Genomic DNA, 115,343 nt, shown 5'->3' on the forward strand with positions numbered 1-115,343 from the left:
AAAGTTGTTTCTAATTTGAAAGCAAATTTTTGTTCAATTTCGTCTTTTTCAATTTTAAGAGCAGCATATCTTTTTCTGTATTTTATAAAAGAGAAAAGACCTTGATTTTTATTCTCTATAAAAGGAGTTGTTGTGTTTTTTTTATCAAAATATTTTAAATAAAAATATAAGATAACAGAGAATATTAGGGCAGAAATTGATTTGCCTATAAGATGGCTTATTAATGATTTAGCAAAAGTTGGTGATCCATAGAATAAAACTAGGTTATATATTAGGGCATCAAAAATTAGAATAGAAAAGAGAGAAATAAAGAGAGTTAAAAAAAAAGGGAGTTTATTTACTTTTTCTACTAGGTACTGAAAAATAATGGCCAGTAAAACAAAATCTAATATTAATATTAGTGTGCCACTTAAAAAGTATTTGGTATTTACTTTAACTAGGTTAACACTGTAATCTGGTATGTTGTTTATTTGTATGTCAATTATTTGCTGTATGTATGTTATCTCGAATATTAAAGTCATTATTATATTAGAAATAATAATACCAAACAGTAGAGTTCTCGAGCTAGCAGCTCCTTCTCTTATGTAAATTAATAAGGTAGCAAATAAAACAGCGCTGAATAAAATAATAGAATTGGGATAAATGGTGTAATCATTAAAAACAGGTAGGTTAAACGACCTTTCTAAGTTGGCTTGTAGATATTGTATGGCGCCTAAAAGAATGTATAATGGAGCTAAGCCTATTTTATTTCTAAATTTAAATAAAAGAAGAATACATGAAGCTATAAGTAAAAACTCAGCAATTATGGTTATATATATATTCATGTATAAAGTATACTGTTAATAATTTATAGGTATTTAAAAAAATAAACTTGTAAAAACTAAATTTAGCATTTATAAAGCAAAACATGAAACTTTTTTTATTTAAAAACTTTTTATTCTATGAATAAATTAAAGGTGTAAAAGGCTTTAATTGGATGAAATAAATATAGGCAACTTGGTTATGTATACTATATTTTGTAATTACTAAAACACGTTACAAATATTAAATTTTTAGAGTTATAAAATTTAATGTTTGGAAGAGAAGAGAGTAAGTGTAAATAGGTTTTATATTAAAATTATTGAGTCGATTAAAAGTTTAAAGGTCTCGTTTTTTTTATTGCCTATTAAAAAAGCAATTTCTTCGATGTTGGTTTTGTTGTAGTTAGGAATATTTACTTTGCGACCTCGAAATTTTGGATGCATTTCTGATAAATTAAAACAGATGGTTTGCCATTTATTTGATGTATTAAAATAAGCGATATAAGAGTGTCGATCTGATGATTTATGCTTTATTCTAAATTGATAGGTTTTTCCATCTCCTTTAACTTTTAAAATGATTTTACTGTGTTGCTCAGTGTTTAATGTATTGAAGCTGTATTTTAAAGAAGAGAAGCCTCCGTTGTTTTGTAATGAAATATGACCTTTGTAAACACCATGTCCTTCTTCGTTTAAGTAGAAGATTCCAGTCGATACGCCTCCCATAACACCATCGTTAATGGTTTTCCAGTTCTTGATGTTGCTTGTTTTATTAAATTTAAAAAGAGTAACTGTTTGCATCGATATTGTTGTGTTTGGATTGTTAAATAAAAAAATATAGACTGTTTATGGGTTAACCATTGTAATAATCTAAGTTTAAAAATTCGTTTTTTAGGTCTGTCATCTTGCTAATAAAGTTTTTATTGTCGTGATAATTTTTGTTTTTTATAAATTTTATAAAATGTCCGTTAGAGTGAATGCTTAAAGTTTTAGTGTTATAAATTACTAAGCGGTAGTAGGGTATCACCCAAGAATAGCAGTTTAATTTATTAGTAAAATGAATAATAATGCCTTTTGGTCGCAATTCTATATTAGAATAATTAATATCAGAGTTTATTGTGTTTTTCGGTTTTAATTTAGGGCTTAATTCTGCAATAATAAATCTACCAGAACCAACACCTTTAATCTTAATTTTTTCGAATAAAGAAAATGGTTTTCCAAGTATGTTTGTACTTTGTTTAAAGTATGCTTTGTTTATATGGCTTGTGTTAAATATCATATTTGTTGATTTAAGGAAAATAAATAAGCTTCTCCGTTTTCTAAATGTTTTTTTTGCTTAGTTGTAGGCATTTTGTCATACATTCTTACCAGCATTCCTAGTCTAGGGTTAGACAAAAAGAAATCGCGGTGGGTGTGCATAAAGCGCCAAAAAAGCCCATCCCAGGTGTCTTGCCATGGCCCTTTTTTGTAATTGCTCATTTTTATTAGGTAATTACTACTGCTTATATAGGGTTTTGTTGCGATTAATCCACCATCTGCAAATTGACTCATACCGTAAATATTGGTTACCATTACCCAATCATATGCATCAATAAAAAGTTCCATAAACCATTTGTATACTTCGTCTGGATCAAACTCGCATAGCAACATAAAATTACCTAAAACCATTAACCGTTCTATATGGTGGCAATAACCTGTTTGTAATACTTTTTTTATAGTTTGATCTATAGGTGGTATTCCTGTAGTTGCATTGTAAAAGGATGCTGGTATTTTCTTTTTAAAGTTCCAAAAATTAGTGGTGCGTTCTTCGCTTCCTTTGCACAAATAAACACCTCTTATAAACTCTCTCCAACCTATAATTTGACGCATAAAACCCTCGGTAGAATTAATAGGTATGTTATTTTTTTTTGCATAGTTTAAGCACGTATCAATTATTTGTTTTGGTGTAATTAGCCCGACGTTAAGCATTGGTGTTAAAACGCTATGATTTAGTATGGAGTTTTCTGCAACTATAGCATCTTCATATACGCCAAATTCCATAAAGCGTTGATTAAAAAAGTCATTTAACCAGTGCTTTGTTGTTTCAAAATTTGTTGGATACAAAGGGTATTCACTAAGGTTGCCAAGGTGGTTGGAGAAATGTTTAGAAACATAGGTTTTTGCCTCAATGTAGTAATCATCTATATCTGGAAATTGTATTGGTGGTGGTGTTTTTTTAGCAGGATATTTTTTTCTGTTCTCTGTGTCAAAAGTCCATTTTCCACCATTAGGTTTTCCATTGTCATCTATAAGTATATTTAACTTTTTACGCTGCTCTTTGTAAAAAGTGGTTTGGTAGTATTTCTTTTTATCAGCTTTAAAAAATGAACTTAGTTCTTCTTTAGTGTTTAAGAATAGAGGAGAATTATATTTAGTTGATGTTATTTGGTTTTTTAATAAGTTCTTGTTAAGTCTTTTTTCTAGCCAATTATCTGTAGGATCTATATAATTGATATGTGAAATACCTTTTTGTTTTAATTCTGGAATAAGTATCCTAATGTCACAAATTTTCTGGGTGGCTTCAATATAGATTACTTTAAGTTTTTTATCTTTTTTAAGAAAATCGGCATAGCGTTTCATAGTTGCTCTATGGAATGCTATTTTTTGTTTATGAAACAAATATTGTTTGAAGAATAAATACGATTCTATAATATAAAAAGTGTTTTTATTCTCAAAAAGTGGCGACTCTTGAAATAGTTGATGTGGAAATATAATGTTTATACCTTTCATTTTTCGTTTCTACAGCGTTTGCTACAATATTTAACGTCTTCCCAGTTTTCCTTCCATTTTTTTCGCCAAGTAAAAGGACGTTTACAAATAGTGCATATTTTTTGGGGCAAATGTTGTTTTTTCATAATTAAAAATTGGGCACTTCATTCACTCTAACGTAGGGGTGTTTTTCTATTTTATTTAAAGCGTAGTAGCTGTTTAATCCCGATATACCTACGCTGTTTGTGGCTTCTAAATCAATATCGTTATTCACCATTGCAGTGTCTGGAATTACTAGGTGTTCTATTTCACCTATTACCAAAACGGTTCCGTTAATTTTAATATCAATAGCTTCTTTAAACAGCATACCCATTTTAAAAGTGCTTTCTTTTACAAATGGAGCTTGAAAATTGTTGTAATAGTCTTCGGTTAAACCGCAGCGTTTAAATTCAGAAATTTCAGCATTGAACTTTGCAGATGTGTAATGAGCATTTTTTATAAATTCTGGATGAATATGGTTAATCGTGTATTTTCCAGTTTCTTTAATGTTGTTAAACGTGTGTCCAACCTCTTTAGTTCTTGGTCTAGAAATAAAACCTATTAATGCAGGGTTACTTCCTAAGTGTACTACAGAACTAAATATGGCTAAATTAGTTTTACCTTGGTTGTTAATTGTACCTATTAAATTTGCAGGTTTAACGCCTGTAACAGAATTAATTATTTTTAATCGTGTAATTCGGTCTAGTTTTTTTATGTCTGCTTTAGTGTAAATCATTTTGTGTTCTGTTAATGTGAGTGTTAAGTATGTGCTTCTTTTCTTTTTGTACCGATGGATGTTTTTTATGCCCCCAAATTTTATCTCTAGCTAGTTTTGAACTTGCTTGCAAGTTTACAATGGGTAAAGGGTAATTGGTATCTGTGTTAATATTGTAAAATATTTTTTCCATTGCAGTCATTTTCCACGGTTCGTGAATGTAAGCTGTTGGGATATTAGCAAGTTCTGGAACCCATTTTTTTATAAACACACCATTTGGGTCGTGCTCCTTAGAGTTTTTAACAGGGTTGTATAAGCGTACCGTATTAATGCCTGTTGTACCTGCTTGCATTTGAAACTGGGGGTAGTGAATTCCTGGTTCGTAGTCTAAAAAATGTTTAGCCAAATAGTAGGCGCCATCTCTCCAATCTTGGTCGAGGTTAAGGGTAAAAAAAGAAACCACCATGGCACGCATTCTAAAGTTAATCCAGCCAGTTTGTTTAACAGCGCGCATACAAGCATCAATTAAAGGATAGCCGGTTTTGCCTGTTTCCCAAGCTGTAATAAAAGCACTGTTTTTTCTATGTGATAGTAGTTCGTACCCCTTATTAATGCAATGTGTTTCGTAACTACATTCTACTTCAAATTTCTGAATAAAATGGCAATGCCAGTGCAATCTTGTAAGCATGGCAGAAAAGGCATTACTGTTTTTTGTGCCATTTGGATGTGTACCAATAAATTGAAAAGCTTGTTTTACGCTTATATTTCCCCATGCTAAATAAGGAGATAATCTGCTACAAGATATTCTACTCTCTGTAGGTTTCGAAATGTGCTTTTGATAGTTAAAACCTCTATTGTTAGCAAATGATTTTAAATAATGCCAAGCATTTTTTTCGCCAGCTGGCTGATATTGTTTTGGATATAATTGAAGCTTTTCTTCTAATTTTTTTGGAATTAAAAAATCATGTTTAAGCTCTGCTTGTTTGGAAACCGAATACTTGTTTTTAATAACAGGTGTGTGCATTGTTGTATGCCATTTTTTATTCCAGGCTTCTCTGTTTTTAATGCCTCGTAAAATACCGTCGCGTTGCAACTCTAGCCAAGTTATAGTTTGTTTTTTGCAAAATAATTTTACTTGTTTATCGCGTTGCCATGTTGTTTTTGTTCCGCTTTCTTGGTAGCTAAAAAGAGTTTTTATTTCAAAATTTTCTTGAAGATATTTAAACACTTCAATAGCTTCTGCGTAAAATACATCAACTTTTCTATTAAAAGGAGCTAAAGTGTTGTTTAAGGCAGTAATAGAATGATATATAAATTGTAAATGTCTGGTACTAGTATCTGGGTATTTAATAAGACTAGGTTCAAATAAATATATAATAAGGTAAGGTATAGCGTCTTTTTCTGCCTTAAAAAAAGGCTCGTGGTCTTGCGAGCGTATATCGCGCTTTATCCAAACAATATTTAAAGGTGTTTTTTTCAAAAGTCAAGTTCTTTTTTACATTTTTTCCAGAACGAGAAGAAGGATGGGTAGTAGCCTTTTACATTAAACATCCAATCTCTAGGAGTTTCTGTGCCTTTGTAATGGTTGTTTAAAGTTTTTTTTAACAATGTTTTATAGTTGTAATGCATAGTTAATGGCTTTTTATGTACTTATTTGTGTCAATAATCTCTCCAAGTCAATTCTTGAATAAATTTTTCAATTTCAGCTTGAGCATGACCACGATTTAAAATTTCAGAAAGAATAAATTTTGTAGAAATAATACCTCTAGAAATATAAGGAGATAAGTAGGTTACAGAACCATTAATATAATTTCGAGTAGCTCCATATTTTATTGGGTTTATTTTATTAAGACGTTCAATAATTTCTACATAAGTAAGTGGAAATGTTGTGTTATGATTTTTAAACAAATTCATTTATCGTTTACTTATTTTATTGCCAGATATTGCTTTTTGTCTAGAGCATTTAAAGCGTGTAATATCTGGTTTTCTTTTCTTTAAATGTTTAGTGCTTACACCACTATTAACACGTTTTCGCCAACGTTTAAAACTTGAAGTTTTTAGGTTGTATCGCATAAGTTTAATTACCTCTTTTTCTGGCAAATTAAACTGAAATTTAATGGCTTCAAAAGGTGTTCTATCTTCCCATGCCATTTCTATAATGCGGTCTAAATCTCTTTCTGTAAACTGTTTAGTTTCTACCGTCATAGCTTTATATTTTTTTCCAAGTTTGGTCTGCATTTAAATAAAAACTACCTAATGCATTAAAACGACATTGTTCTGGGGCAATAATAGAAAGAAAGTTTTCACCATTATCTCTTTTGTAAAGATGATATACTTCGCCAATAATGGGGGTGAAGGAAAATTTTGCATCAAAAATAAGTTTGTTGTCTTCAAACTCTTGCATCATTTTTTCATATTCATTTTTAAGCTCTAAATATTTTGCTTTAACCTTGTGGTTTATGTTGTTTATACTTCTGTTTTTCCAGGGAGTCGTATCTGTAGTTGTTATAGCTGGAGCTCCCACATTTGTTCCGTAGGGTTTAATAGAGGCATCGTATTTTTGAGTTTCTGGGTTAAAAACTATTGAGTCTGGTTTTCTTTTATTTCTCATAGTTCAAAAAAATTAGTTCATTTTTTCTATCTTCTTCATTACCTCTTCAGCTTCAAAAGTTTTTTGGTCGCTCATTCTTCTATTTGAGGTAGATAATGTGTGTGCTTCCTTCAAAAGTTTTTCGTATTTAACTTGTAGCTTCTCTTTCTCTGATTTCTTTTTGAATAATCCAAACATAATGTACAGCGTTTTTAATCTAATTAAAGTATAAAGATACAAAATGTTTATCTTTTTAGTGTTTTTGTTAAACAAAAAAAATATTGTAATCAAGTATCTAGCTTTTAGTTGAGAAAGTTAAAAAGCGTATTTCTTGTTGACATTTACTAAAAGTTGTTTAGTAAATGTCTTTTCGATTAAATAGAGAAGAGTATAAAGCCAATACAGGATATGTTATAAAAAGCGAATAGCGTGTAAAAAACAAAACCCTGTAAACATAGTGTTTACAGGGTTTCTGCGGAGAAAGAGGGATTCGAACCCCCGGAGGTGTGACCCTCAACAGTTTTCAAGACTGCCGCATTCGACCACTCTGCCATTTCTCCTGAGTGCCTCATAAGGTATTTCCTTAATGCGGGTGCAAATATAGAACCCTTTTTTAATTCTTTCAAATAAAAAACATGTTTTTTTAAAACATTTTTTTAAGTGCATGAAAATTAAATAGATATATTGTGTTTTTTATAAGAATAGGTATAGTTTATTATTTAAAAACACAATATAAATTAAAAGTGTAGTAAATTATTACCAATCATTTTAATGTTTATTTGTAATAAAATAGTAAAAAACGCAATTCAAACCTTATTTTTGTATTCACATAGAAAAAAATATGAGCACTATAAAACAGTTGCAATGGCGGTACGCAACAAAAAAATTCGACGCAACCAAAACACTTTCTAAAGAAAAAATAGATGTATTAAAGCAAGCTTTTAATTTAACAGCAACATCTTTTGGTTTGCAAACATTAAAGTTGTTAATATTAGAAAATAAAGAGCAACGAGTACCTTTATTACAACACTCATATAATCAAAAACAAGTTGTAGATGCATCGCACTTACTTGTTATTTGCATACAAGATAACATAGAAGTAAACGATATAAACGAATATTATAAAAACATAAAAGCTATACGTAATACGCCAGATTCTATATTAAATCCATACAAAAACGATTTAATAGAAATGATGGATAGAAAAACAATTGAAGAACGCCAACAATGGTCTAAAAACCAAGCTTACATTGCCTTAGGTAATTTAATGACGGTGTGTGCTATTGAAGGTATAGATGCATGTCCAATGGAAGGTTTTAATCCGGAGGCATATAATAATCATCTTAATTTAAGTGAGTTAGGGTTGGAATCTGTATTGCTTTTACCTGTAGGTTATAGGGCAGACAACGATATGTTTGCCACATTAAAAAAAGTAAGAAAACCACTAACAGAAACTGTAATAGAACTTTAAATAAGCTCTGTATAGTGTATAGTCACTATATGATATCTCAAGCCTTAGGGTAAAAAGACAATAACAAACAAATAAACAACACAACATGCCAGGATTCGAATTATTTGGAGAATTAGAAAAAAACGAGGTAAACGATGTATTAGATAACGGAGTGTTAATGCGCTACGGATTTGATGGTATGAGAAAAGGCCACTGGAAAGCCAAAGAACTAGAAGCCGAATTACAAAAAACATTTAAAGCCAACCACGTACAACTTGTTTCTAGTGGTACAGCAGCAGTATCTGTAGCATTAGCAAGTGCTGGTATAGGCGCAGGAGACGAAGTTATTATGCCAACCTTTACCTTTGTAGCCAGTTTTGAAGCTATTATGTTATTAGGCGCCATTCCTGTTTTAGTAGATATAGATGATACTTTAGGCTTAAATCCTGAGGCTATAAAGGCTGCGATAACTCCAAAAGCAAAAGCTGTAATGGTAGTGCAAATGTGCGGTAGTATGGCAAATATGGATGCCATACAAAATATTTGTAACGCGCATAATTTATTATTAGTAGAAGATGCTTGCCAAGCCATTGGAGGTACTTTTAAAGGCAAGCCTTTAGGTAGTATTGGCGATTTAGGTTGTTTTTCTTTCGACTTTGTAAAAACCATAACCTGTGGCGAAGGTGGGGCTGTAGTAACAAATAACGAAACGTATTATACAAATTCCGATCATTATAGCGACCATGGTCACGACCATGTTGGTCACGACCGTGGAGCCGAAACTCACCCCTTTTTAGGTTATAACTTTAGAATATCAGAGCTTCATGCAGCAGTAGGCTTGGCCCAAGTAAAACGCCTACCAGAGTTTTTAAATATTCAAAGAAGAAACTTAAACATACTTAAAGAAGCCTTAGCAGAAATTCCGGAAGTTACTTTTAGAACCGTTCCAGAAGGCGGAGAAGAAAGTGGTGCCTTTTTAAACTTCTTTATGCCAGATTTAGATACTGCACGAAAAGTAATAGATGGTTTTAAAACCGGAGGCGTAGATGCATGTTGGAATTATTACGATAATAGCTGGCATTATATTCGTAAATGGGATCATTTAAAAAACTTAAAATCACTATTTCCTATCTCTAAAGAGGTAAAAGAAGGCTTAGAATATTTGCAAACAAAAACCTTCGAAAAATCTGATCATTTTATAGGTCGTAATATTTCATGTTTAATAAAATTATCTTGGACAGAGCAAGAGGTTAAAGATAGAGCATCAAAAATGGCAGAAATTATAAAATCTGTTTTGTAGTAAATAAAGCTCTATATTACATTTAGGAGAGAGCTAAATATTTGTATTTATTTAGTAGGATTTTTTTATCTTAATGTAGATGATTTTTTACATTAGTTTAAGATTTAAAAGTTTGATTTTTATATAATTGCATATATTTATGTAAATAAAGTTTGATTATATGAAATGCTCTTGTTTTATAATTTTATACTTATTTAGTTTTTATTTTTTTGCTCAAAATTCTAGAGAATTAGATTCTTTAAAACTTGAAATAATTAGAACTAATAATGATTCTCTTAAAAAAGCTCTTTTAAAAGATGTTTTTAATAAGTATTTATTTATCGATTTAGATTCGGCGAAAGTATATCATGATCGAATTGTTAGCACTCCAGAAACTGATAAGATATCAATAATAGAAAAATTAGCGTTATCTTCAAAATTCCATTATTATAGTTCTAATTTAGATAGTGCATTACATTACACAGAAAAGGCTTTAGCTATAAGTCTAGAAATTAGAGATTCAAAACTAACTGCCGATTTATACCGAAAAATGGCAATATTGAGTAGTCGAAGTTTTGATTATGAAAGCGCCGAAAAGTATGGGGTACTAGCTTTGGAAAAGGCAAATGAAACTAAGGATTGGGAACTTATAGCATCTTCAAATTTAATGATAGGAAATCAATTTTATAAAAAAAATGATTTTGATATCGCCTTGCAGTATTACATAACTGTTGATTCTCTTTATGGTTCCAATTATAAAACAGACAGGTATTTAGCATTATGTTATGATAATATTGCTAGTATTTATACCGATATAAAAGACGAGAAAGCGCTTGAATATATTGATAAAGGAAAAGATATTTATAAAGCATTGGGAGACCAAGAAGGCTTGCATTATAATTATAACTTAAGAGGTATATATTTTCAAAGAATAGAGGAGATTGATACTGCAATTAAAAATTACGAAAAGGCTTTACGTTTTTTTAGTGATTATGGAAATAATTTTAGAGAGATTGATGTGTCTTATAGACTTGTAACTTGTTATTCTATTAGTGGACATTTTAATAAGGGGGAAGAACTTTTTAAACGAATGGAGTCCAAAACAGATGGTTCTTTAAATGACGAAAGTTTATACAATTTTTATTCTAGTGGAGGAGATTTATATTTAAATCAAAATAAGTACGAAACAGCTATTAAATATTTTAATAAGGCTAATGAGTTTTTTAATTATGACAAAATAGAATACTCTGTTAGGCAAAGACAATATGCTTTTCAAGGTTTGGCAAATGCTTATTTTGGAGCAAAGAATTATAAGAAGGCTTTTGAAGCTTTAAATACATTTAAAAACATAACAGATAGTATTTATTTAAAAAATAGTCTTGAAATAACTAAAGGTTTAGAAACCAAATACCAAACCGAAAAAAAAGAACAAGAAATAGCGCTTTTAAAATCAGAAAAAGAATTAAGCAATCAAAAGCAAAAGAGCGAACGTAGTATGTTATTTGGAGGTTTAGCTTTTACCTCTGTAGCTGGAGTGTTTTTGTTTCTCTTGTTTAGAGATCGACAAAAAGTCAATAAAAAGTTGACAGAACTAGACAAAGCAAAATCGAATTTCTTTGCAAATATTTCTCATGAGTTTCGTACACCTTTAACCTTAATATGCAATCCTATTGATGAGGCTTTAAAAGACGATTTGCTTTCTAGTATAAAACGAGAGCAATTTGTTATGGCTAAACGTAATTCCGATAGGTTATTATCATTAGTAAATCAACTTTTAGATCTTTCTAAAATAGATGCAGGGCAATTAAAGCTACGTATTCAAAAAGGAAATATTCAAAATATAATTTCTGGTTTAGCAGAATCATTTAATTATCTAGCAAAACAAAAAAAACTTTCATATCATTTAAAAATAGATAAAAGCAATAAAGAATCTTGGTTTGATAAAGATGCGTTAGAAAAAATAACAATTAACCTATTATCTAACGCTTTTAAATATACACCTAAAAATGGCTCTATAACATGTACATCGCTTATAGAAAATAATGCTTTACAACTTAGTGTTAAGAACACAGGTATAGGCTTTAATAAAAACGAATTAGAAAACATATTTACACGTTTTTACCAAACCGATGAGCAAAACGAGGGTACAGGTATTGGGTTGGCTTTGGTAAAAGAGTTGGTAGAGCTCCATAAAGGTGTTATTAAAGTAGATAGTAAAGCGAAAGAGTGGATTTGTTTTACGGTTATACTACCTATAGATAAAAAAAGTTTTAAAGAAGAGGCATTTGTTAGTTCAACCGAAATAAAATCGAACTATAAAACTCAAAATTTAGAAGGTGTTGTTGCTGAAGATGAGGTTTTTGAAGTTAACGAAAAACCAATTCTTCTAATTGTAGAAGATAATATTGATGTGCGAGCATTGCTTAAACAAAATTTTGAAGCAGATTATAACATTTTAACTGCCGAAAACGGACAAATAGGTAGCGATTTAGCTATAGAACATGTTCCAGATATTATAATTTCTGATATTATGATGCCTGTAAAAAATGGTGTGTCGCTTACTAATGAGCTAAAGAATAACGAGCTAACCAGTCATATTCCTATTATATTATTAACTGCTAAAGCAGGTGATGAAAACGAAATAAAAGGATTAGAAATTGGTGCAGACGATTATATAACCAAACCTTTTAGTTCTAAGGTTTTAAAAACGAAAGTATTAAACCTTATAAATATTAGACGTAAGCTACAAAGTAGATATAGCCAAGAAGTTGTGTTAAGCCCTAAAGATATTGCAGTTACTAATTTAGACCAGAAATTCTTAGAAAAAATACAGGAAGTATTAGAAAACAAACTGGTAGAATCGTCTTTTAGTGTAGGAGATTTTAGCGATGCAGTAGGCATGAGTCGTATGCAATTACATAGAAAAATTAAGGCACTTACAGGTTTATCTACATCAGAGTTTATTAGGTCGCAACGCTTAAAATTAGCAGCAGACTTATTAAAAACATCCAATATTAATATATCGCAAGTTGGCTATTCAGTTGGTTTTAACGATCATTCTTACTTTGCAAAATGTTTTAAAAATGTATTTAATTGTACACCAACAGAGTATGCTAAAAAGTATCAAACAGAATAAAAATTTCTAAAATTCTGCTTTAAACAAATCGATTTCTTAATTGTTTACTTCAATGTTATTATAAAATTGGCTATACCTTATAGTGTAAAGACTATAAGTTAAATAAAAATAGACAGCTCTTACCTATTGCTATTACTACAATGTTACATAATTTATAGTAATTGTTACATGTGTTATAACTAATTATATACAACAGATTTACATTTGGAGTAATTAGTAGCATTAATTATTTACCGGTTAGCAAGTGACAAGAAAAAGAAAGACTTATACAGGTAAATTAGAACATCTCCCAAAGCATAAAATATATCTAAATGTTAACCATCTAGAGCATGGTGAATACATTTTAAAAATTATGCATAAGAATAAAGTTATAAAAATAATCAGCTTTAATAAATAGAGAGAATGAAACAATGTTACACTTTATGGGTTTTTACCTTTTTTTTAGGAATTCTTAATTACAATGCGCAAACCGAATTTAGAAAAGATTCCATTCACTTATTTCAGTGGGATAATTATAATAACGATTGGAGGCACAATACACGAGAATATCTTACTTACAATAATGGAGGAATTAAAGAAACTAATCTGCGCAGGCAGTTTTTAACAGGTACTAATTGGGTTAATTATTATCAGTTTAATAAAACCTACACGCCAGATAACCAGTTAGAAAGTAATATACAACAAAACTGGAACAACCCAAATAGTGGTTGGAATGATAAATACAAGCACATTTATACGTATGATGACAGTGGTAATGAAATTTCACATAAATACGATTTATACTATAACGAGGCTTGGCAAAATTACCAAAGAGAAACTAAAGGTTATGTAGATAATTATCTTAACATGACAACTACTCAAGATTATGACAATTCCTCTATGGTATTTGTGCCAAAGAAACGTACGGTAAACTATTATGCAGATAATTTATTAGACTATCAAATAGAAGAAATATATTATCGAGATGTTGCTGTTTGGGAAAATGATGAAAAAATAGACTACACCTATAATACGTTTAGGCAACTTACAGATATCGAGACCTATGGTTTTGATTCTTCTACTGGTGAGTTTGCCGAAGCACCATATATAAAAACGTTTAACACCTATACAGCCGAAGGTCTTATAGAAGAAAGTATAACGCAACAATGGTTTACCTCTGAATATCGAAACGTAGAGCGTTGGGCATATAGCTATGTAAACGGAAACCAAACCGAATTTTTAATGCAAGAATGGAGCAGCTCTACTAATACATGGGAAAATAAATATAGGCACGTAAAAACCTACGATGCAAACGATAATGAAATAGAATTTATTTACCAAAGTTGGAATACCGACGCTACACCAAATGCATGGAAAGGCTTTTTACGTATCGTTACCTATTGGTCGCAATTAGAAGTCTTAAGTAGCAATGAATTTCACAACAAATCAACGCTTCTTATATATCCAAATCCAACTTCAGAATACCTTAACATCGTTTCTAATACAGCCATAAAGCAAATTCAATTATATAATTTATTAGAAAAGCAAGTATTAAAAACTAATAAAAGTCAAGTTGATATAAGAGCCTTGCCACCAGGTCTGTATTTTGCTAAAATAGAATATGGCAGTAATACAATTACAAAAAAGGTAATTATTAATTAAAAAATAGAAAATTATGTTTAGAATTAAGCTAAAAATCAAAACCATTGTAAAAGGATTAATCATGCTATGTTTTGTAGCAATTACTCAATTAGTAAGTGCACAACAAGGCATGAATTACAAAGCCATTTTAAAAGATGCCGATGGCAATGTGTTAAGCAATACTTACATGACGGTACAATTTAGCATTCATCAAAACACAGTGTCGGGTGCTGTGGTATATCAAGAAGACCATAATTACACCACCGATGCTAACGGACTCGTAATACTAAACATAGGTACAGACACCACTCCAAGTATAGGAGACTTTAGCACTATTGAATGGGGTAAATCCCCTCATTTTTTACAAACAAGCATTACTTATAGCGGTGGCACTATTAATTTTGATGCCACCGAGTTTATGGCAGTGCCTTATGCTAAACATGCCCAAATTGCAGAAAAAATTATTACACTTCCTGAACCTTATATTTTAGGAAGAAGTTCAAGAATCTCTAATGCAAGATTTCGATATAATGGAAAACATGGATGGCAGGCTGCACAAAAAATGTGTGAAGCAACCTATCCTGGAGATCCTAATGTACGTGCTTTTACTTTAGAGCAAATAACCCAAGCCATAGTTTTAGGAAACTATGATGAAGCTAATTTAAGTAGTATTGATCAAGTACGATTTTGGGCAATTACACCAATTACCTACAATGTAAATAACACCTATTTTCCAAGTGCTCATGAAAATAATGCTCAAGGGCTCAATATTAACGCTGGAGATAGTGGTGGTAATGGAACAATAGGAGAAATACGTATAGAAGATTCAACTCATATAGAAAACGGGAGTAATCCTTTTAAAACGTATTTAAAAGTGTTTAATGGAATTGTTCCAAATTCTTATTATCCGTGTATGTGTGGTACATATAAATAATAGTGCGAAAATCTTAATTTAAATTAGTTATAAATTTAATGGTATACAAAGTCATTTTACTACTCACCATATTTGTTCTGTCTTGCAAAAATGAAACAAAAACGCCAGTGGTTGTTAAAAAAGAAACGCCATGTGAAGATATTAAAGAGCAGGAATGTACTTTTCTCTGTAACATTAAGGGAGAAGCTTGGAATTATACCAAAGTTTCTGGTATTGTAAGCCAGAATAAAAAAACACAAAAGCGTACAGCTATTATTACGTTTACAAAACAATTAGAAAAAGGAAAGGAAAGTGTACAGCTTTTTTATGATGGCAATACCAATATATTAGAAGATGTTCAATTAGCAGATGAAACTATGAGAACATTGTCCTTTACGCCAATTAGTTTTAGTGGTGTAAGTTACTCAGATGCAGAAAAACTATTTCAAACTAAATAATTTAAAACGATTTAATTATGAAAACAAAAATTATAATATTAAGTCTATTAATTTCCTATTTGGGAAATTCTCAAGCCATAGACAAATTTAGTATAGATTCTGGAGGAGGATTAGCCACTGCCGATGGTATCCAAATGTTTTACACAATTGGTGAAGTTAATGTGCAAGAATTGCGTGTTAATAGTATGCTTCTTTCCGAAGGTTTTATTAATGGTGATATGGAGCAAATCACTTTATCTTCAAATAATTTAGAGTTTGAATTGGGTTTTAAAATATATCCCAATCCTCTAACTAATTTTATAAATATCGAGTCTAACCCAGACGTAGACTACTTTGAAATGTACGATTTACAAGGAAAAAAAGTTTTAAGTTCAAGTAAATATGAAAAGGTAAAAGTAGAGTTTTTATCTAAGGGGGTTTATTTACTTAAAGCGTATTCTAGAAACAACTTTATTACAAAAAAGGTAGTTGTTGATTAATGGTAAATAGGTAATGATTTATAGATGCTTATTTTAATAATTCATATATTCTACAATCTCTAATCCATAACCAATAAGGCCAACACGTTTGGTGTGTCCCTTGGCGTTAGATATTAAACTAAGTTTATGTATGTTTAAATCGTGTAGTATTTGTGCACCAATACCAAAATCGCGACTATCCATATTAATTCTTGGTGCTTTAGGTATATCTTTAGCGCCTTGGTTTTCTTTTAAGAAGTTTAATCTATTTAAAATATCCATAGATTGTGTTTCTTGATTAATAAAAATAATAGCGCCTTTTCCAGCCTTACTAATTACATTAAACATGGCATTTAACTGGTCGTCTATGTTATTAGTGAGCGTGCCAAGAATGTCGTTATTTACTAAAGTCGAGTTTATTCTTGTAAGTACAGGTTCGTTATTTTTCCAATTACCTTTTGTTAAAGCAATGTGTACTTGTTTATTTGTGGTTTGCTTATAAGCTCTTAATCTGTAGTTACCAAAACGTGTTTCAATTTCAAAATCTTCTTTTTTCTCAATTAAAGAATCGTGTTGCATTCTATAAGCCACTAAATCTTCAATAGAGACAATTTTAATATCGTGTTTTTTTGCAATTTTAAAAAGTTGAGGTAGCCTTGCCATGGTACCGTCTTCGTTCATAATTTCTACAATTACTCCAGCAGGTTGTAAACCAGCCAATCTTGCAAAGTCTATAGCAGCTTCGGTATGTCCTGTACGTCTTAATACACCTCCTTCTTTAGCTACTAAAGGAAATATATGTCCTGGTCTAGCCAATTCAAAAGGTTTTGTGTTTGGGTCTACAAGTGCCTTAACTGTTTTTGCTCTGTCGCTTGCAGAAATTCCGGTAGTAACACCTTTACCGCGTAAATCTACAGATACTGTAAAAGCAGTTTCCATAGGGTCGGTATTGTTTCTAACCATCATGCTAAGGTCTAGTTCTTTACATCTGTTTTCTGTAAGTGGCGCACAAATAAGTCCGCGACCATGCGTAGCCATAAAGTTTATCATTTCTGGTGTTACTTTATCTGCAGCAGCTAAAAAATCACCTTCATTTTCTCTGTTTTCGTCATCAACTACAATAATTACTTTACCATTTCTAATGTCTTGTATAGCATCGTGAATGGTGTTTAGTTTAAACTCTGTAGTGTTCTCTTTTTTAGTATCTGGTATCATAAGTGCAAAGGTATTGCTTATTTTAAACTATCTAAACAATTTTGTTTTAAGTCTTCTTTTAGTTTCGATTTGATAAATAAGTAGCCAATCATGTAAAGTGGTAAGCCTACTATTAGCATAATAACATTAGGCTTTTTGTTTGCTTTATTAATGTTAGCGTAGAAATTTTTCACATTAATTAAAGATTTTATATAGTATATAATATAAATGGCAAACGAAATAATACTTAGTTGTATAGATGCTATGGCTAAAGATGGTAATTTATTGTTTTTAAAAACAAAGAATAATATTAAAAGCACTGCACCTATACTGTATAAGGTTATAGCAAATTTTGTGTGGTCGCTATAATCTTTATTTATTTTTTGCGATTTCTCGAAACCTGCTTGTATTGCAAGTCCGTCTTCGCGCAATGTTTTAGTAGATACGTCTCTACTGTTTAAAATCTTAATAGCTTCGTATCTGCTTTCTTCTTTATGCTCTAGGGCTTCGTAATTATTAATAACATCTATTAACTCTTCGTTAGTGTAAGATTGTAAAAACTTATAATCTATACTGTTTTGAGGTTTAATGTTAAACATTTTTCTTAATGGATCTGTAATGCTATCCATATCAAAAAGACCTTTGTCTTCTGTAGCTCTTTTTGTTAGAAAAATACTAAGCGGAAGCATAATAAGTGTAGAAAACCAACTTGCTAAAATAGGGTTGAATCCACCGTTTTTGGCACTATTCATAGCAAAAATACCAATAAAGTGATAGGTTAAAAATAGAAGAATAGCAATTACCATAGGCAAACCAATACCTCCTTTTCTAATTAAAGCACCTAAGGGAGCGCCTACAAAAAATAAGATAACACAAGCAAAACCTAATGCGAATTTTTCGTGAAACGAAATGATATGCCTATTGTACAGAGATTTTGTTGGTTTAAGATTTGCTCTTTTTGTTGTTACTAGTTGCTTTGCACTATTTATACCGCTTAACGATACATTTACAATTTGAGATTTTGTTTTTGTATTAAAAAGATCTAGTATTTCGCCAGAATATATAGAATCTTTTTCTACCGTTTCTTCGTTTTCAAAGGTTTGATTTATTATGGCTTTTTTTTCAATATCTATAGGGTTTATATCATCTCCACCTTCTATAGTAGGTTCTTTTGTCATGCCAGGTTTATAGATGTTGGCACGCTGATATAATGTTTTTGATAAAATTTTATGGTCTTCGCTTCTTTTGTTTGTAAGCGAGTCTATAGTATAATCTAGGCTCGAAATGTCAAGCATATTATATTTATCGGTATAGTTTTTATCGTCTACATCTACATTGTTAAAATCAGATAAATCAATATTAATAATGTAGGTTTTAAATAAGCTTTTTGCAAACGGATATTTCTTTTTATCGGCTGTTTTTCTTGGTATTCTGTCTTCGTAATAATTACCGTCGTGTAAAACTAATTTTATAACAGACGACGAATCGCTACTAATAAGTTCTCCTGTTTCTGCTACAATGGTAGTTGTGTTTTTACGTCCGCCAGTACCTTTTTTATGAATAATTACATTTTTTAAATACTGGTCGTTATCACCACTTTTTTCTTCAACTTTAATGTTTGTGCCACTTTCTCCTATTGGGTTAAACTGGCCTTCTGCAATACCCATAGCAGGTTTAATTTTGGCTATATTTTTTCTTAGGTTATAGGAGTTGTATTCGGCCCAAGGTATAACGTTGTTAGAAAACAAAAAGGTTAAAACTCCAAGTATAGCAATAAATATTCCTAAGCCTGTCATGGCACGTTGCAGAGAGATACCTGTAGATTTCATGGCTGCAAACTCATAGTTTTCTGCAAAACTACCAAACACCATTATAGATGCCAATAATATGGTTAGTGGTAATACAAGTGGCATTAATTTGGGTAAAAAGTAAAGTAAAAACTTTGCAATAACTACAATGTCTAGATCTTTACCGGCAAGTTCTTTTATGTATAACCAAATAGTTTGTAGTACAAAAATAAGCACCAATATTATAAATACGCTAAAAAAGGTTTTAAAGTATGAGGTTAGTATGTAGCGGTCTAATATTTTCACACATTTAAATTTTATGAATCATTTGATTTCAAACTAATTATAAAATTAAGAACGTGTGTAGCCACTGCGTTCTTACTCTGTTTTTAATTTAATTAATTAACCTAATCTAGGTTGTTAACGTAATAATCTTTATACTTATTAGCGTCAAAGGTAAATAAGGTTTTTGATAAAGGAGCATTTGTTTTAAAAGAATTAACGGTTAAAATTGTTTTTGTGCCATTTTTACCTATTGTAATTAAATTGTAAATGTGTTTGGTTTGCGTATCTATACCTAAAAGAATATAGTTTATTTCTGAATCTGAATCGATTGGAGTTAATTTTACAAGCTGAATTTTTCTGCCTTTTATATTTTGAACAATATCCATAGCATAAGTGTAGCCTTCTTCATAAAAAGATAACATTTTACTAGGTGTTATGCTGTTTTCATCTTCATCATTATTTGAAGATATAGAAATTTCTTCATCTTCTGGGCTAATACTATACAATGTTTTTCCATCAAATAAGCGTGTAACACCAAGTATGTTTAATTTGTATTTTTCACCTTGTAATACAACATCTCCACGGGTTTCTTGTCTAATGTTTTCGCTTGTATTTTCTAAAATGTATTTAAAGTTGATGGAAATGTTTTTGTATGATTTTACTTTTGTAGATACTTCGTTTAATAAATTTTTAGCTTTATTTTGAGAGAAAGAAGTAAAGCTTGTAAGCGTAATAAGTAATATGGTAATAATATTCTTCATGTTCATTTCTAAATTATATTTCATTTTCTAAATGTTGATCTAGAGCTATTAAATCTGGAACCAAAACTTGTCTAGCTTTACTACCTTCAAACGGACCAACAATACCGGCAGCTTCTAATTGGTCTATTATTCTACCAGCACGATTATAGCCAAGTTTTAACTTTCGTTGTAGTAAAGATGCCGAGCCTTGTTGGGCTGTAACAATAACTATGGCTGCGTCTTTAAATAACTTATCCCTATCAGATATATCTATATCAAGACTTGTGCCACTTTCTTCGCCAACATATTCTGGCAGTAAATAAGCGTCTGGATATGCTTTTTGTGCGCCAATAAAATCGACAATTCTTTCTACTTCTGGGGTGTCTACAAAGGCACACTGAATTCTAATCATGTCGTTACCTTGCGTGTAAAGCATGTCGCCTCGACCAATAAGCTGATCGGCACCACCTGCATCTAAAATAGTTCTAGAATCTATTTTGCTAGAAACTCTAAAAGCAATACGAGCAGGGAAATTGGCTTTAATAATACCTGTAATTACATTTACAGACGGGCGTTGCGTTGCAATAATTAAATGTATACCAATGGCACGTGCCAATTGCGCAAGCCTAGCTACAGGTGTTTCTACTTCTTTTCCCGCAGTCATTATTAAATCTGCAAACTCATCAACCACCAAAACAATGTAAGGTAAAAACTGATGCCCATCGTTAGGGTTTAATTTTCGCGCTTTAAACTTGGTGTTATATTCTGCAATATTTCTACAAAGTGCATTTTTAAGCATTTCGTAGCGGTTATCCATTTCAATACAAAGCGAATTTAAGGTGTTAATTACTTTTGTATTGTCTGTAATAATAGCTTCGGCTTCGTCTGGAAGTTTAGCTAAATAATGGCGTTCTATTTTATTAAATAAAGTTAATTCTACTTTTTTAGGGTCTACAAGAACAAACTTAACTTCGGCAGGATGTTTTTTATAAAGTAAAGAGGTTAAAACAGCATTTAACCCAACCGATTTACCTTGTCCTGTAGCACCAGCCATAAGTAAGTGAGGCATTTTAGCTAAATCTACAACCAATGTTTCGTTACTAATTGTTTTTCCTAAAGCAATAGGAAGTTGCATGTCTGACTTTTGAAACTTTTGCGAAGCAATTGCAGATCGCATAGAAACAATAGTCGAGTTTTTATTTGGTACTTCAATTCCAATTGTACCTTTTCCTGGAATGGGTGCAATTATACGAATACCTAAGGCAGCAAGAGATAATGCAATATCGTCTTCTAAATTTTTAATTTTAGAGATACGTATACCGGCTTCTGGTACTATTTCGTATAAAGTTACAGTAGGTCCTATTGTGGCTTTAATACTAGCAATTCCAATTTTGTAGTTGTTTAAAGTTTCAACAATTTTATTTTTGTTTTCTTCAAGCTCTTCTTGGTTTATTGTAATACCACCAGTATCGTATTGTTTTAAAAGATCTAAAGGTGGGAATTGATATTTTCCTAGCTCTAAGGTTGGGTCAAACTGTCCAAAATCTTCAACCAATTTATTAGCTAAATTATCGGTTTCAGATACCTCTTCAGGAACATCTACAACTTTTATTTCTAAATCCTCGTCTATAGTTTCTTCTTCAGCAATATTAACTTCAAGTGTTGTTTTTTCTATAATTGGATTAATAATTTCTTTTTTGGTAACCTCTATGTTTTCTTTTGGTTTAGGAGGCTCTGGAGTACTCTCTTCCTGTGTTTTTAATACAGCTTTAAAAGCTTCGGCTTCTTCCGTTAGGTTATTGTCAATAGGTACAATAGCGTCTTTAGCTTCTGCAAATTCATCTTTAATATTGTTTTTTGCAGAGCTGAATAATTTAGTAATACTCTCGAAAGTTACTTTAAACCTGATAGCCAAATAGCTAATTAATCCAAAAAGTAATAAAAGAGCAATACCAATTTTACCAATATAGTCTTGCAAATAGCTGTTAATTTCGAAACCTATTGTGCCTCCAAGAATACTGTTTTTATTTCCAAAAAAGCCTAAAAGTATAGAAAACCAAATCATTATTAATATACCCCAAAACCAATGTTTAGAAAGTTTAGATTTTTCAATATTCATTAAAACATAAGCCCCCGATAAAAATACTAGACCCGAAATAATAAATGACGAAATACCAAAACCACGTTGTATAAAGAAATCGCCTAACCAAGCACCAAATTGGCTTGCCCAATTTTTGGTTTCAGATGTTCTTTCTGGAAAAGCGTCTAGAAGACTTTGGTCGCTATCTCCAGTGAAAAAAAAGGAAACAAAAGCTACGCACAGTAGTAAGCCAAACATACTTAAAAAACTACCTAAAACTAGTTTTTGCTGACTTGATAGCTTGTAACTAGGTAGCTTTAACTTTTTTCTAGGCGCTTTTGTTTTAGTCGATTTGGTTTTTTTCTTAGCCATTAAAGGTTTGTAATTTCAAAAATTAAGATTTAGGATTGCATTATTAATACAAAGCAACAAAAATACAAATTACAAACGTTAACGAAACTATATTTTATAAAATTGCAAGACTTATATAATTAAGGCTTTTTATTAATGCGATTTATATAAAATATTTAAGAGAATTTAGGTATATAAATTATAAAGCCAATAATAGAAGCAAAAAAGGCAGCTATAAAAACTGCGCCTGCAGCAATGTCTTTAATAATACCTATTTTTTTATGGTGTTCTGGGTGAATAAAATCGGCTACAGCCTCGATAGCTGTATTTACGCCTTCGGCACACATAACCATGCCAATGGCAAGAAGTTGTATAGTCCATTCTGTCGCCGAGATGTTAAAAAAGAATCCTGCCAAGGTAATAACGATTGCAATAAAAAATTGAATTTTTATGCTGGCTTCGGTTTTTAAAAGTAAAATAGCTCCTTTGTAAGCATAACCTACACTTTTTAACCGGTTAACTAAGAAGGATTCTTTTTTAGTCATCTTATGGTTTTATTTTAAAGCATTTAATGCAGCTTCGTAGTTAGGCTCATCAACAGTTTCTGCAACTTGCTCTGTGTATATAACTGTTCCGTTTTCGTCAACAACTACAATAGATCTAGATAACAAAGCATCTAATGGACCGTCAATAAAATCGACACCATAAGCTTTTCCAAAGCTAGCATCTTTAAAATCAGATAAGCTTACTACGTTTTCTAATCCTTCAGCGCCACAAAAACGTGCTTGAGCAAAAGGTAAATCGCGAGAAATACATAATACTTTAGTGTTTTCTAAGTTGCTAACATCTTTATTAAATTGACGAACCGATTGCGCACAGGTTCCCGTGTCTACACTTGGAAAAATGTTTAAAACCAATTTGTTGCCTTTAAAATCGTTTAAAGTTTTTGTAGATAAATCTACTGCTGTAAGTTTAAAATCTGGTGTTTTAGAGCCTATTGCAGGTAATTCTCCAGAAGTGTTAATTGCATTTCCTTTTAATGTAACTGTTGCCATTGTTTTGTGTTTAGATTTAAAAATTTAAAATTAGGAATATTTACACGTTAAACGAAACTATTAATTGATTTGTTTATAAATAGATTATTGATAGTTAAATTTTAATTAAATTAAGTCTATAGTTATAATTAATCGTTTTAAAATAATTAATAGTTTTTACTTATGCTGATATAGTATATTAGAATATTGTTAACACAGTAATAATAAAACAATTTGTAATTTTATGATTATCAAATAAACATATAAAAATAGAGATAATGGAGAGCAATAATCATGATTTAAATAGCGGAGACATAAGTAAATGCCCTTTCTTTTCGGGAGCAAAGAAGGAAGTAGCGGGAGAGGGAACAAATAATAGAGATTGGTGGCCAAACGAATTAAAATTAAATGTTTTAAGACAACATGGCGCAAAATCTAACCCAATGGGAGAAGATTTTGATTATGCAGAAGCGTTTAATAGCATAGATTTTTCAACATTAAAACAAGAGGTAATTGATTTGTTAACCGATTCGCAAGATTGGTGGCCTGCAGATTATGGGCATTATGGTCCGTTTATGATTAGAATGGCATGGCACAGCGCAGGAACATACCGTGTTGGAGATGGTAGAGGTGGTGCAAATACAGGAAACCAGCGTTTTGCTCCTTTAAATAGTTGGCCAGATAATGGCAATTTAGACAAAGCACGATTATTATTATGGCCTATTAAAAAGAAATACGGAAAGAAATTATCTTGGGCCGATTTAATGATTCTTGCTGGAACTTGCGCTATAGAGTCTATGGGACTTAAAACTATTGGTTTTGCTGGCGGACGAGTAGATGTTTGGGAACCAGAGCAAGATGTGTATTGGGGTGCTGAAACTGAATGGATGGGGAATAAAGAGCGTTTTGAAGATGGGAAACTTGAAGGTGATTTAGGTGCATCGCATATGGGATTAATTTACGTAAATCCTGAAGGTCCTAACGGAAAATCTGACCCGTTAGGAACTGCTAAACTTATGAAAGAAACTTTTGGACGTATGGCTATGAATGATGAAGAAACTGTAGCGCTTACTGCAGGAGGACATACTTTTGGTAAAACTCATGGTGCTGCTAGTCCTGATGAATATGTTGCTGCAGAACCACATGGAGCTAAAATGGAAGAGATGAGCACAGGTTGGAAAAACAGCTTTAAATCGGGAGTTTTAGATGATACAATTACTAGCGGGTTAGAAGGTGCTTGGACACCAAACCCAACGCAGTGGGATCACGATTTTTTTGATGTTTTATTAAATTACGATTGGGAATTAACTCCAAGTCCTGCAGGTGTTTTACAATGGACGCCAACAAAAGCATCTCATGCTAAAATGGCTCCAGCAGCAGGAGATGCAACAAAGAAGCAAGGTTTAATGATGACCGATGCAGATATGGCTTTAAAAGTAGATCCAGATTATTTAAAGATTTCTAAACACTTTCAAGCTAACCCAAAAGCCTTTGAAGATGCTTTTACTCGCGCTTGGTTTAAATTAACACATAGAGATTTAGGGCCAGTAAACCGCTATTTGGGACCGGAAGTTCCACAAGAAGAGTTCGATTGGCAAGATCCAATTCCTGCAGTAAATTATGTTTTAACAGATGCCGATGTAGATGCTTTAAAGCAAACTATTTTAAATTCGGGCTTAACAGTTTCTCAGTTAGTTTCTACAGCGTGGGCTTCAGCTTCAACATACAGAGGGTCAGACATGCGAGGAGGAGCAAACGGAGGTCGTATTCGTTTGGTGCCTCAAAAAGATTGGGAGGTTAATAACCCTCAAGAGTTAGCAAAAGTATTAGATGTATATAATAATATTCAAAAAGATTTTGGAGCTATTTCTATAGCAGATTTAATTGTTTTGGGAGGTTCTGTAGGGGTAGAACAGGCTGCAAAAAAAGCAGGTTATGTAGTAACTGTACCTTTTGTTGGTGGTCGAGGAGATGCGTCTCAAGAGCAAACAGATGTAGAATCTTTTAGTTATTTAGAGCCTATTGCAGATGGGTTTAGAAACTATATAAAATCTAATATTAACATAGCTGCAGAAAGGATGTTGGTAGACAAAGCAAATTTGTTAACGCTTTCTATTCCAGAAACAACTGTTTTGCTTGGAGGTTTACGTATGTTGGGTACAAATTTTAATGGTTCTAATTATGGTGTGTTTACAAAGAATCCAGGAAGTCTTACAAACGATTTTTTTGTTAATATTTTAGACTTTACGTATTCTTGGAGCTCTATAAACGAAAATGATACTTTATTTGAAGGTAAAAACAGAAAAACTGGACAAGTTGAGTTTATTGGTACACGAGCAGATTTAATTTTTGGATCTAATACAGAATTAAGAGCTGTAGCCGAAGTTTATGCTGCAGATGATGCTAAAGAGAAATTTGTTAACGATTTTGTTAAAGCTTGGACTAAGGTGATGCATTTAGATCGTTTCGATTTAAAAAAATAAAAAAATATAGATAAGGCTGTTTAAAAAGTGCTTTTAAACAGTCTTATTTTAATAAACGGATAAAGTAAAAGAATGAACGATATAAATTATTTTCAAAGTGCGATACAATCTGGAGACAAAGAGCGGGTAGAAACGCTTATAAAATTTCATCCAAATCTAGTAAACACTAAAGATGGGAGAGGGTTTACACCTTTAATTTTTGCATCTTATTTTGGTAAAAACGATATTGTAAATCTATTGTTAGATAACAATGCAGAAATTGATACTGTTGATGCTTCTGGAAATACAGCTTTAATTGGTGTTTCTTTTAAAGGTAATTTAGATTTAGTTAGGCTTTTAATACAACAAGGTGCTAATGTTAATGCTCAAAACAATTTAGGTATTACTCCAACAATATATGCAGCCATGTATAATCAGTCAAAAGTGATTAAACTTTTATTAAAGCATAATGCAGATATTTCTATTAAGGATGCAGAAGGTAAAACAGCTATAGATTATGCTATAGAGCACGACTTTAAAGATGTTTTAGAGCTTTTACAATAAATTTTATTATTATATAAGATTTACTGGCCTTGTTTCTGCATCAATTACGTGCCCATTAACCAATTCTAAAGAGAATTTAAAAGTTATGTTTTGGGCCGATTGGAATTTGTCTATAAATTCAATGTAGTAATCGGTAGATACTTTTAAGCCTTTTTCTTGGTTTTTAGTATTTAATAAATCAATCCATTCGTTAAGTTTATAGCGGTCGTTTTTACTGTCGGTAGTATCATCATAAGTGTTAGATACAAGTAAATTACATGCGTAAATTCTAAAATTGTTTAGGTCTATAGGATTTCCTATTTCGGTGTTTAAAATTTTGAAATTTGAAGTGATCTTTAATTCCTTTATATTGGTGTGTATACCTTTAGAAGATAAAATGCAAGGTGTATTTGTATTATTTTTAATAACCGTAGTGTTTAATTTTAAATGTATTCTAAATTTATAGCTATCTACTGTATTAATAGTGTCTAAATTAGTTAAATATTTAGAGTTTGTTAGTTTAAAATTAGAAATTTCTTGTTTACATACGGCGTCCTTTTGTTTGCATCCAAAAAGAAATACTTGTAAAAGGACTATGATTAAAATTAATGATTTGTTTGTCATTATTATAATTATTATAAAGGGTTTATGTTAGCATTGCATATTATAGAAGGAGTTTGAGAATGCTAATAAGTAATAAAAACTAGAATTAAAATCCTTCAAAAACACCTAATCCAAAAAGCGCAAAATCGTATTTTACAGGATCGTTAGCATCTAGTTTACGCAAGGCTGTGTCTAACTCTAACAAAGCTTTACTATCATTTTGCTTTCTAGTAAGTAAACCTAATTTTCTTGCTACGTTACCAGAGTGAACATCTAAAGGACAAGATAGTTGTGCAGGTGTCAGTTTTGTCCAAATTCCAAAATCTACACCGGTATTATCTTGTCTAACCATCCAACGTAAAAACATATTTAACTACGTATAAAAGATGGTTGTTTTTTTTAAATTTTGTTTACTACCTTTATCTCATGAAACTAAATAAAAAGGAGCTTAAAGAGTTTTTAGATAACAAAGTTAATGAATATAATACTCTAGAGTTTATAGATTCAGACCCAATTTCAATTCCACATAAGTATACTTTAAAAGAAGATATAGAAATATCTGGTTTTTTGGCAGCTACTATTGCCTGGGGAAATAGAAAGAGTATTATTAAAAATGCTAATAAAATTATGGAGTTGATGGGAAACTCTCCCTATGATTTTGTTATGAGCCATTGTAATGAAGACCTGGCACAATTTGAAGGATTCGTACATAGAACTTTCAATAGTGAGGACTTAGGCTTCTTTATAAAAAGTTTAAAGAATATATATTCCAATCATAAAGGTTTAGAAGACATTTTCTCAAAAAATATTTCAAATAACTCAACACAACAATCAATTTCAGAATTTAAAAAAATATTTTTTGAAATAGACCATCCAAGAAGAACAACTAAGCATGTTAGCGACCCATTGAAGGGCTCTGCTGCGAAAAGAATTAATATGTGGCTTAGATGGAATTGTAGAGATGATAGTGCTGGTGTAGATTTTGGTATTTGGAAAACAATTGATGCTTCAGCCTTGTCTTGTCCTTTAGATGTACATTCTGGGAATGTTGCAAGAAAATTAGGTCTTTTAAAACGAAAACAAAATGATGCCAAAGCTCTAGCTGAATTAGATACTAGTTTAAGGTTATTAGACAAAAGAGACCCTGTAAAATATGACTTTGCACTTTTTGGCCTAGGTGTTTTTGAAGGATTTTAATATTTTTAAGAACTTATTAATCTCTTTACCTTTTGAGCAGTACCTAATGAACATTCTCCAAGTTTAGCTGCTCTTCTAAGTGACTCACCATTTTCAAGTTCTTGTTTAACTTTCTTGTATTTAATTAAAAACTCATCATCACTCATAGCAACACCATAAAGCCGACCTTTATATTTTCCTTTAGCTTTAGCAATCTCAATTCCCTGACGTTGACGTTCTAACATATTAGTTCGTTCCATTTCTGCCACGTTTCCAAGAACACTAATAATCATTTTAAATATTGGATTTGGTTTACTATCCACCATCGAATACATTCCAATATTTTCGACATATAAATTAACTCCGTTTTGATTAAAGAACTCTGAAACAGTTAATATGTCAAGAATATTTCTTCCCATACGGTCTATTGAAGAAATGTGAACTTCATCAACTTTATTATTAATAATATCGTTCGTTAGTTTTTTTCCTTGTGGTCTCTTATAAAACGGAATAGCTCCACTGATTTTATCAACATAAACGGATTGGAACTTATCTGAATTAGTTTTTTGTCTTGCTATATTTTGGTCTAATGTGGAAACTCTAATATACTTTACTTTCATAATTTAAAAACCTTATTAAGTAAAGATAGTGTATATTTTTAGGGTGTCAAAAATATACACTTAAAAACTTACCTACAGTTCAAATTAAGTGTGCCATTTTGAAGCATACTCTAAAAATATACACTTCATATAACCAATTCATTTTTGAAATATTCCAATATCATTACCATAGCGAGCGTGTCCAACTCACAATATTTCAATAGTGCACTTGTAAGTTGTTCTCTTTCCTGGTTAGACATATTAGTATATTGTAATTTACCGTAAGCAGTAAGAGCAGCTCCTCCATCTGCTATATCCTCAATTTCAGATAATGACAGTTCTATTTGCTCTTCTGTCCAATCTTCAAATACCTTTGGTAATGACTTATAAGGATTCACAACCTCTTTATCTTCAATTTTCAACCATATATAATTGGAGTCGAAATTTTTACTTGAAACTTTTATATCCCTTATAGCCTTTGAATATTTATCTTTTAGAAAAGCACTACTTTTCAATATTGCTGGTAATACCATTTTAATGGAATTAGAACCTTTGGCATATGGATTATAATAATATTTCTTAATGACTTCACACAAGTCAACCATGTCGCGATTTCCTCTCCAGGTCGTAACACTATTCCTTTTACTATGCGAAATAGTTTGTATAAAATCTATAAGTTCATTTTTATCATTTTCATCCGAATCTAATAATTGTTCATAAATAGCATTTACAATTGTATTTTCATGAGCAGCAAATTTGAATATAGTACCATCATCTGCTGCAAGCACTTTTTTTAATTGTCTGACAAACTCAAAATTGGGAAATACTCCAGGTTTATTATTAATATATTCTGAAGCATGATGAATTGTACCATCTTCGTGATAAGTATGATGCGAAAATTGAAATGCTATTTGCTCATAAGGTCTTCTATCTTTATTAAATGGCAATGCTACTGTACTGGTTTCAAAATCTATAAAATGTAAGGGATAAATCCAGGATGTCATTTCTTGTTTGAGTCCATCGACATCGACATAACAAGTATTATCCTCATTTATATTTTTTTCTATCTGAATCCACTGTCTCTCGGTTCTAGATAACTTCCCAGCTTCTTCTTTGTAACCTATAGCTTCTGGAGTAATGTCTTTTTTAAAAATAACTCCTTCAGAAAACAATTTTTCTCCTCGTCTAAAGTCCCAAATATCAAAAGTGTTTGGAGTATCAAAATCTGTATCTGTCCATTGGTGCTGCTTCCTAAAACATGTTTTAAATCCCGATAATTTACCTTCATTTTCTTCGGCATCTGTAGTTTTAAATTCACAACTTTTACATGCTCTATAACTTGTTGGCCAATTATAATACCTATCTTCTAAATAGGCTTCTTTTAATAGAGTAATCGATTCTACAAAGCCCATGTTATCATGAAACTTGTATTTATCTGTCATTATACCTTCTACAGCTTGACTGATATCAACTTTCCCTAAAACTGAAGTCCCTAATTTCGAAATATCTGATTCCAATTTTACAATACCTGTTCTATTATCGGCTTGTTTACTTATTCGAAACATTTGATTGAGACCATCAATGGAAGCTTTAGCCTCTTTATTAGCCATCATTAGATAAGGATTAATTGACCAACCTGGATAGACTAGCTGTATAACATATTTTTGAAATGCGATATCAAACAAATATGACTTCCAACTTGAAACAAGACTACCTTTTTTTCCAATAAAAGTATAATCATTGGAAGGTTTATATGATTTAGCCTTAACTTCTATAAGTTTAATATTGTTGCCATGCTTAATTAAAATGTCTGTACGTATAAATAGATTGTCTATTAAAAAAGCAGCTTCAAAAATGATTATATTTTCTTGTAAGAGTAATATTTTAGTTTGTTCTGCTAGTCTCTCATAATCCCAATCATTCCCTTCAATTAAAACTCCTTTTGGATAATGCATACGTGCCAGTTCTTCTACCTGGAATCCACCTTGAGCCAAAGCTTGTAAAAACGCATCATTTACTTTTTGATTAGCATATTGCTCCTTCTTGGTGTAAAATAACTTATTAGGGCATTCTAAACCTAACTTAAATCGGGATTTAGTGAGGACACGCATATTATATATGTTTTATAATTAATACTCGATTAGATTAAAATAAATCTATACCCAAAACAAGAAATAAATCTTATTTCAAATAAATCAAAATAGAAAAAACTGAAACTAACACTAACATAACAATAAAATACACTAATTGCTTCTTTTGACCTTTCATCACTAATTCATGAACACTTTCAAAATTCTTTTCTTGTTTTAAAGACAACTCATCAAGTCGATTAGTGATATTATCCTCCCCTAACAAAATAGCTTCTTTATTTTCGTTTACTGATTGCTTTATTTTCTCTGATAGATTCTTAACAATCTCTAATTGTTTAATAATTTGCTCAGTTTGATTATGAAAATTAAGAGTGCTTAATTGGTTTTCAATTTTCACTATTTCTTTAGATAGAGCTTGATGCTTATCAATAATAGTATTTAAGACTTTCTCTTTATCACTAATTAATTGTTCCGAGCTAGATTTATGCTTTAAAGAAACATCATCTAGATTTGAAGAAAACCGACTAGAGCTAGTATTAATTTTATCAACCAAAGCACTTACCGAAACATCAATATTATCTGTGATAACAGTAACTCTTTCTTTAAAAGCATTATTATGTTTACTTAATTGCTCAATAATAGTATTATTCTCTTCTGATAAATTATCATTCAGTTTTTGAAAATTAGAAACCAAATAAAGAACCTTTTCTGATAATTCATGACTGCCTTTAGTTACAGACAAAACTTGATTTCTTGCTGATTCTAATTGTTTTAAATTTCCTTCAATTTCAATAAGTGTATCTTGTATCTTAATGCTGTTCATTCGGCTCTAAGTATTTTAAAGTGATTGTTTTTAGTTGTTTGCTATGTATTAATAATTGTACTTCAGACAGTAAAGAATTGTATGTATCAATATTCATGTAAACTTTAATTAAGCTATTATACTTTCTGAACATCTCCCAAAACTCTTCAATTGATTCTATTCTATTAGACATTTCCTCCATACCATCGGTATAACGTAATACTAATTGTTTTTCTAAATTTTCATTATTATTTGTACCTAAATAAATTAATGTAAAAGCTTCTAGTAATGCTAAAGCTGGATTAGTATCTGTTAATGACCTTGAAATTAATCTCACTGCTCCTTGCAAGTGTTTAACATTATCTATTGGTGTACCAATTCCTACTAATTCATCTTCTATAACTCTCAGATATTTAAATAAAATATTAACGCTAGATATTTTACCTCCATCTGTATCAGTAACAAGAGAATAAAGGGCACCATTTTCAGCAACGTAATCAGTTTTAGCATATTTAGAATTGAAGTAATAATAAATAAAATCCTTTAGTTCTTCATTTCTTTCAACCCAAGGTTTTTCTTCAGAAACACCTTCTAAGCAAAAATTACGCATATCATCAATAGCTCTTTTTCGTTTCTCAGAAATCTTGTCGTACACAAACTCGGTTAAATATGCTAAGCATTGATATATTTCTTGAGAAATTTCATTTTCCATTCCTCCTTTTAAAGCTACTGATTCAGCTTTCTTAAGTTCTAACAGCGCTCTATCCTTGGTGAAATATCTTTCCAAAAAATGAAGAAGACCATTAAAATAAGCACCTTTCTTTCTCCTTATTGCAACAATTCTAAACTGATTATTGGCATAATCTTGCGTGAAGTCTTCTATCAATTCAATACAACATAACCTATAAATAGCCTTATTAATATCTGTTACGGTTTCATTAGTATAATTAACATAAATTATGACCTTATCATCAACCCCAGTTGTTAAAAGCGAACTTAAAAAACCTTTTCTGTTTTCATATTGCTTAGATATCTTATTATAGACACTAACATTACTAACACTCAATAGCTGATGCATATATGTCTTCTCGACAATATCCCCTTTGAAACTTTCATTAAAGAAGTACATTACCGATTGAAAATCTGCACTTAAATATTGATAATGCTTTCTCCCAAGATTTAAACCTTGTTCCTTTAGTTTTACATTAAGTTCTTCTTCGGTATGCCAACCAGTACTATCTCTTTCAACTTTTTTTAAGGTACAATTATTAAATAAATTACACTCGTTATTACATTGATTGAAAGCAAACATTCTATTGTCTTTCTTGCAATGCAACTTCACTAAATCTTTTGAAGGGCTTACTTTTTCAAGAAATTCTTCTGAGACTTCTAAATCATAAAATTTCAATATGTGATTTAAATCTTTCGTTTTAAACCATTTATTTCTTAATGTACTTAGCGGGAATTTTACACCAGTAAAACTTGGTTTAATTCTCACAATATCATAATCCGAAAACAAAATTACAGAAAGCGCCATTTTCCTATCTCTTCCAGCACGTCCAGCTTCTTGAACAAAGCTTTCCAACGAACTAGAATAATTCATATTTACTGTATACCTTACGTTTGGCTTATCAATCCCCATTCCAAAGGCTTTAGTTGCAATCATAAGAGGCTGTTTATCATCACGAAATAATTCTAAATTAGCCATTGAACTTTCATCATCATCTCCTCCCGTAAATGAACCTACATTTGGTATTATACTCTGTATCTCTTCTTTATTTTGTTCTACCGATATCCCAGTGTTTCTCACATGTGGACAAAACACAATACCAGCTTCTTTATAAAGCTTTTTTTCTTCAAAGTAAGCAGAAGGCATTTCTATTGACAAATCGTTATCAATATTGTCATCATTGTTTTGTCTCTCTTTAAATCTTTTTTTAATTACACTAACATTATCATTTAACTGCAATTCATTTATATAGTCTGGGATTTGTTTTACGTACTGTTTTAAAAACTTCTTTTTAGAATCAAAAACAGACCAGTTATTCGTAATATTAATTGCTCTTGGAAGACTAGCATCTACAACATTATGAGTGTCATAAAAGGAATCCTCTTCGAATTCTGCTTCAACTCTTTCAATTTTGTATTGTAATTCTAAACGATTGGTGTTTTCATAACGCACCACAGCATCAGAATCCAAATTAAATGCTCCATTACCAGAAAGCTCTCGTTCTACATCTGATAATACATCAAAAGAAGCTGTTGCTGTTAAACCAAATAATGAAATTTCCTTTTCTTTTGCTTTTACATAATTATACAAATTACGACCTAAATGTAAATATGAAAACCTAAAGTCGTGACCCCATTCCGAGACACAATGAACCTCGTCAATAACTCCGTACGAGAAATACACATTATAGTCATGCATACTCTTTAGACGTTCCCTAAATTTTAATATGGATAAACGTTCTGGAGACACAAAAGCAAAGAGTAATTGAGAGGACTCTAGGCGGTGTTCTCTAATGATTCTTTCATTCCTATTAATGGAAGAGTTCAAATAAGTACAAACATCTATACCACAATTAATAAGACCATCATATTGGTCTTTCATTAATGACTTTAGTGGGTCTATTATCAAAGTTACTCCAGGCTGTAATAATGCAGCTATTTGATATGTTAATGACTTTCCGCCACCCGTAGGTAAAAGTCCTATGACGGGTAGATTCTGTAAAGCCCTATCTAGTATTGGTAATTGACCTGGTCTAAATGCCTCTTTTCTAAAAAGGAGCTGTAAGAAATAAGTTAAACTCTCTTTTTCTGTAATGTTTTCGCTAAAAACCCCTAAATCGGACTTAGTTACGAGATTTTTGTATTTAATTAAACTAGAGGTGTATATTGTTCTGTCTCTTTTCTTTTGTACAATTGTACGAATATTAAAATAACAATTATTTAAACAGTTAAATTTACTAAAGCTATTAGATTCTATTTGGTAGGATTGTAATAATGCCATATCCACAACCATATCGTACTTTTTACTAAAATGTATAGATTTAGGTTCAATATGAGTATTTACCCCTAAATGTAAAGGGGAATCATAAAAAGTATCATTACTTATAATATCTAATTCAACTGCTGGAAATTTTAGTCCATCAAACGATATACTTAATTGCGAAAGATGATTAAAAGACTGCTCTAAATCCTTTATCGCCATTACTGCAAAAGGCACATCTTGTTCTTCCACTAAAATTTTCCATTGTTTCTTATGTATTTCTAGATGCCCCGTTATTAACGCTTCTACTATTACTTTTTGAAATCTAGCAATGGCTATTGGAGTTAGTAAGGTCTGAATTTGCGATTTATCACTTTCATTAAATTTTAAATCTCCCTTTAAACCTTTTTCAAAAAGAGTCTCCAAATATGGATAATTGATATCCTTATCGGTATCAAAATACACTTCACCTCTTATGACTTTTTTAAAAGAATGATTAAAACTTTTGGAGAACACTTCTTCAATAAACAAACTAGCTTTTGTTGGTAATCCTCTTGTTATAATATTATTCAATACTGCCAATAAAGGATGTACATCGTCATATACACTTGCTCCAATATCAAAAGGAGCTGTGGTTTCAAAATGAGATAATTTATCCAAGAATGGATGTTTTAATCTTTTTCTTGAAGCTCTTACTATGTCTAATTCATAAGCTGCATGAAATTGAACTGAAGGATAATACTCGATAGGAATTAAATGTCCTTCATTGGTATACTCAAGTTTGAAAATTTTACATTTATATGTCCAATTTCTATTATTAAGCTGAGTAGTTTCCTTAGTGTATAACAGAGGTACATTGAAGTAATTATAGAATGCATCAATACGTAAATTAGTAGGATTTAATGGTCCAACGCTAACTATATAATTGTCTGATAGAACAGTTGTATCAATAAGCTTTGCTAAGTGCTTTAAATCTATTTGGGCTACATCTAATATATTTGAAAAAATATGAATTACGGGTAGTCCTAATTCACTTTTAATTTGGTCATGTGTGATATTTTCAAAGAAATCAGAATAGCTATTAATTATAACAGCGTTATCTACATATGCTTTTGTATGTTCTATTGCCCTATTTAAGGCGACTTCAGAAGGCTCAATAAGCGTTACTCGTTGAGCTTTATTACCAATCCCTAAATTAGTTAAGTAATCAAACAAATTAATAGTTCCTAAACCTTGACCACACCCCCAATCAACAATTTCGAATCCATTATTAAAAACTTCTTTAGGCAATTGAGCAAAAGCGTCCAAGAGTTTTGCTTGATGCATGTTCCCAAACGACCATAGGTATTGACACATGTGTTCATGTGTATTTAATAAAGCCGTCCCTCTTTTTAATTCACTCCAGAGTATATCTTTTTCTTCACGAGTTAAATGCGAAATACTAGTATTAGCAATACCACGAATATCTTGGAATGTTAGATTAGGATGTGTAGAAATTTGTTGATTGTAATTCTCCATTAATGACGTGTTATAAAATAACTCTAAAGGTTAAATTAACACGTTCTGCTTGTACCTTTTTAGTTTTTGGTACTTGATGTTTCCAATAATGCTGAAGCTCACCCATCATTATTAATAAGCTTCCATGTTTTAATACAATTTCAACTTTTTCGTTAGTTTCTATATGTTTTAATTGAAACTTTCTTTCTGCTCCAAAATTTACTGAGGCTATAATTGGATTTTCACCCAATTCTTTCTCTGCATCGGTATGCCAGGAGATAGAATCATTACCATTGCGATATCTATTTAATAAAACACTATTAAACTGTACGCCAGATTTAGGTTCTATATCTTTTTTTATTTCCAGCAATTCCTTAGACCAAGGATGTGGTTGTAAAGTAATACCAGAAAAACTATATGGCTTATCAGAATCACCATACCAAGAAGTTAATCTAGGGAAAGGGATTTGCTTCCCGTACATATTCATAGATTCTTGCTTCCATTTTATATTTTCTATAAAAGTATTCAAGTACGAATCAGCTTCAATCTTATCATAAAAATCTGGGATATATAAATACTCTCCATTATTTATTTTAACGGGTTGATTATAATCTGGTACTTCTGCAAACATGTCTAATTGTTCCATAATCTAATCTCTTTTTATTTCTTTATACCAACATACACGTAATCCAAACTAGGCCCAGAACCCATAACAAGTTCATAGCAAATAACATTTTCTGTGTCTTTGGATTCTAATTTTATAAACTTAATTAAATCTCCTTCATACGCTTTTTCAACCCATTTCTTGCTAAACTCAAATTCACCATCATAGTAAATAAACTCAGTAGAACTTGAAGCCTCATTACTCACTTCATTCTCCTCATCAAGTATAATTTCTCCTGTTGCTGGACATTCAAAATACAATGGGCTATCCAAAAACACCTTTTCTAACTTCATAATTTATCGTTTAAATCTGCGACAATAATTTCAGAAAAACACATAGCAATGGTTTCTTTATCTAGTTCTTCAAGAAATATCTTTACATTTTCTGTTATTTCATTCTGAGGATTAAACATACTAGGGTTTACTACATCTGACACTTCTATAAAATCATCATCTGCAATTATATCTAAGTTTTCTAAATATAGTTTTTCTATATCATCATTAAACTGTGACATTATAAAGCAGTCCTTTTCTGATTGTAATATTTTTACAGATTTTAAATTCGGATTAATAGATTTACCATGTTTTTTTATTAAATCGCTTAATATTTCTCTCTTTTTATAAACCATCAAGTTATATTTAATACCCCCAATCATTATGTACAATTGGCAAGCTGTTTAATTCGTTTCTATGTAACCTCCATTTAGGCATAAATTTATCCATTAAATAAATAAATCTATCGTTGTGATGGCGCTCATGTAAATGTACCAATTCGTGAACCAAAATATACTCTAGGCATATTAATGGTTTTTTTGCTAATTCTAGGTTTAACCAAATGCGTTTAGCATCAGTATTACAAGCTCCCCATTTGGTTTTCATTTGTTTTACTCCCCAAGCATTAGATTTTACATCTATAACCTTTTCCCACTTTTCAATAAGCTCTGGTAATTGCTCTTTTAATTGTTTACGATACCATTCTTTCATTAATTTAGCCTTATCAGCTGTGGTAGTATTCTTTTTTACTTTTAGTTGAATCTTAGAGATTCCTTTTATTTCAACAGAACTAACACCTTCGTATTCTATCACTTCAAGCATATATCGTTTTCCTTGATAGTAATGACTTTCTCCAGAAACGTAAGTTCTTACTGTTTCTCTGGCTTGTGCTTTAAAGTTTTTTACATGCTTTTTTATCCAACCTAATTTGCTAATAGCAAATAAGCGAAGGACTTCCTCATCTGTTTTTTGAGGAACCGCCAAGCGTATTCTACCATGTGGAGGATATACTGCCAAATGCATATTTTTAATGTCTTTTCTAATCACATCTATCTCTACATTGGCAATTTGTAATACATCTGAATTAGTACTCATCTTGCGCCTTTATAATCTTCATTAATTCCATTACTTTCTCTGGGTCTTCAATATATTTATTTACTGCAATACGAAGCTTTTTCTCTTTTATACCGCCATCTCGCCAACCATCTAGTTTATTATATTTTACAGCTTCGTCTAGGACCACAGATAGTTCTTCATCATTATCTAAATTGTCATACAACGCTTGCTTTGCTCTTGTATTTATTGTTGATGGATAGCTTGTATTCCCTTCTGGATTTGACACCTTTTTTGCTAATTCTTTTATATGGTCTAAATAAGTCTCATAATCTATAGCGTCTTGGTTTCTTAATTCAATTAACTCGTCTAAAAGTTTAGACATTTTTTCGTAATACTTTGGATTGGTTTGTGACTCTTCATTAATCACTTTTCTTACGTTATTCTCTATAGTTTCTGCTACAGCTTGCTGTTTTCCTTTTTTATTTTCTTCAGAAGTCGCTGAAGTATCATCACCTAATTTAACAATAAGTTCTACCAGGGTTTTATTTTCGAAATCTGAAATTTTCTTACTAGCATTTGCATTTAAGTACATATCCATTAATTGACGCATACCTGGTTCAAATCTTTTTAAATCGATATAATCACCACTAGCTTGCTTGATAGTATCTCGAAGGTCTGAATAATACTGTACTTCTTCTTTAATCTTACTAGCCTCTAAAGCAGAATATCCTAATTTATGTATTTCGTTAGCAATGTTAGCATAAGCTCTTATTAAACTAACTACAGCTTTATATAAGGCGACTCTTTTTTCTTCAGTAGCTTTTATATCATTAGGGTTTTCTGTATTACCACAAAAATATCTAATATAATTAGGTTCATCTTTAGGAAATACAGGCTCGCACATGGCTCTAACAGTTTCTAATGCTGTTTCTAATCGGTCTTTACTTTCTTCAAACCTATCTTTTAATAAGCCATTTACATCGTCTTCATCATAATTATCAAATACTTCTGAAGTATAACTAGTAATAGAATGCTGGAGACTTTTAAATAAATCTTTATAATCTATAATATATCCATATTCTTTATCGTCTGTATCTACACGGTTAACACGACATATGGCTTGAAATAAGCCATGGTCTTGCATTTTTTTATCGATATAGAGATAAGTCGCCGATGGAGCATCAAAGCCTGTTAAAAGCTTATCTACAACAATTAGAAGTTTCATTTTATTAGGCTCGTTGATAAACATGGCTTTAGCATCTGCCTCAAAAGCCTCTGTACTTTGACCTTTTAACATCTTAGTATAAACTTCATATTTTAAAAGTTTATCTGTTAAACCTTCTCCTGTTTCTTCACCTTTAATATCTCCATGATGTGGCTCATAAGAAGTTATGATTGCACAATCTTTAAAGTTGTTATTTTGAAATATCTCGTAATATTTGCAAGCTTGGTGTACAGAACTAGAAACCAACATGGCATTACCTTCACCTGTACTTAATCTTGGCTTAGTTTCAAAATCGAAAATAATATCGGAAACAATTTTTTCTAACCTGGATTTAGAACCTAGCATTTTCTGCATGGTTCCCCAACGTTTCTTTAGTTCTATTTTGGCTACATCTGTTAACCCAGCAGTTTTAGCATCAAACCATTCGTCAATTCTGTTTTGGTCTGTTACAAATTGCTCAACATCTCTTGCTTCATACAATAAATCTAACACCACGCCATCTTCTACAGCTTCATCAAATTTGTAAGGGTTACCTATGTATGAGCCAAAAACTTCAATAGATTTTTGTTTGTCTTTTTTTAGTAATGGTGTTCCTGTAAAACCTATAAACAAAGCCTCTGGAAGAATCGTTTTCATGGCTTCGTGAAGTTTACCAGATTGTGTACGGTGACACTCATCCACAAAAACATAGATATTTCCTTTAGCTTTAAAATCACTTCCTAAGCTTTCTTTAAGGTCTTTTATAAAAGCGTTGTAATCTCCATCTTCGGCATTACGCCCAAATTTATGGACCAAACTGCCTATAAGCATCTCTGTTTTATTATTTAAAACATTAATTAAATCACGACCACTTTTAGTACGGTAAATGCGCTCATCTACACCTGTAAATAGTTTTTCTATTTGGTCATCTAGCTCTTCACGGTCGGTTATAATTAATACCCGACTATCTTGTATATTTTCTCTAATCCACTTAGTTAGCCAAACCATGGTAAGCGACTTTCCAGAACCTTGGCTATGCCATAAAATTCCTCCTGTATCTTTTTTAATATTTTCTTGAGCTGCTTTAATTCCAAAATATTGATTAGGACGGCTTAATTTCTTTACGCCTTTATCGAACACCACAAAGTCATGTATAAGCTCTAAAAAGCGTTCTTTTTGGAACATAAGATATATATGCTTGTCTAATAGATAATCGAATTCTTTATTGCTTTCTTCTTTCCATTTAAGATAGTATTTCTCTGTTGTTTCTATGGTTCCATAACGGATACCTTGCGTATCATTTCCCGCTAGGACTAATTGCATGGTACTAAAGAAGCTTTCTATAAATTCTGGTTTTTGATTATCTAAGTTTTGGCGTATACCTTGTTCTACACCAACTTTACTTCTTTTTAATTCTATGACACCTAAGGCAATACCATTAAGATAAATAACAATATCTGGACGCTTATTATACTTTCCTTTAACAGTAACTTCTTCCGCTATAGCAAAATTATTGTCTTGTGGTTTTTTCCAATCTATTAACCAAATGGTTTCTTTTGCTTGCCCTAATTCTTCTCGTATAGTTATACCGTAGCGTAACAAACGATATACTTCTTTATTAGCATCGTACAATCCGTTAGCTGTATTATTAACTGCTTTAGCTAGCTTGTCTATTGCTTTTTGAGCTAAAACATTAGAGTAGCCCTTATCTAAAAGATACTGCTTTAAAAGGTTTTCTTCTAGTGGTTGCGTTCGTACTTGGTCTTCCCAATCTCCTAGGTATTGGTAATCTAATTCTTTTTGAAATAATTGAACAACTCTATTTTGTGTTTCTCTTTCTGGCTTACCAATGTTTTTATTACTCATGTTCTACTTTTTCTAATTCAAAAATCACGTTATAACTATCGTTATATATATTTCCTATACGTGTTAAAACAGCGTTTACAAAACTTATAACCTTTGGGTCTCCTTCTTTTAAGCGGTTATCTGAATTTGTAAGATTTACCCAATACTGAAAATCATTTTTACAAACAAAACTATCGTTTTGCGCTTGTACATTATCTTTAAACCTCATCTCTGGTGATTGATTATTACTCTGGCTTCTATTCTCATTAAAAGATAGCGCTCTAAAGTTACCGTTTGAATTTAATAACCATTTTACTAATACAGAAATTTTAGTTTTGCGATATACCCAACTATTTGGATAAATATGGTCCCAGTCCCAAGGTTTATTGGTGTCCTCAATACCCTCAAAAGCCATAAATTCCCCAAATTGGCTATTGAAATAATTACGCTGTGCTACAGTTAAAAATTGCCTATTCCAAAAAACATAATGACACAAATTTCTCCAATAATGTGTTGCTTGCTCTATTTTTTGTTCTTCAACTAATTGCTTATCTACATCTTCTGAAATATTATAATTTATGGGTAAAAGATTTAAAAACTCATTGTTTTCTCTAAAAACTTCTTTGAGCCAATCGAACCAAAATAAATGTTGATTTCTATCTTTCAAGAACTTTTCACCTATTAATTGTAGAAAACCATTAAACTGTTTTGGCGCTAATAATGGTGGTAATTCGTTATGATTTTGTATACTTAATTGCGGCCATATTTCGCTCCAACTTTGCCAATTACTTTTAAATAATACGTTAAAGAACTTAGGCGCTATTTTACGTTTTTCTTTACTTCCAGAAAATAATGTACAGTGTATAAAAGCACTTCGAATACTCTTTTCTTCATTAGTATTTAACTCCTTATTGTTAAACTTATAAACTAACAGAATCAATAACAAATCTGTGTTTTTAGAAAGTACTTCTTTATTAAAAATAGGTGGTAAATGTAACGGATGGCTATTTATAATTGCTACAGCACCATCCATTAAATCTTTCGCTTCTTTACTATTAATAAATTCTTTTAAATCTTCCTTAAACCCATCTTCTGCTAGCAGTTTTCTAAAATCTTGTAACCCAATTGTGCGCTCAAAAGATTGAAAATCTCTACGTTTCATTTTTATAAAACGTACAAATAAATTGACCACTGTGGTAGGTGAAAGGAAATTTAAGCCTATTTCTTCAACTAATTCTTTTGCTTCGGGTAATGACGCTTTAATAAGGGAATAAATAAGTTCTTGTCCAGATATTCTAGTACCAGATGAATTTAATCTTAAAAACAAAACTGCATCTTCTCCTGTTTCATTATCTGCATTAACGTCTTCTTCTTCCATACTACTTTTATCTACCACAATTTCTGGCAAGAGTAGTGATTTAGCATTATTAACCCCTTTGTAAATGGCGTATAGCCAGTCTTCATCTATTTTATTGTAATCGCAAATACCATACTTGGTCTCTATATTTGTTAAGGAACACTCTAGTGTAGATTTTAAATTGTTTTTATCTGTTTTTAGAATTAATGCTAAGGGAACAGGATAATGAGCGTCCCATGGCGAGCGTAGTGCTATATCTAACTGAGAAAAGCCTAAAGATGTCTCACTAGACTTTTTTCTAAAATACTCCAGTGCATTTCTTTGGTCTGCCATAGATAACCTCTTGGTGTGGTCGTTTAAACGATATCCCCAAGGATGCGAGCGTGTTAAAACACGTACTGCAAACCTTAATCCATTTTGATTATTTACTAATGGTTTTAGGTCTATCCAGATAGAAGGAATGTTTTCTTTTTTTATATTAAGTACATTACTAGAAATGGAATTGAGCGTATTTTGAAATCCTAAAGCGATGGTTGTGCACCTTTGCTGTCCGTCTAACAAATATTTGGTGTTATTGATGTCTTTTGACATTAATAAGCTACCTATAGGATACCCTCTAAAGATGGAGTCCCATAAAGCTTCCATTTGATGTGGCTGCCATACAAAACCACGTTGTAGCGTAGGTAATTGAATACCACCCTTTAAACTTTTTGAGTCTTCTTCTAAATCTACCTGCCATTTTGCGATATCATAAATGGTATAAGCATTTATTTTCTTACTCATACCAACCGTGTTTACCAATTAATAAGTCCTTTACCAATCCTTCTATCATACTCTAGCTTTATACTCTTTAAAAAATTGCTCACCTTCCTTAAGATAAAAAGATTGATGCCCAAAATTTTCATACTCCTCTTTCCAGGCTTCTCTTATAATTTCGTGGTTATTGTACCAGGAATTCATACCAACTTCCCAAGATTTCCATAAATCTTCATCAATACGCCCTTTGTTATACCAATAGAATTCTTCTGCACATAGATTAAAATAATCGTTAAGCTTATTTCTAAGGAAAGGATACTTATTAGGCTTGTTTTTCTTTAAATGTTCTAAAGATTCATACTTAGTTATTTTCTCTAAATAGCCATTTAAAACATCGTACCGCTTATTGAATTCTCCAAACAATTGTTTTTGAAGTTGATGATTAGCAATATCAGATTGGTTTTTATTGTATTTGTTTGTTGAGACCAACACAGCCACACCTATAAACAATGTAACTAGTACACTTAAAATGTTTATTACAAGCTCCCAGTCTACAACTAAATTAGTAACAATTGCTCCCATATTACACTAACCTCGTTTTACCCGTTAACAACTCTTGCATCATCCCTTGCTTAACTTGTTGGTATTTTGCTGTTTTAGATTGTAATTGTTCCAGTTCTATATCCATATCGGAAAGAATTTCAGATATTGCTGTTTGTTCATCTTTAGAGTTTGGAAACCAATTCTCAATTTTATTCATCTCACTTTTATTCAACTTAGCTCTTGTTCCTCCATTTATGTAATCAAGAATATTTTTATGAACTAATGAATAAAACAAAAATCCTTGGTCAAATTGTTTTTTTGCCTTTAAAATATGTGCGTGATTATTAACCCAACACTTTCCATTTATTCTGTAGGCTATTGGTCTAGTCTTATACTCATCAAAATAACCGCCATCTTCTGCCATTAAAATAACATCGTCATCCAAAACATAATCGTTAACATAATCTACTATTCCATTAGCACCACAATATGGTATATCTCCATTCATTTTTGCTCTTACCTCACCGTTCAGTGGAATTCTTAAATTATCTAAGCAGTCTGCAACTTCTTCAATTGTGTAACTTCCCCATTCCCCAGAAAAACCAGGTAAACGCTTACCATCTTTATGAGGTGGTGTTAACAGTTGCTGCATGGCACCTTGTTTAATGGCTTTCTTTTTGGTTATAAGGGCATCTAAACTAGAAATAAGGGCATCTACATCGCTTAATGCTGTGGCTATGGCTTGTTGTTCTTTTAGAGTTGGGGGAGTTGGGATTTGTATTCTCGAAATTTGTCCAAGAGAAAGAAAGGGTTGAGCACCTCCTGCAATAAAATCTTTTAAAATTCTCCTTTTTCTTGATATAAGGGTATTATTAAGATAGCTGCCGTCAATTTTATTTGAAGATTTCAAAAGAGCCACATTTTTTAAACTAAACTCATAATCCACCTTCACTAAAGCTGTTGTTCCTACTCCTGCTCCAATATTAACCATTAGAACATCATTCATCTCAGGATTGCATCTTCTATAAATTTCATTGTGAACTTCCTCAGATAGAAAATAACAATCTTTGTAATGTATTTTGTTTTCCTTTACATGAATAGCAGTTAAAAATGGGACTCCTTTAGAAATCGGTTTTGGTGTATCATGAGTACCATCTGTAATTTTTGAGCATAATTCTGAAAGTATTTCGAAACTCCAATCCTCAGGAATCAGCCCAACCTCAGTTTGTTTAAAACCCTTAGGCAAACTCTGAGCAGCGCCTTTTTTTGTTACTAGCTCCATACCAATCCCATTTTTTCAAGATGCTTATTAACTTGGTCTTCCAAAGTTTTAGTTTGGTTGTCTAACTCGCCAAGTGTGTTATCGTAACGTTCTCCTAATTCCTTAATACGGCTGGTTAAACGTTGGGATATGGCATCAATTTCGGTTTGTATAGCAGCTTGTAAAGTTGTTAGCCATTTATGGTCTACTACAAGGGTACGCACTTCGGCTTCTGTTAGTTTACCATATTGTGCTAGCGTTAATTGGTCTAGTTTCTCTGCTTGTGCTCTTAGGTCTTTTTTAAGTTGCGTTTCCTTAGTAAATAGTTTTAGCATTTTAGTGGCTAACTGCAAGGCTTCTTTTTCTTCGGGTTGCTGCTTTATTTCTTTTATAAACGCAGTTAATGTGGTTTTGCTTATAGCTCCTTTATCGTTGGTAGCTTCGTTAAGTAAACCTTCTTCTCCAGCGTGTTCCTCGGTGTAGTTAGTAATTTCTGCTTGTGTACTTTCTATTTCTGCTTCAATAGTGTTTAAAGCTTCTTGCTCGTCTGCTAAATACTGGTTTATTACTAAGGCTTTTGGTATTAAATCGCAAGTCCAACCTTTATCAACCTCTTTACCGCTTTTGTTTTTTACCAGGATACGTTTTACTTTGGCTTTCCAGCCTTCTTCTAATATTAAATACACGTCATCTTTCATGGTATCATTCCAATAATCTAACAAGTGTTGATACACATCGTAACCACTTAGCAGTGCTTTATTGGTGTAACGTTCTAGTAAATCTTCAGAAATGTCTTTTAAAAAAGCTTTAGGCTTGGTGTTTTCTGTAATGCCATTTAATATTGAGTGATTACGCTCTGTAAATGCTTTAAAAATAGCGTCTAATTCGGTATTATAAGCTGTGAAGTCTGAATGCTCGAAAATAGTCGCTTTAATAGCTTCTTTTTGTACGTTTAATTTTGAGTAACCTTCACGTATAGGCGAAAACAAGTCTTTTCTTAAATTTGGGTAAACGCTCCAGTATTGCTCCAGCGCATCAATATCTTTTTGAGGTATTCCACCATTAAGATGTGCGTTAAGGTCTTGTATATCTTCGTCCTCTTGGGTGTCTATATATCTTGGGATATTTAGGTTGTATTCGTTAGCTTCAATTTCTTGATATGGCACTAATCGGCTATATTTTTCTAACTCCCATTGGTTGTTAAACGTGTCTACAATTTTATGTAAGTCTTGCTCACGAAGTCTGTTTTTATTTCCATCTTTTATGAAACCTTTGCTAGAATCTATCATAAAAACACCTTTACGGTCATCAGCATGTTCCTTATCAATTACAATAATACAGGCGGGAATTCCAGTACCATAAAACAAGTTAGCTGGCAAACCAATAATACCTTTAATCCATTTGCGTTGTAATATGTTTTTTCTAATTCCAGCTTCTGCATTTCCTCTAAATAATACACCATGCGGTAAAATAACCGCACCTTTACCTGTACTTTTTAAAGACGAAATAATATGTAATAAAAAGGCGTAATCTCCATTTTTATCTGGTGGTACACCATAACCTTTAAAACGACTAAACGTATCGTCCATTGGATTAATACCTGTAGACCAACTTTTAACCGAAAATGGTGGGTTGGCTACCACGAAATCGAAACGTTTAAGGCTTGTTTCGCTGTCTTTAAACTGTGGTGTAGCAATGGTGTTACCGCCAGCAATGGAAGCCTCTGGATAACCGTGTAACCACATATTCATGATAGCTAAACCTTTGGTAGCAATATCTTTTTCTTGTCCGTATAACGTTAAACCGTTTGGAGCTTCATCAGCAACTTTTAAAAGTAAAGAACCCGAACCACATGTAGGGTCGTATGCAGTGTATGATGGCTTATCTGCCTTATGGACATTAATAACTTTAGCAAGTATTCTAGAGACTTCTGCTGGGGTATAAAACTGTCCTTTACTTTTTCCAGACTCGGTAGCAAAGTGACGCATTAAAAACTCGTAGGCATCACCTAGGATGTCGTCATCTTCTGCTCGGTTATTTTTAAAGTTTAAACCTTCGTGTTCAAAAATAGCAATCAATCGAGACAATCGGTCTACTTTTTCTTTACCAGAACCTAATTTTTCATCATCATTAAAATCGGCAAGTTCCATAGAGCCTTCCAGTCCGTTGGCAGCAAATAATGGTCGTAATATTTCTTTATTAATACGGTCTCCAATATCGGGTTGTCCTTTAAGCTTAACCATATCGTCAAACGAGGCTCCTTCTGGAATCTCGATTAAGCTCATTGCGTTTCCAGCATACTTATCGCTCACATACTTTACAAAAAGCATAGTAAGTACGTAATCTTTATATTGTGAGGCATCCATACCGCCTCTTAGTTCATTACACGTAGCCCATAAGGAGCTATATAGTTCAGATTTTTTTATTGCCATTAGTTGATTTTATTTTATATAAATGCAAGAGGACATAAATAAATAATAGTTCCAAGGGAAGAACTCGAAAAGTCGCTAAAATATATGTCCAATTTGAATCCTTAAATATAGAATTATATCTATTAAATTTCGTTCAATCTTGAAAATAATTTGCTCTTTTACTTGCAGCTGCATATTTATTAATAAAGAATAGATATGAAACAAAAAACGCATTACACCTTTAGTGAAATACTAAAGCTAACAGGTATATCTGAACGAACTTTTAGATACCGAATGAAAATCATCAAAGAAAAATACAAAGACCAACCAGAACTGCTGTTTAAAAAGAGACATTCCTGGAGAATACACCACAGTTTAGTTTTTGAATTCAACCACAAATACCAAATAAATAATACCAATAAAAACTAAAACATATGGAATCTATAATAAAAAACATAGAATTAATGTACACTCCTTACACCAAAGAATTATTAATAAAATACGTTAATTTACAATATGAAGAGGATGCCGACTTTAGCGATGAAAGTCTAAAAACAGAGCTCCTTTGGTTATACGAAAACAATGAGCTTGACCGATTGATACTTGCGGAGTATTTAGACTCAGACGCTTTAAAAATGACTATTACTAATAAAACTAAAACAAACAATATATCACCAAGCAAGCCATTAACTCAACAACGATTATCAACATTAATCAAGTCTAAACTTGAAGAAGTTGATGGCGCTTTGTATGATTGTACCGTTACAGACTACCAACTATTAAAAAGTAATAGCGGATTATTTAGTATACTAATACCCTTAAAATAACTAGCTATACACTTTCGAGTACATTCTCTTTATTTTACCCTACCTATGTTTTAACGGAGGGAGTAACCCTTCTTACAGTACCTCCCTCCGTTATCATTAAGGTACCATTTGATGCTTTAAACGTACTTTTTGTACTCTAGCTATCACGTACTTGCTAACATGCAATTTTATAATAAACCCCTAAAACACTAAAAAGAAGCCCTTTTTAAATAAGTGACACTATGATGAAAAAACATTGGATACAAAAAGAGTATAAAATTTATATAGACATGCAATTTACTTTTAGTTATAGACATAGTATATTTAGAGCAGCTTAGTTAATTAGGCTTTATACAATGAAAAAAACAGGTTATAAAAAATATAGAACGATACATTTGCCAAAAGTAATTGTAGACAACCTTCTTTTAAAACTACATATTGGTTTAGCCGATTTTGATTATAATATTGAAATCTTTTTTTCTATTATAAATGAAATACTAACAAAGAGTGCTATATATAATAAACAAAATGAAGATTACTTGTTTCAATTTACTCCCTTAGATTCAAGATATCTTAAAGTTAAATATGGAAATAGTTATCCAAATTATATTCGCTTTTTAGTTAATCAAGGTATTATATGGAATGATAATTATTATCAAGGTAAGACAACATATTATTACTTATATAATTTAGATTATTATATAAATAATACTAATACACTATATAATATAAATAAAGAAATTACCAGCCCTACCTATTGTTTCCCAGATAGCATTACAATAACAACCTCAAACAATAAAAACATTAAGAAAACAGACAATCAAAAAAATAGGATTTATAATGATTGGTATAGTATAAAAATATTGATAAATTCTAAAAACACTAGCTATTTAACCTCTAGCTATGAGCAAGATTCAATGTTTATAAATAATGCACCTAAGCATATCAAAAAAATGGGAAGTCATTTTAGAAAGACTTTTAAATTACGTTATGAAGAAGCTATTAATTTTATTGAGAGGCAGTATAGAACAAATATTGGATTAGCTAAAACTGATGATGACAGAAATAGAACGAACCGAAAATACACCTCTAGATTATCTTCTATTCTTGCAATTAAAGATGGTAAAGTTAATAAATCCCTTAAATTCAGTAAAAACTCAGCTAACAATAGGATTGATACCAACCTTACTTTTATGGCAAGTGAGTTAAGGCAATTTATTATTGGTTACGAAAACATGGTTTATTTGGACTTAAAAAACTCTCAGCCCGTTATGCTTAATATTATTTTAAAAGACCATTATAAGGACGCTAATGCAGATTTAAAAAGTGAAATTGATGCGTATTTTAAACATACAATAGAAGGCAAATGGTATGAACATTTACAGCAATTATATGGTAAAACGAGAGAAGAATGCAAAGACATTTGGATGTGTATAGCTTATTCAAAAAATACAAGTTATTTAGAGATAAAGAAAACATTTAAAAAAGCTTACCCTGGTATTAATGCTATTATAGAGTCTTACAAAAAAAAGAAGCATGGTGATTTTTCGGTTAAATTAACACAGATTGAGTCCAAAATTTTTATTGATGGCATTTGTCGTGAATTGGTTAATCAAGGCATTATTCCATTTACCGTTCATGATGCTGTAATTGTGCCTAAAAAAGATAAAGCAAAAACTTTAGAAATAATGCGAGCTGTTTTAGAAAAATATTTGGGGATGGCTCCTGTTATTAGTGAGGATTAACTAGTTGAATAATATATAGCTATCTTTTTCTAGTTTAATATTAAAAAGCTCGTTTCCAACAGAAATAAAAGTATCTATTTCTTTCTCATCATATTTAGTTATCATTTCTTTTCCTGTTTCTGTTTGGGAGAGGTGTTTTCTAGTTACATCGTCAATTATAACCTTAGTTTGCTGTTTTCTTTGAATTCCTACACAACTGAAATTTAAAGCTTTATGGTCGGTTTTAAATTGAGTTACAGTTGAGGTTCCAACATACTTAATAAAAATATAATACTCTTTAACAGTACTACCAACATAAGTTATTTTAATACTTTCTATCAAAGTTCTTACTGCTCTTTGTAAAGTTTCAAAATTATAATCTGTTGTGTAGCTTTCAATAGTATCTCTTATATGTTGTTTTTGCTTTTCCTTATTTAATAATTCTAGCTGTTTATTTAAAGCGTTTATATCACTTTTTTTTGTTTCAATATTGCTAGTATTCTTATTTAAAAGTTGAACTATTGAACTAGCATCTTCTAACTTTTTAGGACTATTGATAACACTTAGGAAGTTATCGTTTTTAACTTTCAAGTCCTCTAATTGATTAGTATGATACTTTAGCTCATTTTTAAGTGTTTGGATTTTATCATCATCTTGAGGTAGTGATAATAGAAGTTCTTTTAATCCCACATTTTCAAATAGGTGCTTAATAATAAAGGTTTCTAATTTTGGAATAGATAAGCCACGAGACTTGGTACAAATTTTTACATCCCTTTGTTTTGTAGAACATTTATAAGCATTATCAGTACCGTTTTTTCTCATTTTACCAATCATTATATTAGTACAATGTCCACAAAAAATAATATCTGATAATAAATATTTATGTTTTGCATTTTTACCTCCTTTAGATTTACTTTTTAAAGCTTTGTTAACTTTGTTCCAGAGGGCTTCATCTATAATTGGGTCATCTATTTTAATTTTAACATCGCCATGATATTTATAGCCTTTATAAATTGGATTTTTTAATATTCCCAAAACGGTACTTCCAGACCAAGTAGTATCTTCTTTTTTTCTTGCTTGGACATATACATTTTTCTTTGTTTTAAATTCTCCTTTCCTTTTAGCATAAGGACATAGAATCCCCTTAATGTTTAGTTTTTGAGAAATAAGATACGCCCCTAATGAATTTGTAATGTAATAGTTAAATATCTCTTGTACTATAGGAGCTTCTTCTGGGTCTTGTACATATTTTCCCGTTATTGGGTCACGCATATAGCCATATGCAATTACTCCATGTGTTCTGCCAGACAGCGCATTTTTTTTATGAGCTGGACGAACTCTTAAAGATGTTATCAATGAATAATATTCATTAAAAACCGAAAAGATTGTACTAATCATCTTTGTAGAAATATCATTTAAATCTACTATTTTATTATTTACGATGTAGATTATTTGCATCTCTACAATAAGAGAGGAGAACATTATCCAAATGTTAGAATTTCGCTCTATTCTATCTTGATTATATGTCCAAACCGCATCTACTTTTCCATTTTTGATATCTTGTATCATTAAAGCAAATTGTGGTCGTTCATAGTAATGTAGTTTATTATATTTATCACCATTAACTTCAAAAGTATCAAACCCTTTTGTTCCAGAAACCATTACATCTGTATATTCTATAATATCATAATGATTTTCCTTAGCATATTTTTCACCGCCTTCTACTTGACTCTCAATACTTGTGTCCGTAGGGCTACTTCCAGATTTTCTTGCGTATATTGCTAAAACTTTATTATTCATGACTTAATTTTCTTGGATATAAAGTTAACAAAAAATATCAACCCTCTTTTATGAACTTAGCAACATGTTGATGCGTTTTGCTGCCGATTTTTTTAGCGGGTCGCTAATATGTTTCTGTGTTCTACGCAAATGTTCTATTTCAAAAAAAGTAGATTTAAATTTAGATATGGATTCTTGTAAAGAGCGGGGTGTTCCATATGTTTTAAATACATTTTCTAAACCATTATGATTTTTGTAAATATGCTTTAAAGACTTTATAAACTGTATACAATCGTCGCCATTAAAAGTACGGTGTACAAAAGGTTTTAAACGCTTTAAATCCTCCTCGCTGTGGTTTAAAACAAAGTTGTAGGGTTCGTTGTTTAACAAAGTCATTAATTTATTTGCATTGTTAATAATGCTTTTACGGTTTCCCCAAGCAATAGTTGCAGTTAAAAAACCAGCTATTTCAATGTCTTCCTTTTTAGTAAATTGATGTGGTATTTGTATGGGGTCGCTTTCAATAAAATTAGGGTTATTGTAAAGTTCTACCTTTTCGTCTAAAAACTCTTTAAGTTCGTTTTTACTTATTATCATCAAATAAAATTTGTTTTATATTTATGCTAGTACGCTCTTTACCACTAACATAAAAAAGAGAAATAAATTCATCAGCATCTTTTAAATAGTTGTCGTTAAAGCGTTTTAAGGAGTCAACATTTGTAAAATATTCTATTGTAGCAGTGGCGCCAAAACCGTGGTTAGAGAAAAATAATAGGTTAGAGGTATTGTTGTCTCCATTAAGTTTGGCAACTAAAACATGTTCGTATTTATTACCATTAGATTTTAGTTTAATTAAAGTGTCTATACCTTTTTCTAGATTTTTAAATTTAATATTTCTTCCTTCGTTATAGGTAGCGTTTTGTCCATCAAAAAAATCTTCCTCTTGTTGGTTTGTACTATTTTTATTGTCAATTAACTTTATGTGTTTCGATTTTAAATTAAAAAAATCTACAAAAGCATTGTCTCCTCTAAGCGGACCTATATAAATAGAATTTTGTTCTTTTAGTTGTTGTAGCGATAAATTATGAAATTTATGTATTTTAAATTCGCTATTGTATCTATAAAAGTGTTTCGATAAATCGTTAACAGAGTATGCGCTTAAAAAATTTACATAAATATTTCTGCCAGGAGAATAATCTTTCATCAACTTTGGATGTTTTTCTACCTCATTATAAAAATCGGTTGCCGAGTTTATTTCGTAGTCTCTATGCCAACCTATTTTATTAAACAGTGTAGGCCCATAATAGCCAAAAATATCGTATAAATACAGGGTAGTTTCTTTGTCGTTTTTAAAAAGAGAATGCCAAACAGGGTCTTTATAGGTTAACTTAATAAAAGCATAGCTGCCTATAAGTAATAGAGTAAGGGTAAAAAATATAAAACTTATTTTTTGTTTAAAATTGTATTTAGGTTTTGGCTGTTCTCTTCTGTAAAAAGACACTCCGTATTGGCCTGTTTTTATCTCAATGGTAATGGCATCGTTTATACCTTCGTTATTAAAATACTTTTTTAATTTGTTTCTTAAATGATAAACATTAACACGAACTGTAGCTTCACTTTTTTCATGTTCGTATTGAGATCCAAATAATTCTATGCTTATATCAGTAGCATTTAAATTTTTATTTTTTATGGAAGATTCTATTAAATATTTTAATAAAATATTGCTTGTTGTCGATTTAGAAAATGCTTTGCTTTTTAATAAAATATTTAATACTTCAAGTTTTTCATCTGTAGAAATCATTCTTAATTATTTGTTTTGTAAAGAAAAGAAAAAATAAGAACATACGCTAATACTAGTGTTTAATGGTTGTTTTAACCATTAAAACAACCATTAAAGGACGTTAAAACTTCAAATAAGAAACCTGTTTCGTTATATTTGAGAAGTGCCGATTAATTTCGATACCAACTATACACGAGCTAACCGCTCATTATTAATTTTAAATAAAAGATAAGATTAAATCAGTTATGAAAAAAAGCATTTTATGTCTGTTTACTTTATTAGTGTGTACTAATTTAGTGATTGGACAACAAAAAACAGTAAATCTATTTAATGGTAAAAACTTAAAAGGATGGAAAGCCTTAAATGGTTATGCCGAATATTTGGTAGAAGATAATGCCATTGTTGGTATATCTACCAAAGGATCTCCAAGTACCTATTTATCAACTAAAAAAGAATACACCAATTTTATTTTAGAGTACGATATTAACGTAGATTATACATTAAATGGAGGTGTGCAAATAAGAACGCATCACGACCCATCTAAAGGGAAGGGGTCTGTTTATGGTTCTCAAATTGAAGCAGATGCATCCGAAAGAGGATGGAGTGGTGGTATTTACGACCAAAGTAGAAATGGTTGGAGATACCCTGTTGAGTATAATCCAGAAGCAAAATCGGCGTGGAAAGATAATGCATGGAATTCGGTTAAAGTTATAGCTTGCGGGCATAGAATTGCCACATGGATTAATGGTGTAAATATTGCTAATTTGGTAGAAGAAAATATTGAAACTGGTTTTATCTCGTTGCAAGTACACTCTGCTGGAGGTGATAAAATAGGAAAGAAAACACGTTGGAAAAATATTAAGATAACCGAGATTCCTGAAGATTACAAATTTACAACTACTGCGCCTTTAGTAAGTTATTTACATAACCAATTAACGGAAGACGAAAAGAACTCTGGATGGAAACTATTATGGGATGGAAAAACAACAAACGGTTGGCGAGGTGCAAAGCGTAATGATTTTCCTAGTAAAGGTTGGTCTATTAAAGACGGTGTTTTAACTGTACATGCTTCTGGTGGTGGAGAGTCTGAGCATGGAGGAGATATTGTAACAACAAAACCTTATAAGAATTTTGAATTGGAATTAGATTTTAAATTTACAAAAGGTGCAAATAGTGGTATTAAATATTTTGTAGACACTAACCTTAATAAAGGTAAAGGTTCTGCTATAGGTTGCGAATTTCAAATATTAGACGATAAAAACCATCCAGATGCTAAAAAGGGGGTTGGAAGTAAAAGAACAATAGGTTCTTTATACGATTTAATTAAAGCAGATTCTAGATTACATGTAAAAGGTTTAAAACCGCTTAAATATGTTAATGCTGGTAGTTGGAACCGAGCAAGAATTGTAGTTAATGGTAATAACGTGGTCCACTATTTAAATGGATGTAAAGTTGTGGAATACGAACGCGGAACACAACAGTGGAAAGCTTTAGTAGCTTATAGTAAGTACAAAAATTGGCCAAACTTTGGCGAGGCTAAAGAAGGTCTTATTCTATTACAAGATCATGGAGACGAAGTGCATTTTAGAAGCATTAAAATTAAAGAATTAAACTAAACCAAACTAAATAAGACATAAAAATGACAACACGTAGAAAATTTATAAAAAACACAGCCTTGGGAGCTGCAGGAGTTACTTTATTAAGTACAGCAAGCTCTTATGCTAGTGTTTTAGGATCTGCAGACAGAGTAAACTTTGCTATAATAGGCTGTGGAGGCAGAGCACATGGTTTAGCAAAGGCAATTGGTAATATAAAACAAGGTAACATTGTTGCTATTTGCGATGTAGATGCAAATAGATTAAGTAAGTTTAAAGAGTTTTGTATAAAGGAAACCAATACAAATCCAAAAACAGAAAGTGATTTTAGAAAGTTACTAGAAGATAAAAGTATAGATGCTGTTGTAGTTGCTACACCAGAGCATTGGCACGCGCCAATGGCAATAATGGGTATGCAAGCAGGTAAACATGTTTATGTAGAGAAACCATGTAGCCATAATCCGCATGAAAATGAATTACTGGTTAAGGTTCAAAAAAAATATGGAAAATTATGCCAAATGGGTAATCAGCAACGCTCTTCAAGAAGTTCTGCTATGGCGGTAAACGACATAAAAGAAGGTGTTATTGGTGACGTTTACGCTGCAAAGGCAGTTTATGCAAATGCTAGAAAATCTATTGGAATAGGTAAAGAGGTTGCGGTTCCACCAACACTAGATTGGGATTTATGGCAAGGACCAGCGCCAAGAGAAAATTATAGAAATAATGTACATCCTTACAATTGGCATTGGTTTAAAACTTGGGGTACAGGAGAAATTCATAATAACGGAACACACGAAATAGATATTTGTCGTTGGGCCTTAGGTGTAGGTTATCCTACACGAGTAGTTTCTGCAGGCGGACGATTACATTATAATGATGATTGGGAATTTTTTGATACACAAATGACTAGTTACGAATTTGAAGGAGGAAAAACCCTAACATGGGATGGTAGAAGCTGTAACGCTTTTAAATCTATTGGAGGAAGAGGAGCTGTGATTCATGGTACCAAAGGAAGTATTCATTTAGATAGGTCTAAATATGTACTTTATGATTTGAAAGGAAAGAAGCTTAAAACAGAATTCGAAAATCAGAAAAAAGAGTCTAGTGCTAATAAAACATCAGATACTATAGGTTTTGATGGATTAACAGTTAGCCATATGCGAAATTTTATAAATGCTATTTTGGTAGGAGAGAAACAGAATTCGCCTATATGGGAAGCTGCAATTTCTACACAACTTTGTCATTTAGGTAATATTGCGCAGTTTACAAAAGAGAGTTTAGATGTAGACCCTAATACTGGTCGAGTTTTAAATAGTAAGCAAGCTAAAAAAATGTGGAAACGTAAGTACGAAAAAGGTTGGGAACCTAAATTGTAATCAAGTTTTAATAAAACTAAAAGGCTTTCATTTTTTAATGAAAGCCTTTTTTGTTTTCTGCTAATTCGTTTTTTCTAATTAACAATATTACCATCAACCATGGTTAATTTTCTGTCAGCTAAATTTGCTAATTCTTCATTATGAGTTACAATTACAAAAGTTTGTCCAAATTCGTCGCGAAGCTTAAAAAATAAATTGTGTAACGTTTCCGCCGATTCGCTATCTAAATTTCCCGAAGGTTCATCTGCAAAAATTAGACTAGGTTTATTTATTAAGGCTCTAGCTACAGCAACACGCTGTTGTTCTCCACCAGAAAGTTCGTTAGGTTTATGGTTGTATCTATGCGATAGCCCTAAGAAATCTAAAAGCTCTTTAGCTCTTTTTTCGGCTTCACTTTTTTTAGTGCCTTTTATAAAAGCGGGTAAACAAACGTTTTCTATAGCTGTAAATTCGGGAAGTAATTGATGAAACTGAAATATAAAACCAATGTGTTCGTTTCTAAATCTAGCTAATGCTTTGTCGTTTAAAGTGTTAATTTCTATATTGTTTATACTTATACTTGAGTTTTCTTGAGATGAAGTTTGATCAAGCGTGCTTAAAATTTGCAATAAAGTTGTTTTTCCAGCTCCAGATGCACCAACTATAGAGACAACTTCACCTTTTTTAACATGAATGTTTACTCCTTTAAGTACGTGTAAATCGTTATAATATTTATGAATGTTTTTTGCTTGAATCATACTTTTATAAATAAAACGACAATTTACCACTTTAGTATGTGATGCACAATTAAGATTTGGTTTTATGGCCAATCAAAATTTGATTAACTTTATGCCTTAGAATAAAAGCGATTATGGCATACAAACAATTTGAAGAGTATAACATTAAGGTAACCGAAGATGTTAAAGATAGATATAAGGATATTATAGACGAGTTAGGCGAAGATACCCAAAGAGAAGGCTTGATTAAAACACCAGAGCGAGCTGCTAAAGCAATGCAGTTTTTAACACAAGGCTACGACCAAGATCCTGTAGAGATTTTAAAGGGCGCTATGTTTAAAGAGTCTTATAACGAGATGGTAATTGTAAAAGATATAGAGGTTTATTCCCTTTGCGAGCATCATATTTTACCGTTTTTTGGAAAGGCACATATAGCTTATATTCCTAACGGACATATTGTTGGACTTAGTAAATTACCAAGAATAGTAGATGTTTTTGCTAGAAGATTACAAGTACAAGAACGTTTAACAGAGCAGGTTTTAGATTGTATTAACGATACATTAAAGCCTCAGGGTGTTGCTGTAGTTATTGAAGCTTCTCATATGTGTATGATGATGCGTGGCGTACAAAAACAAAACTCTACAACTACTACATCTGGATTTAGAGGTCAGTTTGAAAAAATTGAAACTAGAAACGAATTCTTAAAATTAATAGGGAAATAATTAGCGCATAAATGTGGTATGTTTCTTGTTTATAGATAAGTATAAATTATTACTTATATGAACAAATACAAAAAATTAGGGCTTAGTATTCTTTTTGATGCTCTGGGTTATGTGTCTTTTATAATCCCTGGGTTTGGAGAGTTTACAGATGTTATTTGGGCTCCTGCTTCTGTTTGGTTAATGACTAAACTTTATAAAGGGAAAACAGGAAAAATAGCTGCAGGTATTTCCTTTGTAGAAGAAATGGCGCCAGGCATAGATGTTATACCTACCTTTACACTAATGTGGTTATATACTTATGTGCTTAACGGAAAGAAGTCTATAAAAAAAGATTAAAAAAATCCCTTTCAAATTATTTTGAAAGGGATTTTTTTTAATCTATAAGCTGTTATGCAATTACTTTACAGGATCTACAACAGAAATATCAAAAGTTACTTCAACATCCGTGCTTCCTCCGGCATTTGCAGATGTACCATCGTTTGGTTTTGTAGGCTCATGCTTTAATATTATCGTTAGAGTACCTGTACCAGCATCACCAGTAGTTAAAGTGCTTTCTATTCCAACTGGGTTTCCATCTTCATCAGTATCATTTTTAGAAATAGTTAAACCAGAAATAGTAGAAGAGAAGAAAAATTCATGCTCGTCTGCCTCTTCTTTAACCTCTTCAGTAATGTCTTCTGCAGGATCATCTGTTGCGTTTAATAATTGAAGTTTTCCTGTATATTCTGTATTAGAAAGCAAAGTCTCAGAAACAGCATAGCTAGGATTTTCGCCACCTGGACCGTCTATATCTGTAAATGTTAATGTAATACTGCTATTGTCATCAACATCAGTGTTTTTTTCTGTTAAAGTGTAAATAACTGTGGTTATTAATTCTTCTTCGTGATCGTGGTCATCATCGTGTCCATCATCATCACTAGAACAGCTTGTTAAAATTAAGCTAGACATAAAAAATAGTGCTAATAATTTAATTGTTTTCATGGGTTTAATCATTTTCATAGTTTTAAATTTAAATATTATTTATTAGTAATTGAATTTGAGTTTTATATTAAAGTTTCTGCCTACTTCATCTGTATAATATCTTAGCCTATTTAAGTATTCTCTATACGATACGTTAAATAAATTTTCAATGTTAAATTCTACTTTTAAAGAACCCTTTTTAAAAGGTTTAAATGTAGCAGAACTGTTAAAGTTAAAAAGAGAGTAGCCTGGCGGTGTAGAGCTAATATCTACATAGACATTTTCTTGAGTTGTAGCATTAAATGTATAAAAGTTGTAATCTGGATAGTTGTTTTGTTTTAAAACTGTTTTTTGCGTTAGGCTAACAAGGAGTTGGTTAAGTTTTGGGTTTTGATATGTAATTGAATTTGAAAAGTTTGTTCCTGGCATATGGATAAGAGGTGTATCATCCGATAGATTGTTTCCTTTTAATACGCTTAAATTACCGTTATATTTTAAATGATTACTTATTTTTTTATGTATGTCGATATCGGCTCCAAAAATTTGAGCGTCAACTTGAAAATATTCCCACTCGATAAAAGACCCTCGAATTGTTGTTGTTTCTCCTACTGGAATTAATTGAATATAATCTTTAATATGTTTGTAATATGGACTTATGGAAAATCCGAAGTTTTGATTAGTTCGTTCTAAAGAAATCATGAATTTATTGGCTACTTCTTTTCCTATGGTTAATTTGCCTATTTCGATTCTGGCTGCGCTATGGTGTAAACCATCGCTGAATAATTCTGAAGGATTGGGGTTTCTAGAGGCTAATCCGTAATTGAAAATAAATTCAAAGTCGTCACTAAATTGATTCGCATAACCTAAGCTTGCAGATGTGTTTTTAAAAGTAAATTCTGGGAATGTTAATAGTCTGGAGCTGCTTGGTTCTTCTCCAGAATCAAATTCTGGAAATAATTCGTCGTAGTTATAGGTTTCATTCCAATCTGTAACTCGGTACCGTTTTGTTGCTTCTATGCGAGAGAAATCGTATCTTAATCCTGCACTTATTTCAGAGTTTAAGTTTAAGTTATAGGTTCCTGTAGTATAGGCTCCTACATCATATTTATCAAAATCTGGAATTATGGGGTTAACACCTGTAGATATAGCTTCGTTGTTTTGATATCGAAGTAAAATACCGGTATTTAGCTTTAAATTATCAATAGCATCAATTCTTAAATTGGGTTGTATAGAGGTTGTAAATAATTTAAGGTTTATTACAGGAATGTTTTCTCTATCTCCTCGCCTTAAATCGAATTCTTTTCGTCTATTAAGTTGTAAATCGTATTGTAGCGATAATTTTCCTAAGCCTTTAAAACGTTTGTAGGCTTCAATTTTTGCTAAATGATGGGTAATAGATTGTTTTGGGTTTGCTATATGGTGTGAGAAATCTTCAATATATTGAGGTTCTCCAGAGTTTATAGCTTGTACTAAATCGTTAGTATTGCCTATATGAGATGCTCTAAGAATACCTATATTATTATTTACATAGCTGTAATAAGCATCAAAACCTTTTTCAAAAGATTTGTAGCCTATTCTTGCAGAAGCATTAATGCTTTTAATTCCGGTATTGGTAAGCTGATAATCTGGACTTTTAAAGTCGCCAAAAACTTTATAACTAGCTTGTACTTTACTGTAAAATCCACTTTTAAAAGTTTTAACAATTTCAGAGTTTAAATTACCGCCCCAACCATTGGTGTTAAACGATAATGCTGTGCTACCAAAAATACTATCTTTTGCAGCATAATTTTCTGGACGTATTAAAATTAAGCCACCAATAGCATCGCTGCCATACATTAATGTGTTAGCTCCTTTAATAAGATCTATGCGTCCGCTAGCATTAATATCTATATTTGGTGCATGCTCATCTCCCCATTCTTGGTCTGATAGGCGTACATTATTATTAACAATTAAAAGCCTGCTACTATGTAAACCATGAATCATTGGTTTAACAATAGTATTGCCTGTGTTTAAAGAAGAAACTCCACTTATTGTATTTAAAGCGTCTCCCAAAGATTTATCTGTAAAGGCTTCTATGTCTTTTTTTGAAATAGATTGTTGTACACTAGTTTGTTCTATTTTAGAACTAGAAGCAACAATAACTTCGTTTAGAGCCTCTAAATGATGCTCTAAACTTATGGATTTAAATGTATTACCGTTTATGTCTAATTTAAGAATTTTAGTTTCGCACCCTAAATGAGAAACTTCTATACTGTAAACATTGTTACATAAACCTTGAAAGGTAAATTTTCCTTTATTGTCTGATATTGTTATCTTATTTGTACCAATAAGTTTTATGGTAGCATTTTCTAATGGTGCTTTATTGTGGAAGTCTGTAACTTCTCCAATAAAAATACTATTACAATTTTGACTGTAGCTAAAACTAAATATTAGTATAAATAAGATTAAACAGATATTCTTCATTGTAATTCATATCTTAATTAATGTATTTACTAATTTTTGCTGAATAATTAAGCTGTGTAAGGGGGTGCTTTATTTTTTTGCTTATTTAGGTAGCTTTTTTGAGGTATTAAATTGATATAATTTAATACGTTTTCTTTAATATCGATCTCTGTAATAGGTGTACTCTTAAAAGAAAACTCTAAGGAGTTGTTGTAATCTAAATTATTAAGATTTATAACTAATAGGCAAAGATCGCAAGGAACTCCTTCTTTATTTTGGTTATGATCATTATCTAAATCATTATTTTGACAATGACTTAGTTCTTGAGCTTGGTTATGAGAATAAGCATGTAGGTTAACAACTTTACTTAACAGTATAATTGTTAAAAATAATATAGATGATATTTTTAATAAGTAAAGTTTCATTGCAATTTGTGCAAATATATGGTATATCTATTTAATGGGATAGTCTATTAAATTTTATTTCTCCTCTTTAAAGAAACCAAACCTTCGAAGCATTTTTTTTTCAAAATTCCAGAAAAATTTATATTGACCAAATAGCCAACCAAAACAGACTAGCATTATTTGATACATAATAAACAAAAGTACAATACGTACAACCCAATAGCCAACTGTTGTAAAGCTTTCTGGTGTAATATTTAAAAAGTTTAGTATTGGCTTGCCTATAAAAGAAGCTGTAGATCCTGTAATTGCAAATACAATAAAAATTACTATAATTTGCCAATTATTTTCTATACCCCAGCGTTTTTTTAATTTTTCCACACAAATAGTTTATTTGCGCAAAACTACTAAAACCTAACTAAATTCGAGGAATAAAGTTTCCTAATTTTTGATTGTATGTTAACTGGAAGTATATAAAGTAGTTATAAAGTTTATAGTTTACTTCGTAACCGTAGTCTATGTTGGCTTGGTAATCTATTTGCATTTCGTATAAATCTGTACGATAGGCTAGAGGTTGATTAACACGTTGGTTCCATTCTACAACATATTGATAATTTCTAGTTTCCATATATTGTTGCGAGTAAAAACCTTCTGGTCTAGCTCTGCTAGCTAACCAAAAATTAAAGCCAGGCTCTATTATAATAATTTCGTATTCTAGTGCTTCATTAGAAATTTTTAGGGTGTCGTTTTGTGCTAATGCTTCAGATAGTTCTTCTTTGTTATAAGTTGTTCTTTTTTTAGTAGTACTGCAACTTGCAATAAAACTACAAACCAATAAAATGTAAATTAATGTTTTCATCTGTATATTTTTAATTTATTCAAATGTATGGTGCGGTGGCTTATATTAAAACTAATAATGAGTTAACACACTCTTTGGTTTAGGTAACGCTAACATATCGTATTAAATTTACAAAAAAAGAAACTGTATTTGTTTTGTTTAAGAGTAATTAACAAAAAAGAGCCAAACTTAGGTTTGGCTCTTTTATATTTTCTATGTAAGGTACTTTATTATTTACCGCCAAAAAGCCCGCCTAGCATACCGCCAAGTCCACCTTTCTTTTTATCTCCACCTAACACCATTCCTGCAACATCATCAATAACGCTACCATCTCCATCTGCATCTAAAATAGCTGTTAAAAAGTTTTGTTCTTGTTGGTTTGAGTTTCCTCCAATTAAGCCTCCTAGTAAATCCCCGATTCCGTTCGAGCTGCTTACATTTTGTTGTCTACTTTGTTTGCCTAAAACCCCCATTAAAAGAGGAGCTGCAACTTTTAGTATTTGACCAACAGAACCAGCATCTATTCCAGATTTTTGACTCAGAGCATTTTGTACATTTTGTTGTTTACCACCCAAAACATGACCTAAAATTTTATCTCCATCGTCTAAAACATTAGAGTCTACACCACCACCAAATAATCCGCCAAGATTTTCTAATACGCTGCCATCATGCTTACCTAAAGCATTCATTAATCCTTCAGCTCCTTGAGGTGTAGAGGCATTGTTTTTCATAGCTTGCATTAGTACAGGCAAAGCCATAGTTAAAAGTCCGCTAGTTTTACTTTCGTCTTGTCCTGTTTGACCAGCAACACCGCTAATTATTGTTTTTCCTAGGTCGCTGTTTAATAAATCTAAAATTCCTGACATGATTGTATTTTGTTTTTAAGTAATACCTGTTAATATTTAAAAGGTATATGTGGGTTAATATAATATGATTTCAAGGTACAAAAAAGTACGAAGTATCTAATTATATGACGCAAAATTTATAAATAAGTCACATTTATAAAAAAAGAACCCCTCTTTGTTTTACAAAGAGGGGTAAAATTAAATTTATGTATAGCGGATGCTTATCCTAAAATACTAATAATTTGTGTTGCTAATTCTGCACCAATTCTATCTTGCGCTTCGTTAGTTGCAGCTCCTGTGTGTGGAGTTAAAGATAGCGCAGGGTTCATTAATAATTGCATTTCTGGCTTAGGCTCTTTTTCAAAAACATCTAAAGCAGCTCTAGCTACTTTTCCGCTTTCTATAGCTTTAACAAGTGCAACCTCGTTAAGTACACCACCACGAGCAGCGTTAACTATTATAACACCATCTTTCATGATGTTAAATTCTGCTTCATCAATAACATACTCTTTTTGAGCAGGCACGTGTAGAGTAATAAAATCGGCTTGTTTTAAAACATCTTCTTTAGAGATTGTTTTAATTTCAAAGTTTACAGTTTGACCATCAAAGAAATCTAATTCTAAATTAGCTGTTTCTAAAAAAGGATCGAAAGCAATTACTTTCATTCCAGCACCTAGAGCAACTTTTGCTGTAGCTTGTCCAATACGACCAAAACCTAAAACACCTAAAGTTTTTCCTTTTAACTCAGTACCTTTTGCGTAAGCTTTCTTTAAACCTTTAAAGTTACTGTCTCCTTCTAATGGCATATCTCTATTAGAGTTATGTAAAAAACGAGATAAACCATATAAGTGACCAAAAACTAATTCTGCTACAGAGTGTGAAGAAGCAGCAGGAGTATTAATTACAGAAAGTCCTTTTTCGCGAGCATATTCTACGTCAATATTATCCATACCAACACCACCACGACCAATAATTTTTAAGTTAGGGCATGCATCAATTAAATCTTTACGTACTGTTGTTGCACTACGTACTAATAAAACAGAAATTTCTTTTTCGTTTATGTAGTTTATTAATTGCTCTTGTGCTACAGTAGTTGTAATAACTTCGTAACCTGCTTTTTCTAGGGCGTCAATTCCACTTTGTGAAACTCCGTCGTTTGCTAATACTTTCATTGTTTTAGTTTAGTATTTAAATTGTAACATTATTAAGTTGTTACCTATTTAAACTTAGTTTTAAAATTTATTTAAAAGTTTGAATAAGCATTGCCTAGCGCTCTTGCTTACTGCAAACTGTTTTAAGCTTTACTTTCTAACTCACTCATTACTTCTACTAGAGCTTTTACACTATCTAGTGGTAATGCGTTATACATTGATGCTCTATAGCCACCTACACTTCTGTGTCCGTTTACAGCGCTAATACCAGCTTCTTTTAGCATAGTATCAAATGTTTCTTTTAAGTTTTCGTTTGTTAGGTTAAAAGTAGCATTCATGTTAGATCTGTCTTCTTTTGCAGCAAAACCAGTAAATAATGGGTTTAAATCTATTTCAGAATACATTAAACTAGCTTTCTTTTCGTTTTCTTCTTCAATACCAGCAATACCGCCTTTACCTTTTAACCATTCTAGAGTTAGCATAGATGTGTAAACAGCAAATACTGGAGGTGTGTTAAACATGCTACCAGCAGCAATGTGTTTTTTGTAATCCATAATAGATGGAATTTTACGAGATACTTTTCCTAAAATATCTTCTTTAACAACAACTAAGGTAGTTCCTGCTGGGCCCATGTTTTTTTGAGCTCCTGCATATAAAATATCAAATTGTGAATAATCTATAGTACGAGAAAAAATATCGCTACTCATATCGCACACCATAGGAATGTCTGTTTTTGGAAATGATTTCATTTGTGTTCCAAAAATAGTATTGTTTGATGTACAGTGAAAGTAGTCATAATCTGAAGGAATATCGAATCCTTTAGGAATATAGTTAAAGTTTGCATTTGCAGATGACGCTACTTCGTATATATCATCTAACATTTTAGCTTCCTTTATAGCTTTAGTACTCCAAGCTCCTGTGTTTAAATATCCAGCTCTTTTTTCTAAAAGGTTCATTGCTACCATTAAAAACTGATTACTTGCGCCTCCTTGTAAAAAAAGTGCTTTATAACCTTTGCCTTCTAAACCTAGAAGCTCTATAGCTAAAGCTCTAGCTTTTTCCATTATATCAACAAAATCTTTACTTCTGTGTGATATTTCAATTAAAGATAAACCACTATTATTATAGTCCATAATAGACTCAGAAGCTTTTAATAAGACTTCTTGAGGTAATATACTTGGTCCTGCACTAAAATTATGTTTTTTCATGTTTGCGAGTAAAAATTAAAGATGCAAAGTTGCTAATTAATTAGAGAAAATCTGTTAAGAAATCAATAATTTTTTCGTCATATTGCTAATAAAAATTTAATGGAATCGACGTCATCCGCATAATCCCAAAGTTGAGGGTTTTGTGTAGCTCCAAAAGAAATTTCATTTTCTGTAAATCCATTAGAAACAATGCATTGTATTTGTGTCTCTTTTGTGGCTAATTTTTCTTTTAAGTTTTTCGTAGAGTCGTAATATTCGTAAAACAGAGTAGCTATAGGCGATGCGAAGCTTTCGTCTTCTTTAATCATAAAGAATCCGTTTTCTAGCATATCAAATTCACTCATTAAATAAACAGCTTTATTATAGTCGTAATTATTAGCATATTTTGCCTTGTCTACAATGGTGTTCCAATGATAAATAGATTCGAAAAAAGCATCAAATTTATATCCTTTAGGAACAAAAATTTTAGATACATTTCTGCAGCCTAAACCGTAATATCTGAAAATGTCTTCGGATAAGTTTTTTAAATCTTCAGCAGTTTCTTTTCCTGTTAAAACAGCAACCGAATTACGATTATTTCTAATTATAGATGGTTTATTTTTAAAATAATATTCAAAATAGCGTGCTGTATTATCGCTGCCAGTAGCTATTACAGCATCAAAATTTTTAAGTTTGTCTTCTGTAAAGTTTATTTTACCTTTAAACTCTGGCGCTACGTATTCTAAATATTTAGATAAATAGGGTAGTAAGTGTTTGTCGTTAGACGATTGTTTTACAATAACATGATGCCCAGAAATTAAAACAGATAAAAAATCGTGAAAACCAACTAACGGAATATTTCCTGCCATAATAATAGCGACTTTTTTAGCGGTTATTTGTTCAAATTTATATGGACTTAGCCATTTATTTAGGTTTTTTATAGTTAAAGAGTTTGCCCAACCGCTAATAGCAAATGCTATGTTTTCTTTTGTAAACCAGCCATTATGTTCTTCTGCTAGTTTTAATTGGTGCTTAAAACCATCAAAAAATAAATCATTATGTTCAATATTATCTTTCTTTTGTATAATTTCATTAGAAAATTGACTTAAAAATTCTCCTAATTTTACAAAAGCATTAATTCTTTGTTGTAAATTCATTCTCTATTTGGTTATGAACAGTTTTGGCGTTATTTTTGCAACTGCAAATTTAAGGAAACTCCAATAGAGTTCTTAAAATTTAAAAATAAAAATTACTATGGCAATTATAATAACAGACGAGTGTATAAATTGTGGTGCTTGCGAACCAGAATGTCCAAATACAGCAATATATGAAGGTGCAGATGATTGGCGCTATAAAGATGGTACTAGTTTAGATGGTACTGTAGTTTTAACTAACGGTACAGAGGTTGATGCTGATGAGGCTCAAGAGCCAATTAGCGACGAGTTATACTACATTGTGCCAGATAAATGTACAGAGTGTAAAGGTTTTCATGACGAGCCACAATGTGCTGCAGTTTGCCCTGTGGATTGTTGTGTGCCAGATGAAGATGTTGTAGAAACAGAAGAAGAGTTACTTGCAAAACAACGTTTTATGCATCCAGAAGATTAGTTTATAAAATAAGAATAGTTTTATAAATAAAAATCCTGAGTTTTATAGCTCAGGATTTTTTTTATTTTTGGTAAAATGAATAAAAAAGTATTTCTTCTTTTAAATGGTGAGCCTCCAAAAAAGATGCCTAACCTATTATCTTACGATATTATTTGTGCTACAGATGGTGCGTATCAATTTTTAGAAGATAACAATATTACCCCTAATTTTATAAATGGAGATTTTGATTCTGTAAAAAAGATGCCAGAAAATATAGAAACAATACATACTCCCAATCAAAATTTTACAGATTTTGATAAAATTTTAAAAATTCTATTTGATAGAAATTATATAGATATTGATGTTTTTGGAGCAAGTGGGCAGGAGCAGGATCACTTTTTAGGAAATTTAAATACAGCACTTCAATGGAAAAGTAAATTGAATCTTACTTTTTTTGATAATTATGGGTGTTATTTTTTAGCAGATAAGCATCTCGTTTTAAAAGACGTTAAGGAGAAAACGATTTCTTTAATTCCTTTTCCTGTTGCAAAAGGCATTATAACAAAAGGGTTGCAATACGCTTTAAGTAATGAAACACTTACTTTAGGAGACAGAATAGGAACAAGGAATGTAGCAGTAGAAAATAGAGTAGAGATAACTTTTAAAACAGGAAATTTATTTGTTTTTATAAATAATAAATAATAAAAATTAAAAAGACGAAACAAACCCATTATGGCAGGAGAGAAAAACTTAGTGCAACTTATAAAAGATATGACTCCTAAGTTAAATAAAGGAGATTATGTTTTTGCAACAGTTTCTGATTTAAAAAATATTAATCGAGAAGATACAATTTGTGAATTTAAAGAGTATGAAGGGATAACTATTGTTATAGAAAAGAGTAAGGCTGATGCTCTGGGCTTAAAATACGAATATGTTGCTTCATGGATTACTTTAACTATTCACTCATCACTAGAAGCTGTTGGGTTAACAGCGCTTTTTTCTTCAGAATTAACTAAATACAATATTAGTTGTAATGTAATTGCAGGTTATTATCACGATCATATTTTTGTAGATAAAAAGGATGCAAAAAAAGCAGTTCAAGTTTTAGTTGATTTGTCTAAACATTACAAATAATATTTTAATAGAGTTATAAAACAAAAAAACCGAGCATGTTGCTCGGTTTTTTTTTATATCACTGTTTGTGTTTATAAGCTAAAGTTTAATCTGCCAAAGACATAGGTTCCATCCGATCCCATTTGAACAGAGTCAGCTAAACCACCTTGATCTGTCCATCCATCAAATTGTGGTGTTGGATAGGTGTTAAATAAGTTGTTGGCACCTATACTAAGTTTAAGTTTTTCAGACAATTGGTAGCCTAAACTTAAATCTACTACTAAAGCAGCCTTATATATATCTGTTGCAATAGGAAAAAGAGCATCAGCTTCTGCTTGAGTTGTAGCAGGTGTGTCTACCCATTGAAAGTCTTGTAAGGTTACTTCGCTAAATTGAGTAAAAGAAATACTTGAGTCAAACTTATTGCAAGAGTACCCTATGTTTAAGCCAAATTTATAATCTGGAGCAGCAGCCTCTAGGTAAGCTTGAGAAAAAGGGCCGAAAAATGTAAATTCATTTAAATTTCCGTTATTAATGTTTTTAACTTTTAAATCATTAAAGTTACCTACCAAAGCTGTTTTTATTTTTCCATTTTCACCAACGTTAGTGTTGTAGTTTAAAACAATGTCTAGTCCGTTTGTTCTTGTGTCTACACCGTTAGCAAAAAACTGAGCAGCGTCAACATTTAACGGGCCTAGTATAGCTTGGTCTGTAAAGTTATCTGTTAAAATAATACGGTCATCAACGGTAATAGAGTAGGCATCAATAGTAGCAGTAAATCCTCCTTTTTTGTACGTAAAACCAATACTAGCATTAAATGCTTTTTCTTCGTTTAATTGCCCAATACCAAAGGCTTTTGTAACTGTACTATTGTTTGCAGATAGCAACGAAGGTACAGAGGTGCCAGCTACGATATTCGTGAAAATTAAATTATAATATAGTTGAGCTAACGATGGCGCTCTAAAACCAGTAGAAACAGAGCCTCTTAATGTAAAATTATCTGTAACTTTTAATCTGCTGGCTAGTTTACCATTAAAGGTACTTCCAAAATCGCTGTAATCTTCAAATCTAACAGCAGCAGCAAGCATAAAAGCTTCGCTAACATTTAATTCTGTGTCAAAATAAAGACTGTAGTTTGTTCTGCTTCGATCTACTTCGTTTGCTGGTCCATAACCAGGGAAACCTTGAGATCCTCCAGGTAAATTGTCTCCGTTAGAGTCTGTAGCAACTGTTTGAGATTCTGGGTTTGTAATAGGTGTTCCGTTTACATCATATAAAGCATAAGAAGGTACTTCTCCAGCAAAAATGCCAAAATTTTCTGTTCTATATTCTATACCAAAAGCTAAACTTAGTCCAGAGGCAACATCTTCTAAATATTTGTTCATGTCTAAGCCTGTTGTATTTTGAGAAAGGTAGTGTCCTCCAGCATCAAAATCTGTAGGCGAAGCATCTTGCATAGATGCATTATTACTATTTTTTATAAAATAGTGAAAATTGTTTTTACCGTATGTGTTGTTAAAATCTAAATTCCAACCGTTATCCATTTTATGTCTAACACCTGCAGATACAGAAACATCTGTAATAATAGAAGTAATTCTAGGAGTAAACCCATTAGGGTATAAACTTTCTACAGATCTATTATCGCCATCGCTAAAACTATCTCTAGAAAAAGCATTGGCATTAGTATCTCTGTAGTTTCTACCACCAAAGGCATAAAACTCGGTGTTATCATTAATAGGTAGAGCAGAGTTAATCATAAAATTAAACCCATCTACACCAGCACTACCATATCCTTTTCTCCAAGAAAAGCCAGGTCTTAAAGTGTTTTGTCTAGATAAAAACTCGGTAGTAAAGTTCATGTAGCCACCATCGTCGTTTAAAGAAACACCATAATTAGCGTCAATTTTAACAGTAGTTCCATCCCAACTTTTATTTTCTCCATCTAACCTGTTTTTTCCTTCAACATTGCTTAAAGTTTCTCCTGTGGCATCTTCCCAACCGTCTCCAATTGCGGTGCTGTATGCTCCATAAGTAATACCTCCAGTAAATCCATCTGTATTGTCTTTTAAAACAATGTTAATAACGCCTGCAATAGCATCTGATCCATATTGAGCAGAAGCACCATCTCTTAATACTTCTATGCGTTTAATTGCATTTGCAGGAATGGCATTTAAATCTGTTCCTGAGTTTCCACGACCTCTTGTTCCAAAAACATTAACAAGAGACGATTGATGTCTTCGTTTGCCATTAATTAAAACAAGTGTTTGGTCTGGTCCTAAACCTCTTAATGATGCAGGTACAATATGGTCTGCTCCATCAGATCCAGATTGTTTACTAGCATTAAACGAAGGTGCCGCGTATTGCAAAATTTCGTTAACCTCCACTTTTCCTGTGGTAGATGCAATGTCTGCAACATTAATAACGTCTACAGGCACCGCAGTATCTGTAGAGGTTCTTTTAGGGCTACGTGAGCCTACAAGAAGAATTTCGTCTAAAGCTTCTCCATCTGCCATAGTAACGTTTAGTGTTGTTTGGTTGTTAACCGCAATGGTGGTTGTATTGTAGCCAACATAACTAAATATTAATGTAGCATTTCCAGCAACTTCAATAGCGTATTTCCCATCAAAATCAGAAGAGGTTCCGTTTGTTGTGCCTTGTTCTATAATATTAACACCAGGAATAGGCATGCCACTTGCATCCTTTATTGTTCCTTTAACAGTTTGCTGTGCAAATATTGCAGAGGTTGTAAATAGTAAAAAATAAATGTAAATGTTTTTCATAAATGAATAATTTTTATTAGCATAAGCTAATATATGTGAAAGTTTTGTTAAAAACTACAAATTACCTCTAGAAACAGTAGTGTTTTGTTGGTTTTATGGGTGAAAATGATAAATCTCAAATAAAAAAAAAGAAAGAATACTAGTAATATAGTCTATATTTGCACCTGCAAAAACCAAAGTTTTGATTTTTGCGTTTAAAATAAATTTATCTAAGACATGAAAGCAGGCATTGTAGGATTACCAAACGTAGGGAAATCGACTTTATTTAATTGTTTATCTAATGCAAAAGCGCAAAGTGCAAACTTTCCGTTTTGTACTATCGAACCTAATATTGGTGTGGTAAATGTGCCAGATCCACGATTAGAAAAATTAGAATCTTTAGTAAATCCAGAACGTGTAATACCTGCAACGGTAGAGATTGTTGATATTGCAGGTTTAGTAAAAGGCGCTAGTAAAGGTGAAGGGTTAGGAAATCAGTTTTTAGCTAATATTCGCGAAACAGATGCTATTTTACATGTTTTACGTTGCTTTGATAATGATAACATTGTGCATGTTGATGGCAATGTAAATCCTATTAGAGATAAGGAAACCATAGATATGGAGCTTCAGTTAAAAGATTTAGATACTGTAGAAAAGAAATTAGATAAAGTAAAAAGAGCTGCAAAAACAGGAAATAAAGAAGCGCAAAAAGAAGAGGCTGTCTTATTAAGAATAAAAGAAGGCTTAGAGTCTGGTGTTTCTGTAAGAGCATTAGAGTTTAGTGAAGAAGATGATGCCGATTTTGTTAAACCAACACAATTTATTACAGATAAATCAGTAATGTATGTTTGTAATGTAGATGAAGGAGCTGCTGTTTCTGGGAATGCTTATGTAGAGCAAGTTAGGGAAGCTGTAAAAGATGAAAATGCAGAGGTTTTAGTACTTGCTGTAGGTACAGAAGCTGATATTAATGAGTTGGATGATTATGAAGAGCGTCAAATGTTTCTTCAAGACATTGGGTTAGACGAGCCTGGAGCAGCTAAATTAATTCGTTCTGCCTACAAATTATTAAACCAACAAACCTATTTTACTGCAGGAGTAAAAGAAGTTCGTGCTTGGACCATAGATATAGGAGCAACAGGACCACAAGCTGCAGGTGTAATTCATACAGATTTCGAAAAAGGATTTATTCGAGCAGAAGTTATAGGTTACGATGATTATGTGGCTTTTGGCAGTGAGGCTAAGGTAAAAGAAGCTGGAAAAATGCGTGTTGAAGGTAAAAATTATGTTGTTAACGATGGCGACGTGATGCATTTCTTATTTAACGTATAATGAGATAAATAATGTTGTTTGTGACTTTGTCTGTTGTTTTGTGTCTTATTTAAAAAGCCCTCAATAAAATGTCCCAAACAACTTATTTACCAACTTATGGCTTTAATAGAAATACAAACGCGAATTCATGCAGATATAGAAACTTGTTTTGATTTGGCACGAGATGTTGGTTTTTATCAACAAAGCTTAAAACATAACAAAGAAATTGCGATAGCAGGTATAGTTTCTGGTCTAGTTAAACTCGACGATATAGTTATTTGGGAAACAAGTCACCTAGGTTTTGTACAACACCTCACTTTAAAAATAACTGAGTTTAAACAGCCTTATTTGTTTGTAGACGAGTTGGTTAGTGGGAGTTTTAAAGCTTACAGACATGAGCATGTTTTTACCAAGCATGAAGCAGAAACAGTTATGCTAGATCGCTTTTATTATGAGTTGCCCTACGGTGCTTTTGGTCGTTTCTTAAATTGGTTCTATGTTAAACGGTACATGACTAAGTTGTTAAAATCTAGAAACACTATTCTTAAATCTAAGGCAGAAAAGCTTGTTAATTCACTTTAATAAATAGAAAAAAGGAGTTTTTTTATAATTATAAAATTATTGACACCTTTAGCTTTTGTTATTTTTGCTGTTTGGGCATTGTAATTTAAGTTTTATTTCTCTACACACATTAAATCACCTTATTAATTTTGCTTCATGCAATTAAATAAACAGTTTTGGTACGGTATACTAATAGGTGTTATAGGTGTAGTGCTTTTTTCTTCTAAAGCAGTAATGGTAAAGCTAGCTTATAATTATCAGGTTGATGCTATAAGTATTTTACTATTACGTATGTTATTTTCTTTTCCGTTTTATATAATTATAGCCTATGTATATCGTAATAAAAAAGGAGATGTGCCAGTTTTAAAAAAAGATTACGTTTGGGTAGTTTTCTTTGGTTTTGTGGGGTACTATTTGGCTAGTTATTTCGATTTTGTTGGTTTAACATATATAAAGGCGAGTTTAGAGCGCATTATATTATTTTTATATCCTACTATAGTTATTATTTTAAACAGATTGTTTTTAAAGAAATCTATAACAAGAGTACAAGCAGGAGCAATAGGGTTAACTTACTTGGGTATTGTTTTTGCTTTTTTTGATGAGGTTGCTATTTCTGAAGAAAACACATATTTAGGAGGTTTTTTTGTGTTATTAAGCGCTATTACATATGCATCATATTTGGTGGGCAGTGGTTGGTTAATTCCTAAATTTGGAGTGGTTAAGTTTACTGCTTACGCTATGTTGGTGTCGTGTATTTGTGTTTTTGTTCATTATAGTATAATAAGCGAAATAAATTTGTTTACTTTTTCTTGGCAAGTTTATGCTTTAGGGGGAGTAATTGCTGTATTTGCAACAGTAATACCGTCTTTTTTAGTGTCAAAATCTATAAAAATGATTAGTTCTTCTAATTTCGCAATCGTAGCAGGTATTGGTCCTATTTCTACTATAATACTAGCAGCTATATTTTTAAACGAAACATTAACAGGTTTGCAGTTATTTGGAGCTTTAATAGTTATTGCAGGTATTGTTTTTATGTCTATAAATAAGGGACGTAAATGATAAAATAAGGTTCTCAACAAAAAAAAATCTTTTATTGTTAATTACTTTGCGACACTACTATTTCTTTTTTTAATTGGTTGTGTTATATTAGCATTCTATCTTTTAAACCCTGTAGAAATTTAATGGCAGAACAATCCAATTACACCGAAGATAATATACGATCGCTTGACTGGAAGGAACATATTAGAATGCGTCCTGGAATGTATATTGGTAAACTCGGGGATGGTTCTTCGCCAGACGATGGTATTTATATTCTTCTTAAAGAAGTTTTAGATAATTCTATTGATGAGTTTGTTATGGGGGCTGGTAAGACCATAGAAATTTCTATACAAGGAGCCAAAGTTATTGTTCGCGATTACGGTCGTGGTATTCCTTTAGGTAAGGTTGTAGATGTGGTTTCTAAAATGAATACAGGAGGAAAATATGACTCTAAAGCCTTTAAAAAGTCTGTAGGATTAAATGGAGTTGGTACAAAGGCAGTAAATGCATTGTCATCGTTTTTTAGGGTAGAATCTACAAGAGATAGTAAAAGTGCTTCAGCAGAGTTCGAACAAGGGAATCTAATAAATCAAGAGTTATTAGAAGAGACTTCTAGGCGAAAAGGAACTAAAGTGTCTTTTATTCCAGATGAGTTAATTTTTAAAAATTACAAGTTTAGAAGTGAGTATGTTGCAAAAATGCTTAAAAACTATGTATACCTTAATCCAGGATTAACCATAGTTTATAACGGTGAGAAATATTTTAGCGAAAACGGACTAAAAGATTTATTAGCAGAGAAAATTAACGAAACAGATTTATTGTATCCTATTATTCATTTACGTGGAGACGATATAGAAGTAGCAATAACACATAGCAGAACCCAGTATAGCGAAGAGTATAATAGTTTTGTAAACGGACAAAATACAACACAAGGAGGTACGCATTTAAATGCTTTTCGAGAAGCAATAGTAAGAACTCTTCGCGAGTTTTATGGTAAAAATTATGATGCGTCCGATATTAGGAAATCTGTAGTTAGTGCTATAGCTATTAAAGTTATGGAGCCTGTTTTTGAGAGTCAAACAAAAACTAAATTAGGATCTACAGACATGGGAGGAGAATTGCCAACTGTAAGAACCTATATTAACGATTTTTTAAAAAAATACTTAGATAACTACCTGCATAAAAATCCAGATACAGCAGAAAAAATTCAACGCAAAATTCTACAAGCAGAACGCGAGCGTAAAGAATTATCTGGTATTCGTAAACTAGCAAAAGATCGTGCTAAAAAAGCAAGTTTACACAATAAAAAATTACGAGATTGTCGTGTACATTTTGGAGATACTAAAAACGAAAGAAATTTAGAAACTACTCTGTTTATAACAGAGGGAGATTCTGCATCTGGTAGTATTACTAAATCTAGAGATGTAAATACACAGGCTGTTTTTAGTTTAAAAGGTAAGCCATTAAACTGTTATGGTTTAACAAAAAAGATTGTTTACGAAAATGAAGAGTTTAATCTTTTACAGGCAGCTTTAAATATAGAAGAGTCTTTAGAAGATTTAAGATATAACAATGTAGTAATAGCAACCGATGCCGATGTAGATGGTATGCATATTAGGTTATTATTAATAACATTCTTTCTTCAGTTTTTTCCTGAAGTTATAAAAGAAGGGCATTTATATATTTTGCAAACACCTTTGTTTAGAGTAAGAAATAAAAAGGAAACTATTTATTGCTATTCTGAAGAAGAGCGAAAAAATGCCATCGAAAAATTAAAGCCAAAACCAGAAATAACACGATTTAAAGGACTAGGTGAAATTTCTCCAGATGAATTTCAGCATTTTATTGGAGACGATATACGTTTAGATCCTATTATGTTAGACGATAATATGTCTATAGAAGACTTATTATCATTTTATATGGGTAAAAACACTCCAACAAGACAAGAATTTATAATAGATAATTTAAAAGTTGAGTTAGATTTAATAGAGGAATGATATATTAACATTATCAAATAAAGAATTTTATATGTTTATTTTTAAATATTTACTAATTTTGTAGTGAATTTTAAACAAAACCATAATCTGCTTGTTTTTAACCTGTTTTAATTAACAGTTAAAAATAAGAGCTAAAAAACTTTATAAAATGTTATACACAAAAGAAAAAAGCAAAACAAAAAGACGTTCCTACGATTATTTACACTTACACGATGTAACTGGTAAAGCTAAAAAACGTAGAAAAACAGGAAGAATATCCCTTAGTGGACAACCAAAAGAGTAATAATTTTTAATGGCAGAAGACCCAAACGACGATTTAATAAACAACCAAGAAGAACCCCAAGAAACCATTACCCGAGTAACGGGTATGTATAAAGATTGGTTTTTAGATTACGCATCATATGTAATTCTAGAACGTGCAGTGCCAGCAATAGAAGACGGTTTTAAACCCGTACAACGTCGCATCATGCATTCCATGAAAGACCTTGACGATGGACGTTATAATAAAGTCGCAAATATTGTAGGACATACTATGCAGTATCACCCTCATGGAGATGCAAGTATAGCAGATGCTATGGTTCAAATTGGTCAAAAAGATTTGTTAATAGATACCCAAGGAAACTGGGGGAACATTTTAACAGGAGATCGTGCAGCAGCTTCTAGATATATAGAAGCTCGAATATCTAAATTTGGTCTAGATGTCGTTTATAACCCAAAAATTACAGAATGGCAGGCTTCTTACGACGGTCGTCGTAAAGAGCCTGTTAATTTACCTGTAATGTTCCCTTTGCTGCTTGCTCAAGGAGGCGAAGGTATTGCTGTTGGGCTTTCAACAAAAATATTACCACATAATTTTATAGAACTTATAGATGCTTCCATTAAGCATTTACAAGGCAAGCGATTTACAATTGTTCCCGATTTCCCTACAGCAGGTGTTGCAGATGTTTCTAACTATAATGATGGTTTAAGAGGCGGTAAAGTGCGTGTTCGTGCTAAAATTTCACAACTAGACAAAAATACCTTAGTTATTACAGAAATCCCCTTTAGTACTACAACAACTTCGCTTATAGATTCTATTTTAAAAGCGAACGATAAAGGTAAAATTAAAGTTAAAAAAATAGAAGATAATACAGCTGCAAAAGTTGAAATTTTAGTACACTTGCCATCAGGTTTATCGCCAGACAAGACTATTGATGCTTTGTATGCTTTTACAAATTGCGAGACCTCTATTTCTCCATTAGGTTGTGTTATCGAAGACAATAAGCCTCTGTTTATTGGTGTGTCAGAAATGTTACGTCGATCTACCGACAACACAGTGCAACTTTTAAAGCAAGAACTAGAGATAAAATTAGGCGAATTTGAAGAGCAGTGGCATTTTGCTTCTTTAGAACGTATTTTTATTGAAAACAGAATTTATCGAGATATAGAGGAAGAAGAAACTTGGGATGGTGTTATTAATGCTATTGATAAAGGGCTTCAACCGCATATAAAACATTTAAAACGTGCTATTACCGTTGATGATATAACACGTTTAACAGAAATTAGAATTAAGCGTATATCTAAATTTGATATAGACAAAGCACAGCAAAAAATAGATGCTTTAGAAGAGCAAATAGCAGAAGTAAAGCACCATTTAGAAAATCTTATTGATTATGCTATTGCATATTTTACAAGATTGAAAAAAGATTACGGTGAAGGTAGAGAGCGTAAAACAGAATTAAGAACGTTTGACGATGTAGATGCTACCAAAGTTGTAATTAGAAACACAAAACTTTACGTTAATAGAGAAGAAGGTTTTATAGGTACCTCGTTAAGACGCGACGAATACGTAGGAGATTGTAGCGATATAGACGATATTATTGCATTCACTAGGTCTGGAAAAATGATGGTTACTAGAGTAGATTCTAAAACCTTTGTAGGTAAAGATATTATACATGTGGCTGTATTTAAAAAGAAAGATAAGCGTACCATATATAATATGATTTATAAAGATGGGCGTAGTGGGCCATCTTATATTAAGCGTTTTGCTGTTACAGCAATTACACGAGATAAAGAATACGATTTAACCAATGGAACAAAAGGATCTGTAGGGTTGTATTTTTCTGCTAATCCAAATGGTGAAGCCGAGGTTGTTTCTATACAATTAAGACAAGCAGGTAGTATTAAAAAGCTACGTTGGGATGTCGATTTTTCTAACATTCTTATTAAAGGGCGTGTGTCTAAAGGTAATTTGGTTACCAAATACCCTATAAAAAGCGTAGAACTAAAAGAAAAAGGCGTATCTACCCTTAAACCAAGAAAAATTTGGTTTGATGATACTGTACAACGACTTAATGTTGATGGGCGAGGCGAGTTAATTGGCGAGTTTCGAGGCGAAGATAAGTTGTTAATAATTAAGCAGTCTGGAGTAGCAAAAACGGTAACACCAGAAGTAACTATGCATTTTGACAACGATATGATTATTATGGAAAAATGGGAGCCTAATAAGCCTATATCTGCCATTTACTTTAATGGAGAAAAAGAAATGTATTATGTTAAGCGTTTTTTAATAGAACATGAGGGAAAAGAAGAAATGTTTATTTCAGAGCATCCTAATTCGCAATTAGAAATTGTTTCTACAGACTGGAAACCTATGGCTGAGGTTGTTTTTGCCAAAGAACGAGGTAAGGATAGAAAAGAAAATTTAGAAATTAATTTAGATGAATTTATTTCTATAAAGGGAATTAGTGCCTTAGGAAATCAATTAACAAAAGATAAAGTTAATCAAGTTAATTTACTAGATCCATTGCCTGTTGATTTTTCTGAAGCAGAAGGAGATAAGTCTGAATTTGATGAAGCTACAGGTAATGAAGATGGAGAATCTCATGAAAAATTTGATGCCGAAAACGATGAAGATGATGGGCAAACAAGCTTATTTAAGTAACAAGAAGTAGTTGTTAATTGTAATTTTTTAAAGGGTTGCCTTTTAACTGTAAGTAGCGTTTACCCATAAGTTTGGCTCCACTAGTATTTAAGTGATCTGAATTTCTGTATACAATTGTATTTTCAATTTCAAGTTTACATGTGTTATCGTTGCACATGGCATCATTTAAATCAATAATTTCTATTTGAGGAAACATGCTTTTTAATACATTAATTAAGTAATGTTTAGGTCTTTTTGTTTTAGGTATTAATAAGTCGTTTTTGTTAAACGATGTTTTTCTACCTATTTTAATTAACTTTTGTTTATGTAAATTCATATTTGTTGTTTCTCTTAAACAATCAAAAAGAACTACTCTTTTATTGAGTTTAATTAGTGCCTCAATATCTTTTATGGCAGCTTCATATTTTTTTGTTGTAGGGTCTAAAAATTTATACCAATTAGCCGAAATATAAATGGTTTTAAATTGTTTAGCATAATTCATGCGAGCAATAGCATAATCTGCAGGATAAACAGGATGACCATCATTATCAATGTCATTCATTATAGGATATCCGCTTGCAGCACTATCATGAATGTATAAGTTAGCATCTTTAGCTAAAACATCCAGAAATGCAGCAGTATGGTTTGCAAAAGAATCGCCTATTAAAACACCATCTAAAGTGTCTTTTTTAACACCTAAATAACAAGCTTCGCAATTACCAACTACGCGCTTGTTAAAACAGGCTTTTCTAACCTTACTAGGAAAGTTTTTATTTTTATCGAATTCGGCTAAATTAGGATGTCGATCTGGAAACCCGTTTTTTGCATCAATAACACCGTAAATTACACCAATAATTACACATGAAGGAAGCATAACAACCGCAAGTGTTTTTTTGAAATTAAATTTAAAACGATATCTAAAAGGTTGCTCTATAAAACGCCAAGATGTATACGATAGAGCTATGGTTAATAAAATAGCATAAACTCTTAATGTACCTGTAAGCTCGTAACCTAAATAAGTAATAAAAACAAAAATTGGCCAATGCCATAAGTACATCGAGTACGATAGTTTACCTAAAAACACCATAAATTTTAATTTAAGCACACTATTAAATAGCGCATTGGTATTTTCTTTACCTGTATATATAAGTAGCATAGCACCTAAACAAGGCCATAATGCTTGATAGCCTGGAAAAAAACTATTTTTATCGAGTAAAAAAGCTGGAATAAAAATTAAAAAAGCTGCAATTATAGATAGCGAGTTATTTTGTAACTTAGATAATTTAGGAAGTTTATGCCAGTATAAAGCTAACCCGCCACCAATAAGAAGTTCGAATACTCTGGCTGGCAATAAAAAATATGCCATATTTAAATCTGTTTTAGTAAGATAAATAGATAATCCTAACCCACAAAAAATGGAGACTAAAACAATTGTTAAGCGTGTTTTTAGGTCGAATTTTTTATGTAAAAACAATAATATTGGAGGCCATAAAATGTAAAATTGCTCTTCTACAGAAAGTGACCAGGTATGTAATAAAGGCTGAAACTCTGAGCTTTCAGAAAAATAATCGGCACTATTAGACCATAAATAAAAATTATTAGTGCTTAGTAAGGTGTTAAGCGCTGCTCTGGCATAGTTTTCGAAATGATTTGCTAATAAAAATAAATAACCAGGAATGGCTATTATGGAGGTAACAAAAACTAAAACAGGAATTATTCGTCGTATTCGTCTTAAATAAAATTGTTTAAAACTAAACTTATTTTCTAGTATGTCTTTATTAATAGATTTAGTAATTAAAAAACCAGATATAACAAAGAAAACGTCTACGCCAATATATCCACCTTGTACAAAATTAACATTGGCATGAAATAATATAACAAGTAAAACAGCAATTGTTCTTAAACCATCTATATCCGGTCTGTAGGCATTTTTTAGGCTCATTAAAAAGTATAATGTTAACTAGTAGTTGTAGAGTTTACTTTGGTAAATAAATTTTTGGTATGGGGTTTTCAAATGTTTCGTGTGTCCAGTAAATGTTTATAATCCACCAACGTTTACCATCATTTAGTAATTGAATACTATTAATACCGCGCATAAAAGGATGTAAATCTGATGCACTATGGTACGCCTCATAAGTACTAAAAACATGTTTAATATTACCAAAAGAACTTACTGTTCTGTGAATTTCTTTTTCAATAAATCCATTTTTTAATAACCATTTGCCAGAGGTTTTTATGTAATCTTCAGGGCTTAAGTACTTTACTTGATATACTCCTTTTTTGTCTTTTCCAGACGGAATTAATTTAGCATCAGGTTTAAAAAGTAATTTAAACTCTCCCCAGTTACGAATAGAATCTTTTTCTCCAGATATGCTTTCGTACAACGTTTTTATAGTTTTATCAAGAGTAAAGACCTTTGTAGAATCTATAGCGTAAACTTTTGGAGTTGTAGCATTGGGTTCTTTTTTTTGAGCATTTAAATTCAAAATAAAAAAACAGAAAAAGATTAGAATAATATTTTTTTTCATTTTATGTAAATTATTTTAAGGCTCTACTAAAATTACCAATAGACTTATTTGTACGCTTTTTTAATTCTATCTAAATCGCGCTTATTATCGCGGTCTTTTATAGTTTCTCGTTTGTCGTAAAGTTTTTTACCTTTTGCCAAGGCGATGTCTAACTTAGCATATCCTTTATCGTTAATAAAGAGTCTTAAAGGAATTATGGTAAGCCCCGTGTTTTGAACTTCTTTATTAAGCTTTTTTAATTCTTTTTTATTTAAAAGTAGCTTGCGTTCTGCCTTTGGTCGGTGGTTGTAATAATTACCAAACGCATATTCTTCTATAGTGGCATTAATAACAAAGAGTTCGCCAGCTTCGTTAAACTCGCAAAAACTTTCAGCAATAGATGCTTTACTACTTCTTATAGATTTTATTTCGGTACCTGTTAAAACAATGCCAGCAGTGTACTTATCTAATATTTCGTATTGAAAGCGAGCCTTTTTGTTCTGTATGTTAATTTTTTTTTGCATTAGCACAAAACTAAACAATTTTACAACGTATACATAATTAGATTAAGTAGAAAAGATAGCTAGATGGCATTTTACTTTATGGGAATTAAGACATTGCATTTATATATTAAAATATAAATTACCTTAGTAAAATTCTTAAATTAGTTATTCATGGATAAATATGTTTTAATAATTTGTATTGTGCTTACCTTGTTTTCTTGTAAAAGTGTAGAACGATATAATAGAGAAGTAATAACGTTGCATAGTGTAGCAGATTTGCAAAAGGATGTAGATAAAGTTTATAGTCAGTTAAAAAAACACCATCCTAAATTATATCAATATACTTCAAAATCGGTTTTAGATTATAAAATTGATAGCTTAAAAAAATCAATTACAAAACCAATAAATTCAAGAGCATTTTATAAAAAAATAGCACCAGTATTAGCGCATGTTCGCCAAGGTCATATTTCTGTAAGCTCAGCAAGTAAAAGATTTACAAGAAAAGAAAGTAAAGAATTAAAAAAGAATAAGTTTGAGTTTTACGATTTAGATTTTGATTATATAAATGACAAACTATGGATTATAAATACTAGAGGCAAAGACTCTTCTCTTGTAGGAAGTGAAGTAGTGAAGATTGAAAATGATAATACAAGCGATTTAATAAAAATATACAAAACAAGGTATGCGTCTGATGGTTATAATAAAACATTACATAATAGAAGCGTAGGGCGTTACTTTGCAAGTTTATATTATAAAGACAAGGGTTTTGTAGATAGTTTAACAGTAACGTTAAAAAATAAAGACTCTATTTACGTGAAGGTATTAAGGCGGGTACCTAAAAAAACAAAAAATCAAGATTCTTTAAAAATTAAGAAAAAAACAAGACTTGCTAAAACAGATAAACAGCTAGCAAAAGCCAAAGCAAAACAACTAAAAAGAGAAAACAAGAAACGTGGTTATATTGCTAAGCGTAAAGAATATAATAGAAATTTTAGTTTTATAGGTAAAGATAGCACCGTGGCTTACATGAATATTAGAAGCTTTACTAGAACCAATTATAAAAGATTTTATAAAGAAAGTTTTAAAAAAATAGATTCGGCTAAAACAAATTATTTAATTTTAGATTTACGTAATAATGGTGGTGGAAGAATAGCAGAAATAGACTACCTCTATGCATACCTAACAACAAAACCTTATAAGTTTATGGAAGATAGCGAGGTAAATAGTAGACTTCCAATTTTTAAATATTTAATGAGTAATACAACTTCTGTTGGTACAAAGGTGGTAGGCGGATTGTTTTCGCCTTTTATAATAGCTCATAATTTAGTGAAAACAACAAAAAGAGATGGTAAAATTTATTACAAATTTAAGTACTCTAAAGAAAAAGAACCCAATGCATTAAATTTTAAAGGGCAAATTTATGTGTTAATAAACGGGAATTCTTTTTCTGCATCGTCTTTAATTTCTACACATTTACAAGCCAATAAGCGAGCTATTTTTGTTGGCGAAGAAACTGGAGGGGCATACAATGGTTGCGTTGCAGGCATTTATAAAATATATAAATTACCAACATCTCAAATAAAAACAAGAATAGGTTTAATGCAAATTGAAGCACCCGAAAAACAAACTCCAGATGGTTATGGAGTTAGGGCAAATATTAAGATAGAACCAACTATTTTAGATAAACTGTCTCGAACAGATCCAGAATTAAATTGGGTGTTAAACGATATTTATAATCAGAAATAAATTTTATTTCATTTTTATCATTTATTGCATACCATATTGATGTAATTATAAAATCATTTGATAATATCTTTTTTTTATTGCCTTCCCGTAAAACATTCGTATTTTTGATTCTAGGTTTGATGTTATGCACGTAACACTCAAAATATTTTCTTTATTAAAATAGAATAAAATAATATGAATTCATACGATGTAGCCATAATTGGCTCTGGCCCTGGAGGGTACGTAGCAGCCATACGTTGCGCACAATTAGGAATGAAAACTGCTATAATAGAAAAATATTCTACACTAGGTGGTACTTGTTTAAATGTTGGTTGTATACCAAGTAAAGCACTTTTAGATTCGTCTCACCATTACGAAGATGCGGTTAAGCATTTTGAAGAGCATGGTATAGATATACCTGGAGATATTAAAATTAATCTTGAAAAAATGATAGCAAGAAAGCAATCTGTAGTAGATCAAACTACTGGCGGAATTGACTTTTTAATGAAGAAAAATAAGATTGATGTTTATCAAGGAGTTGGTAGTTTTAAAGATGCTACTCATATTTTAATATCTGGCGAAGAATCTACAGAAATTGAAGCAAAAAACACCATTATTGCTACAGGTAGTAAACCATCAACGTTACCTTTTATTACTTTAGATAAAGAACGCCTTATTACATCTACAGAAGCTTTAAAACTAAAAGAAATACCAAAGCATTTAATTGTAATTGGAGGAGGAGTAATAGGTTTAGAGTTGGGACAAGTTTATAAGCGATTAGGAGCAGAAGTATCTGTTGTAGAATATGCAGATAGAATTGTACCAACAATGGATGCGGGTGTATCTAAAGAATTAAATAAAGTTTTAAAGAAGCAAAAATTTAAAATTAATGCTTCTCATAAAGTAAAATCTGTAGAGCGTGTAGGAGACGAGGTTATAGTAAAAGCAGACAATAAAAAAGGCGTTGAAGTAGAGTTTAAAGGCGATTATTGTTTAGTAGCTGTAGGGCGTCATGCTTACACAGATGGCTTAAATGCAGAAGCTGCGGGTGTTAAATTAACAGAAAGAGGTTTAGTAGATGTAAACGAGCATTTACAAACATCGGCTCCAAATATATATGCTATTGGAGATGTAATTAAAGGAGCTATGCTAGCTCATAAAGCTGAAGAAGAAGGTACTTTTGTTGCCGAAACAATTGCAGGACAAAAACCACATATAGATTATAACTTAATTCCAGGTGTTGTTTATACATGGCCTGAAGTTGCTGCTGTTGGTAAAACAGAAGAGCAACTTAAAGAGGCTGGAATAGAATATAAAACAGGACAATTCCCAATGCGTGCTTTAGGTAGAAGTAGAGCAAGTATGGATTTAGATGGTTTTGTTAAAATTTTAGCAGATAAAAGTACTGATGAAATTTTAGGAGTACACATGGTTGGCGCTCGTGCTGCAGATATGATTGCAGAAGCAGTTGTTGCTATGGAGTATAGAGCATCGGCTGAAGACGTGTCTAGAATGTCTCATGCACACCCTACGTTTACAGAAGCTATTAAAGAAGCTGCTTTAGCTGCTACCGACGATAGACCATTACATATTTAAAATCTTTCTTTTTTAGGAAATTAATTTAAAAAGCGAATCTAAATTTTAGATTCGCTTTTTTTTTATAAATAAATATAAAGTACGGTTTTATAATAGCAAACGTTTTATAGAAAACACGCCATTATATTTGTAAAATATTTTAGGGCTAAAAAAAAAGTAACATATTATGTAACATTATTGTGTTTTAGAGGTCTATATATAAAGTTACAAGTAAAAATCATCAATCATCAAAAATTAATCATTATGAAAAACAAAAAATCAAACTTTAATGTAAAACCCATAAATTCAACCCTAGGTTTTGGTTGGTTTACAGGAACATCTCCTTTAAAAAGAAAACTAAATCAAGGTCATTCATTAGTAAAACTAAGGCAGCAGTTTAATCATCAATCATAATAAAATGAAAAAAATAGTATTATTATTAATGGTGTTTACATCGGTTTTATCAGCTCAAGAAAGTTATACTGTAAGCGGAGTTGTTAAAGATGCTAGTAATGGAGAGACCTCTTTTGGTGCATCTGTTTTCTTAAAAGGCACAACAATTGGTGTTGTTACAAACGAATATGGTTTTTATTCTATAACAGCTCCAAAAGGGAACTATACCTTAATTATTTCTTATGTGGGCTATGCTACTAAAAGTAAAGATTTTGTTCTTGATGCTAATAAAAAAATAAATTTCGAACTATCAGAATCTACTACAGAGTTAGATGCTGTTTTGGTTGTTGCAGAAGAGTCAGAACAATTAAATATTAGGAGTCCGCAAATGAGCGTTTCTAAAATAAAAGTAGAAACCATAAAAAAAATACCTGTGGTTTTAGGCGAAGTAGATTTAATTAAATCTATACAATTATTACCAGGAGTAACAGGCGGAGCAGAAGGTACAGGAGGTTTTAATGTACGTGGTGGTGCTGTAGATCAAAATTTAGTATTGCTAGACGAAGCTATTATTTATAATACATCGCATTTATTAGGTTTCTTTTCTGTTTTTAATGCAGATGCTATAAAGGATGTAAAACTTTATAAAGGAGGTATTCCTGCTAAATTTGGAGGTCGAGTATCGTCTGTGTTAGATGTACATCAAAAAGATGGTAATAGTAAAGATTTTCGCTTAACAGGTGGCGTAGGTTTTATTTCTAGCAGACTAGCAGCCGAAGGTCCTGCTTTTAAAAGTAAAGGGTCTTTTTTAGTTGCGGGTAGAGGGTCTTATGCGCATTTACTGCTAAAAGCTGCAGGCGAAGAAAATAGTGCGCACTTTTACGATTTAAATTTAAAAACAAATTATAATTTAAATGATAAAAATAAACTATATCTATCTGGTTATTTTGGAAGAGATGAGTTTAATTTTGGAGGGAATTTTAAAAGCGGATATGGAAATGCTTCGGGAAATTTAAGATGGAACCATCTTTTTAACGATCGTTTGTTTTCAAACATGTCCTTAATATATAGTAAATATGATTACGAGTTAGAGTTCGATTCGTTTGAGTTTGACTGGGTATCATCCATAACAAATTATAATATAAAATACGATTTAAGTTATTTTATAAACGATAAGTTTAAATTAAATTTTGGAGCCAGTGGTATTTATTACCAATTCGATCCTGGTGCTATAAATCCAACCTCAGAGACATCAGCAATAAACCCTTTACAACTAGATGAAAAACGAGCTTTTGAAGGAGGTTTGTATATTGATGGCGAACATAAAATTACAGATAAACTAACAGCTTCTTATGGGTTAAGGCTTAGCACTTTTACAAGGTTAGGGGGCCAACCCTTAACAAATTATCAAGGTAATTTGCCTGTAGTTTATAATACAACATTAGGTATTTACGAGCGTGGTACAGAGCAAGGCGAAACCGATTACGAAAAGGGAAGCAGTATAAAAGATTTTGGAAATCTAGAGCCTCGTTTAGCTCTATCTTACCAACTTAATAGTACTTCTTCTTTAAAAACAGGGTACTCTAGGGTGGCGCAGTACATTCATTTATTATCTAATACAACATCGGTTACACCATTAGATGTTTGGACACCAAGCGGCAAGTTTATTAAGCCTCAATTGTCTGACCAATATGCGCTTGGTTATTTTAAAAATTTTAAAAACAAAACCTTTTCGTTGGAGGTTGAAGCATATTACAAAACAACAGATAATAGAATAGATTATATAGATGGGTCTGATTTAATTGGGCAAAATACAATAGAAACCGAAATTTTAAATGGAGAAGCAAGAGCTTACGGATTAGAATTTTTAATAAGAAAATCTAAAGGTGATTTAACAGGATGGTTGGCTTACACCATATCTAAGGCAGAGCAGCGTACACCTGGAGGAGCTGCGGGTGGTTTAGGTATAAATGATGGTAAATGGTATAACTCATCGCACGATAGAACTCACGATGTATCTCTAACAGGAAGTTATAAGTTGAATGATAAATGGAGCTTAGGTTCTAATTTTATATTTCAAACGGGGCGTCCTGTAACATATCCAAACGGTCAATATACCTACGAAGATTTAACTATTGCTAGTTTTTCTAACAGAAATTCAGATCGTTTAACAGCATATCATAGGCTAGATATTTCTGCTACATGGGTACCTAATAAAAAGCCAGATAAAAAATGGAAAGGCGAGTGGGTGTTTGGTATATATAACATATACAATCGTAAAAATGCAGCATCTATTTCTTTTGGTCAAAATAGAGAAACTGGTGCAAACGAGGCTACACGAACTTCAATTTTTGGAGCAGTTCCTTCTGTATCTTATAATTTTAAATTTTAAAAAAAATGAAAACATATATAAAAGGTCTTCTAGTTTTAATAACTGTTATATTAACCTCTTGTTCAGATGTTATAGAAGTCGACGTACCTGTTGCAGCACCACGTTTGGTTATAGAAGCATCAATAGATTGGGAAAAGGGAACTTCGGGTAGCGAACAAACCATTAAGTTATCTACATCTACACCTTATTTTAATTCAAACGAAAATAATGTAGTAACAGGAGCTCAAGTTACAATTAGTAATGACACAGATAACTCTCAATTTGTATTTAACGACATGAATGATGGTACCTACACTATTTCTAATTTTGTACCTATAGCAGATGAAAATTACACACTTGAGGTTGTTTATAACGGAGAAACGTACATTGCAAAAGAAACATTAATACCTGTTGTAGATATAAATGAGGTATATCAATCTTTAGATGGCGGTTTTGATGATGAGGTTTTAGAAGTAAATGTAGATTTTATAGACCCTGTAGATGAAGAAAACTATTATTTTTTTAAATTTAGAGAGCAAGGAGATTTACTGCCAGAATTATTAGATATTTCTGATGAATTTACAGACGGTAATAAGATGAACGTTTTTTACGAAAAAGAGGAAGACGATGATATTAATCAAAAAGAATTTGAAGCAGGCGACATAGCCAATATTGAGTTTTATGGTGTGTCCGAACAATATTCTAATTACATACGTTTATTAATAGAACAATACGAAAGTGTTGGCGATCCATTTAGTACAATACCTGTTGCATTACGAGGTAATTGTACAAATCCAGCAAATCCAGATAATTATGCTTACGGATATTTTAGATTATCGCAAGTCGTAAAAACAAGTTATACTTTTCAATAAAAAACGTTTACAAATAAAAAGAGCCACCTTAATAAACTAATTAAGGTGGCTTTTTTTGTTTAAAAACAAGTGTTCGTTGTTTATAATCAGAGCTTTATGTTTAAGTAATTAGATGTTTAATTTTTTAAATACATTTTTTTTAAATAAAGTTTCTAATTAAGGTGTGACTTATTAAAAATACCTGTGTCTTAAAAGCAAGTATTAAACAAAAAACACAGCCCTAGTTTTTGGAAACCATTGCAGAAATAAAAAAAGCACCTGATGAGGACCTTGTTAAAGCCATTGTAAAAACAAACGATACAATGCTTTTTGAAGTCTTATACGACAGACATGCAGAAATGGTTTTTAATAAATGCTATGGGTTTGCTAAAGGAGAAGATGAAGCTAAAGATTTAACGCAAGATGTTTTTTTAAAATTATTTGTTAAGCTTCCAAGTTTTAAAGGGACTTCTAAGTTTTCTACTTGGTTATATGCCTTTACTTATAATCATTGTGTAAACTATGTAACACGAAGTAAAGCTAAGAAATTTGAAAAGCAGTCGGTAGATTATAAAGACATAGAGAATCTATCGGACGATTATGATGATGAAGACGATCAAAGTTTCCTTCAAATGAAGGTGGAAAAGCTAAAAATAGCGTTAGAGCTTATTTCTCCAGATGAAAAGATGATTTTGCTTTTAAAATATCAAGACGGTTTATCTATAAAAGATATTGTAGGCGTTTTAGATATTGGAGAAAGTGCAGTAAAGATGAGAATAAAAAGAGCTAAAGATAAATTGTTAACCGTATACTCTAATAACCTTAAATAATGGAAAATCCATTTAAACAAATAAACATGCCTCTTAAGGAAGTTCCTCCAGAACTAAAGGCTAAGGTTATGCACGACATTGCTATGGCTAAATTAGTTATGGAAATTGCAGAATTGTTTTCTTACAATTTATCGCATGTAATAGAGCAAACAATTAAAAACAGAAAATCTTAAAAAAATAAATAAAACCTAACTCTAGTAATAAAATGGATTTTATAACCAGACTAAAAGAATCGTTCGAAGTTATTTGGATACAAATAGCATCCTCTGCACCAAAAATATTATTTGTTCTTGCTGCTATAATAATTGCATTGCTATTTATAAAACTTGTGGTAGGTGTTTTAAGAAAAGCTCTTAAAGCTGTTAATGCAGACAAGTTAGACGATAAAATTAACGAACTCAATCTATTTGGAGATAAAAAAGTAGAGTTTAGTATTATAAACATTTTAACCAAAACTTTAAAATGGTTAATGTATTTGTTTTTAATACTTGTAATATCAGACATATTAAAGTTAAATATGGTTTCAGAAGGAATAAAGTCTTTCTTAGGATATTTACCTAAACTATTTACAGCTTTAATTATATTTATTTTAGGATTCTTCTTTGCTAATTTTATTAAAAAGAGTTTACAATCATTTTTTGAGTCTATAGACTTGTCGGGAGCAAAAATAGTAAGCCAGTTAGTCTTTATAGTATTGATGATATTTATATCAATAACTGCACTTAACAGAGCAGAAATAGAAACAGATATAATTACAGAGAATGTTACTCTAATATTAACAGCTTTTTTATTCGCTTTTGCATTAGCCTTTGGCTTAGGAGCGCAAAAAGTAATAGGCGATTTATTAAGAACATTTTATACTAGAAAAACGTATGAAATTGGAGAGAAAATTAAATTTAATAATACCGAAGGCGAAATAGAATCTATAGATGGTATATCGATAACTATTAAAACAAAAACTGGGCGAACAGTCGTGCCTATTAAAGATATTGTAGAGACTAAAGTTGAAATACAGGAATAACTTTAAGTTAGGGTTAAATTTGGTTGGTTACTTTTCTGGACATAAACCAAAGTCTTTACATGTCCCTTTTCATTTATTTGGAAAGGGATTTTTTTTTGCCTAAATCTTAAAAATAAGAATATTCTTTCTTGTAAATAATCACTTTATGGAATTTAATTGCTTTTAATCGATTAGTTTGGTTTGTTTTTATATAAAAAGAGCATAGGGTTAAGATTCTATAATATTGTTTCACCAATAACCATAAACCCTAAAAGCCATGACTGACGAACAATTAGTAGACGAGATTACAACGAACAATAACACTGAACTTTTTGGAACGCTTTACGATAGATTTTCAAGAACAATATATAACAAATGCTATTCATTTGTTAATAATGAGGAAGAAGCAAAAGATTTAACTCAAGATATCTTTTTAAAATTATTTACAAAATTAGAAAGTTTTAAAGGCAAAGCTAAGTTTTCTACTTGGGTATATTCTTTTACCTATAACTATTGTGTTAATTACGTATCTAGAAATCGAGTTAAAAAATATGAAACACGTTTACCAGAGTCGTTTGATATAGAAAACTATGGGGAAACAATGGTTGCAGAAGATAATTCAAACGATAATTCAGAAGAAAAGTTAAACATAGCTTTAAAAGAATTGCCAGAAAAAGATAAATCTATCTTAGTTTTAAAATACCAACAAAATTTAAGTATTAAAAATATAGAAGGTGTTTTGGGTATTGGGCCAAGCGCTGTAAAAATGAGAATTAAAAGAGCTAAAGAGCGTTTATCTTGCTCTTATGCCATGTTAGGATAACAGAATAGAAGATTAATAGCTAGAGTGTTTTATAGTAAAATATTCGAATTAATTCCTTTTTAATTTAAAAGGAATTTTTTTGTTTCAGAAGTAAAACGATTAACTTAGAGAATCTATAAATTAAATTATTTTATTCGTTTATTTTTTCGTGTTTATCATCTATAATATTTGTTCATAGTGTAATGCCAGATCGTTATAGGTTAATTTATTCTCAAGATTTTGGAGCTTCGCAAGCTATTAGAGATTTTGAAATAACCGATGATAATGCATGGAAAATAACAGATGATAAAGCGGGTAATAGTTTAGAGCTTTTTGGCAAAAGCAATTATGAGTTGCATGTAAGATTATCTTTTAATATTGCATTATTAAAAAATGTAGGTTTAGGCGATTTGTAATATAAGCTAATCTTTAAATGAAAAGCGCCTATAACTTAAAAAAAAGATATTTTTATGAGGTTTAAATTAATTCAATTGTTAGTTATAGTTGTTTTTATTTCGGGTGTTTTAAGCGCTCAAAAAAGACCAGATGTTACTGCATTTGTTCCCAATAAGGTTAGTGTGGTTAAAGACTTAAATTATATATCTTATCAAGATAGAAAACTATATCTTGATTTGTACAAACCAATACATAATACAGAAAAATTAGCCACATTGGTTGTAATTCGTGGTGGCGGATTTAGAGTAGGTGATAAAAACGGATTTGCACCCTTAGCTGCTGCTTTAGCTAATCAAGGATTTGCAACGGTGTGCATTGAATATAGAACGTCTAGTGAAGCATTATATCCTGCTCCAATTTTAGATACTAAATTTGCTGTAAAATGGATTCGTGATAATGCCCAAAAATATAATTTAAATAAAGATGCTATTGGAGTAATAGGAGCTTCGGCAGGAGCTCATTTATCTATGATGTTGGCAACATCTGGTAATGTTAGAGCTTTAAATCCTGATGATAATTCAGAATTATATAAAGTAAAGGCTAGTGTAGTTTTAGAGGCAGATGCCGATTTTTTAACAGCAACAGATGATAAAAACTTAATAGACTGGTTGGGGTGTACGTTCGAAGCCAATAAAGAAAAGTGGGTTCAAGCATCGCCAATAACACATATAGATGTGAATACGCCTCCTATTCTTTTTATTCATGGAGCAGACGATCCTGTGGTTGCCATAGAGCAATCTACAGCTAGTGTTAATAAACTTATAGAAAACGATGTGTATTGCGAGTTTATTTCTTTACCCAAAGTAGGCCATGGGTTTTGGGGAAGTAAAAAGTGGTTTGATTTTACAGTAAAACGATCATCCTTGTTTTTTAAAGAGCAATTAGGAGTTAAATAAAAGTATTTATTGAAACTTCTCTAAACAAGCTATAACTTGTTGTTTGTAACTTCTGCTTATTGGTAAAGATGTATTGTTAATAGTAATTTGCTCGTTTGTAAACGATGTAATGTTGTTTATAGAAATAATATAAGATCGATGAATTCTTAAAAACATAAGTTTGGGTAATTTGGCTTCAACAGCTGTAATGGTTTCTCGAGTAACTATGGTTTTATTTTTTAAATGAATTTTTATATAATCGCTGTAGCTTTCAATATAAATTATTGTATTAAAGTCAATTTTAACCATAATTCTATCTGCACGCACAAACATAAAATTGTTTTCGTCTACTAGATTTTTTAGTTTTTTACTAGTGTTGCTATAAACGTTAAAGTAGGTGTTAATAGCTTTTAGCAACCTATCAAAAGCTATGGGTTTTAAAAGGTAGTCTACAGCTTGTAGCTCAAAACCTTCAACAGCGTAATCTCTATATGCAGTAGTAAAAATTATTTTTACATCTTTGTTAATAGATTTAGCAAAAGAAATTCCAGAAATTTCAGGCATGTTAATATCTAAAAACACTAAGTCTATTTTGTTATTGTTTATATAACTAAAAGCTTCAATAGCATTTTTACAACAGGCTACAATTTTTATGTTATTTATTTTAGATAAGTGATTACTAATAACATCTCTGGCAATAGATTCGTCATCAATTATTAAACACGATATGGTTTTGTCTTTGTCCAATTTTTAATTTAATTCTATTTGTAAATTTATTTTAAAACATTCTTTATTGTTTTCAATTTTTAATAGATAACGGTCTTTGTATAATAACTCTAATCGTTTTTGTATGTTTTTTAGGCCAATGCCTTTTTGTGTAATTTCTGAATTAATACACGTGTTTTCTATACTAAATTTTACTGTATTGTTTTTAGCATATAAATTTATTTTAATGTTTAAAACTCCAGATGCTATGCTTCCATGTTTAAAACTATTTTCTACAAAAGGAATTAAAAGCATCGGTGCAATTTTTAAATCTTTTGAAGTTGTATTGGTTTTAAAATCGACCTGTAGAGTATCATTAAACCGCATTTTTTCTAATTCAATATAATCATTTATATGATTAATTTCCGATTCTAAAAGCACAAAAGGTTTATCAACTTGGTAGAGTAGATAATCTAACAAATTAGACAGTTTTAAAATCATTTCTGGGGTTTCGTCGGCTTTTTTTAAAGCGAAACCATATAAGGTGTTTAAAGTGTTAAATAGAAAATGCGGATGAATTTGCATTTTTAAATAATTAAGCTCTTGCTCTTTTAATTTTAATTGGGTTTCTAAAATTTTAGTTTCTAATTTCTTTGTTTTTTCAGTGTGTTTTAAATTCAGTTTTAGTAATTTAAAAGCACTCACAATAATAACAACAAGGTATACTGCAATAGCAACAAAAACAAGATTTCTGCTAATAGGAGCCATATTATCATATTTAAAGTTTGACAGATAGATAAGTCCGAAAAAAACAGAAATTACAATTAAATAAGTAGAAATAATAAGCGTGTAGAAACTGTAAAGTATAAATAGGGAATAGCGTTTTTTTATAAGATAATCTGGAATAAGTTTATAAATAGACACATACGTAGTTGCAATACTAATTGGCATTAAGAATAAAGAAAAAGAGAGTACATAGCTAAAATCTGAACTATTAAAACCAAAAAAATAAGTGTAAAAAAGTAGTACACCAAACCAAAAAATGGCGTGTAAAATAAGTTGACCAACTTTATTTATAATAATTATTTTAATCATGTAGTAATAACCAATATACAATATTAGTGTATTTTTAAAGGCAATTATTGTTTTGTAGACGAATAACGGTTTTAGCATCCGTTTTAGCATTTGGTTATAAAATGCACTAAATTGGTTACTGGTCGCAAATAAAAAATAAACTCAGATATTGGCTTTAGGTTTGCAATATGTTTAATTAAAAATAATAATTATGAATATGTTACCCGTTTTAGTATCAAACCCTTTTGTAGATCGATTTATTGAAGGAGGCCCATTATTTATGTCTCTTATTTTAATATGCTTAATATTGGCTGTTGTGTTTTTAGTATTTGGTTTTTTAAACTTGAAAAGCAATAGAGATAAGTCTAAAAAAATGACACGTTTGGCTTCAGATGTTAGTATTCTTGGACTTGTTTTTGGGTTTTTAGGTTCTACTATAGGAATGATTACCGCTTTTGACGCAATAGAATCTATAGGTAATATAAGTACAGGCATGATGGCTGGCGGGCTAAAAATAGCATTTTTAACCACCGTTTTTGGATGCGTTACTTTTATTTTGCCAAGAATAGGTATTATTATTTTACGAGGTTTACAAAAGGCTTAGTTTTATATAGTAAAAAAGGCTCTTTTTTATATAGAAAAGAGCCTTTTTTAGTTTGTTAACATGGTGGTGAGTGTAATTTTTTATTTCCTTTTATTTCGTCTATTATAATTCTTGTCGCCTCTAGTTTTAGGTTTTTTATACTTGGCTGCAATTTTAAATTTGTACGAGCCACCTAAATTTTCTTTAGAATTTTTTGCAGATTTTTCATGAAAAGCTGGTCCAGGAGCATCCTCGTCTTTTCTTTTAGTAGGGTTATTGTGTTCTTTTATTTGCGGACGTTCTTCTTCTATTAATTCTGTAGAAATATTAATGGTTTCTGGCAAGTCAATAACTGGAATAGTCATTTTCATTAGGCCTTCTATTTTATCAATAGCATCTTGATCTTTCTTAGTCGAAAAAATTAAAGCTTTTCCTTCTCGTTCTGCACGACCTGTTCTACCAATTCTGTGCATGTAGTTTTCTGGGAAATCTGGAGTATCAAAATTAATAACATGCGATACGTTGTCAATATCTAAACCACGAGCCATAACATCGGTAGCAACCAAAATACGGTTTTCTCCATTTCTAAATTGCTCAATACTACGCAAACGGTAATTTTGCGTTTTGTTAGAGTGTATTACACAGAGTTCTTCTTTATAATGCTCGTCTAATTGTTCAAATAAACGATCTGCCATACGCTTAAAAGCCACAAATATTAAAACTTTATTGTAGGTCTCTGTATCGTTTAGCAAATGTGTTAGCAAATTTATTTTGGTGTAAAAATTAGGAACATTATAACGTTGCTGAGAAATATTGTCTAGCGGTGTACCAGATATAGCAATAGAAACACGCTCTGGACTTTTAAAGAATTCGTTAATTAAAACATCTACATCTTGCGTCATAGTTGCCGAAAACATTATGTTTTGACGTTTTTGAGGTAAAATATCAAATATGTTTATTAATTGATGTTTAAAACCTAAATCCAACATCACATCAACTTCATCAATAATAAGTTTTTGTATGGTTTTAAGTTGTAATACACGACTTAAAGCTAAATCGTAAAGTCTGCCTGGTGTTGCAACCAAAATATCGATGCCTTCTGCAATAGCGCGTTTTTGGGTGTTTATATTTGTACCTCCATAAACACCCAAAATACGAGTATTTATATATTTGGTTAATTTTTCAATTTCGTCTACAACCTGTACAACTAACTCTCTTGTTGGCACTAAAATTAAAACACGAGGTGTTTCTTGTGTCGAAAATTTCAAATTTTTTAAAACAGGTAGCATATAAGCATAGGTTTTTCCTGTTCCTGTTTGTGCAATACCAACCACATCTTTTCCAGAACTAATTACGTTAAAAGCCTCTGCTTGTATAGGTGTAGGTGTTGTAAAACCTAAATCGTCTAAAGCGTTATAAAGCGGTGTGTTTAAATTTAAATCTTGAAAAGTAGCCATAGTAAATTAATATGCATTCTAACTACAATAGCATCAAATAAAAAGTATTTAATTGCAATTGTGGTTGTAATTTAGTTGCAAAGTTAAGCTTATTATTCTATTTACTTTAATTGGCTTTCGTCTATTTCAATTGTATAGCTGGCTTTAAAGGTTTTTCCAGCATCTAAAGTTAAAATACCTTCTTTAGTTTTTATGTTTTGGTTGGTATTCTCGTTATCTGCAATACCCAACCAAGGCTCTATGCAAACATAATCTCCGTTAGGTTTTGCCCAAATGCCTAAGTAAGGAAAATCGTTATATTCTAAGCTAAGTATTGTGCCTTTATTTCTGCTTTTTAAAGCTACTTTTCTAGATACTAGGTTTTTAAAAATAAGGGCATCATCATTAAATAATTCGTGTTTTAAATTTAATATGTTACTGTTATTAAAAATGTGTTTTGTAGTAGGAGAAATTAATCCGTTTTCTGTGTTAATTAAATGTGTTTTGGAGGTTTCCTTATGTTCAAACTCTAAAAAATAATCGCTGTAGTTTTCATTTTTATATACAGGGCATTTAAAAGCAGGATGTCCGCCTAAAGAAAAGTACATGGTTTTAGTATCTAGATTTTTAACGGTGTGAATAACATCTATACTATTTCCTTTTAAGACATAGCAAATAGAAAATTCAAATTTAAAAGGGTAAATTTTTAGCAAATATTCATTATAACTCAATCCAAAAGTTAAACTTTCTGGTGTTTGTTCTAATAGTTGTACCGCTTCGTTATTACGTATAAAACCGTGTTTAGGCAGTGTATAGGTTTTGTTATCAAGAATATAACCGCCATTTTTTAAATTACCAATTACAGGAAATAAGTTAGGAGCAAAGCTTCCCCAAACATCTGGGTTAGCATGCCACATAAAATCGGTATGGTTTTTTACAGATGAAATTTTACATAATTCGGCGCCTGTTTTTTTTACAGATATTTTAAGTTTGTTATTTTCTATAGAATACATTCCCAAATTTTATTTAAAGTAATACACAAATTTCATGCTTTTTTAATGAATCTAACTAACTTTACCACATAATTTTTAGTATTGAGAACAAAACAAATACATACGGTAGAAAATACCGAAAATTTTAAAAGTCAATTATTGATTTGGGCACAGCAATTTGACGATGTTGTATGGTTAGACTCTAATAACTACCAGCATAACCATTTTAATTACGATGCTGTTTTAGCAGTAGATGCCTTTACAAGCATACAAACCGATTATTTTGATGCCTTTGGTAAGTTAAAAGAATACCAAACACTAACCCAAGATTGGATTTTTGGATATCTAACCTACGATTTAAAAAATGATGTAGAAGCTTTAAAATCTAAAAACGATGATGGTTTAGAGTTTCCAGATTTATACTTTTTTCAGCCTAAAAAACTATTTTTAATTAAAGGTAATCAAGTAGAAATACAATATTTAAATGGAGTTGATGATGAGGCAGAAAACGATTTAATTGCCATTAAAAAAGCTTATTACGATAGGTGTTTTAGTGGTTGTAACGATATAAAAATAAAATTAAAAATTCATAAAGATGCTTATTTCGAAAAAGTATCTCATGTATTGGCACATATAAATAGAGGCGACATTTACGAAGCTAATTTTTGTCAAGAATTTTACGCAGAGAATACAGCAATTAATCCTTTAGATACCTATTTAAAGCTTAACGATATTTCTAAACCGCCTTTTGCAACGTTTTTAAAAAGTCAAGATAAATATGTAATGTCTGCATCTCCAGAGCGTTATATTGTAAAAACGGGAACAAAAATTGTATCGCAACCTATTAAAGGAACAGCAAAACGATCTTTAAATATCCATGAAGACGAACAGTTAAAAACAGCTTTGTTTAACGACCAAAAAGAGCGTAGCGAAAATATAATGATTGTAGATTTAGTACGAAACGATTTATCTAAAACAGCATTAAAGGGCAGTGTTAAGGTAGAGGAGCTCTGTAAGATTTATACATTTAATCAAGTACATCAAATGATTTCTACAGTAACATCTCTGGTAGATAACAATACACACCCAGTAGATATTATAAAAAGTACATTTCCGATGGGAAGCATGACGGGAGCACCAAAAATTTCGGCCATGAATATTATTGAAGATTTAGAAGAAACTAAACGTGGTTTATATTCTGGATCTGTAGGTTACTTTTCGCCGAAAGGCGATTTCGATTTTAATGTGGTTATTAGAAGTATTCTGTATAACGAAACAAAAAAATATGTGTCTTACTCTGTTGGTGGCGCTATTACAGCAAAAAGTGACCCGCTAAAAGAATACGAAGAATGCTTGGTTAAAGCTAAAGCCATGCGTACAGTTTTAGAGAATTAAAATATAAAGCGCATTTGTAATATGACTTTACAAAAATTTGAAAAACATATAAAAAGTAATCTAAATTTCTTAACGGAAACAAAGCTACTTATTGCCATTTCTGGCGGATTAGACAGTGTTGTTTTAACCGAGTTGTGTTCTAGTTTAAACATGAATGTAGCCTTGGCACATTGTAATTTTAATTTACGAGCAAGCGAAAGCGATGGAGATGAAGCTTTTGTTTTAAAATTAGCAGAACGTTTAAATTTAGAAGTTTTTATAGAAAGTTTTGATACCAACATTTACGCAAAAAACAATAAATTATCTATACAAATAGCAGCACGAGAGTTGCGCTATAATTGGTTTAAAGCATTAGCAAATCAATTAGAATTCGATTATATTTTAACCGCACATCATGCCGATGATAATTTAGAAACTTTTTTAATAAACCTTTCTCGTGGTACAGGGTTAGAAGGCTTAAAGGGTATTCCCGAAATAAATAATAATATTGTGCGCCCACTTTTACCATTTTCTCGAGAAGCTATTATCGCTTACGCAGAAAATAAAAAATTAAGTTGGCGAGAAGATAGTAGTAATGCATCAACAAAATACACACGTAACAAATTACGCCACGATGTTATTCCTGTTTTAAAAGAAATGAATCCGCAGTTTTTACAAAATTTTAATAAAACTCAGGCATTTTTAAAAGATTCTGAAGTTATAATAAAAGATAGAATTGAAGCGGTTTCAAATACAATAATAAGCTTTATTGACGATGCACAAATTCAGTTTAACATAAACGATATTAAAGCATTATCGAATCCAAAAGCATATTTATACGAAATGCTAAAACCCTATAATTTTACAGAATGGAACGATGTTGTTAATCTTTTAGAAGCACAATCTGGTAAACACGTTTTTTCTGAAACACACCGTCTATTAAAAGATAGACACTGTTTAATTTTAACAGAAATAGAAGGCGAAACGCAATCTGAAATTTCTATTTTAAAAACCGACAAAAAGGTAGAAACGCCATTTGGTATTTTACTTTTAGAAGATGTGGATACAATTACAGAAAAGCAACCATATGTTATTTATGTAGATAAAGCATTGGTAGATTTTCCGTTGCAATTAAGACCTTGGCAAGAAGGCGATTATTTTTATCCGTTAGGTATGTCGGGTAAAAAGAAGCTTAGTAAATATTTTAAAGACGAAAAGTTATCGATTTTAGATAAAGAAAATGTTTGGTTATTATGTTCTGGCAATAAAATTGTTTGGGTTGTAAATAGGCGAGCAGATAATCGTTTTAAAGTGAATAAAGGTACCTCTAGTATTTTAAAAATAGAAATTAAAAATTAACCAGTGCTAAGTTGCATTTTAGCATTAAAAAAGATAATGTCTTGAAAATAAAAGGAAACATTGTCGACATACAAAACAAGCGTATTTTTAAAGGCGAATTAACTTTAAAAAACGGTAAGATTTTAAGTGTTGTAGAAAAAGAGCATAACAAAACAGGGTATATTATGCCTGGTTTTATAGATGCACATATACATATAGAAAGTTCAATGTTAGTACCGTCAGAGTTTGCGAAAATAGCAGTAACTCATGGTACGGTTTCAACAGTTTCAGATCCGCACGAAATAGCAAATGTTTTAGGCGTACCTGGTGTAGAGTTTATGATTGAAAACGGAAAAAAAGTACCGTTTAAGTTTAATTTTGGAGCGCCATCTTGTGTACCAGCAACAAGTTTTGAGTCGGCAGGAGCTATTATCGATTCTAACGATATTAAAACCTTGCTTCAAAATCCAGATATTAAGTACTTAGCAGAAATGATGAATTACCCAGGCGTTTTATTTGATGATGCCGAGGTAATAAAAAAGATAGCATGGGCTAAGCATTTTAATAAACCTGTAGATGGGCATGCGCCAGGTGTTATAGGAGACGATATTACCAAGTATATAAACGCAGGAATGTCTACAGACCATGAGTGTTTTACTTTTGAAGAAGCTTTAGAGAAGCTTAAAAAAGGGATGAAAGTAATTGTTAGAGAAGGAAGCGCTGCAAAAAATTTTGAAGCTTTAATAGGTTTATTGCCAGAGCATTTCGAAAATATGATGTTTTGTAGTGACGATAAACACCCAGACGATTTATTACTAAGTCATATTAATAATTTATGCGCTAGAGCTGTAGCAAAAGGATTCGATGTTTTTAATGTGTTACAAGTAGCGTGCTTAAATCCTGTTAAGCATTACAATCTAGATGTTGGTGTATTAAAAGAAGGCGATGCAGCAGATTTTATTATTGTTGAAGATTTAAAAACGTTTAAAACCTTGCAAACTTATATTGATGGAGCATTGGTTTTTAATAATGAGAAATCGCTTATTGAAACGGTAAATTTTGAAAACTTAAATAATTTTAATTGTAAAGAAAAGGAGGTTAGCGATTTTAGAATAGCTTCTTCGGCTAAAAATATTCGAGTTATAGAAGCTTTAGAGGGGCAATTGGTTACCAACGAAATTATAGAGAATACTAAAATTGAAGCGGGTAATTTAGTCTCTAATTTAGAGAAAGATGTTTTAAAAATGACGGTTGTTAATCGTTATAAAGATGATAAGCCTGCGATGGCTTTTATTAAAAATTTTGGATTGAAGGAAGGTGCTATAGCATCGTCTGTGGGGCACGATTCGCATAATATAATTGCTGTTGGAGTTTCTGATGCGGCTATTTGCAAAGCAGTAAATCTTATTATAAAAAATAAAGGAGGTATTTGTGCGGTGTCTAATACAACCGAAAAAGTTGTGCCACTTCCTATAGCTGGTATTATGAGCGATAAATCTGGAGTGGTTATTGGTCAACAATACGAGGTTTTAGATAAGATGGCTAAAGCACTAGGTAGCCAATTAAATGCGCCTTATATGACCTTGTCTTTTATGGCTTTACTTGTAATTCCGTCGTTAAAATTAAGCGATAAAGGTTTATTTAATGGTAAAGATTTTAAATTTACAGCTTTAGAAGTTTAATAAAAAAACACAGCAGTAAAAGTAATGTTGCTGCGAGTAATGCGCGAGGGATAGCAGTGGAAAGCCCACAGCGAGGTACGAGTGAGGACTTGTAGCGAATAGCCCGACACCAACCAGCGGGAGGTGACGCGCCCTAATTAATATGAATATATTTTTATGCCTGTTATAGAGTCTACTTACAAACCATCAATTTTTTTTAGAAAGAGTTTTGTTTCTACCGTGTATTCGGGAATGTTTAGAAAGGTGGAATTGCAGCAAGAGCGTGAACGTTTTACTTTGCACGATGGCGATTTTTTAGATTTAGATTGGAGTTTTGCTAAAGCCCAAAGTAATAAGCTTATAATTTTGTTGCATGGTTTAGAAGGTAATGGGCAAAGACCTTATATGACTGGGCCTGCAAAGTTATTTAACGATAATAATATTGATGCGGTTTGTGTTAATTTTAGAGGTTGCAGTGGCGAGGATAACTTAAAATTTCGTTCGTATCATTCTGGCGCTACAGAAGATTTGGAGGATGTTGTTAATTATATTTTAAAAACAAAACAGTATACAGATATTTATTTTCATGCTATTAGTTTGGGAGCTAATGTGGTTTGCAAATATTTGGGCGAGCGCGATAATGTGCCTAGCCAAATAAAAGCTGCTGTTGTGGTGTCTGTGCCATGCGATTTAAACGGTTCTTGTGTTGCGTTACACAGTTTAAAAAACAAATTGTATGCTATGCGTTTTTTAAAGCATTTAAAGGGGAAATTAGCGAGTAAAGTAGAAAAATACCCAAATGAAATATCTTTAGACGATTTTAAAAACATAAAGAGTTTAAAGCAGTTTGATGATGTTTACACCTCGAAAGCACATGGCTTTAAAAATGGGGTAGATTATTATACACAAAGCAGTTGTAGGCAGTTTTTACCCTGTATTAAAGTGCCTACTTTAATGATTAATGCTTTAAACGACTCGTTTTTATCGGCAAGTTGTTATCCTGTTAAAGAGGCTAAAGCAAATGCTAATTTGTATTTAGAAATGCCTAATTATGGCGGACACGTGGGCTTTGTAGATAAGAAAAATGTGTATTATAACGAAAAACGTGCGTTAGAGTTTATTAGCAAAATTGCTTAAATATAAAACGCAGAGGTTTGTTTAATATCTTTTAAAACAAACGTACTGTTTAACACGCCTATATTTTCAATTTTCGAGAGTTTGTATTTTATAAAGTTGTGATAGCCTTCTAAGTCTTTTGTGTTTATTTTTAGAATAAAATCTACTTGACCAGCCATATGGTAACATTCTTGAACTTCTTGTAAATTTTGTATTTGTTCTTCAAACTTTTCTATAAACGCTTCGTTATGGTAGCGCATAGATACTTGGCAAATGGTTGTAACCGACCTGTCTATTAGTTTTTTGTCTAAAATAGCAACGTATTTTTTTATAAAACCCTGGTTTTCTAGTCTTCTAACACGTTCGTAAACAGGCGAAGGTGTTAAGTTTAAGATTGTTGCAATTTCTTTAGCTGTTTTTTTAGAGTCGTTTTGTAAAATTCTAAGAATAGTAATGTCAGTTTCGTCTAAGTTTTCCATAAATGTTGAAATAAAAGTTATTGCAAAGTTTAATTTTTCATCCTTTAAAAAGTAAAAATAATTTAATTTTTCGTTTTGTGTAGTAATAATTACTTAATTTATGTTGTAGTTTATTTTAATGAATTGCATTTTTTAATTTTGAAAGCGATTAATACTTTTTGAAATATGAAAGATGTGATTTTAATTATTGGTGCAAATGGGCAATTAGGTTCTGTGTTAACTAAAAGGCTTCAAGAAAAATATGGGGTAGCTAATGTTGTTGCTTCAGATATTACAGAAGCAAAAACAATAAATGGTCTGTTTGAGGTTATTGATGCCACAGATGCAGGTAGAATTGAGTACGTTGTAACTAAATATAAAATTACTCAAATCTATCATTTGGCAGCGATACTTTCTGCTAAAGGAGAAGCGAATCCTTTAAAAACTTGGGAGATTAACATGAAAACGTTACTCAATGTTCTTGAAGTATCTAGACTTAATAACATACAAAAAGTGTTTTACCCAAGTTCTATTGCTGTTTTTGGTGGTGGTGCACCTCGTATTAATACGCCTAATAATGCGTGTTTAGACCCGTCTACAGTTTACGGAATTAGTAAGGTAGATGGCGAAAATTGGGCTCAGTATTACTTTTTAAAATATGGTTTAGATGTTAGGTCTATTCGTTATCCAGGGATTATTGGTTATCAATCTTTACCAGGTGGAGGTACTACAGATTACGCTGTAGATATTTTTCATAAAGCAGTTTTAAACGAAACTTTTAGTTGTTTTTTAAATGACGAAACAACTTTGCCCATGATGTATATGGACGATGCTATTAGAGCAACTATAGAATTAATGGACGCTCCCTTAGAACAGATTAAAATAAGAACATCTTATAATATAGCAGGTGTAAGTTTTTCGCCAAAAGAAATAGCTGCCGAAATTTTAAAAAGATTTCCAGATTTTAAAATTGAATATAAACCCGATTTTAGAGAAGACATCGCCAAAAATTGGCCAAAAACCATAGACGACTCTAATGCAAGTAAAGATTGGGGTTGGAAAGCTAAATATAATTTAAGCGACATTACAGATACCATGCTTAATGCTTTAGCAGCTTATTACAAACCAGCAATTTAAGATTATAAAAAATATACAGTATTATGTATTTAAATATAAAAGACGCATTACAAGAAGAATTAAACCAAATAAAAGCAGATGGTTTATATAAAGAAGAGCGCATAATAACAACTCCGCAAGGTTCTGCAATTAGCACAACAACATCGAGCGAAGTGCTTAATTTTTGTGCCAATAATTACTTAGGTTTATCGTCGCATCTAGAGGTTTTAGATGCAAGTAAAAAAGCTATAGATACACATGGTTTTGGCTTATCGTCGGTACGTTTTATTTGTGGTACTCAAGATATCCATAAAGAGTTAGAGCGCAAAACTGCTGAGTTTTTGGGTATGGAAGATTGTATTCTTTATGCAGCAGCTTTTGATGCTAATGGTGGTTTATTTGAGCCTTTATTAAGTGCAGAAGATGCCATTATATCTGACGCTTTAAACCACGCATCTATTATAGATGGTATAAGATTGTGTAAGGCACAGCGTTTTCGTTATAACCATAACGATATGGGAAATTTAGAAGAGCAGTTAATTAAAGCTAAAGATGCGCGTAGAAAATTAATTGTTACAGATGGTTCTTTTTCTATGGATGGTACTATCGCCCAATTAGACAAAATTTGTGATTTAGCAGATAAATACAATGCATTAGTAATGATTGACGAATGCCACTCTACCGGTTTTATAGGTAAAACTGGTCGTGGTACGCACGAATATAGAAATGTAATGGATCGTGTAGATATTATTACAGGTACTTACGGTAAGGCTTTGGGTGGTGCTTCTGGTGGATTTACTGCAGCTAGAAAAGAAATTGTAGACATGTTAAGGCAGCGTTCTAGACCGTACCTATTTTCTAATACTGTGGCGCCTTCTGTAGTTGGGGCTTCCATTAGAGTTTTAGATTTGTTGAGTAATTCTACGGTATTAAGAGATAAGTTAATAGAAAACACTGTTTATTTTAGAAATGAAATAGTAAAAGCAGGATTTAATATTGTAGATGGAGACCATCCTATTGTACCTATAATGCTACAAGAAGCAAAATTGGCCCAAGAATTTGCAGCTAAATTGCTAGAAGAAGGTGTTTATGTAATTGGTTTCTTCTATCCGGTTGTTCCAAAAGGAAAAGCTAGAATTAGAGTACAGTTATCGGCAGCGCATAGTCGCGAAGATTTAGATAAAGCCATACATGCTTTTATTAAAATAGGTAAGACATTAAACGTATTATAGCATAGATTTTTGATTGCAGTTTAATCTTAAATTGTTTTTCAATGTTTATAAGTGTTTTGTTGTGAGCCATGTTAAATTTGTTTTTAGCATGGCTTTTTTTTGTTTAATAATGTGAGTTTAACAGCTTTGTATTCAAATATAAAAGACTAGATAACAGTCAGGTTTTAAGTAAAATAGTTTAGAAGTAAACAATGTCTTATAAAAAAGAAGTGCGGTAAGTTAATATAGGGACTGTATTGGTTAATTTTAACAGTGGTTAATACATTGTTAAAATTTATTTTAGCAATATTATTACATTTATTTTTTATAACTTGAAGACAAAATTTATAACTATGCCAACTTTCAATTTAAAAATTAACAACGAAACACATACAGTTGAGGCTGATATGGATACACCCTTACTTTGGGTTTTAAGAGATAAAATAAACCTTGTAGGCACCAAATTTGGTTGTGGTATTGGGCAATGTGGTGCTTGTACCATTCATGTAGATGGTAATGCAATGCGTAGTTGTTTATTACAAGTGTCTCAAGCAGAAGGAATGAACATTACTACTATTGAGGGGCTTTCTAAAGATGGAACTCACCCTGTGCAACAAGCATGGAAAGATATTGATGTACCACAATGTGGTTACTGTCAATCTGGACAAATTATGACTGCTTCAGCATTTTTAGGGCGTAACCCTAATCCATCCGAAGAGGAAATAAGAAATGCAATGCATGGCAATATATGTAGATGTGCGTCTTATAATAGTATAGAAAAGGCAGTAAAAGTTGCATCAGAAAAATTAAGCTAACTAAAAGACAATTATAATGACACCTTCAAAAAAAATAACTTTCAATAGAAGATCGTTTCTTAAATCGTCAGCTTTAGCTAGTGGCGGTATATTAATAGGTTTTAACCTGTTTAACGCATGTAAACCAGAGGCTAAAATGCCTGTAGATATCAGTCAGTTAAACTATAATGACTTTAATGCTTTCATTCAAATTTCAGACGAAGGTAAAGTTACCATATATTCTCCTAATCCAGAAATAGGTCAAGGTGTAAAAACATCAATGCCTATGATTATTGCAGAAGAGTTGGATGTAGCATGGCAAGATGTTTATGTAGTGCAAGGTAAGTTAGATACTAAAAATTATACACGCCAAGTTGCAGGTGGTAGCCAATCTATAAGACATGGTTGGAAACCTTTAAGAGAAACAGGAGCTACAGCAAGGCAAATGCTTATAAATGCTGCAGCTGCAAAATGGGGTGTAGATGCCTCGGAGTGTAAAACTAAAAATGGAGTTATAACCAATGCTAAAGGCGAAACTCTTAGTTATGGCGATGTTGTTAAAGACGCAGCTTTACTTGAAGTGCCAGAAAAAGTAACTTTAAAAGATGTTAAAGACTTTACTATTATAGGTAAGGGTAAAAACAATGTAGATATAGATAAGCTTATTACTGGAAAACCTTTGTTTGGTATGGATTATAAGGCTGAAGGGATGGTTTATGCTTCTGTTTTAAGACCTCCAGCTTTTGGGCAAGTTTTAGAATCTTTTGATGATTCTGCAGCGCGAGCATTACCAGGAGTAATTGATGTTATTACAATTGGTGAAAAGGCTAGAACTTATTTAAGTACAGTTAAAAAGAAGAGTTGGACAGTACAATTAAGTGGCAGCGATAAAGTTGTTGTAATTGGAAAAACAACTTGGGATACCATAAAAGGGAAAAAAGCTATTAAAGCTGTTTGGAAGAATGATTCTGACCTAGAAAGTACAGAAGATCATGATAAAGTGCTGTTAGATATTTTAGATGGTAAAAAGTTTAAAACAAGGCGTAAAGACGGTAATGTGAAAAAAGCTTTTGCTAACGCAGATAAGGTTTTAGAGCGTGTTTACGAATCTCCGTTTTTGCCTCACAACACTATGGAGCCCATGAACTTTTTTGCAAATGTAACTCCAGAAAAAGTACATTTGGTTGGACCAGTACAAACGCCAGAGGAGGCAGCTAATGTCGTATCAGATTTATTAGGAAGAAACCTTGAAGATATCGAGTTAGAAATGACTAGAATGGGTGGCGGTTTTGGAAGAAGACTTTATGGCGATTTTGTTTACGAAGCAGCAGAGATATCTAGTGTTATAAATAAACCTGTAAAAATGGTGTCTACCAGAGAAGATGATATGACAACAGGAGTGTATCGTCCAGCAATAAAATATAAAATTGCAGCTTCTATAAAAGATGGAAAACTAACAGGCTATCATTTAAAAGAAGCAGCAGTTAATAGTAATATGTATGGTTTAATACCTAACTTTTTTCCAGCTGCAGCTGTAGAAAATTTTCAAGTCGATACTGCAAATTATAAAAGTAACATAACTACTGGAGCTTGGAGAGCGCCATATACTAACTTTTTGGCTAGTGCAGAGCAAACTTTCTTCGATGAGTTAGCAGAGGTTATGGGGGTAGATCGTATTAAATTACATATGGACTTATTAGACAATGTTAAGAAAAACCCTGATCCAAAAATAGAATATAGTCCAGACCGTTTACAAGATGTAATTAAGTTGGCTGTCGAAAAATCGAATTGGGGTAATACAGCAGAAGGTGTATACCAAGGTTTCTCTGTTTACTATTGCCATAATTCTCATGTAGCAGAAGTGGCAGATATTGTAATGGAAAATGGGTTGCCTGTTGTTAAAAAAGTAACATGTGCTGTAGATTGTGGCGTTGTGGTTAATCCGCTTGGTGCGTTAAATCAAATTAAAGGAGGCGTTATAGACGGTATAGGGCACACTATGTATGGCGATTTTGCTTTTAAAGATGGTATACCTCAATCTAACAACTTTAATAGTTATCAATTAATACGTATGGGACAAACGCCAAAAGTCGATGTTCATTTTATTGAAAACGATTTAGATCCAACAGGATTAGGAGAGCCAACATTACCTCCAATTGGAGCTGCGGTAGCCAATGCAATTTATGCAGCTACAGGAAAACGATTAACAAAACAGCCTTACATAAATAATTTAAATTTAGATAAAGTATTAGGCTAGTAATAAATAATTTAAATAGAAAAAAAGCCTTTGTTTCAAAGGCTTTTTTGTTCGTATTTGGTTTATGACGCACGAATTAAAAAATATAGTTAAGCAAGCTTTATTAGCAAAAAAAGATGAAGTAAAATCGGTTTTAGCATCTGTTGTTGCTTTAGACGGATCGTCTTACCGAAGACCAGGAGTTAGAATGCTAATTTTAGAAGATGGTAAAATGATTGGTGCGGTAAGTGGCGGTTGTGTTGAAAAGGAGATCTTATTGCAATCTGAATCTGTTTTTAAAACAGGAATTTCTAAAATGATGACTTACGACGGGCGTTACCGTTTAGGTTGCGAAGGTGTTTTGTATATTTTATTAGAAGTATTTAAACCTAGCGAAGCTTTTTATAAAACATTTCAAAAGTGTTTAAATGATAGAAAAGGCTTCGAAATAAATTCTCACTACAATAAAAAGGAAGGCGTAATGTCGGGTTTAGAGTCTTGGATTAAAATTGATAATTTTAGTTTTTCGCTTCAGGGTAAATTAGAGAGTGAAGACATAGAAAGTAGTTTGCCTGTCTTTAATCAAAAGTTACCGCCTTGTTTTAAATTAGTCATAATTGGGGCAGAGCACGATGCGGTTCAGTTATGTAGTTATGCTTCTTTAACAGGTTGGGAGGTTACTATTATCTCTAGTTCAGCGGAAGCTAAATCTATAAAAAACTTTCCAGGAGCAACAGAATTCTGTTCTGTTACACCAGAAACATTGGATGTGTCTCAAATAGATAACGAAACCGCTATTGTTTTAATGACTCATAATTTTGCAAACGATTTACGTTATATGGTGGCTTTAAAGGATACAAACCCTAATTATATTGGTTTGTTAGGGCCATCTAAGCGACGAGAAGATTTATTATCTCAGTTTTTAGAATATTGCCCAGATATTAATGATGCGTTTTTAGAAAAAATTTACGGGCCAGCAGGTATAAATATTGGGTCTGAAACGCCACAGGAAATAGCAATTTCTATTGTTGCAGAAATTTTATCGGTAGTTAGAAAAAGAGAACCTATATCTCTTAGTAAGAAAACGGGGCGTATTCATTCGCAATAATATAAGTATGCAAAACCATAAGAATAAAATGGTAACTGTAATTCTAGCAGCAGGAGCTTCTAAACGTATGGGAGAACCAAAGCAGTTATTAAAATGGGGAGATAGTACTTTATTAGAGGAAGCTATTAAAAAGGCTTTGCAATTAAAAATCGATGAGGTAATAGTTGTGCTTGGTGCAAATTATGACGGTATTAAACCTGTTATAAACAAATATCCAATCACTATTTTAAATAATACAGATTGGGAAGCAGGCTTAGGTAAATCTATTGCTTTTGCATCAGAATATATATTGACTTGCAAGCCTATGTTTAATGGAGTTTTTTTTGTATTAAGCGATCAACCTTTTGTTTCTGTAACTTATTTAAATAATATGCTTGATGTTTTTAAAACATGTAAGTCTAAAATTATAGCAACTAAATACAGTACAAATAAGGTGGGAGTGCCCGTAGTGTTTGATGGTGTTTATTTATCTGATTTGGCTAAATTAACAGGAGATAATGGTGCTAAATCTATTTTAAAAATTCATCAAGATATGCTAAAAACACTTGCTCCAAACTTTGAAAATAAGGATATTGATACAAAAGCAGATTATAATAAGTTAAGGCAAGATATTAAAAAAGAGAAGCTGTATTAGGCTTCTCTTTTTTAAATGTTTCTTAGTTATTTATAACGACTTATTTAGTTTTGTCTTTTTGCTAGCTTCATCAATAGTTATTCCTTTAAACAAAATAATGTTGTCTATTTGGAGTTTAGAAGATCTACCGCTAATGTTAATAGTGTATTCTCCCGGTTTATTAAATTTAGCAGTTAACCATTTATGGCCTAAATCGTGTATTTCTGCTGTACCATTTAAAACAAAATCGTCGGTACTTCTGCCATAAAATTTTTCGTAATGTTCTAGCGCTGTATTATCTGCAAATCCTTTGTTATTAGAAAAATAAATCCAAGCATCGTTTCCTTTATCTGTTCCGCGTTCTCCTTCAGGTTGTCTCATAAACCATTTAACCGTGTAGTTTCCTGGTGTATCTATTTTAAAATTATACGAGATTGTATTGTCGTGGTTTGGCGCTTTATATAAATTAGAGCCTGTAAATTCAATGTATTTACCATTAGAGGCTATTGTGTCTTTGTTAATTTTCCAGTTAGCTTTTAAAGAGAATTTTTCGGCTTCTATAATTATTAGTTTTTCTTCTTCTTTTGTAGCTAAATCACTGTTGTTGTACGTAGATGGGATACCCTCTCCAATAAAGGTTTTAAATTTTTCAGGGCTTCCATTGTCATCGCCAACTAATAAATAATAAAACATACCGCAATCGGAAATATCTGCATGATTTAGAGTGTGTGCTTGTACTCGTGTATACATCCAATTAATGTTAGGGTCTTTATGGTCTCTCATCCAATACCAAACCGAAAAATCTTCTTTAGAGTGCCAAAGATTATTAGGGTTTCCTTTATCATTCTGATCCTTGATTTTTTTATATTTAATACGATTACCACAAAGTTTTTGAATATCTGCCCAAGTACGGTGATAATCTCGTCTTATTTCATTTTCATTAAATTTACTATGCGACAATAGGTACACATGGTTTAAAGCCTCTATATTTCCATTAGCAATTACTTCTTCAACAACTTGGTAAATAAATTCTGATAGGCCTGCATGCATAAAATATAAAGGGTTGGAAGCGGTAGATTTTCCCATTTCGTTTGCTAAATGCGACCTCGATTCTTTTAATTGTTTGGTTACGTCAAAAAACGCCTCTTTGTTAAAGCCCCAGCGTGCAATAGAGCCATCTGCACTAATTTTTAATTGGTTTTTGTTATCTGGACCTGGAGGTGCGTCAATAAAATTATTGTAAGAGCAATGCACTAGTTTGTCTTGAAGTCCAAGTTTAGCCATAATAGCACACGAAGCTGCCAATGCTCCCCAATCATCTGGATCGCCAGTTGGCCATTTGTATTGATTGTCTGCTGCGCTATTACCATCAAAACTTACAGCTACACGATTATTGTTGTAACCCCAAGCTTGAGCAAAAATGGTTTCTGCAGGTATTAATATTGCAATAGAAATAAATAATAAAAATAAGATTTTAGATGTTTTCATGCGGTAAAATGATTGGTTAATTAATACTTGTACTTTATGTAAAGTATAAGCATTATTACTTTTGGGTTTAATTAATTGCACTCTATGGCTTCAGAACGTGTTTTAGATTGATTTTTGGCTTCATCATCTGATATTCCTGATGATAAAACAAGTTTGTCTAGTTGAAAGTCTTTAGACCTGGCACAAATTTTTAAGGTATATTCGCCAGCAGCAGGGAATTTGGCTGTAAGCCAAGAGCTTGCTTTTGGATTATGAAGATCGAGCGCGCCTCCATAGGTAAACTCTCCTTTTCCTCTACTTACAAATTTCTCGTAATGTTCTAATGTTACACTTGTCTTATTAACCCAAGCACGTCCTACGTTGTCAGATAAATAAATCCAAACATCGTTAGATTTGTCTCCCTCAGCTTCATCAGGTTGTCTCATATACCACCTTACGCGGTAGCTTGCAGCTGCATCAATAGTAAATTTTACTGTAATTTCATTATCTAAATTTTGATTTTGATAGCTGTTGGGACCATCATATGTAATATATTTTCCTTGCGAAGCTTTTTCATCTTCTACTAATTTCCATTGGCCTTTAAGATCAAAACTTTCGGCTTCAATAATAATTAATCCATCTTTGTTTACAATTTTACAAACCTCATTTTCATTCTCTTCAGGGTTTGTGTTTTCTATTGGGTTTTCCTCTTCAGTAACTTGTTCTTCTTCTATAACTTGTTCTTCTGTGGTGTCATCCTCTCCGCAAGAAGCGAATAAACATAATAGTAAAATACTAGTAAAAAATCTTTTTTTCATAATGGTTTGGCTTATTAAGTTTAGTTGGTTTTTAGATCTATTAAATTTTTAAAGAATTAAATTTTTTAAAATAGAACTGCCTACAAAATTAGCATAATAGCCTATTAAATTTGTATATTTTGACTTAGCAATAACTTTACTATTGTAATTAATGAGTTATATAAAACTTTACTTTGTGTATTTTAGCTTTATAGAGTTTTTATTTGTTTAATCCCTTTGCTAGTGGTCTATGAGAAGTGTTTTTTTGTTTTTTATTTTGCTGTTTTTTATTCCAGATAACTTGTTTAGCGACACTATGCTCACCTTTACTAACGTGGGTGTTTTGTTGGATGGAGTAAATGAGCCAAAAAAAGATAAACAAGTTATTAATGATACGCTTATATTAATAAATCAATATTTAAAATCTGCTGATAAAAATAAAAATGATGGATTATACTCTAACGCATATAATTATTTATGGAAAGCCATGTTGTTGGCAGAAGAGATAAAAGCATCAAAAAAATTAGCTTTTATTCATGATGAGCTTGGAGTGCTTTATGGTATTTATGGAAAGAATTATCAGGCTATAAAACATAAAAAAATGTCTTTACAATACGCTAAAATGAGTAAGCGTAATTTTGTAGATTCCAACCTTGTTGCTAAATCTTTTTACAATTTAGCAGTTCAGTTTCGTAAATCTAGACAGTATACTAAAAGTTTAATGTATCTAGATTCTTCTAAATACGCCAGAGGGGTTAAACATAATAGCGAAATTAATAATGCCTATATAAAAGCAGAAAAGGGTAATGTGTTTTTATTAACCAATAGGTTAACAGAGGCAGAAAAACTTCTTTTAGAATCTGTAAAAGTGTTCGAGAAAAACAATTCGCATTATTTAGTTATTGTTTACTCTTTTCTTGGAGATTTGTATAATAAAACCGGTAATTTAAATGCCTCTATTTTTTTTTATGAGAAAAGTTTAGAGAAGATATCCGAGTTTAAATCGCACACAGATTTTAAACCCGATATTTTAAAGAAAACATCTAAAATATTAAAAACCAAAGGGCAATTGGATAAGGCTTATTTTTATTTAGGGCAATCAGAGAAGATATCGGATAGTCTTTTTAGTGTTAAAAGCAAAAGCAACAGTGATCTTTTTGAAATTAAAAACAATTACGAAAAAGCAATTTTAAAGAAAGACTCCTACATAAAAAAGCAAAAAAGCATAATAGAAAAAGAAAGGCTTATACAAACTAGATTAATTTTTCTAGTTGCATTTGTGGTTTTAGGGGTAATAATACTTTTAATTGTTTTTTTTCTGCAAGCAAAAATGCGAAAACTAAAAATAGAAAAGTATAATGCTTCTTTAAAAACAAAACACGAAAAAGAAAAACTAAATGCAGTTCTTGAAACTAAAAGTAAAGAGCTTACCGTATCGGCATTACAAATAATAGAAAAGGATAAAAATATAGATAAGTTATTACAAATCCTAAAAGAGGAAGCGCCTAAAAGTTACAGTAAATTAAAGGATGTTATTGTAAAAGGAAATAAAGATATGTGGGAGCGCTTTAATTTGCGGTTTACCGAAGTTAATGTTGGTTTTTATGATCGTTTAAAGGAGAAACACCAATCTTTAACACTTACAGAGCAGAAACATTGTGCTTTAATTAAGTTAAAATTTGATAGTAAAGAAATGTCTAAACTGTTAAACATATCTTTAAATAGTGTGCATATTTCTAGACATAGAATTAGAAAAAAAATGGGATTGCAAAGAGAGGATAATTTAAGTGAGTATATAGGGCGTATATAGAATTTAATTTTTTAAATTTAAGTTATATTAATATTTTATTTTTAATAAAAAGGTTTCCATTTAATAATATTATAATTTTAGGTTACCTTTTTGTCAAAATTGGAGAAACGAGCCGATTAAAATAAATATTATATTTACTGCTGACCAATTTTGTACTAAATTCATAGTATTT

At 31.5% G+C, this 115,343-nt stretch carries 104 protein-coding genes, 1 tRNA gene and 2 pseudogenes (1 of these 107 cut by a window edge); 49 read left to right on the forward strand and 58 right to left on the reverse strand.

Annotated elements, in window-relative coordinates; genetic code table 11:
• From ABD715_RS00425 to ABD715_RS00485, 13 genes are all read right to left on the reverse strand, one after another.
• On the reverse strand, nt 1-824 hold the beginning of the coding sequence (locus ABD715_RS00425; protein ID WP_344785836.1) for a PAS domain S-box protein. Its footprint begins 4,513 nt before the window's first position; the window shows 824 of its 5,337 coding nt (coding positions 1-824); the start codon lies at nt 822-824; the stop codon falls past the left edge of the window.
• A 282-nt stretch (nt 825-1,106) separates the two neighbouring features.
• Nucleotides 1,107-1,598, reverse strand: a complete 492-nt coding sequence (locus ABD715_RS00430) for a CIA30 family protein (RefSeq protein ID WP_344785838.1) — start codon at nt 1,596-1,598, stop codon at nt 1,107-1,109.
• A 52-nt stretch (nt 1,599-1,650) separates the two neighbouring features.
• Complete coding sequence (locus ABD715_RS00435; RefSeq protein WP_344785840.1) at nt 1,651-2,076, reverse strand: hypothetical protein; 426 nt, start codon at nt 2,074-2,076, stop codon at nt 1,651-1,653.
• Nucleotides 2,073-3,566 carry a cryptochrome/photolyase family protein gene (locus ABD715_RS00440; RefSeq protein ID WP_344785842.1) on the reverse strand — a complete coding sequence of 498 codons (1,494 nt, stop codon included), beginning with the start codon at nt 3,564-3,566 and terminating at the stop codon, nt 2,073-2,075. Before ABD715_RS00440 ends, ABD715_RS00435 begins: the two co-directional genes overlap by 4 nt.
• Nucleotides 3,563-3,691, reverse strand: coding sequence for a DUF2256 domain-containing protein (locus ABD715_RS00445; RefSeq protein ID WP_344785844.1), 129 nt, complete (start codon nt 3,689-3,691; stop codon nt 3,563-3,565). The genes ABD715_RS00440 and ABD715_RS00445 overlap by 4 nt, the downstream gene beginning before the upstream one ends.
• A 2-nt stretch (nt 3,692-3,693) precedes the next feature.
• Complete coding sequence (locus ABD715_RS00450; protein ID WP_344785846.1) at nt 3,694-4,320, reverse strand: flavin reductase family protein; 627 nt, start codon at nt 4,318-4,320, stop codon at nt 3,694-3,696.
• A complete protein-coding gene (locus ABD715_RS00455; protein ID WP_344785848.1) occupies nt 4,307-5,779 on the reverse strand; it encodes a cryptochrome/deoxyribodipyrimidine photo-lyase family protein in 1,473 nt (490 codons plus the stop codon). Before ABD715_RS00455 ends, ABD715_RS00450 begins: the two co-directional genes overlap by 14 nt.
• Nucleotides 5,776-5,928 carry a hypothetical protein gene (locus ABD715_RS00460; RefSeq protein WP_344785850.1) on the reverse strand — a complete coding sequence of 51 codons (153 nt, stop codon included), beginning with the start codon at nt 5,926-5,928 and terminating at the stop codon, nt 5,776-5,778. The genes ABD715_RS00455 and ABD715_RS00460 overlap by 4 nt, the downstream gene beginning before the upstream one ends.
• Nucleotides 5,929-5,958: 30 nt before the next feature.
• Complete coding sequence (locus tag ABD715_RS00465; protein ID WP_344785852.1) at nt 5,959-6,213, reverse strand: hypothetical protein; 255 nt, start codon at nt 6,211-6,213, stop codon at nt 5,959-5,961.
• A complete protein-coding gene (locus tag ABD715_RS00470) occupies nt 6,214-6,504 on the reverse strand; it encodes a TIGR03643 family protein (RefSeq protein WP_344785854.1) in 291 nt (96 codons plus the stop codon).
• Between the two features lie 4 nt (nt 6,505-6,508).
• Nucleotides 6,509-6,910 (reverse strand): DUF2452 domain-containing protein, encoded by a 402-nt coding sequence (locus ABD715_RS00475; protein ID WP_344785856.1) that lies wholly within the window; start codon nt 6,908-6,910, stop codon nt 6,509-6,511.
• A gap of 12 nt (nt 6,911-6,922) precedes the next feature.
• Complete coding sequence (locus tag ABD715_RS00480; protein ID WP_344785858.1) at nt 6,923-7,087, reverse strand: Lacal_2735 family protein; 165 nt, start codon at nt 7,085-7,087, stop codon at nt 6,923-6,925.
• Nucleotides 7,088-7,364: 277 nt separating this feature from the next.
• Nucleotides 7,365-7,449: transfer RNA gene (locus tag ABD715_RS00485), tRNA-Ser, on the reverse strand.
• Between the two features lie 281 nt (nt 7,450-7,730).
• On the opposite strand from ABD715_RS00485, the gene ABD715_RS00490 reads away from it, so the two are divergent.
• The 7 genes from ABD715_RS00490 (at nt 7,731) to ABD715_RS00520 (ending at nt 16,224) form a co-directional block, all read left to right on the forward strand.
• Complete coding sequence (locus ABD715_RS00490) at nt 7,731-8,360, forward strand: NAD(P)H-dependent oxidoreductase (RefSeq protein ID WP_344785860.1); 630 nt, start codon at nt 7,731-7,733, stop codon at nt 8,358-8,360.
• 85 nt (nt 8,361-8,445) lie between these two features.
• Nucleotides 8,446-9,639: a DegT/DnrJ/EryC1/StrS family aminotransferase gene (locus tag ABD715_RS00495; protein ID WP_344785862.1), complete on the forward strand. Its 1,194-nt coding sequence runs from the start codon at nt 8,446-8,448 to the stop codon at nt 9,637-9,639.
• A 160-nt stretch (nt 9,640-9,799) separates the two neighbouring features.
• Nucleotides 9,800-12,754 carry a response regulator gene (locus ABD715_RS00500; RefSeq protein ID WP_344785863.1) on the forward strand — a complete coding sequence of 985 codons (2,955 nt, stop codon included), beginning with the start codon at nt 9,800-9,802 and terminating at the stop codon, nt 12,752-12,754.
• Nucleotides 12,755-13,156: 402 nt separating this feature from the next.
• Nucleotides 13,157-14,395 carry a T9SS type A sorting domain-containing protein gene (locus tag ABD715_RS00505; RefSeq protein ID WP_344785865.1) on the forward strand — a complete coding sequence of 413 codons (1,239 nt, stop codon included), beginning with the start codon at nt 13,157-13,159 and terminating at the stop codon, nt 14,393-14,395.
• 13 nt (nt 14,396-14,408) lie between these two features.
• On the forward strand, nt 14,409-15,308 hold the full coding sequence (locus ABD715_RS00510; protein ID WP_344785867.1) for a hypothetical protein: 900 nt from the start codon (nt 14,409-14,411) through the stop codon (nt 15,306-15,308).
• Between the two features lie 38 nt (nt 15,309-15,346).
• Complete coding sequence (locus ABD715_RS00515; protein ID WP_344785869.1) at nt 15,347-15,745, forward strand: hypothetical protein; 399 nt, start codon at nt 15,347-15,349, stop codon at nt 15,743-15,745.
• Nucleotides 15,746-15,762: 17 nt separating this feature from the next.
• Nucleotides 15,763-16,224, forward strand: coding sequence for a T9SS type A sorting domain-containing protein (locus ABD715_RS00520; protein WP_344785871.1), 462 nt, complete (start codon nt 15,763-15,765; stop codon nt 16,222-16,224).
• 33 nt (nt 16,225-16,257) lie between these two features.
• Here ABD715_RS00520 and ribB read toward each other — a convergent pair whose 3' ends face one another.
• From ribB to tpx, 6 genes are all read right to left on the reverse strand, one after another.
• Complete coding sequence (ribB, locus tag ABD715_RS00525; protein WP_344785873.1) at nt 16,258-17,418, reverse strand: 3,4-dihydroxy-2-butanone-4-phosphate synthase; 1,161 nt, start codon at nt 17,416-17,418, stop codon at nt 16,258-16,260.
• A gap of 17 nt (nt 17,419-17,435) precedes the next feature.
• Nucleotides 17,436-19,490, reverse strand: coding sequence for an LptF/LptG family permease (locus ABD715_RS00530; protein WP_344785875.1), 2,055 nt, complete (start codon nt 19,488-19,490; stop codon nt 17,436-17,438).
• 101 nt (nt 19,491-19,591) lie between these two features.
• A complete protein-coding gene (lolA1, locus tag ABD715_RS00535; RefSeq protein WP_344786740.1) occupies nt 19,592-20,230 on the reverse strand; it encodes an outer membrane lipoprotein periplasmic chaperone LolA1 in 639 nt (212 codons plus the stop codon).
• A 13-nt stretch (nt 20,231-20,243) separates the two neighbouring features.
• Nucleotides 20,244-22,661 (reverse strand): FtsK/SpoIIIE family DNA translocase, encoded by a 2,418-nt coding sequence (locus tag ABD715_RS00540; RefSeq protein ID WP_344785877.1) that lies wholly within the window; start codon nt 22,659-22,661, stop codon nt 20,244-20,246.
• Nucleotides 22,662-22,816: 155 nt separating this feature from the next.
• A complete protein-coding gene (locus ABD715_RS00545) occupies nt 22,817-23,185 on the reverse strand; it encodes a diacylglycerol kinase (RefSeq protein WP_344785879.1) in 369 nt (122 codons plus the stop codon).
• Nucleotides 23,186-23,194: 9 nt separating this feature from the next.
• Nucleotides 23,195-23,695, reverse strand: coding sequence for a thiol peroxidase (tpx, locus tag ABD715_RS00550; RefSeq protein WP_344785881.1), 501 nt, complete (start codon nt 23,693-23,695; stop codon nt 23,195-23,197).
• A gap of 257 nt (nt 23,696-23,952) precedes the next feature.
• Between tpx and katG the strand changes: the two genes are divergently transcribed.
• Both katG and ABD715_RS00560 read left to right on the forward strand, forming a co-directional pair.
• Nucleotides 23,953-26,157, forward strand: coding sequence for a catalase/peroxidase HPI (gene katG / locus ABD715_RS00555; protein ID WP_344785883.1), 2,205 nt, complete (start codon nt 23,953-23,955; stop codon nt 26,155-26,157).
• Between the two features lie 72 nt (nt 26,158-26,229).
• On the forward strand, nt 26,230-26,700 hold the full coding sequence (locus tag ABD715_RS00560; protein WP_344785885.1) for an ankyrin repeat domain-containing protein: 471 nt from the start codon (nt 26,230-26,232) through the stop codon (nt 26,698-26,700).
• 9 nt (nt 26,701-26,709) lie between these two features.
• Here the strand turns inward: ABD715_RS00560 and ABD715_RS00565 are convergent, their stop codons facing one another.
• Both ABD715_RS00565 and ABD715_RS00570 read right to left on the reverse strand, forming a co-directional pair.
• Nucleotides 26,710-27,303, reverse strand: coding sequence for a hypothetical protein (locus tag ABD715_RS00565; protein ID WP_344785887.1), 594 nt, complete (start codon nt 27,301-27,303; stop codon nt 26,710-26,712).
• Between the two features lie 85 nt (nt 27,304-27,388).
• Nucleotides 27,389-27,655: pseudogene (locus tag ABD715_RS00570) on the reverse strand (DUF2400 family protein); the annotation flags it as partial.
• 53 nt (nt 27,656-27,708) lie between these two features.
• Between ABD715_RS00570 and ABD715_RS00575 the strand changes: the two are divergent.
• A complete protein-coding gene (locus ABD715_RS00575) occupies nt 27,709-28,479 on the forward strand; it encodes a TIGR02757 family protein (protein WP_344785889.1) in 771 nt (256 codons plus the stop codon).
• A gap of 5 nt (nt 28,480-28,484) precedes the next feature.
• Here ABD715_RS00575 and ABD715_RS00580 read toward each other — a convergent pair whose 3' ends face one another.
• The 13 genes from ABD715_RS00580 to ABD715_RS00640 form a co-directional block, all read right to left on the reverse strand.
• Nucleotides 28,485-29,078: a recombinase family protein gene (locus ABD715_RS00580; RefSeq protein ID WP_344785891.1), complete on the reverse strand. Its 594-nt coding sequence runs from the start codon at nt 29,076-29,078 to the stop codon at nt 28,485-28,487.
• Between the two features lie 125 nt (nt 29,079-29,203).
• Nucleotides 29,204-31,168, reverse strand: a complete 1,965-nt coding sequence (locus tag ABD715_RS00585) for a DUF2779 domain-containing protein (protein WP_344785893.1) — start codon at nt 31,166-31,168, stop codon at nt 29,204-29,206.
• 70 nt (nt 31,169-31,238) lie between these two features.
• Nucleotides 31,239-31,970, reverse strand: coding sequence for a hypothetical protein (locus tag ABD715_RS00590; protein WP_344785895.1), 732 nt, complete (start codon nt 31,968-31,970; stop codon nt 31,239-31,241).
• A complete protein-coding gene (locus tag ABD715_RS00595; RefSeq protein ID WP_344785897.1) occupies nt 31,957-36,456 on the reverse strand; it encodes a DEAD/DEAH box helicase in 4,500 nt (1,499 codons plus the stop codon). Before ABD715_RS00595 ends, ABD715_RS00590 begins: the two co-directional genes overlap by 14 nt.
• Before the next feature lie 10 nt (nt 36,457-36,466).
• The gene (locus tag ABD715_RS00600; RefSeq protein WP_344785899.1) at nt 36,467-37,081 is read right to left on the reverse strand and encodes an alpha-ketoglutarate-dependent dioxygenase AlkB family protein; all 615 of its coding nucleotides are present in this window, start codon (nt 37,079-37,081) and stop codon (nt 36,467-36,469) included.
• Nucleotides 37,082-37,095: 14 nt separating this feature from the next.
• Nucleotides 37,096-37,371, reverse strand: coding sequence for a hypothetical protein (locus ABD715_RS00605; protein ID WP_344785901.1), 276 nt, complete (start codon nt 37,369-37,371; stop codon nt 37,096-37,098).
• Nucleotides 37,372-37,388: 17 nt separating this feature from the next.
• Entirely contained in the window at nt 37,389-37,727 is a 339-nt protein-coding gene (locus ABD715_RS00610) for a hypothetical protein (protein WP_344785903.1), read from the reverse strand.
• Nucleotides 37,728-37,737: 10 nt separating this feature from the next.
• Nucleotides 37,738-38,466 (reverse strand): M48 family metallopeptidase, encoded by a 729-nt coding sequence (locus tag ABD715_RS00615; RefSeq protein ID WP_344785905.1) that lies wholly within the window; start codon nt 38,464-38,466, stop codon nt 37,738-37,740.
• Nucleotides 38,456-41,497 carry a type I restriction endonuclease subunit R gene (locus ABD715_RS00620; protein WP_344785907.1) on the reverse strand — a complete coding sequence of 1,014 codons (3,042 nt, stop codon included), beginning with the start codon at nt 41,495-41,497 and terminating at the stop codon, nt 38,456-38,458. The genes ABD715_RS00615 and ABD715_RS00620 overlap by 11 nt, the downstream gene beginning before the upstream one ends.
• On the reverse strand, nt 41,490-43,616 hold the full coding sequence (locus ABD715_RS00625; protein WP_344785909.1) for a GmrSD restriction endonuclease domain-containing protein: 2,127 nt from the start codon (nt 43,614-43,616) through the stop codon (nt 41,490-41,492). Before ABD715_RS00625 ends, ABD715_RS00620 begins: the two co-directional genes overlap by 8 nt.
• 45 nt (nt 43,617-43,661) lie before the next feature.
• Nucleotides 43,662-44,171 carry a hypothetical protein gene (locus tag ABD715_RS00630; protein ID WP_344785911.1) on the reverse strand — a complete coding sequence of 170 codons (510 nt, stop codon included), beginning with the start codon at nt 44,169-44,171 and terminating at the stop codon, nt 43,662-43,664.
• 1 nt (nt 44,172) lies between these two features.
• Nucleotides 44,173-45,414, reverse strand: coding sequence for a restriction endonuclease subunit S (locus ABD715_RS00635; RefSeq protein WP_344785913.1), 1,242 nt, complete (start codon nt 45,412-45,414; stop codon nt 44,173-44,175).
• Complete coding sequence (locus ABD715_RS00640; RefSeq protein ID WP_344785915.1) at nt 45,405-47,825, reverse strand: type I restriction-modification system subunit M; 2,421 nt, start codon at nt 47,823-47,825, stop codon at nt 45,405-45,407. The genes ABD715_RS00635 and ABD715_RS00640 overlap by 10 nt, the downstream gene beginning before the upstream one ends.
• A 195-nt stretch (nt 47,826-48,020) precedes the next feature.
• Here ABD715_RS00640 and ABD715_RS00645 point away from each other — a divergent pair, with 195 nt between their 5' ends.
• From ABD715_RS00645 to ABD715_RS00655, 3 genes are all read left to right on the forward strand, one after another.
• Nucleotides 48,021-48,233, forward strand: a complete 213-nt coding sequence (locus ABD715_RS00645; RefSeq protein WP_344785917.1) for a hypothetical protein — start codon at nt 48,021-48,023, stop codon at nt 48,231-48,233.
• 5 nt (nt 48,234-48,238) lie between these two features.
• Nucleotides 48,239-48,631: a hypothetical protein gene (locus ABD715_RS00650; protein ID WP_344785919.1), complete on the forward strand. Its 393-nt coding sequence runs from the start codon at nt 48,239-48,241 to the stop codon at nt 48,629-48,631.
• Between the two features lie 335 nt (nt 48,632-48,966).
• On the forward strand, nt 48,967-50,355 hold the full coding sequence (locus tag ABD715_RS00655; RefSeq protein WP_344785921.1) for a hypothetical protein: 1,389 nt from the start codon (nt 48,967-48,969) through the stop codon (nt 50,353-50,355).
• Here the strand turns inward: ABD715_RS00655 and ABD715_RS00660 are convergent, their stop codons facing one another.
• The 3 genes and pseudogenes from ABD715_RS00660 to ABD715_RS00670 all read right to left on the reverse strand — a co-directional run bounded on the left by ABD715_RS00660 (nt 50,356) and on the right by ABD715_RS00670 (nt 53,914).
• The gene (locus ABD715_RS00660) at nt 50,356-52,134 is read right to left on the reverse strand and encodes a recombinase family protein (protein ID WP_344785923.1); all 1,779 of its coding nucleotides are present in this window, start codon (nt 52,132-52,134) and stop codon (nt 50,356-50,358) included. It lies immediately after the preceding gene.
• 57 nt (nt 52,135-52,191) lie between these two features.
• A pseudogene (locus tag ABD715_RS00665) lies at nt 52,192-52,704 on the reverse strand (DUF2400 domain-containing protein); the annotation flags it as partial.
• Nucleotides 52,697-53,914 carry a helix-turn-helix domain-containing protein gene (locus ABD715_RS00670; protein ID WP_344785925.1) on the reverse strand — a complete coding sequence of 406 codons (1,218 nt, stop codon included), beginning with the start codon at nt 53,912-53,914 and terminating at the stop codon, nt 52,697-52,699. The gene ABD715_RS00670 and the pseudogene ABD715_RS00665, both read right to left, overlap by 8 nt.
• A gap of 224 nt (nt 53,915-54,138) precedes the next feature.
• Here ABD715_RS00670 and ABD715_RS00675 point away from each other — a divergent pair, with 224 nt between their 5' ends.
• Both ABD715_RS00675 and ABD715_RS00680 read left to right on the forward strand, forming a co-directional pair.
• A complete protein-coding gene (locus ABD715_RS00675; protein WP_344785927.1) occupies nt 54,139-55,509 on the forward strand; it encodes a 3-keto-disaccharide hydrolase in 1,371 nt (456 codons plus the stop codon).
• 23 nt (nt 55,510-55,532) lie between these two features.
• Entirely contained in the window at nt 55,533-56,864 is a 1,332-nt protein-coding gene (locus ABD715_RS00680) for a Gfo/Idh/MocA family protein (protein WP_344785929.1), read from the forward strand.
• Between the two features lie 74 nt (nt 56,865-56,938).
• Here ABD715_RS00680 and ABD715_RS00685 read toward each other — a convergent pair whose 3' ends face one another.
• Nucleotides 56,939-57,601, reverse strand: a complete 663-nt coding sequence (locus ABD715_RS00685) for an ABC transporter ATP-binding protein (protein WP_344785931.1) — start codon at nt 57,599-57,601, stop codon at nt 56,939-56,941.
• A gap of 113 nt (nt 57,602-57,714) precedes the next feature.
• Here ABD715_RS00685 and folE point away from each other — a divergent pair, with 113 nt between their 5' ends.
• Nucleotides 57,715-58,302: a GTP cyclohydrolase I FolE gene (gene folE, locus ABD715_RS00690; protein WP_344785933.1), complete on the forward strand. Its 588-nt coding sequence runs from the start codon at nt 57,715-57,717 to the stop codon at nt 58,300-58,302.
• Nucleotides 58,303-58,359: 57 nt separating this feature from the next.
• A complete protein-coding gene (locus ABD715_RS00695; protein ID WP_344785935.1) occupies nt 58,360-58,638 on the forward strand; it encodes a hypothetical protein in 279 nt (92 codons plus the stop codon).
• A 60-nt stretch (nt 58,639-58,698) separates the two neighbouring features.
• Here ABD715_RS00695 and ABD715_RS00700 read toward each other — a convergent pair whose 3' ends face one another.
• The 9 genes from ABD715_RS00700 to ABD715_RS00740 all read right to left on the reverse strand — a co-directional run bounded on the left by ABD715_RS00700 (nt 58,699) and on the right by ABD715_RS00740 (nt 67,283).
• Nucleotides 58,699-59,283, reverse strand: a complete 585-nt coding sequence (locus ABD715_RS00700) for a type 1 periplasmic binding fold superfamily protein (RefSeq protein WP_344785937.1) — start codon at nt 59,281-59,283, stop codon at nt 58,699-58,701.
• 42 nt (nt 59,284-59,325) lie between these two features.
• Nucleotides 59,326-61,725, reverse strand: coding sequence for a TonB-dependent receptor (locus ABD715_RS00705; protein WP_344785939.1), 2,400 nt, complete (start codon nt 61,723-61,725; stop codon nt 59,326-59,328).
• 47 nt (nt 61,726-61,772) lie between these two features.
• A complete protein-coding gene (locus ABD715_RS00710) occupies nt 61,773-62,129 on the reverse strand; it encodes a hypothetical protein (RefSeq protein ID WP_344785941.1) in 357 nt (118 codons plus the stop codon).
• A 54-nt stretch (nt 62,130-62,183) separates the two neighbouring features.
• On the reverse strand, nt 62,184-62,486 hold the full coding sequence (locus tag ABD715_RS00715) for a DUF6787 family protein (RefSeq protein ID WP_344785943.1): 303 nt from the start codon (nt 62,484-62,486) through the stop codon (nt 62,184-62,186).
• A gap of 37 nt (nt 62,487-62,523) precedes the next feature.
• Nucleotides 62,524-62,964: a DUF6146 family protein gene (locus ABD715_RS00720; RefSeq protein ID WP_344785945.1), complete on the reverse strand. Its 441-nt coding sequence runs from the start codon at nt 62,962-62,964 to the stop codon at nt 62,524-62,526.
• A 209-nt stretch (nt 62,965-63,173) separates the two neighbouring features.
• Entirely contained in the window at nt 63,174-63,809 is a 636-nt protein-coding gene (locus ABD715_RS00725; protein ID WP_344785947.1) for a DUF937 domain-containing protein, read from the reverse strand.
• A gap of 200 nt (nt 63,810-64,009) precedes the next feature.
• Nucleotides 64,010-64,960, reverse strand: coding sequence for a D-2-hydroxyacid dehydrogenase (locus tag ABD715_RS00730; protein WP_344785948.1), 951 nt, complete (start codon nt 64,958-64,960; stop codon nt 64,010-64,012).
• Between the two features lie 122 nt (nt 64,961-65,082).
• Nucleotides 65,083-66,147, reverse strand: a complete 1,065-nt coding sequence (gene serC, locus ABD715_RS00735) for a 3-phosphoserine/phosphohydroxythreonine transaminase (protein WP_344785950.1) — start codon at nt 66,145-66,147, stop codon at nt 65,083-65,085.
• A 77-nt stretch (nt 66,148-66,224) separates the two neighbouring features.
• On the reverse strand, nt 66,225-67,283 hold the full coding sequence (locus tag ABD715_RS00740) for an acyl-CoA reductase (protein ID WP_344785952.1): 1,059 nt from the start codon (nt 67,281-67,283) through the stop codon (nt 66,225-66,227).
• A gap of 97 nt (nt 67,284-67,380) precedes the next feature.
• Between ABD715_RS00740 and ABD715_RS00745 the strand changes: the two genes are divergently transcribed.
• From ABD715_RS00745 to ABD715_RS00755, 3 genes are all read left to right on the forward strand, one after another.
• Nucleotides 67,381-67,734, forward strand: coding sequence for a 4Fe-4S dicluster domain-containing protein (locus tag ABD715_RS00745; protein WP_344785954.1), 354 nt, complete (start codon nt 67,381-67,383; stop codon nt 67,732-67,734).
• A 75-nt stretch (nt 67,735-67,809) separates the two neighbouring features.
• Nucleotides 67,810-68,415 (forward strand): thiamine diphosphokinase, encoded by a 606-nt coding sequence (locus ABD715_RS00750; RefSeq protein ID WP_344785956.1) that lies wholly within the window; start codon nt 67,810-67,812, stop codon nt 68,413-68,415.
• 30 nt (nt 68,416-68,445) lie between these two features.
• Nucleotides 68,446-68,847, forward strand: coding sequence for an ACT domain-containing protein (locus ABD715_RS00755; RefSeq protein WP_344785958.1), 402 nt, complete (start codon nt 68,446-68,448; stop codon nt 68,845-68,847).
• 71 nt (nt 68,848-68,918) lie between these two features.
• On the opposite strand, the gene ABD715_RS00760 is transcribed toward ABD715_RS00755, so the two are convergent.
• A complete protein-coding gene (locus ABD715_RS00760; RefSeq protein ID WP_344785960.1) occupies nt 68,919-71,606 on the reverse strand; it encodes a TonB-dependent receptor in 2,688 nt (895 codons plus the stop codon).
• Between the two features lie 216 nt (nt 71,607-71,822).
• Here ABD715_RS00760 and ychF point away from each other — a divergent pair, with 216 nt between their 5' ends.
• From ychF to ABD715_RS00790, 6 genes are all read left to right on the forward strand, one after another.
• The gene (ychF, locus tag ABD715_RS00765; RefSeq protein WP_344785962.1) at nt 71,823-72,917 is read left to right on the forward strand and encodes a redox-regulated ATPase YchF; all 1,095 of its coding nucleotides are present in this window, start codon (nt 71,823-71,825) and stop codon (nt 72,915-72,917) included.
• A 96-nt stretch (nt 72,918-73,013) separates the two neighbouring features.
• Nucleotides 73,014-73,478 (forward strand): SRPBCC family protein, encoded by a 465-nt coding sequence (locus ABD715_RS00770; RefSeq protein WP_344785964.1) that lies wholly within the window; start codon nt 73,014-73,016, stop codon nt 73,476-73,478.
• A gap of 135 nt (nt 73,479-73,613) precedes the next feature.
• On the forward strand, nt 73,614-74,516 hold the full coding sequence (locus ABD715_RS00775) for a DMT family transporter (RefSeq protein ID WP_344785966.1): 903 nt from the start codon (nt 73,614-73,616) through the stop codon (nt 74,514-74,516).
• Between the two features lie 122 nt (nt 74,517-74,638).
• Entirely contained in the window at nt 74,639-76,492 is a 1,854-nt protein-coding gene (locus tag ABD715_RS00780) for a DNA topoisomerase IV subunit B (RefSeq protein ID WP_344785968.1), read from the forward strand.
• Between the two features lie 148 nt (nt 76,493-76,640).
• Nucleotides 76,641-76,775, forward strand: a complete 135-nt coding sequence (locus ABD715_RS00785; RefSeq protein WP_344785970.1) for a hypothetical protein — start codon at nt 76,641-76,643, stop codon at nt 76,773-76,775.
• Nucleotides 76,776-76,784: 9 nt separating this feature from the next.
• Complete coding sequence (locus tag ABD715_RS00790) at nt 76,785-79,415, forward strand: DNA gyrase/topoisomerase IV subunit A (RefSeq protein ID WP_344785972.1); 2,631 nt, start codon at nt 76,785-76,787, stop codon at nt 79,413-79,415.
• A 13-nt stretch (nt 79,416-79,428) separates the two neighbouring features.
• On the opposite strand, the gene ABD715_RS00795 is transcribed toward ABD715_RS00790, so the two are convergent.
• From ABD715_RS00795 to smpB, 3 genes are read right to left on the reverse strand one after another with little or no spacing between them, the layout of a single operon-like run.
• On the reverse strand, nt 79,429-81,336 hold the full coding sequence (locus ABD715_RS00795; RefSeq protein WP_344785974.1) for an acyltransferase family protein: 1,908 nt from the start codon (nt 81,334-81,336) through the stop codon (nt 79,429-79,431).
• A 34-nt stretch (nt 81,337-81,370) separates the two neighbouring features.
• Nucleotides 81,371-81,922, reverse strand: a complete 552-nt coding sequence (locus ABD715_RS00800; RefSeq protein ID WP_344785976.1) for a hypothetical protein — start codon at nt 81,920-81,922, stop codon at nt 81,371-81,373.
• A gap of 44 nt (nt 81,923-81,966) precedes the next feature.
• Nucleotides 81,967-82,425, reverse strand: coding sequence for an SsrA-binding protein SmpB (gene smpB / locus ABD715_RS00805; protein ID WP_344785978.1), 459 nt, complete (start codon nt 82,423-82,425; stop codon nt 81,967-81,969).
• 150 nt (nt 82,426-82,575) lie between these two features.
• On the opposite strand from smpB, the gene ABD715_RS00810 reads away from it, so the two are divergent.
• The 11 genes from ABD715_RS00810 (at nt 82,576) to ABD715_RS00860 (ending at nt 93,303) form a co-directional block, all read left to right on the forward strand.
• On the forward strand, nt 82,576-84,150 hold the full coding sequence (locus ABD715_RS00810) for a S41 family peptidase (RefSeq protein WP_344785980.1): 1,575 nt from the start codon (nt 82,576-82,578) through the stop codon (nt 84,148-84,150).
• 174 nt (nt 84,151-84,324) lie between these two features.
• Entirely contained in the window at nt 84,325-85,725 is a 1,401-nt protein-coding gene (gene lpdA, locus ABD715_RS00815) for a dihydrolipoyl dehydrogenase (RefSeq protein ID WP_344785982.1), read from the forward strand.
• A gap of 243 nt (nt 85,726-85,968) precedes the next feature.
• Nucleotides 85,969-86,118, forward strand: a complete 150-nt coding sequence (locus tag ABD715_RS00820; RefSeq protein WP_344785984.1) for a hypothetical protein — start codon at nt 85,969-85,971, stop codon at nt 86,116-86,118.
• A 4-nt stretch (nt 86,119-86,122) separates the two neighbouring features.
• Nucleotides 86,123-88,489: a TonB-dependent receptor gene (locus ABD715_RS00825; protein WP_344785986.1), complete on the forward strand. Its 2,367-nt coding sequence runs from the start codon at nt 86,123-86,125 to the stop codon at nt 88,487-88,489.
• 5 nt (nt 88,490-88,494) lie between these two features.
• Entirely contained in the window at nt 88,495-89,340 is an 846-nt protein-coding gene (locus tag ABD715_RS00830) for a DUF4249 domain-containing protein (protein ID WP_344785988.1), read from the forward strand.
• 227 nt (nt 89,341-89,567) lie between these two features.
• Nucleotides 89,568-90,149, forward strand: a complete 582-nt coding sequence (locus ABD715_RS00835) for an RNA polymerase sigma factor (RefSeq protein WP_425567942.1) — start codon at nt 89,568-89,570, stop codon at nt 90,147-90,149.
• Entirely contained in the window at nt 90,149-90,322 is a 174-nt protein-coding gene (locus ABD715_RS00840; protein ID WP_344785990.1) for a hypothetical protein, read from the forward strand. The genes ABD715_RS00835 and ABD715_RS00840 overlap by 1 nt, the downstream gene beginning before the upstream one ends.
• Nucleotides 90,323-90,354: 32 nt before the next feature.
• A complete protein-coding gene (locus ABD715_RS00845) occupies nt 90,355-91,170 on the forward strand; it encodes a mechanosensitive ion channel family protein (RefSeq protein WP_344785992.1) in 816 nt (271 codons plus the stop codon).
• A 256-nt stretch (nt 91,171-91,426) separates the two neighbouring features.
• Nucleotides 91,427-91,972, forward strand: coding sequence for an RNA polymerase sigma factor (locus ABD715_RS00850; RefSeq protein ID WP_344785994.1), 546 nt, complete (start codon nt 91,427-91,429; stop codon nt 91,970-91,972).
• 182 nt (nt 91,973-92,154) lie between these two features.
• Complete coding sequence (locus tag ABD715_RS00855) at nt 92,155-92,367, forward strand: hypothetical protein (RefSeq protein ID WP_344785995.1); 213 nt, start codon at nt 92,155-92,157, stop codon at nt 92,365-92,367.
• A gap of 54 nt (nt 92,368-92,421) precedes the next feature.
• On the forward strand, nt 92,422-93,303 hold the full coding sequence (locus ABD715_RS00860; protein ID WP_344785997.1) for an alpha/beta hydrolase fold domain-containing protein: 882 nt from the start codon (nt 92,422-92,424) through the stop codon (nt 93,301-93,303).
• A gap of 6 nt (nt 93,304-93,309) precedes the next feature.
• On the opposite strand, the gene ABD715_RS00865 is transcribed toward ABD715_RS00860, so the two are convergent.
• Together ABD715_RS00865 and ABD715_RS00870 are read right to left on the reverse strand one after the other, a co-directional pair.
• Nucleotides 93,310-94,029: a LytR/AlgR family response regulator transcription factor gene (locus ABD715_RS00865; protein WP_344785999.1), complete on the reverse strand. Its 720-nt coding sequence runs from the start codon at nt 94,027-94,029 to the stop codon at nt 93,310-93,312.
• A 3-nt stretch (nt 94,030-94,032) separates the two neighbouring features.
• A complete protein-coding gene (locus tag ABD715_RS00870; RefSeq protein WP_344786001.1) occupies nt 94,033-95,082 on the reverse strand; it encodes a sensor histidine kinase in 1,050 nt (349 codons plus the stop codon).
• A 190-nt stretch (nt 95,083-95,272) separates the two neighbouring features.
• Here ABD715_RS00870 and ABD715_RS00875 point away from each other — a divergent pair, with 190 nt between their 5' ends.
• Nucleotides 95,273-95,665: a MotA/TolQ/ExbB proton channel family protein gene (locus tag ABD715_RS00875; protein WP_344786003.1), complete on the forward strand. Its 393-nt coding sequence runs from the start codon at nt 95,273-95,275 to the stop codon at nt 95,663-95,665.
• 80 nt (nt 95,666-95,745) lie between these two features.
• On the opposite strand, the gene ABD715_RS00880 is transcribed toward ABD715_RS00875, so the two are convergent.
• Together ABD715_RS00880 and ABD715_RS00885 are read right to left on the reverse strand one after the other, a co-directional pair.
• Nucleotides 95,746-97,101 carry a DEAD/DEAH box helicase gene (locus ABD715_RS00880; RefSeq protein WP_344786005.1) on the reverse strand — a complete coding sequence of 452 codons (1,356 nt, stop codon included), beginning with the start codon at nt 97,099-97,101 and terminating at the stop codon, nt 95,746-95,748.
• Between the two features lie 101 nt (nt 97,102-97,202).
• Nucleotides 97,203-98,093 carry an aldose 1-epimerase family protein gene (locus ABD715_RS00885; RefSeq protein WP_344786007.1) on the reverse strand — a complete coding sequence of 297 codons (891 nt, stop codon included), beginning with the start codon at nt 98,091-98,093 and terminating at the stop codon, nt 97,203-97,205.
• 81 nt (nt 98,094-98,174) lie between these two features.
• Here ABD715_RS00885 and ABD715_RS00890 point away from each other — a divergent pair, with 81 nt between their 5' ends.
• From ABD715_RS00890 to ABD715_RS00905, 4 genes are all read left to right on the forward strand, one after another.
• Nucleotides 98,175-99,467, forward strand: a complete 1,293-nt coding sequence (locus ABD715_RS00890) for an anthranilate synthase component I family protein (protein WP_344786009.1) — start codon at nt 98,175-98,177, stop codon at nt 99,465-99,467.
• 21 nt (nt 99,468-99,488) lie between these two features.
• The gene (gene tilS / locus ABD715_RS00895) at nt 99,489-100,805 is read left to right on the forward strand and encodes a tRNA lysidine(34) synthetase TilS (RefSeq protein WP_344786011.1); all 1,317 of its coding nucleotides are present in this window, start codon (nt 99,489-99,491) and stop codon (nt 100,803-100,805) included.
• A gap of 41 nt (nt 100,806-100,846) precedes the next feature.
• Complete coding sequence (gene ade / locus ABD715_RS00900; protein ID WP_344786013.1) at nt 100,847-102,466, forward strand: adenine deaminase; 1,620 nt, start codon at nt 100,847-100,849, stop codon at nt 102,464-102,466.
• A gap of 156 nt (nt 102,467-102,622) precedes the next feature.
• The gene (locus ABD715_RS00905; protein ID WP_344786015.1) at nt 102,623-103,582 is read left to right on the forward strand and encodes a YheT family hydrolase; all 960 of its coding nucleotides are present in this window, start codon (nt 102,623-102,625) and stop codon (nt 103,580-103,582) included.
• On the opposite strand, the gene ABD715_RS00910 is transcribed toward ABD715_RS00905, so the two are convergent.
• Entirely contained in the window at nt 103,579-104,040 is a 462-nt protein-coding gene (locus ABD715_RS00910) for an Lrp/AsnC family transcriptional regulator (protein WP_344786016.1), read from the reverse strand. The genes ABD715_RS00905 and ABD715_RS00910 overlap by 4 nt on opposite strands.
• A gap of 165 nt (nt 104,041-104,205) precedes the next feature.
• On the opposite strand from ABD715_RS00910, the gene ABD715_RS00915 reads away from it, so the two are divergent.
• From ABD715_RS00915 to ABD715_RS00940, 6 genes are all read left to right on the forward strand, one after another.
• Complete coding sequence (locus tag ABD715_RS00915; RefSeq protein WP_344786018.1) at nt 104,206-105,156, forward strand: NAD-dependent epimerase/dehydratase family protein; 951 nt, start codon at nt 104,206-104,208, stop codon at nt 105,154-105,156.
• A gap of 23 nt (nt 105,157-105,179) precedes the next feature.
• On the forward strand, nt 105,180-106,367 hold the full coding sequence (kbl, locus tag ABD715_RS00920; protein ID WP_344786020.1) for a glycine C-acetyltransferase: 1,188 nt from the start codon (nt 105,180-105,182) through the stop codon (nt 106,365-106,367).
• Between the two features lie 332 nt (nt 106,368-106,699).
• The gene (locus ABD715_RS00925) at nt 106,700-107,161 is read left to right on the forward strand and encodes a (2Fe-2S)-binding protein (protein WP_344786022.1); all 462 of its coding nucleotides are present in this window, start codon (nt 106,700-106,702) and stop codon (nt 107,159-107,161) included.
• 16 nt (nt 107,162-107,177) lie between these two features.
• A complete protein-coding gene (locus tag ABD715_RS00930) occupies nt 107,178-109,397 on the forward strand; it encodes a xanthine dehydrogenase family protein molybdopterin-binding subunit (protein ID WP_344786024.1) in 2,220 nt (739 codons plus the stop codon).
• 64 nt (nt 109,398-109,461) lie between these two features.
• Nucleotides 109,462-110,484: an XdhC family protein gene (locus ABD715_RS00935; RefSeq protein ID WP_344786026.1), complete on the forward strand. Its 1,023-nt coding sequence runs from the start codon at nt 109,462-109,464 to the stop codon at nt 110,482-110,484.
• A 7-nt stretch (nt 110,485-110,491) separates the two neighbouring features.
• Complete coding sequence (locus tag ABD715_RS00940; RefSeq protein ID WP_344786028.1) at nt 110,492-111,118, forward strand: nucleotidyltransferase family protein; 627 nt, start codon at nt 110,492-110,494, stop codon at nt 111,116-111,118.
• Nucleotides 111,119-111,148: 30 nt separating this feature from the next.
• On the opposite strand, the gene ABD715_RS00945 is transcribed toward ABD715_RS00940, so the two are convergent.
• Both ABD715_RS00945 and ABD715_RS00950 read right to left on the reverse strand, forming a co-directional pair.
• Nucleotides 111,149-112,585, reverse strand: coding sequence for a hypothetical protein (locus ABD715_RS00945; protein ID WP_344786030.1), 1,437 nt, complete (start codon nt 112,583-112,585; stop codon nt 111,149-111,151).
• 71 nt (nt 112,586-112,656) lie between these two features.
• Nucleotides 112,657-113,382 (reverse strand): hypothetical protein, encoded by a 726-nt coding sequence (locus tag ABD715_RS00950; protein WP_344786032.1) that lies wholly within the window; start codon nt 113,380-113,382, stop codon nt 112,657-112,659.
• Between the two features lie 229 nt (nt 113,383-113,611).
• Here ABD715_RS00950 and ABD715_RS00955 point away from each other — a divergent pair, with 229 nt between their 5' ends.
• Nucleotides 113,612-115,171: a tetratricopeptide repeat protein gene (locus ABD715_RS00955; RefSeq protein ID WP_344786034.1), complete on the forward strand. Its 1,560-nt coding sequence runs from the start codon at nt 113,612-113,614 to the stop codon at nt 115,169-115,171.
• Nucleotides 115,172-115,343: the final 172 nt, after the last annotated feature.

The organism is Postechiella marina (genome assembly GCF_039538365.1).
Classification (GTDB): domain Bacteria; phylum Bacteroidota; class Bacteroidia; order Flavobacteriales; family Flavobacteriaceae; genus Postechiella; species Postechiella marina.

Bases quoted from the DNA above. Each gene is read 5' to 3' on its own strand.
- ABD715_RS00785 (WP_344785970.1), top strand. From the start codon at position 76,641: ATGTTATACACAAAAGAAAAAAGCAAAACAAAAAGACGTTCCTACGAT.
- ABD715_RS00840 (WP_344785990.1), top strand. From the start codon at position 90,149: ATGGAAAATCCATTTAAACAAATAAACATGCCTCTTAAGGAAGTTCCT.
- ABD715_RS00470 (WP_344785854.1), bottom strand. From the start codon at position 6,504: ATGACGGTAGAAACTAAACAGTTTACAGAAAGAGATTTAGACCGCATT.
- ABD715_RS00710 (WP_344785941.1), bottom strand. From the start codon at position 62,129: ATGAAACTTTACTTATTAAAAATATCATCTATATTATTTTTAACAATT.
- ABD715_RS00515 (WP_344785869.1), top strand. From the start codon at position 15,347: ATGGTATACAAAGTCATTTTACTACTCACCATATTTGTTCTGTCTTGC.
- ABD715_RS00800 (WP_344785976.1), bottom strand. From the start codon at position 81,922: ATGAAAAAAAATATTATTCTAATCTTTTTCTGTTTTTTTATTTTGAAT.
- tilS (WP_344786011.1), top strand. From the start codon at position 99,489: ATGACTTTACAAAAATTTGAAAAACATATAAAAAGTAATCTAAATTTC.
- ABD715_RS00595 (WP_344785897.1), bottom strand. From the start codon at position 36,456: ATGGAGAATTACAATCAACAAATTTCTACACATCCTAATCTAACATTC.
- ABD715_RS00635 (WP_344785913.1), bottom strand. From the start codon at position 45,414: ATGGAGCTAGTAACAAAAAAAGGCGCTGCTCAGAGTTTGCCTAAGGGT.
- folE (WP_344785933.1), top strand. From the start codon at position 57,715: ATGGCATACAAACAATTTGAAGAGTATAACATTAAGGTAACCGAAGAT.
- ABD715_RS00730 (WP_344785948.1), bottom strand. From the start codon at position 64,960: ATGAAAGTATTAGCAAACGACGGAGTTTCACAAAGTGGAATTGACGCC.
- ABD715_RS00660 (WP_344785923.1), bottom strand. From the start codon at position 52,134: ATGAATAATAAAGTTTTAGCAATATACGCAAGAAAATCTGGAAGTAGC.
- ABD715_RS00720 (WP_344785945.1), bottom strand. From the start codon at position 62,964: ATGAAAACATTAATTTACATTTTATTGGTTTGTAGTTTTATTGCAAGT.
- ABD715_RS00685 (WP_344785931.1), bottom strand. From the start codon at position 57,601: ATGATTCAAGCAAAAAACATTCATAAATATTATAACGATTTACACGTA.
- ABD715_RS00620 (WP_344785907.1), bottom strand. From the start codon at position 41,497: ATGAGTAATAAAAACATTGGTAAGCCAGAAAGAGAAACACAAAATAGA.
- ABD715_RS00700 (WP_344785937.1), bottom strand. From the start codon at position 59,283: ATGAAAACAATTAAATTATTAGCACTATTTTTTATGTCTAGCTTAATT.
- ABD715_RS00880 (WP_344786005.1), bottom strand. From the start codon at position 97,101: ATGGCTACTTTTCAAGATTTAAATTTAAACACACCGCTTTATAACGCT.
- ABD715_RS00610 (WP_344785903.1), bottom strand. From the start codon at position 37,727: ATGGTTTATAAAAAGAGAGAAATATTAAGCGATTTAATAAAAAAACAT.
- ABD715_RS00445 (WP_344785844.1), bottom strand. From the start codon at position 3,691: ATGAAAAAACAACATTTGCCCCAAAAAATATGCACTATTTGTAAACGT.
- ABD715_RS00625 (WP_344785909.1), bottom strand. From the start codon at position 43,616: ATGAGTAAGAAAATAAATGCTTATACCATTTATGATATCGCAAAATGG.
- ABD715_RS00770 (WP_344785964.1), top strand. From the start codon at position 73,014: ATGGCTTTAATAGAAATACAAACGCGAATTCATGCAGATATAGAAACT.
- ABD715_RS00705 (WP_344785939.1), bottom strand. From the start codon at position 61,725: ATGAAGAATATCTGTTTAATCTTATTTATACTAATATTTAGTTTTAGC.
- ABD715_RS00855 (WP_344785995.1), top strand. From the start codon at position 92,155: ATGCCAGATCGTTATAGGTTAATTTATTCTCAAGATTTTGGAGCTTCG.
- ABD715_RS00870 (WP_344786001.1), bottom strand. From the start codon at position 95,082: ATGATTAAAATAATTATTATAAATAAAGTTGGTCAACTTATTTTACAC.
- ABD715_RS00955 (WP_344786034.1), top strand. From the start codon at position 113,612: ATGAGAAGTGTTTTTTTGTTTTTTATTTTGCTGTTTTTTATTCCAGAT.
- ABD715_RS00615 (WP_344785905.1), bottom strand. From the start codon at position 38,466: ATGAGTACTAATTCAGATGTATTACAAATTGCCAATGTAGAGATAGAT.
- katG (WP_344785883.1), top strand. From the start codon at position 23,953: ATGGAGAGCAATAATCATGATTTAAATAGCGGAGACATAAGTAAATGC.
- ABD715_RS00885 (WP_344786007.1), bottom strand. From the start codon at position 98,093: ATGTATTCTATAGAAAATAACAAACTTAAAATATCTGTAAAAAAAACA.
- ABD715_RS00925 (WP_344786022.1), top strand. From the start codon at position 106,700: ATGCCAACTTTCAATTTAAAAATTAACAACGAAACACATACAGTTGAG.
- ABD715_RS00645 (WP_344785917.1), top strand. From the start codon at position 48,021: ATGAAACAAAAAACGCATTACACCTTTAGTGAAATACTAAAGCTAACA.
- ABD715_RS00845 (WP_344785992.1), top strand. From the start codon at position 90,355: ATGGATTTTATAACCAGACTAAAAGAATCGTTCGAAGTTATTTGGATA.
- ABD715_RS00935 (WP_344786026.1), top strand. From the start codon at position 109,462: ATGACGCACGAATTAAAAAATATAGTTAAGCAAGCTTTATTAGCAAAA.
- ABD715_RS00510 (WP_344785867.1), top strand. From the start codon at position 14,409: ATGTTTAGAATTAAGCTAAAAATCAAAACCATTGTAAAAGGATTAATC.
- ABD715_RS00945 (WP_344786030.1), bottom strand. From the start codon at position 112,585: ATGAAAACATCTAAAATCTTATTTTTATTATTTATTTCTATTGCAATA.
- ABD715_RS00790 (WP_344785972.1), top strand. From the start codon at position 76,785: ATGGCAGAAGACCCAAACGACGATTTAATAAACAACCAAGAAGAACCC.
- ABD715_RS00940 (WP_344786028.1), top strand. From the start codon at position 110,492: ATGCAAAACCATAAGAATAAAATGGTAACTGTAATTCTAGCAGCAGGA.
- lolA1 (WP_344786740.1), bottom strand. From the start codon at position 20,230: ATGAAGAATATTATTACCATATTACTTATTACGCTTACAAGCTTTACT.
- ABD715_RS00585 (WP_344785893.1), bottom strand. From the start codon at position 31,168: ATGCGTGTCCTCACTAAATCCCGATTTAAGTTAGGTTTAGAATGCCCT.
- ABD715_RS00760 (WP_344785960.1), bottom strand. From the start codon at position 71,606: ATGAAAAACATTTACATTTATTTTTTACTATTTACAACCTCTGCAATA.
- ABD715_RS00875 (WP_344786003.1), top strand. From the start codon at position 95,273: ATGAATATGTTACCCGTTTTAGTATCAAACCCTTTTGTAGATCGATTT.
- ABD715_RS00435 (WP_344785840.1), bottom strand. From the start codon at position 2,076: ATGATATTTAACACAAGCCATATAAACAAAGCATACTTTAAACAAAGT.
- ABD715_RS00490 (WP_344785860.1), top strand. From the start codon at position 7,731: ATGAGCACTATAAAACAGTTGCAATGGCGGTACGCAACAAAAAAATTC.
- ABD715_RS00600 (WP_344785899.1), bottom strand. From the start codon at position 37,081: ATGGAACAATTAGACATGTTTGCAGAAGTACCAGATTATAATCAACCC.
- ABD715_RS00775 (WP_344785966.1), top strand. From the start codon at position 73,614: ATGCAATTAAATAAACAGTTTTGGTACGGTATACTAATAGGTGTTATA.
- ABD715_RS00580 (WP_344785891.1), bottom strand. From the start codon at position 29,078: ATGAAAGTAAAGTATATTAGAGTTTCCACATTAGACCAAAATATAGCA.
- ABD715_RS00830 (WP_344785988.1), top strand. From the start codon at position 88,495: ATGAAAACATATATAAAAGGTCTTCTAGTTTTAATAACTGTTATATTA.
- ABD715_RS00575 (WP_344785889.1), top strand. From the start codon at position 27,709: ATGAAACTAAATAAAAAGGAGCTTAAAGAGTTTTTAGATAACAAAGTT.
- ABD715_RS00655 (WP_344785921.1), top strand. From the start codon at position 48,967: ATGAAAAAAACAGGTTATAAAAAATATAGAACGATACATTTGCCAAAA.
- ABD715_RS00475 (WP_344785856.1), bottom strand. From the start codon at position 6,910: ATGAGAAATAAAAGAAAACCAGACTCAATAGTTTTTAACCCAGAAACT.
- ABD715_RS00500 (WP_344785863.1), top strand. From the start codon at position 9,800: ATGAAATGCTCTTGTTTTATAATTTTATACTTATTTAGTTTTTATTTT.
- tpx (WP_344785881.1), bottom strand. From the start codon at position 23,695: ATGGCAACAGTTACATTAAAAGGAAATGCAATTAACACTTCTGGAGAA.
- ABD715_RS00650 (WP_344785919.1), top strand. From the start codon at position 48,239: ATGGAATCTATAATAAAAAACATAGAATTAATGTACACTCCTTACACC.
- ABD715_RS00750 (WP_344785956.1), top strand. From the start codon at position 67,810: ATGAATAAAAAAGTATTTCTTCTTTTAAATGGTGAGCCTCCAAAAAAG.
- ABD715_RS00545 (WP_344785879.1), bottom strand. From the start codon at position 23,185: ATGACTAAAAAAGAATCCTTCTTAGTTAACCGGTTAAAAAGTGTAGGT.
- ABD715_RS00440 (WP_344785842.1), bottom strand. From the start codon at position 3,566: ATGAAAGGTATAAACATTATATTTCCACATCAACTATTTCAAGAGTCG.
- ABD715_RS00825 (WP_344785986.1), top strand. From the start codon at position 86,123: ATGAAAAAAATAGTATTATTATTAATGGTGTTTACATCGGTTTTATCA.
- ABD715_RS00520 (WP_344785871.1), top strand. From the start codon at position 15,763: ATGAAAACAAAAATTATAATATTAAGTCTATTAATTTCCTATTTGGGA.
- ribB (WP_344785873.1), bottom strand. From the start codon at position 17,418: ATGATACCAGATACTAAAAAAGAGAACACTACAGAGTTTAAACTAAAC.
- ABD715_RS00850 (WP_344785994.1), top strand. From the start codon at position 91,427: ATGACTGACGAACAATTAGTAGACGAGATTACAACGAACAATAACACT.
- ABD715_RS00795 (WP_344785974.1), bottom strand. From the start codon at position 81,336: ATGAGCCTAAAAAATGCCTACAGACCGGATATAGATGGTTTAAGAACA.
- ABD715_RS00640 (WP_344785915.1), bottom strand. From the start codon at position 47,825: ATGGCAATAAAAAAATCTGAACTATATAGCTCCTTATGGGCTACGTGT.
- kbl (WP_344786020.1), top strand. From the start codon at position 105,180: ATGTATTTAAATATAAAAGACGCATTACAAGAAGAATTAAACCAAATA.
- ABD715_RS00930 (WP_344786024.1), top strand. From the start codon at position 107,178: ATGACACCTTCAAAAAAAATAACTTTCAATAGAAGATCGTTTCTTAAA.
- ABD715_RS00480 (WP_344785858.1), bottom strand. From the start codon at position 7,087: ATGTTTGGATTATTCAAAAAGAAATCAGAGAAAGAGAAGCTACAAGTT.
- ABD715_RS00950 (WP_344786032.1), bottom strand. From the start codon at position 113,382: ATGAAAAAAAGATTTTTTACTAGTATTTTACTATTATGTTTATTCGCT.
- ABD715_RS00860 (WP_344785997.1), top strand. From the start codon at position 92,422: ATGAGGTTTAAATTAATTCAATTGTTAGTTATAGTTGTTTTTATTTCG.
- ABD715_RS00540 (WP_344785877.1), bottom strand. From the start codon at position 22,661: ATGGCTAAGAAAAAAACCAAATCGACTAAAACAAAAGCGCCTAGAAAA.
- ABD715_RS00910 (WP_344786016.1), bottom strand. From the start codon at position 104,040: ATGGAAAACTTAGACGAAACTGACATTACTATTCTTAGAATTTTACAA.
- ABD715_RS00430 (WP_344785838.1), bottom strand. From the start codon at position 1,598: ATGCAAACAGTTACTCTTTTTAAATTTAATAAAACAAGCAACATCAAG.
- ABD715_RS00565 (WP_344785887.1), bottom strand. From the start codon at position 27,303: ATGACAAACAAATCATTAATTTTAATCATAGTCCTTTTACAAGTATTT.
- ABD715_RS00740 (WP_344785952.1), bottom strand. From the start codon at position 67,283: ATGAATTTACAACAAAGAATTAATGCTTTTGTAAAATTAGGAGAATTT.
- lpdA (WP_344785982.1), top strand. From the start codon at position 84,325: ATGAATTCATACGATGTAGCCATAATTGGCTCTGGCCCTGGAGGGTAC.
- ABD715_RS00495 (WP_344785862.1), top strand. From the start codon at position 8,446: ATGCCAGGATTCGAATTATTTGGAGAATTAGAAAAAAACGAGGTAAAC.
- ABD715_RS00695 (WP_344785935.1), top strand. From the start codon at position 58,360: ATGAACAAATACAAAAAATTAGGGCTTAGTATTCTTTTTGATGCTCTG.
- serC (WP_344785950.1), bottom strand. From the start codon at position 66,147: ATGAAAAAACATAATTTTAGTGCAGGACCAAGTATATTACCTCAAGAA.
- ABD715_RS00630 (WP_344785911.1), bottom strand. From the start codon at position 44,171: ATGGGAGCAATTGTTACTAATTTAGTTGTAGACTGGGAGCTTGTAATA.
- smpB (WP_344785978.1), bottom strand. From the start codon at position 82,425: ATGCAAAAAAAAATTAACATACAGAACAAAAAGGCTCGCTTTCAATAC.
- ABD715_RS00810 (WP_344785980.1), top strand. From the start codon at position 82,576: ATGGATAAATATGTTTTAATAATTTGTATTGTGCTTACCTTGTTTTCT.
- ychF (WP_344785962.1), top strand. From the start codon at position 71,823: ATGAAAGCAGGCATTGTAGGATTACCAAACGTAGGGAAATCGACTTTA.
- ABD715_RS00780 (WP_344785968.1), top strand. From the start codon at position 74,639: ATGGCAGAACAATCCAATTACACCGAAGATAATATACGATCGCTTGAC.
- ABD715_RS00745 (WP_344785954.1), top strand. From the start codon at position 67,381: ATGGCAATTATAATAACAGACGAGTGTATAAATTGTGGTGCTTGCGAA.
- ABD715_RS00905 (WP_344786015.1), top strand. From the start codon at position 102,623: ATGCCTGTTATAGAGTCTACTTACAAACCATCAATTTTTTTTAGAAAG.
- ABD715_RS00755 (WP_344785958.1), top strand. From the start codon at position 68,446: ATGGCAGGAGAGAAAAACTTAGTGCAACTTATAAAAGATATGACTCCT.
- ABD715_RS00465 (WP_344785852.1), bottom strand. From the start codon at position 6,213: ATGAATTTGTTTAAAAATCATAACACAACATTTCCACTTACTTATGTA.
- ABD715_RS00450 (WP_344785846.1), bottom strand. From the start codon at position 4,320: ATGATTTACACTAAAGCAGACATAAAAAAACTAGACCGAATTACACGA.
- ABD715_RS00560 (WP_344785885.1), top strand. From the start codon at position 26,230: ATGAACGATATAAATTATTTTCAAAGTGCGATACAATCTGGAGACAAA.
- ABD715_RS00460 (WP_344785850.1), bottom strand. From the start codon at position 5,928: ATGCATTACAACTATAAAACATTGTTAAAAAAAACTTTAAACAACCAT.
- ABD715_RS00820 (WP_344785984.1), top strand. From the start codon at position 85,969: ATGAAAAACAAAAAATCAAACTTTAATGTAAAACCCATAAATTCAACC.
- ABD715_RS00670 (WP_344785925.1), bottom strand. From the start codon at position 53,914: ATGATTTCTACAGATGAAAAACTTGAAGTATTAAATATTTTATTAAAA.
- ABD715_RS00675 (WP_344785927.1), top strand. From the start codon at position 54,139: ATGAAAAAAAGCATTTTATGTCTGTTTACTTTATTAGTGTGTACTAAT.
- ABD715_RS00590 (WP_344785895.1), bottom strand. From the start codon at position 31,970: ATGAACAGCATTAAGATACAAGATACACTTATTGAAATTGAAGGAAAT.
- ABD715_RS00680 (WP_344785929.1), top strand. From the start codon at position 55,533: ATGACAACACGTAGAAAATTTATAAAAAACACAGCCTTGGGAGCTGCA.
- ABD715_RS00725 (WP_344785947.1), bottom strand. From the start codon at position 63,809: ATGTCAGGAATTTTAGATTTATTAAACAGCGACCTAGGAAAAACAATA.
- ABD715_RS00915 (WP_344786018.1), top strand. From the start codon at position 104,206: ATGAAAGATGTGATTTTAATTATTGGTGCAAATGGGCAATTAGGTTCT.
- ABD715_RS00505 (WP_344785865.1), top strand. From the start codon at position 13,157: ATGAAACAATGTTACACTTTATGGGTTTTTACCTTTTTTTTAGGAATT.